General features: G+C 68.0%; 104 protein-coding genes and 2 tRNA genes (2 of these 106 cut by a window edge). 51 read left to right on the forward strand and 55 right to left on the reverse strand.

Features of this window, described 5'->3' with window-relative positions:
- The 3 genes in view from CIK77_RS09165 to CIK77_RS09175 are tightly spaced (at most 46 nt apart) and all read right to left on the reverse strand, a layout consistent with a single transcriptional unit that may run on beyond the window.
- Nucleotides 1–600, reverse strand: the 5' portion of a protein-coding gene (locus tag CIK77_RS09165; protein WP_087055882.1) for an ABC transporter substrate-binding protein. 729 nt of this gene lie to the left of the window's left edge; the window shows 600 of its 1329 coding nt (coding positions 1–600); its start codon is at nucleotides 598–600; its stop codon lies beyond the left edge, outside the window.
- Between the two features lie 46 nt (nucleotides 601–646).
- Nucleotides 647–1534, reverse strand: a complete 888-nt coding sequence (locus tag CIK77_RS09170) for a carbohydrate ABC transporter permease (protein ID WP_087055881.1) — start codon at nucleotides 1532–1534, stop codon at nucleotides 647–649.
- Nucleotides 1531–2430: a carbohydrate ABC transporter permease gene (locus CIK77_RS09175; protein WP_087055880.1), complete on the reverse strand. Its 900-nt coding sequence runs from the start codon at nucleotides 2428–2430 to the stop codon at nucleotides 1531–1533. The genes CIK77_RS09170 and CIK77_RS09175 overlap by 4 nt, the downstream gene beginning before the upstream one ends.
- 226 nt (nucleotides 2431–2656) lie before the next feature.
- On the opposite strand from CIK77_RS09175, the gene CIK77_RS09180 reads away from it, so the two are divergent.
- Nucleotides 2657–3712 (forward strand): LacI family DNA-binding transcriptional regulator, encoded by a 1056-nt coding sequence (locus tag CIK77_RS09180; RefSeq protein WP_087055924.1) that lies wholly within the window; start codon nucleotides 2657–2659, stop codon nucleotides 3710–3712.
- On the opposite strand, the gene CIK77_RS09185 is transcribed toward CIK77_RS09180, so the two are convergent.
- The 8 genes from CIK77_RS09185 to CIK77_RS09220 form a co-directional block, all read right to left on the reverse strand.
- Nucleotides 3709–5916 carry an alpha/beta hydrolase gene (locus CIK77_RS09185; protein WP_170934205.1) on the reverse strand — a complete coding sequence of 736 codons (2208 nt, stop codon included), beginning with the start codon at nucleotides 5914–5916 and terminating at the stop codon, nucleotides 3709–3711. The two genes, CIK77_RS09180 and CIK77_RS09185, sit on opposite strands and share 4 nt — an antisense overlap.
- A gap of 278 nt (nucleotides 5917–6194) precedes the next feature.
- Nucleotides 6195–6980, reverse strand: coding sequence for a hypothetical protein (locus tag CIK77_RS09190; RefSeq protein ID WP_114347242.1), 786 nt, complete (start codon nucleotides 6978–6980; stop codon nucleotides 6195–6197).
- Between the two features lie 427 nt (nucleotides 6981–7407).
- A complete protein-coding gene (locus CIK77_RS09195; protein WP_087055877.1) occupies nucleotides 7408–8211 on the reverse strand; it encodes a heme ABC transporter ATP-binding protein in 804 nt (267 codons plus the stop codon).
- Nucleotides 8208–9290: a FecCD family ABC transporter permease gene (locus CIK77_RS09200; protein ID WP_087055876.1), complete on the reverse strand. Its 1083-nt coding sequence runs from the start codon at nucleotides 9288–9290 to the stop codon at nucleotides 8208–8210. Before CIK77_RS09200 ends, CIK77_RS09195 begins: the two co-directional genes overlap by 4 nt.
- Complete coding sequence (locus CIK77_RS09205; RefSeq protein ID WP_170934204.1) at nucleotides 9287–10420, reverse strand: heme/hemin ABC transporter substrate-binding protein; 1134 nt, start codon at nucleotides 10418–10420, stop codon at nucleotides 9287–9289. Before CIK77_RS09205 ends, CIK77_RS09200 begins: the two co-directional genes overlap by 4 nt.
- A complete protein-coding gene (locus CIK77_RS09210) occupies nucleotides 10417–11289 on the reverse strand; it encodes an HtaA domain-containing protein (protein ID WP_140403559.1) in 873 nt (290 codons plus the stop codon). The genes CIK77_RS09205 and CIK77_RS09210 overlap by 4 nt, the downstream gene beginning before the upstream one ends.
- 38 nt (nucleotides 11290–11327) lie before the next feature.
- Nucleotides 11328–13733, reverse strand: a complete 2406-nt coding sequence (locus tag CIK77_RS09215) for an HtaA domain-containing protein (protein ID WP_087055874.1) — start codon at nucleotides 13731–13733, stop codon at nucleotides 11328–11330.
- A gap of 162 nt (nucleotides 13734–13895) precedes the next feature.
- The gene (locus tag CIK77_RS09220; RefSeq protein WP_087055873.1) at nucleotides 13896–15725 is read right to left on the reverse strand and encodes a hypothetical protein; all 1830 of its coding nucleotides are present in this window, start codon (nucleotides 15723–15725) and stop codon (nucleotides 13896–13898) included.
- 307 nt (nucleotides 15726–16032) lie between these two features.
- Here CIK77_RS09220 and CIK77_RS09225 point away from each other — a divergent pair, with 307 nt between their 5' ends.
- The gene (locus tag CIK77_RS09225) at nucleotides 16033–16518 is read left to right on the forward strand and encodes a DUF2470 domain-containing protein (RefSeq protein ID WP_249268676.1); all 486 of its coding nucleotides are present in this window, start codon (nucleotides 16033–16035) and stop codon (nucleotides 16516–16518) included.
- Here the strand turns inward: CIK77_RS09225 and CIK77_RS09230 are convergent.
- The 9 genes from CIK77_RS09230 to dnaA all read right to left on the reverse strand — a co-directional run bounded on the left by CIK77_RS09230 (nucleotide 16492) and on the right by dnaA (nucleotide 27120).
- Nucleotides 16492–16564: transfer RNA gene (locus CIK77_RS09230), tRNA-Ala, on the reverse strand. The genes CIK77_RS09225 and CIK77_RS09230 overlap by 27 nt on opposite strands.
- Before the next feature lie 22 nt (nucleotides 16565–16586).
- Nucleotides 16587–16660, reverse strand: a tRNA-Ile gene (locus tag CIK77_RS09235).
- A gap of 109 nt (nucleotides 16661–16769) precedes the next feature.
- Nucleotides 16770–17168 (reverse strand): DUF3566 domain-containing protein, encoded by a 399-nt coding sequence (locus CIK77_RS09240; protein ID WP_087055871.1) that lies wholly within the window; start codon nucleotides 17166–17168, stop codon nucleotides 16770–16772.
- A complete protein-coding gene (gyrA, locus tag CIK77_RS09245; RefSeq protein WP_087055870.1) occupies nucleotides 17165–19726 on the reverse strand; it encodes a DNA gyrase subunit A in 2562 nt (853 codons plus the stop codon). The genes CIK77_RS09240 and gyrA overlap by 4 nt, the downstream gene beginning before the upstream one ends.
- Nucleotides 19727–19758: 32 nt before the next feature.
- On the reverse strand, nucleotides 19759–21816 hold the full coding sequence (gyrB, locus tag CIK77_RS09250) for a DNA topoisomerase (ATP-hydrolyzing) subunit B (protein ID WP_087055869.1): 2058 nt from the start codon (nucleotides 21814–21816) through the stop codon (nucleotides 19759–19761).
- 191 nt (nucleotides 21817–22007) lie between these two features.
- Complete coding sequence (locus tag CIK77_RS09255) at nucleotides 22008–22502, reverse strand: DUF721 domain-containing protein (protein WP_087055922.1); 495 nt, start codon at nucleotides 22500–22502, stop codon at nucleotides 22008–22010.
- The gene (gene recF / locus CIK77_RS09260) at nucleotides 22495–23712 is read right to left on the reverse strand and encodes a DNA replication/repair protein RecF (protein ID WP_087055868.1); all 1218 of its coding nucleotides are present in this window, start codon (nucleotides 23710–23712) and stop codon (nucleotides 22495–22497) included. The genes CIK77_RS09255 and recF overlap by 8 nt, the downstream gene beginning before the upstream one ends.
- A gap of 154 nt (nucleotides 23713–23866) precedes the next feature.
- Complete coding sequence (gene dnaN, locus CIK77_RS09265; RefSeq protein ID WP_087055867.1) at nucleotides 23867–25009, reverse strand: DNA polymerase III subunit beta; 1143 nt, start codon at nucleotides 25007–25009, stop codon at nucleotides 23867–23869.
- A gap of 692 nt (nucleotides 25010–25701) precedes the next feature.
- On the reverse strand, nucleotides 25702–27120 hold the full coding sequence (gene dnaA / locus CIK77_RS09270; protein WP_087055866.1) for a chromosomal replication initiator protein DnaA: 1419 nt from the start codon (nucleotides 27118–27120) through the stop codon (nucleotides 25702–25704).
- 389 nt (nucleotides 27121–27509) lie between these two features.
- On the opposite strand from dnaA, the gene rpmH reads away from it, so the two are divergent.
- The 6 genes from rpmH to rsmG all read left to right on the forward strand — a co-directional run bounded on the left by rpmH (nucleotide 27510) and on the right by rsmG (nucleotide 30745).
- The gene (rpmH, locus tag CIK77_RS09275) at nucleotides 27510–27647 is read left to right on the forward strand and encodes a 50S ribosomal protein L34 (RefSeq protein ID WP_043595303.1); all 138 of its coding nucleotides are present in this window, start codon (nucleotides 27510–27512) and stop codon (nucleotides 27645–27647) included.
- 19 nt (nucleotides 27648–27666) lie between these two features.
- Nucleotides 27667–28044, forward strand: a complete 378-nt coding sequence (gene rnpA / locus CIK77_RS09280; protein ID WP_087055865.1) for a ribonuclease P protein component — start codon at nucleotides 27667–27669, stop codon at nucleotides 28042–28044.
- Nucleotides 28041–28388, forward strand: a complete 348-nt coding sequence (gene yidD, locus CIK77_RS09285; RefSeq protein ID WP_087055864.1) for a membrane protein insertion efficiency factor YidD — start codon at nucleotides 28041–28043, stop codon at nucleotides 28386–28388. The genes rnpA and yidD overlap by 4 nt, the downstream gene beginning before the upstream one ends.
- Before the next feature lie 3 nt (nucleotides 28389–28391).
- Complete coding sequence (gene yidC / locus CIK77_RS09290; protein WP_087055863.1) at nucleotides 28392–29456, forward strand: membrane protein insertase YidC; 1065 nt, start codon at nucleotides 28392–28394, stop codon at nucleotides 29454–29456.
- A gap of 57 nt (nucleotides 29457–29513) precedes the next feature.
- Complete coding sequence (locus tag CIK77_RS09295) at nucleotides 29514–30008, forward strand: Jag family protein (protein WP_087055862.1); 495 nt, start codon at nucleotides 29514–29516, stop codon at nucleotides 30006–30008.
- 83 nt (nucleotides 30009–30091) lie between these two features.
- The gene (rsmG, locus tag CIK77_RS09300; protein ID WP_087055861.1) at nucleotides 30092–30745 is read left to right on the forward strand and encodes a 16S rRNA (guanine(527)-N(7))-methyltransferase RsmG; all 654 of its coding nucleotides are present in this window, start codon (nucleotides 30092–30094) and stop codon (nucleotides 30743–30745) included.
- A 75-nt stretch (nucleotides 30746–30820) separates the two neighbouring features.
- Here the strand turns inward: rsmG and CIK77_RS09305 are convergent, their stop codons facing one another.
- Nucleotides 30821–31279: a nitroreductase/quinone reductase family protein gene (locus tag CIK77_RS09305; RefSeq protein ID WP_087055860.1), complete on the reverse strand. Its 459-nt coding sequence runs from the start codon at nucleotides 31277–31279 to the stop codon at nucleotides 30821–30823.
- A gap of 2363 nt (nucleotides 31280–33642) precedes the next feature.
- Here CIK77_RS09305 and CIK77_RS09310 point away from each other — a divergent pair.
- From CIK77_RS09310 to CIK77_RS09320, 3 genes are all read left to right on the forward strand, one after another.
- Nucleotides 33643–34566: a ParA family protein gene (locus tag CIK77_RS09310; protein WP_275543029.1), complete on the forward strand. Its 924-nt coding sequence runs from the start codon at nucleotides 33643–33645 to the stop codon at nucleotides 34564–34566.
- Nucleotides 34566–35669 carry a ParB/RepB/Spo0J family partition protein gene (locus CIK77_RS09315; protein ID WP_087055858.1) on the forward strand — a complete coding sequence of 368 codons (1104 nt, stop codon included), beginning with the start codon at nucleotides 34566–34568 and terminating at the stop codon, nucleotides 35667–35669. The genes CIK77_RS09310 and CIK77_RS09315 overlap by 1 nt, the downstream gene beginning before the upstream one ends.
- A gap of 112 nt (nucleotides 35670–35781) precedes the next feature.
- On the forward strand, nucleotides 35782–36123 hold the full coding sequence (locus CIK77_RS09320; RefSeq protein WP_087055857.1) for a tryptophan synthase subunit alpha: 342 nt from the start codon (nucleotides 35782–35784) through the stop codon (nucleotides 36121–36123).
- A 200-nt stretch (nucleotides 36124–36323) separates the two neighbouring features.
- Here the strand turns inward: CIK77_RS09320 and CIK77_RS09325 are convergent, their stop codons facing one another.
- From CIK77_RS09325 to CIK77_RS09350, 6 genes are all read right to left on the reverse strand, one after another.
- A complete protein-coding gene (locus CIK77_RS09325) occupies nucleotides 36324–37142 on the reverse strand; it encodes an ion transporter (protein WP_087055856.1) in 819 nt (272 codons plus the stop codon).
- A gap of 157 nt (nucleotides 37143–37299) precedes the next feature.
- Nucleotides 37300–37623 carry a thioredoxin gene (trxA, locus tag CIK77_RS09330; RefSeq protein ID WP_087055855.1) on the reverse strand — a complete coding sequence of 108 codons (324 nt, stop codon included), beginning with the start codon at nucleotides 37621–37623 and terminating at the stop codon, nucleotides 37300–37302.
- A 76-nt stretch (nucleotides 37624–37699) separates the two neighbouring features.
- On the reverse strand, nucleotides 37700–38668 hold the full coding sequence (gene trxB / locus CIK77_RS09335) for a thioredoxin-disulfide reductase (RefSeq protein ID WP_087055854.1): 969 nt from the start codon (nucleotides 38666–38668) through the stop codon (nucleotides 37700–37702).
- 107 nt (nucleotides 38669–38775) lie between these two features.
- Nucleotides 38776–39234, reverse strand: coding sequence for a hypothetical protein (locus CIK77_RS09340; protein WP_087055853.1), 459 nt, complete (start codon nucleotides 39232–39234; stop codon nucleotides 38776–38778).
- Between the two features lie 50 nt (nucleotides 39235–39284).
- Nucleotides 39285–40889 (reverse strand): murein biosynthesis integral membrane protein MurJ, encoded by a 1605-nt coding sequence (murJ, locus tag CIK77_RS09345; protein WP_087055852.1) that lies wholly within the window; start codon nucleotides 40887–40889, stop codon nucleotides 39285–39287.
- Nucleotides 40873–43080, reverse strand: a complete 2208-nt coding sequence (locus tag CIK77_RS09350) for a DUF6049 family protein (RefSeq protein ID WP_087055851.1) — start codon at nucleotides 43078–43080, stop codon at nucleotides 40873–40875. Before CIK77_RS09350 ends, murJ begins: the two co-directional genes overlap by 17 nt.
- A 71-nt stretch (nucleotides 43081–43151) precedes the next feature.
- Between CIK77_RS09350 and CIK77_RS09355 the strand changes: the two genes are divergently transcribed.
- From CIK77_RS09355 to CIK77_RS09395, 9 genes are all read left to right on the forward strand, one after another.
- Nucleotides 43152–44678 carry a DUF7059 domain-containing protein gene (locus tag CIK77_RS09355; RefSeq protein WP_087055850.1) on the forward strand — a complete coding sequence of 509 codons (1527 nt, stop codon included), beginning with the start codon at nucleotides 43152–43154 and terminating at the stop codon, nucleotides 44676–44678.
- A gap of 154 nt (nucleotides 44679–44832) precedes the next feature.
- Entirely contained in the window at nucleotides 44833–45189 is a 357-nt protein-coding gene (locus CIK77_RS09360; protein WP_087055849.1) for an ArsR/SmtB family transcription factor, read from the forward strand.
- Nucleotides 45186–45638 carry an SRPBCC family protein gene (locus CIK77_RS09365; protein ID WP_087055848.1) on the forward strand — a complete coding sequence of 151 codons (453 nt, stop codon included), beginning with the start codon at nucleotides 45186–45188 and terminating at the stop codon, nucleotides 45636–45638. The genes CIK77_RS09360 and CIK77_RS09365 overlap by 4 nt, the downstream gene beginning before the upstream one ends.
- Before the next feature lie 151 nt (nucleotides 45639–45789).
- A complete protein-coding gene (locus CIK77_RS09370) occupies nucleotides 45790–47217 on the forward strand; it encodes a CCA tRNA nucleotidyltransferase (protein WP_087055847.1) in 1428 nt (475 codons plus the stop codon).
- Nucleotides 47218–47369: 152 nt separating this feature from the next.
- Nucleotides 47370–48542: a glycosyltransferase gene (locus CIK77_RS09375; protein ID WP_249268673.1), complete on the forward strand. Its 1173-nt coding sequence runs from the start codon at nucleotides 47370–47372 to the stop codon at nucleotides 48540–48542.
- A gap of 197 nt (nucleotides 48543–48739) precedes the next feature.
- Nucleotides 48740–49429, forward strand: coding sequence for a GntR family transcriptional regulator (locus CIK77_RS09380; protein ID WP_170934203.1), 690 nt, complete (start codon nucleotides 48740–48742; stop codon nucleotides 49427–49429).
- Between the two features lie 111 nt (nucleotides 49430–49540).
- The gene (locus CIK77_RS09385) at nucleotides 49541–50476 is read left to right on the forward strand and encodes a sugar phosphate isomerase/epimerase family protein (protein WP_087055844.1); all 936 of its coding nucleotides are present in this window, start codon (nucleotides 49541–49543) and stop codon (nucleotides 50474–50476) included.
- A gap of 11 nt (nucleotides 50477–50487) precedes the next feature.
- Nucleotides 50488–51447 carry a 3-hydroxyacyl-CoA dehydrogenase family protein gene (locus CIK77_RS09390; RefSeq protein ID WP_087055843.1) on the forward strand — a complete coding sequence of 320 codons (960 nt, stop codon included), beginning with the start codon at nucleotides 50488–50490 and terminating at the stop codon, nucleotides 51445–51447.
- Nucleotides 51448–51686: 239 nt separating this feature from the next.
- Nucleotides 51687–52901 (forward strand): glycosyltransferase, encoded by a 1215-nt coding sequence (locus CIK77_RS09395; RefSeq protein ID WP_087055842.1) that lies wholly within the window; start codon nucleotides 51687–51689, stop codon nucleotides 52899–52901.
- Between the two features lie 13 nt (nucleotides 52902–52914).
- Here CIK77_RS09395 and CIK77_RS09400 read toward each other — a convergent pair whose 3' ends face one another.
- Nucleotides 52915–53379 carry a hypothetical protein gene (locus tag CIK77_RS09400; RefSeq protein WP_140403557.1) on the reverse strand — a complete coding sequence of 155 codons (465 nt, stop codon included), beginning with the start codon at nucleotides 53377–53379 and terminating at the stop codon, nucleotides 52915–52917.
- Between the two features lie 184 nt (nucleotides 53380–53563).
- Between CIK77_RS09400 and CIK77_RS09405 the strand changes: the two genes are divergently transcribed.
- From CIK77_RS09405 to CIK77_RS09430, 6 genes are read left to right on the forward strand one after another with little or no spacing between them, the layout of a single operon-like run.
- Complete coding sequence (locus tag CIK77_RS09405) at nucleotides 53564–54109, forward strand: TRAP transporter small permease (RefSeq protein ID WP_087055840.1); 546 nt, start codon at nucleotides 53564–53566, stop codon at nucleotides 54107–54109.
- Nucleotides 54106–55380 carry a TRAP transporter large permease gene (locus CIK77_RS09410; protein WP_087055839.1) on the forward strand — a complete coding sequence of 425 codons (1275 nt, stop codon included), beginning with the start codon at nucleotides 54106–54108 and terminating at the stop codon, nucleotides 55378–55380. Before CIK77_RS09405 ends, CIK77_RS09410 begins: the two co-directional genes overlap by 4 nt.
- Nucleotides 55377–56306, forward strand: coding sequence for a shikimate dehydrogenase (locus tag CIK77_RS09415; RefSeq protein ID WP_212647511.1), 930 nt, complete (start codon nucleotides 55377–55379; stop codon nucleotides 56304–56306). Before CIK77_RS09410 ends, CIK77_RS09415 begins: the two co-directional genes overlap by 4 nt.
- A gap of 11 nt (nucleotides 56307–56317) precedes the next feature.
- Nucleotides 56318–57331: a DctP family TRAP transporter solute-binding subunit gene (locus tag CIK77_RS09420; protein WP_170934202.1), complete on the forward strand. Its 1014-nt coding sequence runs from the start codon at nucleotides 56318–56320 to the stop codon at nucleotides 57329–57331.
- Nucleotides 57332–57335: 4 nt separating this feature from the next.
- Nucleotides 57336–58319, forward strand: coding sequence for a phosphotriesterase family protein (locus CIK77_RS09425; protein ID WP_087055837.1), 984 nt, complete (start codon nucleotides 57336–57338; stop codon nucleotides 58317–58319).
- Between the two features lie 13 nt (nucleotides 58320–58332).
- Nucleotides 58333–58974, forward strand: coding sequence for a TetR/AcrR family transcriptional regulator (locus tag CIK77_RS09430; protein WP_087055836.1), 642 nt, complete (start codon nucleotides 58333–58335; stop codon nucleotides 58972–58974).
- A gap of 75 nt (nucleotides 58975–59049) precedes the next feature.
- On the opposite strand, the gene CIK77_RS09435 is transcribed toward CIK77_RS09430, so the two are convergent.
- Nucleotides 59050–60837: a bifunctional sugar phosphate isomerase/epimerase/4-hydroxyphenylpyruvate dioxygenase family protein gene (locus CIK77_RS09435; RefSeq protein ID WP_087055835.1), complete on the reverse strand. Its 1788-nt coding sequence runs from the start codon at nucleotides 60835–60837 to the stop codon at nucleotides 59050–59052.
- A gap of 183 nt (nucleotides 60838–61020) precedes the next feature.
- Between CIK77_RS09435 and CIK77_RS09440 the strand changes: the two genes are divergently transcribed.
- From CIK77_RS09440 to CIK77_RS09470, 7 genes are all read left to right on the forward strand, one after another.
- On the forward strand, nucleotides 61021–62754 hold the full coding sequence (locus CIK77_RS09440) for a carbon starvation CstA family protein (RefSeq protein ID WP_087055834.1): 1734 nt from the start codon (nucleotides 61021–61023) through the stop codon (nucleotides 62752–62754).
- A 1-nt stretch (nucleotide 62755) separates the two neighbouring features.
- Entirely contained in the window at nucleotides 62756–63040 is a 285-nt protein-coding gene (locus CIK77_RS09445) for a cory-CC-star protein (protein ID WP_249268672.1), read from the forward strand.
- A complete protein-coding gene (locus CIK77_RS09450) occupies nucleotides 63031–64119 on the forward strand; it encodes an ArsA family ATPase (RefSeq protein ID WP_087055833.1) in 1089 nt (362 codons plus the stop codon). Before CIK77_RS09445 ends, CIK77_RS09450 begins: the two co-directional genes overlap by 10 nt.
- A 57-nt stretch (nucleotides 64120–64176) precedes the next feature.
- Nucleotides 64177–64809 carry an FMN-dependent NADH-azoreductase gene (locus tag CIK77_RS09455; RefSeq protein WP_087055832.1) on the forward strand — a complete coding sequence of 211 codons (633 nt, stop codon included), beginning with the start codon at nucleotides 64177–64179 and terminating at the stop codon, nucleotides 64807–64809.
- A gap of 104 nt (nucleotides 64810–64913) precedes the next feature.
- Nucleotides 64914–67049 carry an ATP-dependent Clp protease ATP-binding subunit gene (locus tag CIK77_RS09460; protein ID WP_087055831.1) on the forward strand — a complete coding sequence of 712 codons (2136 nt, stop codon included), beginning with the start codon at nucleotides 64914–64916 and terminating at the stop codon, nucleotides 67047–67049.
- Nucleotides 67050–67181: 132 nt separating this feature from the next.
- The gene (locus tag CIK77_RS09465) at nucleotides 67182–68414 is read left to right on the forward strand and encodes a hypothetical protein (protein ID WP_087055830.1); all 1233 of its coding nucleotides are present in this window, start codon (nucleotides 67182–67184) and stop codon (nucleotides 68412–68414) included.
- 78 nt (nucleotides 68415–68492) lie between these two features.
- Entirely contained in the window at nucleotides 68493–69581 is a 1089-nt protein-coding gene (locus tag CIK77_RS09470) for a hypothetical protein (RefSeq protein WP_087055829.1), read from the forward strand.
- A gap of 64 nt (nucleotides 69582–69645) precedes the next feature.
- Here the strand turns inward: CIK77_RS09470 and CIK77_RS09475 are convergent, their stop codons facing one another.
- Both CIK77_RS09475 and CIK77_RS09480 read right to left on the reverse strand, forming a co-directional pair.
- Complete coding sequence (locus CIK77_RS09475; protein ID WP_087055828.1) at nucleotides 69646–70746, reverse strand: ABC transporter permease; 1101 nt, start codon at nucleotides 70744–70746, stop codon at nucleotides 69646–69648.
- Nucleotides 70743–71627: an ABC transporter ATP-binding protein gene (locus CIK77_RS09480; protein ID WP_087055827.1), complete on the reverse strand. Its 885-nt coding sequence runs from the start codon at nucleotides 71625–71627 to the stop codon at nucleotides 70743–70745. Before CIK77_RS09480 ends, CIK77_RS09475 begins: the two co-directional genes overlap by 4 nt.
- Before the next feature lie 234 nt (nucleotides 71628–71861).
- Here CIK77_RS09480 and CIK77_RS09485 point away from each other — a divergent pair, with 234 nt between their 5' ends.
- Nucleotides 71862–72422 (forward strand): NADPH-dependent FMN reductase, encoded by a 561-nt coding sequence (locus CIK77_RS09485; protein ID WP_249268671.1) that lies wholly within the window; start codon nucleotides 71862–71864, stop codon nucleotides 72420–72422.
- A gap of 82 nt (nucleotides 72423–72504) precedes the next feature.
- Here CIK77_RS09485 and CIK77_RS09490 read toward each other — a convergent pair whose 3' ends face one another.
- The 4 genes from CIK77_RS09490 to CIK77_RS09505 form a co-directional block, all read right to left on the reverse strand.
- On the reverse strand, nucleotides 72505–73188 hold the full coding sequence (locus CIK77_RS09490; protein ID WP_087055825.1) for a response regulator: 684 nt from the start codon (nucleotides 73186–73188) through the stop codon (nucleotides 72505–72507).
- A complete protein-coding gene (locus CIK77_RS09495) occupies nucleotides 73185–74609 on the reverse strand; it encodes a sensor histidine kinase (protein ID WP_087055824.1) in 1425 nt (474 codons plus the stop codon). Before CIK77_RS09495 ends, CIK77_RS09490 begins: the two co-directional genes overlap by 4 nt.
- A 144-nt stretch (nucleotides 74610–74753) precedes the next feature.
- Complete coding sequence (locus CIK77_RS09500) at nucleotides 74754–75596, reverse strand: exodeoxyribonuclease III (protein ID WP_087055823.1); 843 nt, start codon at nucleotides 75594–75596, stop codon at nucleotides 74754–74756.
- 9 nt (nucleotides 75597–75605) lie between these two features.
- A complete protein-coding gene (locus tag CIK77_RS09505) occupies nucleotides 75606–75863 on the reverse strand; it encodes a hypothetical protein (protein WP_140403556.1) in 258 nt (85 codons plus the stop codon).
- A 130-nt stretch (nucleotides 75864–75993) separates the two neighbouring features.
- On the opposite strand from CIK77_RS09505, the gene pyrE reads away from it, so the two are divergent.
- Together pyrE and CIK77_RS09515 are read left to right on the forward strand one after the other, a co-directional pair.
- Nucleotides 75994–76572, forward strand: a complete 579-nt coding sequence (pyrE, locus tag CIK77_RS09510; protein ID WP_087055919.1) for an orotate phosphoribosyltransferase — start codon at nucleotides 75994–75996, stop codon at nucleotides 76570–76572.
- An 11-nt stretch (nucleotides 76573–76583) separates the two neighbouring features.
- The gene (locus CIK77_RS09515) at nucleotides 76584–77501 is read left to right on the forward strand and encodes an ROK family protein (protein ID WP_249268670.1); all 918 of its coding nucleotides are present in this window, start codon (nucleotides 76584–76586) and stop codon (nucleotides 77499–77501) included.
- 47 nt (nucleotides 77502–77548) lie between these two features.
- On the opposite strand, the gene CIK77_RS09520 is transcribed toward CIK77_RS09515, so the two are convergent.
- Both CIK77_RS09520 and CIK77_RS09525 read right to left on the reverse strand, forming a co-directional pair.
- A complete protein-coding gene (locus CIK77_RS09520; RefSeq protein WP_087055820.1) occupies nucleotides 77549–77749 on the reverse strand; it encodes a hypothetical protein in 201 nt (66 codons plus the stop codon).
- Nucleotides 77750–77854: 105 nt separating this feature from the next.
- Nucleotides 77855–78673, reverse strand: coding sequence for an HAD-IIA family hydrolase (locus CIK77_RS09525; RefSeq protein WP_087055819.1), 819 nt, complete (start codon nucleotides 78671–78673; stop codon nucleotides 77855–77857).
- 133 nt (nucleotides 78674–78806) lie between these two features.
- Between CIK77_RS09525 and CIK77_RS09530 the strand changes: the two genes are divergently transcribed.
- Nucleotides 78807–79793, forward strand: a complete 987-nt coding sequence (locus CIK77_RS09530) for an SDR family NAD(P)-dependent oxidoreductase (protein WP_170934201.1) — start codon at nucleotides 78807–78809, stop codon at nucleotides 79791–79793.
- Between the two features lie 94 nt (nucleotides 79794–79887).
- Here CIK77_RS09530 and nagE read toward each other — a convergent pair whose 3' ends face one another.
- Together nagE and CIK77_RS09540 are read right to left on the reverse strand one after the other, a co-directional pair.
- The gene (gene nagE / locus CIK77_RS09535) at nucleotides 79888–81789 is read right to left on the reverse strand and encodes an N-acetylglucosamine-specific PTS transporter subunit IIBC (RefSeq protein WP_087055818.1); all 1902 of its coding nucleotides are present in this window, start codon (nucleotides 81787–81789) and stop codon (nucleotides 79888–79890) included.
- A gap of 120 nt (nucleotides 81790–81909) precedes the next feature.
- On the reverse strand, nucleotides 81910–82617 hold the full coding sequence (locus CIK77_RS09540; protein ID WP_087055817.1) for a GntR family transcriptional regulator: 708 nt from the start codon (nucleotides 82615–82617) through the stop codon (nucleotides 81910–81912).
- Nucleotides 82618–82798: 181 nt separating this feature from the next.
- On the opposite strand from CIK77_RS09540, the gene CIK77_RS09545 reads away from it, so the two are divergent.
- A complete protein-coding gene (locus tag CIK77_RS09545; RefSeq protein ID WP_087055816.1) occupies nucleotides 82799–83623 on the forward strand; it encodes a Cof-type HAD-IIB family hydrolase in 825 nt (274 codons plus the stop codon).
- A gap of 106 nt (nucleotides 83624–83729) precedes the next feature.
- Here the strand turns inward: CIK77_RS09545 and CIK77_RS09555 are convergent, their stop codons facing one another.
- The 6 genes from CIK77_RS09555 to CIK77_RS18130 form a co-directional block, all read right to left on the reverse strand.
- A complete protein-coding gene (locus tag CIK77_RS09555) occupies nucleotides 83730–84458 on the reverse strand; it encodes a response regulator transcription factor (protein WP_087055917.1) in 729 nt (242 codons plus the stop codon).
- A 5-nt stretch (nucleotides 84459–84463) separates the two neighbouring features.
- Nucleotides 84464–85741 carry a sensor histidine kinase gene (locus CIK77_RS09560; RefSeq protein WP_087055815.1) on the reverse strand — a complete coding sequence of 426 codons (1278 nt, stop codon included), beginning with the start codon at nucleotides 85739–85741 and terminating at the stop codon, nucleotides 84464–84466.
- A 114-nt stretch (nucleotides 85742–85855) separates the two neighbouring features.
- Nucleotides 85856–86704: a hypothetical protein gene (locus CIK77_RS09565; protein ID WP_140403555.1), complete on the reverse strand. Its 849-nt coding sequence runs from the start codon at nucleotides 86702–86704 to the stop codon at nucleotides 85856–85858.
- A 25-nt stretch (nucleotides 86705–86729) separates the two neighbouring features.
- Nucleotides 86730–87650 (reverse strand): ATP-binding cassette domain-containing protein, encoded by a 921-nt coding sequence (locus CIK77_RS09570; protein ID WP_087055916.1) that lies wholly within the window; start codon nucleotides 87648–87650, stop codon nucleotides 86730–86732.
- Between the two features lie 312 nt (nucleotides 87651–87962).
- Entirely contained in the window at nucleotides 87963–88565 is a 603-nt protein-coding gene (locus tag CIK77_RS09575; RefSeq protein WP_087055812.1) for a metal-dependent transcriptional regulator, read from the reverse strand.
- A 25-nt stretch (nucleotides 88566–88590) separates the two neighbouring features.
- Nucleotides 88591–90126, reverse strand: a complete 1536-nt coding sequence (locus CIK77_RS18130) for an Nramp family divalent metal transporter (RefSeq protein ID WP_249268669.1) — start codon at nucleotides 90124–90126, stop codon at nucleotides 88591–88593.
- Between the two features lie 197 nt (nucleotides 90127–90323).
- On the opposite strand from CIK77_RS18130, the gene CIK77_RS09585 reads away from it, so the two are divergent.
- Nucleotides 90324–90953: a TrmH family RNA methyltransferase gene (locus tag CIK77_RS09585; RefSeq protein WP_087055811.1), complete on the forward strand. Its 630-nt coding sequence runs from the start codon at nucleotides 90324–90326 to the stop codon at nucleotides 90951–90953.
- Nucleotides 90954–91073: 120 nt separating this feature from the next.
- Here CIK77_RS09585 and CIK77_RS09590 read toward each other — a convergent pair whose 3' ends face one another.
- Entirely contained in the window at nucleotides 91074–92399 is a 1326-nt protein-coding gene (locus CIK77_RS09590) for an MATE family efflux transporter (RefSeq protein ID WP_087055810.1), read from the reverse strand.
- Between the two features lie 207 nt (nucleotides 92400–92606).
- Nucleotides 92607–93770 carry a MarP family serine protease gene (locus CIK77_RS09595; RefSeq protein ID WP_087055809.1) on the reverse strand — a complete coding sequence of 388 codons (1164 nt, stop codon included), beginning with the start codon at nucleotides 93768–93770 and terminating at the stop codon, nucleotides 92607–92609.
- Nucleotides 93771–93916: 146 nt separating this feature from the next.
- Between CIK77_RS09595 and CIK77_RS09600 the strand changes: the two genes are divergently transcribed.
- Both CIK77_RS09600 and CIK77_RS09605 read left to right on the forward strand, forming a co-directional pair.
- The gene (locus CIK77_RS09600) at nucleotides 93917–95884 is read left to right on the forward strand and encodes a M13 family metallopeptidase (protein ID WP_087055808.1); all 1968 of its coding nucleotides are present in this window, start codon (nucleotides 93917–93919) and stop codon (nucleotides 95882–95884) included.
- 159 nt (nucleotides 95885–96043) lie between these two features.
- Entirely contained in the window at nucleotides 96044–96964 is a 921-nt protein-coding gene (locus CIK77_RS09605; protein ID WP_249268668.1) for a serine hydrolase, read from the forward strand.
- A 32-nt stretch (nucleotides 96965–96996) separates the two neighbouring features.
- Here CIK77_RS09605 and CIK77_RS09610 read toward each other — a convergent pair whose 3' ends face one another.
- Together CIK77_RS09610 and CIK77_RS09615 are read right to left on the reverse strand one after the other, a co-directional pair.
- On the reverse strand, nucleotides 96997–97410 hold the full coding sequence (locus tag CIK77_RS09610; RefSeq protein WP_087055806.1) for a pyridoxamine 5'-phosphate oxidase family protein: 414 nt from the start codon (nucleotides 97408–97410) through the stop codon (nucleotides 96997–96999).
- Nucleotides 97411–97484: 74 nt separating this feature from the next.
- Nucleotides 97485–98204 (reverse strand): LysE/ArgO family amino acid transporter, encoded by a 720-nt coding sequence (locus tag CIK77_RS09615; RefSeq protein WP_087055805.1) that lies wholly within the window; start codon nucleotides 98202–98204, stop codon nucleotides 97485–97487.
- Between the two features lie 74 nt (nucleotides 98205–98278).
- Between CIK77_RS09615 and CIK77_RS09620 the strand changes: the two genes are divergently transcribed.
- Nucleotides 98279–99199: a LysR family transcriptional regulator ArgP gene (locus CIK77_RS09620; protein ID WP_087055804.1), complete on the forward strand. Its 921-nt coding sequence runs from the start codon at nucleotides 98279–98281 to the stop codon at nucleotides 99197–99199.
- On the opposite strand, the gene CIK77_RS09625 is transcribed toward CIK77_RS09620, so the two are convergent.
- The gene (locus CIK77_RS09625) at nucleotides 99172–100095 is read right to left on the reverse strand and encodes a LysR family transcriptional regulator (RefSeq protein ID WP_087055803.1); all 924 of its coding nucleotides are present in this window, start codon (nucleotides 100093–100095) and stop codon (nucleotides 99172–99174) included. The genes CIK77_RS09620 and CIK77_RS09625 overlap by 28 nt on opposite strands.
- 94 nt (nucleotides 100096–100189) lie before the next feature.
- On the opposite strand from CIK77_RS09625, the gene CIK77_RS09630 reads away from it, so the two are divergent.
- Both CIK77_RS09630 and CIK77_RS09635 read left to right on the forward strand, forming a co-directional pair.
- Nucleotides 100190–101224, forward strand: coding sequence for an MBL fold metallo-hydrolase (locus CIK77_RS09630; protein ID WP_249268667.1), 1035 nt, complete (start codon nucleotides 100190–100192; stop codon nucleotides 101222–101224).
- A 78-nt stretch (nucleotides 101225–101302) separates the two neighbouring features.
- Nucleotides 101303–102682 (forward strand): MFS transporter, encoded by a 1380-nt coding sequence (locus CIK77_RS09635; protein ID WP_087055801.1) that lies wholly within the window; start codon nucleotides 101303–101305, stop codon nucleotides 102680–102682.
- Here the strand turns inward: CIK77_RS09635 and CIK77_RS09640 are convergent.
- Nucleotides 102618–103415, reverse strand: a complete 798-nt coding sequence (locus CIK77_RS09640; RefSeq protein ID WP_087055800.1) for an EI24 domain-containing protein — start codon at nucleotides 103413–103415, stop codon at nucleotides 102618–102620. The genes CIK77_RS09635 and CIK77_RS09640 overlap by 65 nt on opposite strands.
- A gap of 137 nt (nucleotides 103416–103552) precedes the next feature.
- On the opposite strand from CIK77_RS09640, the gene CIK77_RS09645 reads away from it, so the two are divergent.
- The 7 genes from CIK77_RS09645 to CIK77_RS09675 all read left to right on the forward strand — a co-directional run bounded on the left by CIK77_RS09645 (nucleotide 103553) and on the right by CIK77_RS09675 (nucleotide 110844).
- On the forward strand, nucleotides 103553–104479 hold the full coding sequence (locus CIK77_RS09645) for a transporter substrate-binding domain-containing protein (RefSeq protein ID WP_087055799.1): 927 nt from the start codon (nucleotides 103553–103555) through the stop codon (nucleotides 104477–104479).
- On the forward strand, nucleotides 104476–105351 hold the full coding sequence (locus CIK77_RS09650) for an amino acid ABC transporter permease (RefSeq protein WP_087055798.1): 876 nt from the start codon (nucleotides 104476–104478) through the stop codon (nucleotides 105349–105351). Before CIK77_RS09645 ends, CIK77_RS09650 begins: the two co-directional genes overlap by 4 nt.
- Nucleotides 105348–106181 carry an amino acid ABC transporter ATP-binding protein gene (locus tag CIK77_RS09655; protein WP_087055797.1) on the forward strand — a complete coding sequence of 278 codons (834 nt, stop codon included), beginning with the start codon at nucleotides 105348–105350 and terminating at the stop codon, nucleotides 106179–106181. Before CIK77_RS09650 ends, CIK77_RS09655 begins: the two co-directional genes overlap by 4 nt.
- Nucleotides 106181–107311 carry a CapA family protein gene (locus CIK77_RS09660; protein ID WP_087055796.1) on the forward strand — a complete coding sequence of 377 codons (1131 nt, stop codon included), beginning with the start codon at nucleotides 106181–106183 and terminating at the stop codon, nucleotides 107309–107311. The genes CIK77_RS09655 and CIK77_RS09660 overlap by 1 nt, the downstream gene beginning before the upstream one ends.
- Nucleotides 107308–108543, forward strand: a complete 1236-nt coding sequence (locus CIK77_RS09665; RefSeq protein ID WP_087055795.1) for a CaiB/BaiF CoA transferase family protein — start codon at nucleotides 107308–107310, stop codon at nucleotides 108541–108543. The genes CIK77_RS09660 and CIK77_RS09665 overlap by 4 nt, the downstream gene beginning before the upstream one ends.
- Nucleotides 108540–109445 (forward strand): 2-hydroxyacyl-CoA dehydratase family protein, encoded by a 906-nt coding sequence (locus CIK77_RS09670; RefSeq protein ID WP_114347245.1) that lies wholly within the window; start codon nucleotides 108540–108542, stop codon nucleotides 109443–109445. Before CIK77_RS09665 ends, CIK77_RS09670 begins: the two co-directional genes overlap by 4 nt.
- Nucleotides 109446–109596: 151 nt before the next feature.
- Complete coding sequence (locus CIK77_RS09675; RefSeq protein WP_087055793.1) at nucleotides 109597–110844, forward strand: 2-hydroxyacyl-CoA dehydratase family protein; 1248 nt, start codon at nucleotides 109597–109599, stop codon at nucleotides 110842–110844.
- A gap of 6 nt (nucleotides 110845–110850) precedes the next feature.
- On the opposite strand, the gene CIK77_RS09680 is transcribed toward CIK77_RS09675, so the two are convergent.
- From CIK77_RS09680 to CIK77_RS09695, 4 genes are all read right to left on the reverse strand, one after another.
- Complete coding sequence (locus CIK77_RS09680; protein WP_087055792.1) at nucleotides 110851–111432, reverse strand: MarR family winged helix-turn-helix transcriptional regulator; 582 nt, start codon at nucleotides 111430–111432, stop codon at nucleotides 110851–110853.
- A gap of 67 nt (nucleotides 111433–111499) precedes the next feature.
- Entirely contained in the window at nucleotides 111500–112345 is an 846-nt protein-coding gene (locus CIK77_RS09685) for an ABC transporter ATP-binding protein (RefSeq protein WP_087055791.1), read from the reverse strand.
- A complete protein-coding gene (locus CIK77_RS09690) occupies nucleotides 112342–113385 on the reverse strand; it encodes a FecCD family ABC transporter permease (RefSeq protein WP_170934200.1) in 1044 nt (347 codons plus the stop codon). Before CIK77_RS09690 ends, CIK77_RS09685 begins: the two co-directional genes overlap by 4 nt.
- A protein-coding gene (locus CIK77_RS09695) for an iron chelate uptake ABC transporter family permease subunit (RefSeq protein WP_249268666.1) crosses the window boundary here: on the reverse strand, nucleotides 113382–114300 show its 3' portion. It continues 89 nt past the right edge of the window; only the last 919 of its 1008 coding nucleotides appear in the window; the start codon falls outside the window, past its right edge; its stop codon occupies nucleotides 113382–113384. The genes CIK77_RS09690 and CIK77_RS09695 overlap by 4 nt, the downstream gene beginning before the upstream one ends.

Below are 114300 nucleotides of genomic sequence, written 5' to 3' on the forward strand. Positions count from 1 at the left end.
CGCGACGCCGAACTGCTTCCCGGTGCTGTCGTGGTAGCTCGCACCCGCCTCGCGGAAGTCGTCCCATGTCTCGATCGTCGTGTAGTCGATTCCGGCCTCGTCCAAGAGCTCCGCGTTGTAGAACGCGACGAACGCACCGACGTGCGTCGGGTACGCGTACACGGAGCCGTCCTTCGAGTACAGGTCGAGACGCGCCTGCACGACGTCGTCGGCATACGGCCCCGCTGCCTCGGTCAGATCCACGAGCGGCGGGTTGTCTCCCTGCACGAAGTTCGCGAACTTGTTGACTTCGATGTCGACGACGTCAGGGAGACCCTCCCCCGCGTTCAGACCGAGCTGCAGCTTGTTGTGCATCTCCTCGTACGGGTAGATGGTGATCTGCAGGTCGATCTCCTGGTCGGGATTCGCCTCGTTCCACGCATCGGCCATGGCCTCGTAGAACGCCGCGTGGACCTCAGCGAACACCCACATATCGACGACGGTCGAACCGTCGTCGTTGACGACGGGCTCCTCGGCACCACCGCCGCCACCGCATCCGGCAAGCGTCACACCCGCAAGCGAGAGCACCGCCGTTGTCAGAAGGATCTTGCGCCTTTTCATGATGGTCTCCTTTGATCATTCACTGTGAGGGACAGACTCGGGTCGCTCAGCCCTTGACCGCACCGGCGGTCATGCCTTCGATGAAGTAGCGCTGGAAGGCGAGGAAGAGCAGAAGTATGGGAATCAGCGAGAAGAACGCGCCGACGATCAGCAGGTCGTAGTTGTTTCCGTGCGGTGTGAGCAGTGCGTTCAGACCGATCGGCAGGATGAACTTGTCGGAGCTGCGCAGAACCAGCAGCGGCCAGAGGAAGTTGTTCCAGCACAGCATGCCGTTCAGGATCGCCATCGCCGCGACGGCCGGCTTGGCGATCGGGAGCACGAGTCGGAAGAAGATGCCGAACTCCGACACCCCGTCGACCCGCCCGGCCTCCACAAGCTCGTACGGCACGCCCAGGAAGTACTGACGGAAGAAGAAGATGGTCATCGCGTGGGCGAGGAAGGGGAGGAAGATCACCGTGAAGGTGTCGGCGAGGCCGAAGTCGTTGACCTGGACGTACAGCGGCAGCATGATCATCTCGAACGGCACCGTCATCACGATCAGTACGGCGATGAAGACGGCCTGCTTTCCGCGGAACTCGTACATCGCGATGCCGTACGAGACGAAGGAACTGATCAGAAGCGTGAGCACGACCTGCACGGCGGTCAGCCACAGGCTGTTCCAGAACCAGACGAAGTAGTCGCCGGACTCGGTCAGGAGCACCCAATAGCTGTCGAGATCGAACGAGCCGAAGTCGATGGCGAAGGTGACGCCGCTGCGCAGCAGTGTTCCGCCGTCCTGGAAGGTGCCGAGGAAGATCGCGAGGATGGGGACCAGGGCGATGACCGCGATGACGATCAGGAAAGCGGATTGGATCAATCCTGCCCAGCGGACCGGCCAGGGGAGCTTCGGCCGTTCGTTCCCGACGATCGGGATGCTCGTGCGCGTCTCGCTCATCGAGCCTCCTCCTTCCGGAAGGTTCCCGTCAGCGTGAGCTGCGTGATGTTGATGGTGAGCACCACGGCCAGCAGGACGACGCCCACGGCCGAGGCGAAGCCCATGTCGTTCTGCTGGATGCCCTGTCGGTACAGGTACCCGACGATCGTCAGCCCCTGATTGTTGGGCGACTGGTTGCCGGCGTAGAGCATGAAGCTCTCGGTGAACATCGCTAGGCCCCCGTAGATGCTGATCGTGACCACGTACACGATCGTCGGACGCAGATTCGGCACGGTGATCTGGAAGAACTGAGCGACCCGTCCGGCCCCGTCGATCGATGCCGCCTCGTAGTACTCCCGCGGAATCGCCTGCATACCCGCGAGGAAGTACATCGTGTTCACGCCGGTCCACCGCCAGACTGCGAGCACCAGGAGCACGACGAGGCCCGGCACGTCCTCGCGCAGCCAGCGCACCGGATCGAGGCCGATCGCACCGAACACCTGGTTGATGACGGCCGTCTCGCTCTCCGAGAACATGAGCCGGAACACCAGACCGGCCACGACGAGCGAGGTGAGCGCCGGAACGAACAGCGACGCCTTGAAGAACGACTTGACGCGGTCGCTGCCGATCTTCGAGTTGAGGATGGCGGCGAGAACCATCGGGATCGGCACCAGAAGCACCATCGTCAGCACCATGTACCGGAAGCTGTTCCACATCGCCTGCCAGAACACGCGGTCGCCGACCATCCGCTCATAGTTCGCGACGCCGACGAACGACTCCTGGCCGTACAGCACCTCGTGGAAGCTCATCACGAAGGAGCGCCCGACCGGAACCGCCCAGAACACGAGCAGCGTGATGATGAACGGCAGCACGAACAGATACGGAGCGGCCTTCTTCGAGTACAGCAGTCGCTTCATTGCATCTTCCTGAGTGAGGGAGTCGGCGCCTTTGCCGGATCTCACGTTACAGCGCTGTAATTGCTGGCGCAAGGGGCGACGTCACTCCCGCTTGTACAGTGGGATCCGCGACACAGGACTGTCCTCCGTGTGTTCGGATATCGTTGTAAGGATCGGTCCCGAACCTTCGATGGCTAGAGTGGTCGGAAGCGGGGCAGAACGCGGTAGAGACGGCAACGGGGGCGCGATGGCATCGACAATGCAGGATGTCGCACAGCTCGCGGGTGTGTCGATGAAGACGGTCTCCAACGTCATCCACGAGCACCCGCACGTCCGCCCCTCCACGCGCGAGCGCGTACGCGCAGCGATCGACGAGCTGGGCTATCGCCCGAACATGTCCGCCCGCGGCCTCCGATCGGGCCGCACGGGTGTGATCGGCCTCGCCGTCCCGTCCCTCCGTGAGAACTACTTCGCCGAGCTCGCAGACGCGGTCATCCGAGCGGCCGACCGCCACGGACTGAGCGTGCTCGTCGAACAGACCAGCGGCGACCGCGAACGCGAAGTCGAAGTTCTCACCGACAAACGGGCTCGCCTCACCGACGGACTGCTCTTCAGCCCGGTGGGGCTGGGGCAGCCGGACGCTCCGCTTCTCGATACCGAGTTTCCGCTGGTGCTGCTCGGCGAGCGCATCTTCGGCGGGCCGACCGACCACGTCGCCATGCACAATGTCTCGTCCGCTCGCGCGGCCGTCGAGCACCTGATCGATATCGGCAGGCGTCGGATCGCCGTCATCGGTGCCGAGCACGACGCGGACGACGAGGCGAGTTCTGCCAGGCTCCGGGTTGCCGGCTACTTCCAAGCGCTCGAAGGCGCGAGCATTCCGGTCGATCCGGATCTCATTCGTCACGGACCGCACTGGAGCAGGTCCACCGGGGCGATGGCGATCCGGGGCCTTCTGCGGGACGGCGTCGGGTTCGACGCGGTCTTCGCGCTCAACGACTCACTCGGGCTCGGCGCGCTCCGCGCCCTCGGCGAGGCCGGGCTGCGCTCGCCCGAAGACGTCGCCGTGATCGGATTCGACAACATCGACGAATCGCAGTTCACCGTTCCGTCGATGTCGAGCGTCGACGTCGGTCGCGATCAGATCGCAACCGACGCCGTCGACATGCTCATCGAACGCATCGAGAACAAGGCGCCCGGTCAGCGGCCCCGCACCGTCAAACCCGACTACCGGATCATCCGGCGCGAGTCGACCGGCTTCCCCGTCCACGGCCGATCGGACGTGGACGGGGAACGCTCCTAGACGAACAGCTTCGGCAGGAAGTCGATCAGCGATTTCTGCCAGACGTCCCAGCTGTGCGGGCCGGGGATCAGCGGGTTGAACTCGTGCTCGACGCCGTTCTCCTCCAGGGATTCGATCAGAGCCAGGGTCGGCTCGTAGGTGAAGTCCTGGATGTCTCCGGAGTAGATGCTGAGCAGCTCCGTGACCTCGTTGAGCTCCTCGACGTCGGCATCCGGAGGCACCGACCCGAAGGTGGAGAAGAGCCCGATGTATGCGAACTCCCCTGGGTGGGCGAAGAAGGTGCTCAGCGCGTGCCCTGAGCCCATCGACAGCCCGGCCAACGCGCGGTCTGCGCTGTCGTCGCTGACGTGGTACTCGCGTTCGGCCGTCGGCACGATGCTCTCGGTGATCTCGGTCGGGAAGTCGACGCCGTTTCCGTCCGCCATCACGACCACCATCGGCTCGATGGTTCCGCGCAGATAGTGATTGTCGAGGATCTGCGCAGCGCGCCCGACCTGGATCCAGTCGCTCCACACCTGCCCGCCGCCGTGCTGCAGGTACAGCGTCGAGTACTCGTCTGCGCGATCCGGGTCGTAGTCCGACGGCGTCCAGACGTACGCCGAACGGGTCTCGCCTGCAGTGCTGTCGTACTCCATCGTCGTGACGTCGCCGCGGTCCTCCGGTGCCGCATCCGCCGTGTACTCCCCGCGCAGGTTGTCGCCTGCGATCTGGAACGTGCTCCAGGTCGGTTCGGAGTTCACCACCGTCGGGTTCGACTCATCCTTGACGTCGACGCCGTCGCCCGTGAACTTGTAGTAGTACGAACCGCCGTCGACCGGCCCGACGGTCAGGCGCCACCGGTCGCCGTCTCGGATCATGGGGATCCGCAGCCAGTTGCCGGCGGGGCCCCAGTTGGCCCACACCGTGACGTTCGTCGCATCCGGGAATTCGTCGGTCTCGAAGGTGACGATCCCGTTCTCGTCGATCCAGGGCGTCGGTGTCGTTCCGGGATCAGGCAGCGAGTGCTCGCCGTCGAGCGGCAGATGCCCCTCGCTCATCCCCGGGTCGCCGCCGTCCTGGAACAGGCGCGGCGCGAAGTCGGCCAGTGCCTCCTGCCAGGTCTCCCAGATGTCGCCGTAGGCGGGGTTCGACCCGTCGGTCTCGTATTCGACGCCGGCCGTGTCGAGCTTCTCGGAGAGCGCGACGTTCTGGTTGTAGGAGGCGTCCGTCGTGTTCCCGACGTACAGGCGGACGAGATCGGTGTTCCGGTTGACCTGCTTCGCGTGCCCGTTGCTGATCTTGCCGTCGAAGTGTCCTGAGAAGGATCCGACGCTCGAGAACTCCTTCGACTTCTTCACCATCAGCTCGAGTGCCTGGGCCCCTCCGCGTCCGATGCCAGCGATCGCACGCTGATCCGAATCGGACGAGACATGGAACCCGTCTTCCACGGCGGGAAGCAGGTTGCGGAGCATCTCCCCCTGGACGTCAGAGGTGTCGCCGTCGCCCATCACGACGACCATCGGCTCGATCTCCCCCGAAAGCGCGAGATTGTCGAGGATCTGCGCGGCGCGCCCGAGCTCGGTCCACTCGCTGTATGCCTGACCCTCATCCGGCAGCAGGTAGAGCACGGGGTATGGCTCCGCGCGGTTCGCATCGTAGGTCGGGGGCGTCCACACCTGCGCAGAGCGCTCGGCGTGCGCGACCCTGCTGTCGTAGTCGAGCGTCGTCAGCTCTCCGCCACCCGCTGCGTCCTGCAGCCACTCGGCCGAGTCGCCAGGCACGAAGAAGGTGGACAGCTCGGGCCGAGACGTCACCGTCTGCTCGGTGTCGGGGTTGCGGAACTCGACGATCTCCTGTTCGGAGGTGATCGCCTCGTACTGGAACGAGTACTGCCCGGGCTCGAGAGGACCGATCTTGGCCGACCAGGTGTCGCCGTCGCGACCGAGGTTCAACCGCGACCACTCGTGGCCCGGACCGAAACTGCCCTCGACCGCGAAGCCCGCGGGGTCGGCCCCGACCTCATCCACCACCACGGAGTGGGGAACGGAGAACTGATAGACCCCGTCGGCCGGTTCGGAGATCCACGGGTCGTCTGCGATCAGTTCTGCGGCAGCGGGTTGAGCCGCCAGCAGAGCCCCAGCGCCCACCGCACCTGCCGCGATGAGCGCCGTCCATCTGCGGCCCGCACCGCGCGATCGAGAGATGCGTGTTCGAGTTGCAATCACCATTGATTCCTTTCAGTACGCGAGTGCAGCCGCACTCTGCGCCGTGATCCTTCTCATCGGCGAGGGGAACGAAACCGGAAGATGCGCCTTTACAACGTGGTACGCCACCCCGTGTGCAAGCATGGAGCGCAGTGCTGGCAATGTCAACAGGAATTACCACGTTGTATGCTCATCTTGACGAAGGATGATGCGCAGCATCTCTGAGCACGAGCAGTCCTCGCATTCGATGACGCTCGTCGCCCCGAAGAGCGCCTCCTTCGGCTCCGGCCCCTCGCGTCCTACGCTTCGCCGGTGTTCCGCTTGCTGCGCGCACCCGACGCGGCACGCGCCCAGATCGCGCTCCCGATCAGCGCGAGCGTGATTCCACGCACGATCCAGAGTCCCGGCTGCCAAACGATCTCATAGTCACCGGGAATGCCGAGCACCGCCAAAACGAACTGCACGACCGCTGCCCTGTTGGCCTCCACATCACCAACGCTGGCAACGATCACCAGGGTGATGGCAGGCATCGCGAGAAGTATGAGCGGTGCATAGAGCCGGAACGCGGCGACGCGTTCACCGCGAATGGCATCGAACGCTGCCAGACCCAGCATTCGCAGCGGCAACACGACCAATGCCCAGAGCAGGAAACTGAGTCCAAGGCCGAGGAAGACCATGAACGCGAACGTGAGCATGACCCCGGCGGCACTCGAGGAACTCGTCACGTCGAAGTAGACAGGGTGAGCGAGCATCGGTCCGATACTCATGGCGAGGAGACCTGCCGGGAGGACGACGAGCGGCCACCACAGCAGTGTCCAGAAAGGCTCCTGCTGCCGTAGTTTGCAGAGCACGACAAGCTCGATGATCAGGCCTCCGGCGATCATCGGGAAGAGGAACAGCGACAGCAGCATGGGCAGACCATCTGCCCGGTCCGGGTCCAGCAGCACCAATGGGACAGTGGCGATGGCGAGGGTGGTGAGCGAGATGATCGCAACCGGAAACGAAATGCTTCGCATCGGCTGTTTCGGATACACGATCGGCTTGCCGCGGTCGGAGAGGGTCTCGACCGCGTGCCAGAAGTCCACTGAGCTCGCTCGTGCCATGTGTCCCAACGCTCCGTCCCCTGCAAACAGCCTCGTTCGCTGCGGATCTCGGATAGCTCGGGCAGCGACTCAAGTCTACGGCTGTGTTCTCGAACCGTGCCTGGTGGCGCGTGAAGGCCACGGCAAGCTGGACCAGCGAACCTGGTGGGCGAGGCGACCTCCAACTCGGTTGAGAGCCTGAACAGGCCGAGCGTCGCGAACCCACGTCACGGCGGATCAAGATACGAAGAGAGGCAGGCTCCACGACGGAGGTGTGCTCGGCAGAAGTGGTGCGTCTCGACCTGTTCTCAGATCGAAATACCTGCGGATCAGTGAGGACCGTACCGGCGAGGAATCGGAATCGACCGCCAGCGGACCTGGCGTCTGTCAGCACCGTACCGATGCCGCGGAATGTGCACCCCTGAGTTCTTCATAGGGGCTCACGGCGCGGGAGGACGATCGGCGCCCCCGTTCCGGGGTCATCGAGAATGAGCACCGGAGTTCTGTAGACAGTCTCGATGCGTTCAGCGGTCAGCACTGCACGTGGAGTGTCGCGCGCTATGAGACGCCCGCTGTGCAGCACGGCGATCTCGTCCGCGTACGCGGCGGCGAGCGAGAGATCATGTAGCACCACGACCACGGCACGCCCGCGGGAGGCGAGGTCCCGGGCGATGCGCAGTACGTGTTCCTGGTGCTGCAGGTCGAGCGCGGCGGTCGGTTCGTCGAGGAGCACGATGGCTGTCTCTTGTGCGAGCACACGTGCGAGCGATACGCGCGCCTTCTCCCCGCCGGAGAGAGTCGGGAACATCCGGTCGGCCAAATGAACAGTGTCGGTGATAGCGATTGCGTCGGCAATAGCGCGCTCGTCGTCGTCCGCGTGTCCAGTGCTGGCCCACGGTGCCCGCCCCATCTCGACCACTTGCCGTGCGGTGAAGGAAAACGCCATCTGGTTCGCCTGCAGCAGCACTGCGCGCGTGCGCGCGAGCTCCGTCTGCGACCACAGCGTCAGCGGCCGCTCGCCCACCAGCACCGTCCCGGATGACGGGGTGGTGTCTCCGGCGAACAGGCCGAGGAGGGTGGACTTCCCTGCACCGTTCGGGCCAACCAGTGCAAGCACCTCGCCGTAGCGCACCTCGAGGTCGACGCCCTCGACGATGCGAGTACCGCCCGCCCGATACGTCACCAGTTCGGCCCTCAGCGCGCTCCGCGAGCCTGGCCGCGGCGTGCCGCTCATGCCCATCCTCCGGCTTTGCGCCGGTTGCGGCGGATGAGCCAGTAGAAGAAGGGGCCTCCGACTATGGAGGTGAGCATGCCGATCGGCAGGTCGGACGCCGCGACGAGCGTGCGGGCCAACAGGTCGGCGTAGACGAGCAGTGTCGCCCCGCCCAGCACCGAGACCAGCAACAGCCTGCGATGGGCGGGGCCGAGGATCATACGCACCAGGTGCGGGACGACCAGGCCGACGAAGGCGATGATGCCGACAAAGGCGACGCCGACGCCGGTCAAGAGCGCGACCACCACGACCGAGAGGATGCGCAGACGTTCCACCTTGACGCCCAGGTGCGCGGCGGTGCGGTCGCCGAGGGCGAGTAGGTCGTACTGCGGGGCGAGCCGGATCGCGATCGCCGCGGCGGCCAGACCGACCACGGCAACGACGAGCACCTCGTTCCAACGCGAGCCGTTGATGGAGCCCAGTTGCCAGAACATGATCTGTTCCCGACTCTGGGTGTCGCCCAGGAACATGATGAGGGCGAGGCCCGCTCCGGCGAACGCGTTGATGGCAATGCCGGTGAGCAGCAAGGTGACGATCTCGGTTCTGCCCTGGGCGCGGGCAGTGCCGTACACGATCAGCGTGGCGACGAGCCCGCCGAGGAAGGCGAAGGCGGCGACCGTCCAGCTTCCGAATGCCGACAGGCCGAAGGTGATCGCGGCGGACGCACCGAGCGCGGCGCCCGAAGAGACCCCGACGACGCCCGGCTCGGCCAGGGGATTGCCGAAGATAGCCTGCATCACGCCCCCCGCGACCGCGAGTGTCGCGCCTACAAGCAGAGACATCACAACCCGAGGGAAACGGATCTGCCACAGCGTCTGCTCGATCAGCCGGTCAACCGGAGCCGCAGGGTTGTCGATCCCGACGGCGCGCATGATCGAGCCGACGATCTCCGCCGGGCCGATGGGGAGCTGTCCGAGGCTTGCGGACAAGACGGTCCCGACGGCGAGCAGCACGACGGTCACCGCGATCACGACCGTGCCCCGCCCGTAGCGAGCGCTGGACGGTTGGGCCTTGAGTGTCGCGGCCTCGGTGCGCGTCATCGATCCTCGTCGCCGGCGGATCCATGTGGGGCATACACGGCGCGGGCGAGGGCGTCGATGACCTCGGCGGAGCGCGGCCCGAAGGAGAGGATGGTGCCGTCGTCCATGTCGACGATGCGCCGGTGCTCACCTGCGGCGGTGAGCGCGATCGCGGGTTTTTCCTCGAGCAGGCCGTCGACGCCGCCGACGGATTGGATGCCGCCGGTCATGGTGAGGATCAGGTCGGGGTCGGCGGCTACGAGGGCCTCGTCGGTCATCGGCCTCATGCCTTCCCAGCCGAGTTCGTTCGCGACGTCCACACCGCCGAGCGCGTCAATCAGCTCGTCCGCCCCGGATTCGGAGCCGAACATGTAGTAGACGCCCGCGTTGCCGCGCAGGTAGAGGAAGAGAATGCGCACGCGATCCTCGTCCTGTGCGGGAGCCAGTGCTGCGACCTGGTCGATCGTGCTGTCGACCTGTTGGCGGATGCGGTCGGCGAGCATGTCGCCCGCCTCGGCGGCCCCATAGACCCCGGCGACTTGTCGCGCCAGTTCCTCGGCTCCGTGGAACGACGCGTCGTTGTTCACGAACACGACGGTGATGCCCACGTCGCGCAGTTGCTCGATGACGTCGCGCGGGCCGACGGTGCCGTCGGTGATCACGACGTCCGGTGCCAGCGCAATGATCGTCTCCGCGTTGACCGTGTGTCCTGCCGAGGTGACCGTCTCGATGTCTTCGGTTCCCGGGAAGGTGGTGGACTGGTCTTTTCCGACGAGCGTGTCGCCGAACCCGAGTGCCCAGACGCTGGCTGCGATCGAACCGGCGAGGTCGACGGCGACGACTCGGCTCGTGTCGGTGATCTGGACCTGCTCCTCGGTACCATCCTGACGGTAGGAGGTGACGGTGACGGGGAGGGTTTGGTCCGGGTCGTGTGTCAACGGGGCGATCTCGTTGTCGGTGAGCGTCGCGGTCGAGGGTCCCTCGTAGTCGCGGGGGTCGTCGAGGGCGTCGAGCTCGCTCAGGGCGGGGCGCTGTTCCTCGTCCGCCGAGTCGGTGCCGTGTCCGCTGTCGGCACACCCGGTCAGGAGCAGCGCCGTGGCGGCGAGACCCGCGATGAGGGCCGAGAAGCGCCGGCCCGATCCCGCGGTCACGAAGTCTCTCCCGGCTGGTCGTCGTCGTTCCCATCGCGCGACGCGGCACCCGGTGCGGTGGGTCGGCGTCCTCCGATCAGCAGGCCGACGGTGAGACCGATGATGAGCAGCGCTGCCCCGCCCACTCCGATCGGCACCCACGGAACATCGCCTGGTGCGGCGGCGAATGGTGGATCCTGTGTCTGATCCGCGTCCGGTTGCGCATCCGCCTGCACGTCGTCGTCCGGCGGCGCCACGGCGTTGCAGTCGCCGAGGTCGAGCGTGAGCGTCAGGGGGTCGAGCTCTGCGCCTGCCTCGTAGAAGCCGGCGAAGGCGGTCGCGCCGGAGTTCGTCAGCGTGGTCGGCGCTTCGTCGATGACCAGTTCCCCGCCGTTCGGCGTGAGATTCGGGTCGACGGCGATGTCGCCGACCCATTCCTGCTCAGTGTCGACGGCGACCTCCCCCTCCATGTCGTTGCTCCGCGCGTCGAGCAGCAGCGCGGCCGCGCCCTGCCCGTCGAACTCGATCGTCGGGTTCGCGAGCCTGAGGTCGAGCACCCCGTCATGTCCGGTGAAGTTCACCGTGCCGGTGAACGACACGGCGCCCGTGCCCGTCTCGGGGTCGATGCTCCCGGTCGCACCGCTCCAGCGGAACTGCGGTGTGTCGTATTCGGCGCCATCGGACGTCTCCCATGATCCGTGCGCGATCGTCCCGCTGATGTAGGCGCGGAAGCTCTCCTTGACACCCCAGGAGAGGGTGCCGACGCTGATCTCGCAGCCGTTCGCCGTATCGGCGGCCGCGGCAGCAGGTGCGGCGGGCGGGGTGAGCACCGCAGCCATCGACACGGCGGCAGCCACCGCGCCAGCGCGCATGAGGAAACGAGGATTCACAGGTCCTTCTCTCTATCTGGCGTTCGATGAGCGCGGCGCTACGCAGGAGAAACGACGGCCGTAGGTGCGCGGCGTTGACGGATCGCGAGGAGCGATGTGCATCCGGCGATCGCGACGAGGCTCGCCGCGATCGTCCACCACTCCCACAGCGCCATGCCGCCAGTGGGCACGGGTTGCGCGGGACCGGTTGCCACTGCTTCCCCTCCCCCGCTGGGTACGACTGCCGCGGTGCCGGCGGAGACGGGAGCTTCCCGTTCGAGGATCTCGATCTCGGCGCCCGCGTCGAAGCTGCCCTGCAGCGTGATGACATGGTCGCCCGTGACGTCATCGGGGAGTGTGCCTGACCAGGTCACGAGGCCGTCAGCATCCGCGGCGGCGCCCTCGTCGAGCACGATGGGTCCGGTGTCATCACCGGTGCCGTACAGCACGACGAGCACGCCGGGGTCGTCCGCGTCGAACCCGGATGCCTGCAACTGGATGCGGCCGCCGGCGCGGATCCGGTCGGCGGGCGTGAGCACCTCGAGCCCCGCCGTTGTCGGTACGCTCTCAGCGGCCGTGTACGCCGTGTCCTCGTCGCCGGCCGAGGTCGAGCCGAACGACTCCGAGCTCACCGTGCCGACCGTGAACGTCAGGTCGTCGAAACCGACACTGTTCGAGCTGCCGCCGCCCGGACCGCCGGTGAGCGACCCTTCGACGCCGACCCCTGACCAGGTGACCTCACCGTTCTCGCCCCCGGTCTTCGTCGCGGAGGACAGATCGAGCGGGTACGAGGACACACCGAAGTTCGCGGTGTTCCCCGTGTGCAGCGTGGCCGATTCCGGGCTGTGGACGGTGATCGAGGGGTTCGACACGGCGAACATCGCCATCCCGTAGCCCTGGAAGCTCACTACCCCCGAGTAGCGGACCGTTCCGGTCTGGCTCTCGGCATCCCAATCGCTCCCGGTGGCCTGGGGGAAGAGGTAGCCGTTGCCGACGCCGCTGGTCGAGATCGATCCCTTGGCGCAGTGACTGTAGCCGAAGCGTTCCTTACCCTCACAGGTGGTGTAGGCGACGAAGGCGCTGGACACGCCCCATCGCAACGAGCCGGCCGCCGCCGAGTCCTGCGCCGCAGCAGGCGCCGGAGTGCTGGAGGGCGGGTTCGGGTTCTCGCTGCCGTGCGCGCCCGGGGTCGTCGGGGGTTCGGTGACGCCGACATCGCTGGCCTGCCCGATCGTGAACGTGACCCGATCGAGTTCCTCTCCGGGGCTGTAGAACTCGTGTCCCTGGTAGGAGAAGAACTGCGCGCCAGCGCGTGTCAGCGTCGCGGGCGCGCCGCTGAAGCGCACCGCGTCACCGGTGAGACCCTGTCGCGTGGCCGATGACAGGTCGATGGTCGCGAAAACGATAGTGCTGCCGTTGTAGCTGATCCTCAAGTCCGCGTTCGTCGCGTTCGTGACTCGGATCGACGGGTTCGCGATCGTGTGATTCAGTGCACCGCTGTGGCCGTAGAAGGTCACCTGGCCCGCATACTGGACCGTGCCCGTCTGCCCGTTCCACGTGCTGCCGGAGGTGGCCTGCGGGAAAGTGAACACGCCGTTCCCCGCAGCCTGCTTTGCTCCCTCCGCCACCATGATCCGCCCGCCTGCGATGTCTCCGGTGACGTAGCTGCGGAAGTTGCTCTTCACACCCCACTGCAAGCTGCCCTCCGCCGACCGTTCGCTGATCGTGACCGACACCCTGTTGGAGACCGATTCCGCGTAGCCGTCGGGGTCCGGAACGAAACGGGCGGTGATGCTGTGATCACCAACTGGCAGGTTCTTCGTCGTCAGCCCGGCGGTGCCGTGGGTCGCCTGAACCGCGCTGCCGAGCCGCTCGCTCCCATTCCAGAACGTGATGGTGCCGTCGACGTCAGGAGCGATCCTGGCCGTCAACTCGATCTCCTGGCCGACATATGCCGAGGACGAGCTGGCGGAGAGGGTGACGGTGGCCCGTTCCAGCGCACCGCCGGGGAAGAGCACGTTCCATTCGACAGCGATATCAGCACGTGCATAGAGGTTCTCAGCGGTCGGGAACGAGCGCGACGGCCACGAGATCACCTCATATTCGCGTGACGGGTCTAGGTCTTCGGCGGGGATCGGCAGGACATCGCTGATCCTGCCGTCGTCGTCGATGCTCGCCGAGATCGCCGCCTGCGTGTCCTCCACTGCTGCCAGGTCCGAGTCCTTCTCGATCACTGTGAAGTATGCGTGCGGGCCGGCCTGGCCAGGCAGCGCCTGCACATCGTCGTAACCGGCACCTTCGATCGCGACCTCGATCCGCTCGTTCGCGACCTCCGTCACCTCAGCCGTGAAACTCGGCTGCTCCGCCGCCTGCGCAGCAGAGGGCACCAGAAGCGCGCCCCCCAGTGCCAGGGCGGCGGCGGTCAACAGGCTGACGGCCCTGCGCAGGGGTATGGATCGAGCCACAGTGCACCACTTCCTGGGTTGTCCTCAGTCATTCGTCGTAGATCCGCAGATCGGCTGCGGATTGTCGTATCCGTTGCCACGCGACACGGTCCCTCCTTCGGCGGCTGGCCAGCCGCCGAAGGAGGGATTGGCTCGTGCCCGAGATGCAGCCGAATGCTGTGATCAGCGGGCGGTGCCCGCGTTCGCGCGGCGGTTGGCCATCAGGACGGCGGCCCCTAGCAGGGTCAGCACTCCCGCGATCCCCACAAGGCCGTACGGGACATCCGCGCCGGTTGCGGCGAGGATGCCGTTGCCCCTGCCGCCGTCCGTCGTCCCGCCAGCGGCGGCGCCGGAACCGTTGCCCTCATGGGAGCCACCGCCGGTTGCGTCATCGTCCGAACCGCCATCGTCCGGGGTCTGGTCTCCGGCGGCGAGCACCTCGAACGCGGCGCTGTACGAATCTGCACCGTCCGCGGAAGCGAAGGTGACAGTGTGCTCGCCTGTCTCGAAGCCCTCGGGAACGATCCACGTCGTCGAAGCGACGCCATCCGCATCCGCGACCGCGGTCGGCAGCGTGACACGATCAGACTCGACGGTCACGGTGAACTCCACGCCCGGCTCGACCGGGCTAACGGTGATTCCGATGTCATCGCCTTGCGTCACCGACGTGACGGCGTCGCCGCTGGAGTCGATGATCGTGACCGTGATAGCGCCAGGATCTTCCTCACCGGGCTGTTCCTCACCGGGCTCTTCTTCGCCGGGAGTCTCATCGTCTGGGAAGAGTGCGGCCCAGTCGATCGTGATGTCGGTGCGGGTGTACAGGTTCGCTTCGGTCGGGTTGGACCGTGACGGCCATGAGATCACTTCATACGAGGTGCCTTCCACCAGCTCGTCTGCGGGAACCGACAGCACGTCGCTGAGCGTTCCGTCAGCCTCGATCGAGGCTGAGATCGCGGTGTCCGACTGGCTCACATCTGACAGGTCGGAGTCCTTCTCAACCAGAGTGAAGTACGCGTGCGGCTCGGTCTGACCCGGCAGCGCCTGAACGTCACCGTAACCGTCGCCTTCGATCGCGACATCGATGCCCTCGTTCGCCTTCTCCGTCACCTCTGCCGTGAACGTCGGCTGAGCCGGCTCCGGCTGGGCCTCGGCGAATGCGAGCGTCACCTTCGCGTCTTGCCCCCGATCTGACGTGGCCGTGTGGTTCGCGGCGGTGTAGACCGATGTGGTCCCTTCGTTCAGCTGCTTCACATCGAACTCGAGCTCGAACGCGCCGTCCTCGTCGAAGGTGACGCGGCCGTCCGTGGTGTCGTCGATGGGGTAGACGACGGCGGCGCCCTCGCGGCATCCGAGTGCGAGCGACCAGAGGTCGGCCGGAAGGTCGACATCTTCGCACAGGAAGACGTACATGCCCTGTGCCGGGTTGTAGCCCGTGCCCGTCACGGTGACGGTGTCGCCTTCGGGGTTCAGGTCCGTCGCCGGGTCAACAGACAAGCTGGGTTCGAAGACCGGCGCTTCCTCGGGGAAGAGCGCGGCCCAGTCGATCGTGATGTCTGTGCGGGCATACAGGTTCTCCGCGGTGGGGAACGAGCGGGAAGGCCAGGAGATCACCTCATACGAGGTGCGCTCGACCAGCTCACCGGCGGAAACCGATAGGACATCGCTGACCGTACCGTCGGGCGCGACCTCTGCAGAGATCGCCGTGTCTGCCTGACCGACCTCGGACAGATCCGAGTCCTTCTCGATCAGCGTGAAATACGCGTGCGGCTCAGTCTGACCCGGCAGCGCCTGAACGTCACCGTAACCGTCGCCTTCGATCGCGACATCGATCCGCTCGTTCGCGACCTCCGTCACCTCAGCCGTGAAACTCGGCTGCTCCGCCGCCTGCGCGGTCAGTGGGGCGAGGATCGCGCCCCCGAACGCCAGCGCGGTAGCGGTCAACAAGCTGACGGCCCGCTTTCTGTGCTGTGCGCCACGCCAGCGCGGCGGTATGAGTGATGCTGTCTCTGCCATGTGATTCCGTTTCCTCCGGGAGGTAGAATCAGCGTGGCCGCGCGGCCCCGCTGTTTTCAGGCGCGCCAACGGCGCGTGTCAGCCTGAGGCCGGCGGCTGGGAGCGGGCGCTGCTTCTTGGTAGGGAGGGCGCTCGCTCCGCCATCTCGGTCCGGTCGCCACCCCGGCCTCAGGCAGTTCTGCATCCGAGCCCCGATGCGCCCGCAGGCGAGCCGAAACTCAGGGAAACCTAACTAAGGTCACCCTAAGCGACCCTGATGTTGCGCGCAACCTTCGCGTCGCACGTCATCGACGCTGCGCTTCGGCACATGAACCACGATCACCGAGACGACAATGCCCTGATCGCCCGCGCGTTCGTCGACCCGTCCGCAGAGAGCGCGACAATGAGTGGTTTCGATGGCGACGGAGGCGAGTGGTGCGCCGTGACCGGCGACAGATCGACGGTGTCAGCGCGGATGTCGCGGCCGGGCGGCCCGATCACGGAGCGGCCCGCCGTCCGCCGCGAAGTCGTCGCTCTGAGCAACGCGTCGCTGACTGCTCCCAAGACATCGCTGTCACCGAGGCCGAGTACACCGCGCTCGCAGCGCAGGTCGAGGCCGCGTTCGACGAACACCTCGCCTCCCGCTCACAAGAACTCGCGAACCAGGCGCTCACCGACGGCATCGAGATCAGCAAAGACGAAAGGGCGACGATCCGGCTCACCGAGCCGTTCGCCGCCCTCGCACCCAAGCCAACCGATGTCAGGTGTTCTAGTACGTCTTCAATTGTGGAGCCTAGGAGATTCGAACTCCTGACATCCTGCTTGCAAAGCAGGCGCTCTACCAACTGAGCTAAGGCCCCTTGCGGGTATGAAATTGGAGAGTGGGGCTACCAGGACTTGAACCTGGGACCTCTTCATTATCAGTGAAGCGCTCTAACCGCCTGAGCTATAGCCCCGTTGTGAAGGAATCTCGGCTCTCGCCGATCAACCTTCAAGAGTTTACCGAATGATCCCGCGCGGTGCGAATCGTGCGTCTCCCGGCCGTGTCGCACCGCGCGGTGAGGATCAGTTGGAGGTGAACCCGACCAGCAGACCGCCCGAGACCTTGACCGCGAGGTTGTAGATTCCGGCCATCACGGCGCCGAGCACGGTCACCACGATCAGGTTCAGGATGGCGAGAACGCCGGCGAACGCCATCACCTGCGGCAGACCGATGAACGAGGCGATCTGAATGTCCGCGAAGCCGGCGATGAACTCGTCGAGCTGATCGATGATGTGCATCGTGTCGATGACCATGTAGATCAGGAAGAACGACACGACGGTCACGATCGCAACCACGATCGCTGCCAGGAACGACAGCTTGATGGCCGACCAGAAGTCGATGTACACCAGGCGCAGGCGCACCTGCTTCGATCGCGGCTTGCGCGAGCTCTTCTGTGCCAGCTTGTCGGCTACCGTGCTCATTCGTCCGTGCTCTCTTCGGTGGTCTCGGGAGCTGAGGTCTCAGCGGCATCCGGATCTTCGTCCGCCGCCTCGTCGTCACCCAGTCCGCGCTCGCTGTTGCGGGCGATTCCCAGGATCTTGTCGTTCTTGTCAGGCCGTGCGAACAGCACGCCCATCGTGTCACGCCCCTTGACGGGGACCTCGGCAACGGCCGAGCGTACCACCTTGCCCTTGGCGAGAACCACCAGAACCTCGTCCGTCTCCTGCACGACCAGACCACCGGCGAGAAGCCCGCGATCGTCGTTCATCTTCAGCGCCTTGATGCCGATGCCGCCCCTGCCCTGCAGGCGGTAGTCGTCGATGCCGGTGCGCTTGGCGTAGCCGCCGTCGGTCACCGTGAACACGTACGTGTCGTCTCTCGCCACGGATGCCGACAGCAGGTTGTCGCCGTCGCGGAACGAGATGCCCTTCACGCCGCTCGTCGCGCGCCCCAGTGGTCGGATGGACTCGTCACTCGCTTCGAACCGCAGCGACATGCCGCGCTCGGTGATCAGCAGGATGTGGTCGTCACCGTTCACCAGCATCGCGTCGACGAGTTCGTCGCCCTCGCGCAGATTGATGGCGATGATGCCGCCCTGGCGGTTCGAGTCGTACTCGCTCAGGCGGGTCTTCTTCACCAGACCGTTGCGGGTGGCGAGCACCATGTACTCGGCATCCTCATAGCTGCGCATCTCGATGACTTCGGCGATCTGCTCATCCGGCTGCATCGCCAGCAGGTTCGCCACGTGCAGGCCCTTGGCGTCGCGACCGGCCTCCGGCAGCTCATAGGCCTTCACCCGGTACACGCGACCGGTGTTGGTGAAGAACAGCAGCCAATGGTGCGTCGTGCTGACGAAGAAGTGCTCCACCACGTCGTCGGCCCTCAGCTGCGCACCGCGCACGCCCTTGCCGCCGCGATGCTGCGAGCGGTAGTTGTCGCTGCGCGTGCGCTTGACGTAGCCCTCGCGGGTGATCGTGACGACGACCTCCTCCTCCGCGATGAGGTCCTCCATCGACACGTCGCCGTCGAAGCCCATCAGGATCTGAGTGCGCCGATCGTCTCCGTACTTGTCGACGATGCCCGTCAGCTCGGTCTTGACGATGTCGCGCTGGCGGGCGTCGCTGGCGATGATGTCCTTGAAGTCGGCGATCTTCGCCTCGAGCTCGTTCGCCTCGTCGATGATCTTCTGCCGCTCCAGCGCCGCCAGCCGACGCAGCTGCATCGACAGGATCGCATCGGCCTGGATGTCGTCGATGTCGAGCAGGTCCCTCAGTCCGTCGCGCGCTTCGTCGACGGTCGGCGAGCGCCGGATGAGCGCGATCACCTCGTCGAGAGCGTCGAGCGCCTTGAGGTATCCGCGCAGCACGTGCATGCGCTCCTCCGCCTTGCGCAGGCGGAACTGCGTGCGGCGCACGATGACCTCGAGCTGGTGCGCGATCCACAGCGTGATGAAGCGATCCAGCGGGAGTGTGCGCGGCACACCGTCGACGATCGCGAGCATGTTCGCGCTGAAGTTCGTCTTCAGGTCCGTGTGCTTGTAGAGGTTGTTCAGCACGACCTTCGCCACGGCATCGCGCTTGAGCACGACCACGAGGCGCTGGCCGGTGCGTCCGGATGTCTCATCCCGGATGTCCGCGATGCCCTGCACTCGCCCCTCGCGCGCGAGCTCGCCGATCTTCACGGCGAGGTTGTCCGGGTTGACCTGGTACGGCAGTTCGGTGACCACGAGGCAGGTGCGCCCCTGGATCTCCTCGACATTCACGACAGCGCGCATCGTGATGGAGCCGCGCCCTGTGCGGTACGTCTCCTCGATGCCCTTCGTGCCCAGGATGTGGGCCTTCGTCGGGAAATCCGGACCGGGAATCCGCTGCATCACACCCGCGAGGAGCTCCTCGCGGGGCAGGTCGGGATTCTCGAGCACCCAGAGGGCGCCGTCGGCGACCTCGCGCAGGTTGTGCGGCGGGATGTTCGTCGCCATGCCGACGGCGATGCCGACGGACCCGTTCACCAGCAGGTTCGGGATCCGCGCCGGCAGCACGGTCGGCTCCTGCGCGCGCCCGTCGTAGTTGTCCTCGAAGTCGACGGTGTCCTCGTCGATGTCGCGCACCATCTCGAGCGCGAGCGGAGCCATCTTCGTCTCCGTGTACCTGGGAGCGGCCGCCCCCTGGTTCCCCGGCGTGCCGAAGTTCCCCTGGCCGAGCGCCATCGGGTAGCGCATCGCCCACGACTGCACCAGGCGCACGAGGGTGTCGTAGATCGCGCTGTCACCGTGCGGGTGGTACTGACCCATCACCTCGCCGACGACGCGAGCACACTTCGAGAACGACTTGTCCGGCCGGTATCCGCCGTCGTACATGCCGTAGATGACACGGCGATGCACGGGCTTCAGGCCGTCGCGGACATCGGGCAGCGCTCGCCCGATGATGACGCTCATCGCGTAGTCGAGATAGCTGCGCTGCATCTCCGACTGCAGGTCGACCAGATCGATCCGACCGTGGTTGTGGCCCTCGTTCGGATCCGGACGCGTTTCGTCGCTCATGTGTTCTGTCTCTCTTCGCTACCGGCCGTCGATCAGATGTCGAGGAACCGGACGTCCTTGGCATTGCGCTGGATGAATCCGCGGCGCGACTCGACGTCGTCGCCCATCAGCACGGAGAAGATCTCGTCGGCTCCCGCCGCGTCCTCGATCGTCACCCGACGCAGCGTGCGGGTCTCCGGGTCCATCGTGGTCTCCCACAGCTCCGAGGCGTTCATCTCGCCGAGACCCTTGTAGCGCTGCACGCCGCCCTCGTTGCTCTTCGGCAGACGCCACCCGCGCGCCAGACCCTCTTCGGTGAACGCATCGCGCTCCCGGTCCGAGTACACGTACTCGTGATCGGCGTTCGTCCACTTCAGGCGGTACAGCGGCGGCATCGCCAGGAAGACGTAGCCCGCCTCGATCAGTCCCCGCATGTAGCGGAACAACAGCGTCAGCAGCAGCGTCGTGATGTGCTGGCCGTCGACATCGGCGTCGGTCATCAGCACGATCTTGTGGTATCTGGCGCGGTCGATGTCGAACTCGGGGCCGATGCCCGTGCCGAAGGCCTGGATCATCGCCTGGACTTCCTTGTTGCCCAGCGCCTTGTCGATGCGCGCCCGCTCGACGTTCAGGATCTTGCCCCGCAGCGACAGAATCGCCTGCGTGGTGGGGTTGCGGCCGTCGACAGCCGACCCTCCGGCTGAGTCGCCCTCGACGAGGAAGATCTCGCTGATCGACGGGTCCTTGCTCGTGCAGTCCTTCAGTTTGTCCGGCATCGCGGCCGATTCGAAGACGCTCTTGCGTCTGGCCGTCTCGCGCGCCTTGCGCGCGGCGAGACGAGCGCTGGCAGCGTCGATCGCTTTGCGGATCACGTTCTTCGCCTGCTGCGGGTTGCGCTCGAACCAGTCGCCGAGCTGCTCATTCACGATGCGGTGCACGAACGTCTTCGCCTCGGTGTTGCCGAGCTTCGTCTTCGTCTGCCCCTCGAACTGCGGCTCAGAGAGCTTCACCGAGATGACTGCAGTCAGCCCCTCCCTCACATCGTCGCCGGTGAGGTTGTCGTCCTTCTCCTTGAGCAGACTGTTCGCACGGGCGTATCGGTTCACCAGCGACGTCAGCGCCGCACGGAAGCCCTCCTCGTGCGTGCCGCCCTCATGCGTGTTGATCGTGTTGGCGTACGTGTGCACGTTCTCGCTGTACGACGTGGTCCACTGCATCGCGACCTCGAGTGCGATGTGCCGCTCGTTGTCCTCCGACTCGAAGTCGATGATGTCCTCGTGGACGCGCTCGACCTTCTTCGACGTGTTGATGTAGTCGACGTAGTCCATCAGCCCGCGCTCGTACATGAACACGTCGTGGCGCTGCTGCGATTCCGGAGCGCCCTCCTCGGTCTCGACCTCCTCGGTCGACTCCGGCCGCTCGTCGTACAGCTCGATGCGCAGTCCCTTGTTCAGGAACGCCATCTGCTGGAACCGCGTGCGCAGCACCTCGTACTCGAATTCGACCGTCTCGGTGAAGATATCCCGATCCGGCCAGAACGTGATCGTTGTGCCGGTCTCGCTCGTCTCCTCGCCCTTGACGACTTCCCCCTCGGGGAACCCGCCGCCGGAGAACGACTGCCGATAGACGTTGCCCTTGGTCTTCACGACCGCGTCGAGCCGGCTCGACAGCGCGTTCACGACCGACGAGCCCACGCCGTGCAGGCCACCTGACACCGCGTACCCGCCGCCGCCGAACTTGCCGCCGGCGTGCAGCACCGTCAGCACGACCTCGAGCGTCGATTTGTTCTCGGTCCTGTGCTTGTCGACCGGGATGCCTCGCCCGTTGTCGACGACGCGCAGACCGCCGTCCTCGAGAATCGTCACGGTGATGACGTCGCAGTACCCGGCCAGCGCCTCATCGACGGAGTTGTCGACGATCTCGTACACCAAGTGGTGCAGACCGCGCGGCCCTGTCGACCCGATGTACATGCCGGGCCGCTTGCGAACGGCTTCCAGCCCTTCGAGCACCTGGATGCTGTCGGCCCCGTACTCGTGCTGGCCGGCGTCCGCCGGAGCGGCGTCACCCCCTGCAGCGTTTTCGGGCTCGCTCTGCGGGGTGTCGCTCGTCATGAATAGGTACTCCGATCTCGGTGGGAACCGAGTTCAAGCTTACCTGGTAAACGGCTTCCACAGGGCACAGACGGGCCCGTAGGCGCGAGAAAAAGCACACTCCCCGGGCCCCGATGGTTCACCGACCCCTTATCGCCGCCACAGGCCCGTAGAGCAGTTCGGATCGCCACCGCCGATTGCGATGAGGTTCCTCACCCATACGTGTCCCTCGGCCCACGGCCGGGAACCGTGCGCGGGCCCCACTTCCAGCTCGGCGCATCCGGGCCGACGAAGCGCACCGCATCGACGCCCGCCTCCGGGAACCGGGTGGTGATCTGGGTCAGGATGTGCGCCCGCATGAACTGCAGATTCTTCGCCCACGCCGTCGAATCGCACTGGATCGTGAGGGTGCCGTTCATGAGGGATGTGGGCTCGGAGTGCTGCGCGGTCTCGGTGCCGGCCACATCCTCCCAGCGCCTGACGAGATCCTCCTTGGCGAGCTGCCCGCTCCAGCCCGACTGCTGCGTCAGCTTGTCGAGGGCGTCGCCGAGGGGTTTCGGGTCGCGCCCAGCCATGAACGGCTGGTTGCCGTCGTCCTCGCTGCTGCGCTTTCGGCGCTTCGACCGCTTGGCGTACTTCGACGGCTCCAGGCCCCGCAGTCTCAGGTAGGTCGCAAGCGTCTCGGGGAGCTCGGGCGTGTCAGCCATCGTCGCCGCTCCCATCACCAGGATCCGGATGTGCCGCGTCCGCCGCTTCGGTGGACGGATGGTCGACGAGCGGGCCGAGAACGCGGCCGTGGTCGATCCGGATGGCGCTGCCACGCAGCGGCTCGGGCACATCGCCGGCGACGGCGGCGGTCACGACGACCTGCTCGTAGTCGGCGACGACCCCCGCCAGCCTGGCGCGGCGATCGGAGTCGAGCTCGGCGAACACATCGTCGAGGATCAGGATCGGGTCGCCGCCCTGCGATTCTCTGCGCAGCAGATCGGACGCGGCCAGGCGCAGCGCCAACGACATCGACCAGCTCTCACCGTGCGACGCGTATCCCTTCACAGGCAGCCCTCGGACCCGCAGCAGCAGGTCGTCACGGTGCGGACCGACCAGGCTCAGTCCTCGCTCGAATTCAGCGGAGCGCTTCTGCACGAGCGCCGCTCTGAACTGCGCAGCGGTTGTTCCCTCCGCTTCACCCTCGGCGTCGTCGCCCTCTTCCGGGTCGGCGCCGTGGATCGAGAGCATCCACGACAGCTCCGGCCGATGATCGGCGCCGGCGACGCCCTCGTATGCCCGCGCGAGCGGCGCCTGCAGATCCTCCGCCAGCTTCACTCTCGCGTCGATGATCTCCGAGCCGAGGGCGACGAGCTTGTCATCCCACACATCGAGCGTGGGGAGCGAGGATGCCTTCATGCCGCGGGCTCTGGCCGACTTCAGCAGCGTCGTGCGCTGTTTCAGCGTGCGGTCGTAGTCTGCCAGCACCGCCGCCATGCGCGGGGTGCGCTGGATCAGGAGCTGATCGGCGAACTTGCGCCGCTCGGACGGGTTCCCCCGCACGATCTGCAGATCCTCCGGCGCGAACAGCACCACTTGCGCGTAGCGCGGCAGCTCCCCGGGGCGCACCGAGGTGCCGCCGATCCGCGCCTTGTTCGCGCCCTGCTTGTTGATCTGCAGCTCGAGCGTCACCGTGCGCGCCCCGTGGCGCAGCCTGGCCCGTACGAATGCGGCGTCCTGCCCCTCCCGCACGAGCGGCGCGTCGGCCGAGACGCGGTGCGACCCCAGCGTGGCGAGATACGCGATCGCCTCGGCGAGGTTCGTCTTGCCCTGACCGTTCCGCCCCACGAGCACGTTCGGCCCCGCCCCGAGCGTCAGCTCCGCCTCCGCATAGTTGCGGAAGTCCTTCAGGCTGAGGTGCTCGACGATCACGCGGTAACCCTAACCACGCCTTCCGACGTTGCGTGCCCCCGGTTTGTGCCGTCAACCAGACCTGCGTTGGCGGGTGCTGTGTGTCGCAAGGCGGAGGAAGGAGTCGGGCCGATAGCCCGGCGACTGACGACAACGCCGCGAGACGCGGCACACGTCATCGCAGGAGCAGGTTCGGCTGGAGCAAGTACTTGAACGAGTCTCTCGCCGCCTCGTCGACCGAGGTCTGACTCGTGACGAGAATGGGGCTGAGCTTGTTCGCATTGTCGCTCGACGTGAACGTCACCCGTACGAACGGGCTCTTCACGGCGCCGAGCGCCTCGAGCAGATACTGCGGGTTGAGCCCGATGGTCACATCCTCGCCCTGCAGGTGCGCGTCGACCGTCTCGGAAGCACGAGCCTGGTCGCCGCCGGATGCGTCCATCGTCACGGATTGGTCCGCGAACGTGAAGCGCAGCGGCGCGGAACGGTCGAGCACGAGCGCGACGCGTCGCACGGCTTCGACGAAGTCGGCCGTGTTCACAACGGCGTAGTGCTCCGTCTGCTCGGGGAACAGCCGGCGCACCGGCGGGAAGTTGCCCTTGATCAGCAGCGACGTGACGGTGCGGTTGCCCGAGGTGAACGCGATGATCTCCCGATCGCCCGTTCCCGAGAACGCGATCGAGATGTTCTCGCCGTGTGAGAACGTCTTGCCGACTTCCTGCAGTGTGCGGGCGGGCACCAGCGCGGCCTGATCCTGCTGACCGCCGTCCCAGTCGATGTCACGCAGCGCGACTCGGTACCGGTCGGTGGCGACGAGGCTGAGCTGGTTCTCCTTCACCTCGAGCTGCACGCCTGTGAGCACGGGGGTGACGTCATCCCTGGATGCGGCGAAACCCACCTGCGCGATGGCCGTGGCGAAGTCTTCACCTGGTACCAGGCCGGACTCGCCTGTGACCTCGGGGATCGCGGGGTATTCCTCGACGGGCATGGATGCGAGCGCGAAGCTGGCAGAGCCGCAGGTGAGGGAGACGCCGCCGTCCTCCTCCGTCGAGATCTGAATCGGAGCGTTCGGCAGCCGGCTGGCGATGTCGCTCAGCAGGCGTCCGTGCACGAGGATCGTGCCCGGCTCGTCGATGGTGGCGCTGATGGTTGTTCGGGCGGAAGCCTCATAGTCGAAAGCCGACAGCGAGAGCTCGCCGCTCTCCGTCGCCTCGATGAGTACACCGGCGAGGATCGGCTGGGGGTTCCGCTGGGGCAGAAGCTTGACGACGAACGAGACAGCGTCGCTGAACACGTCGCGGTTCACGTGGAACTTCACTGGGTATCCCTTCGCTCCCACGCTTGGGGTCTGCCGTGCCTCGGCCTGCGTGGGAATCCCATGCTAGTGCGAACAGCCGATTCGTGTGATTCGGGTTCGGATCGGCAAGGTCATCGGATTGAGCCCCTTCTAAGAAAACTTCTCTGTAGTGATCCTCACAGCTGTGGATAATGTGGATAACTCTGTGGAGGCCGGTCGCGAGTAAGGAACTACATCTGTGTGAGCTGTGGAGCGGCTGCGGAGGATTCGTGGGCGATGCCATATGCGCGAGATCGGATGTCACAACGCCGTCCACACGCGCTCAGCGTGTCACTCACAGCCCGAATCGCGTGTCTCCACAGTTATCCACAGGCTTTCCACACTGGGGAGAGCGATTTATACGGCTGAGCGTCATCGTCTGTCAAGGTTGAGTTCCGGAATACGTCACATGCCGTTCGCCGCACGTGTTCCCGATTCGGCGCTGAGAGATGTACGTCGAGGGGCGCGGCGGCGTGAAACAGCCCCAGAACCGCTCTCAGAGGCCGCTTCCGGCCGATCTGAGCTCCGGAAGGCCCCGCGCGGGCACGCTTCCTCCGCCGCACCGCGAGGGAGGCGCCTGTGGAAAGTCTCCGGAACGCCGAAAACGCCCCATGTGCGCGATCCTGTGTGACGCCGCTGCCCTGGTGGTGAGGTGGTGAGGTGGTGAGCGGTGCTTATCGCTTGCTGAGCTGGGTGGTGATCTCTGAGACCTGGTTGTAGATGGAGCGGCGTTCCTTCATGAGATCGGCGATCTTGCGGCAGGCGTACATCACGGTGGTGTGATCGCGACCGCCGAAGAGCTGGCCGATCTTCGGCAGCGAGAGATTCGTGCGCTCGCGGCACAGATACATCGCGATCTGACGCGCCTGGGCGATGGACTGCGAGCGGGACGAGCCGTAGAGGTCGTCGACGGTGAGCTTGAAGTAGTCCGCCGTGGTCGTGATGATGTCCGTCGGTGACACGACGTTGTCCTCGGCCTGGTCGACGATGTCGCGCAGCACCGTCTGTGCGAGAGGCACGTCGACCTCCGAGCGGTTCAGGTTCGCGAACGCGGTGACCCTGATCAGCGCACCCTCGAGCTCGCGAATGTTGGTCGAGACGTTCTTCGCGATGTACTCGACCACGTCATCCGGCACCGAGAGCCGCTCGGCCTGCGCCTTCTTGCGGAGGATCGCGATGCGCGTCTCGAGGTCGGGCGCCTGCACGTCGGTGATCAGGCCCCACTCGAACCGGCTGCGCATGCGGTCCTCGAAGCCGGTGAGCAGACGCGGGGCCACATCGCTGGTGATCACGACCTGCTTGTCGTGATCGTGCAGCGTGTTGAAGGTGTGGAAGAACGCCTCCTGCGTCTCGGCGCGACCCTGCAGGAACTGGATGTCGTCGATGAGCAGGATGTCGACCTCGCGGTAGCGGGCGTTGAACGCTGCGCCGCGGTTGTTGGCGATCGAGTTGATGAAGTCGTTCGTGAACTCCTCACTCGACACGTACCGCACCCGCATGCCCTCGAACATGCCGAGGGCGTAGTCGCCGATCGCGTGGAGCAGGTGCGTCTTGCCGAGCCCGGAATCGCCGTAGATGAAGAGCGGGTTGTATGCCTTCGCCGGCGCCTCGGAGACAGCGACCGCCGCGGCGTGCGCGAAGCGGTTGGACTGGCCGATCACGAAGTTGTCGAAGGTGTAGCGAGGGTTCAGCCGGGTCTCGCCCCGGCTCGCCGTCGACGGCGTGGTGGGAGCGGATCCGGATGGCGGTGTCGGATTGTCGGCGACCGGTCGCGGTGCTGCCTCGGACTGCTGCTGCGTCGGGGGCGGTTCGTCGTAGGTGTCGATGATCTCGGGGTTCACCGCAACACGGAACGTGTGCACCTGCTCGCCCACGGTGGCGAGAGCTTCCATGATCGGCGCACGCATTCGCTTGTTGATCTGCGCGGCGGTGAGGTCGTTGGGGACCTCGACGTAGACGGTGCCCCCCATCACCCCCTGCGGGATGGCGAGGCTGAGGAAGCCGTGCATCTGGGGCGTGACGCGATCATCGGTCTGCAGCTCGGCCAGAACCCGGCTCCAGACTGGTACGTCCGGCACCTCCTGCGTCGTCATGTCTCCCCCTGGAAATGATGTGACTGCGGCGCGGACGCCGCAGGCGGATCGCGCCGTGCGGCCGCCGGATGACAGGCGGCGGCTCCGGCCGTGGAAGCTCACACGAGCACTGGCCTCCGCCTGTGGATAACTTGCCCTAGGCTAGTCAGCGAAGCGCGAGAGAGCAAACCTTTTTCGCTCCCTCGCGCGCCGCATTTCGCGGTGTCGCGCGTGTTCCTGCTAGGTCGCGCCCGAGGCTGTGGAGATACTGTCAGGTTCGCCGTCGCATTTGCTTTGGACGTGTGACCCGGCGTAATCTATGGCGGTTGACTTATGCCCGTTTCGGGCACCCGTAACGATGTCTCCGGCTGTATATATGATCCGGTGACGCCTTCATCCGGAGAGAACTTATGAGCAAGCGCACGTTCCAGCCCAACAACCGCCGTCGCGCCAAGAAGCACGGCTTCCGCGCCCGCATGCGCACCCGCGCCGGTCGCGCGATCCTCGCCGCTCGTCGCGGCAAGGGCCGCACCGAGCTCTCGGCGTAAGCACTTCGCCAGGCCCGACGTGCTCGCGAAGGCGAATCGTCTCACCCGAGGGGCCGACTATCGACGCGTCTCCCGTCGGGGGCTTCGCAGCGCCGGGCCGCACCTGGTGACGCACATCGCGTTCACCGGCGAGGGTCGGCCGGCACGATTCGGCTTCATCGTCACCAGGGCCGTGGGCGGCGCTGTGTGCCGCAACGCGGTGCGGCGCCGCCTCAAGGCGATCTGCGCGGAGGCGCTGCCCGATGTGCGAGAGGGCGCGGACATTGTGATCCGCGCCCTTCCGTCGTCTGCGGGGGCTTCTTTCGCGGAACTGCGTTCACAGGTGCGGCGCGGGCTGAAGCGCCGAGGCGCTTTCGACGTCGTCTCAGCCGACGTCCATCCGGAGCCTGCGCCGTGAGCGTCCTCCCCGCCACCAGCTACGGCACGGCGCGTCTCGCCTCCGGCGGTCTGCGCACCGTTCCGCTGCTGCCGCGCAACGCCGGAATCGCCTTTCTGATCGCCTACCGCGCCACGATCTCCCGTATGTACGGCGATGTGTGCCGGTACTTCCCCTCCTGTTCGGCCTATGCCGTGGGCGCCGTGCAGCAGCACGGCCTCGTGAGAGGATCGGTTCAGGCGCTCGCGCGCATCGCGCGATGCCACCCGTGGGCCGAAGGCGGCGTCGACGACGTGCGGCCCCATCAGAACTTCCGCTACGACCTGACACCCCGCGGCTTCGTCGTGCCGCGGCGAAAGGACTGACCCTTGGACATCCTGGGCAGCATTCTTGTTCCGATCCGGTTCGTGATCGAGATCATTCTCGTCGCGTGGCACTGGGTGTTCACGCACATCGGCCTGACCGATGACAGTGGTCTGGCCTGGGTGCTGGCGATCGCCGGCGTGGTGATCGTGGTGCGTCTGGCGATCTTCCCGCTCACGGTGAAGCAGATCAAGAGCCAGCGCAAGATGATGGAGATTGCGCCAGAGATGCGCAAGGTCCAGGCGAAGTACAAGGGCAAGAAGGATCAGCTCTCCCGTGAGGCGATGAGCCGCGAGACGATGGCTCTGTACAAGAAGCACGGCACGTCGCCTGTCGGCGGCTGCCTGCCGATCCTGATTCAGATGCCGATCTTCTTCTCGCTGTTCTGGACGCTGCGGGACATCCAGACGTGGCAGGTCGAGGGCATCGGCGGGTGGAGTGCGCGGGCCGACTGGTTCCCGCACATCTTCACGAACGACCTCGTCGAGCAGTTCGAGAGTTCGAAGCTGTTCGGGGTGGCACCGCTCAGCATGACGCTGACCGACCACTTCAACAGCCCGGTCGCGACGTCTTCGATCGCGATCGTGCTCAGCATCATCCTCGTCGCGCTGATGATCGCTTCGCAGTTCTTCACGCAGCTGCTGATCGTGTCGAAGAACCTCTCGGACGAGGCCAAGACCGGCCAGGCCTACCAGATGCAGCGCATCATGCTCTACATCATCCCGTTCGCGATGATCTTCTCCGGTGTCTTCTTCCCGCTCGGCGTCGTGACCTACTGGTTCTTCAACAACCTCTGGACGATGGGTCAGCAGTTCCTCGTGATCCGTGAGCTTCCCTCCCCCGGTTCTGAGGCATGGCGTGCTCGTACCGCTCGCCTGGAGAAGAAGGGCAAGACCCTCGACACCAAGGGCAAGGTCGTCACGATCGAGGAGTACGAGCGCGAGCAGGAGGAGCTGCTCCGCCAAGCGGAGGCGGAGCGCCAGCAGCGCGCGAAGCGTCAGCAGCCGATGAGCAAGCAGCGGGCGAAGAAGCAGTCCCAGAAGAACAAGGGCGGCGAGAGCGGCTCCTGACCCGCCCCGGGCTGACCCGCGGATGGTTCGAAACGACCCGATGAACGAGGAATCACGATGACCAGTACTGACCCCGCTGCCGTGTCGGAGCCGACGGTTGAGGATCTCGAGCGCGAAGGCGATGTCGCGGCCGACTTCCTGGAGGGGCTGCTCGACATCGCGGATATCGACGGTGACCTCGATCTCGACGTGCGTCAGGGCCGCGCCTATGTGTCGGTGGAGTCGGAGGACGCGTCGCTGAAGGCGGTTTCGGATCCGGACACCGTGCAGGCGCTGCAGGAGCTCACTCGACTTGCGGTGCAGAACCAGACCGGTCGCTTCTCGCGCCTCATTCTCGATGTCGGGGGCTCGCGCGATCTTCGTCGTCAGCAGCTCGAGAAGCTCGTGGACGCGGCCGTGGCGAAGCTCGATGAGGGTGCAAGCCAGGCGTCGCTTCCGTCGATGTCGTCATATGAGCGCAAGTTGGTGCATGACATCGCCGCCGACCGTGATCTTGTCTCTGAGTCGTACGGCGAGGCGGCGCAGCGTCACACGGTGATCCGCCGCGCCTGACGCATTTCGTGTTGTAGGGCTGACAAGAATGGCCTGGTGAGAGCGCATATTCAGGGGTCGGATCGACGGAGGAGCTGGTCGTGATGGATGGTGGAACGTTCGATGACGTCGTCGAGCAGGAGCCGGCGGTGGCCGGCGAACTGTTCGGTGATCGCATCGTTCTCGCCCGTCAGTTCGTCAGGGCTTTGGTGGAGCACGGCGAAGAACGCGGACTGATCGGACCGCAGGAGGTCCCCCGGATCTGGACCCGCCATGTGCTCAACTGCGCAATCGCTGCTCCTCTGTTCCCCACCGGTGGCCGCGTCGGCGACGTGGGATCAGGAGCCGGTCTGCCCGGTGTGGTTCTGGCGATCGCGCGCCCTGATGTCACGTGGGAGCTGATCGAACCGATGGAGCGTCGGGTTTCGTGGCTCGACGAGCAGGTCTCCGCTCTCGGCCTGGAGAACGTGACGGTGCATCGCGCGCGCGCCGATGAGGTTGCGGTGGAGGGAATGCTCGACGCGGTCACGGCGCGGGCAGTATCGGCGATGCGCACGCTGATCCCGTGGACCGCTCCCCTGGTTCGTGACGGCGGCGAGCTGATCCTGCTCAAAGGTCGCTCGGTCGACGCCGAGATCGACGCGGCACAGAAGGTGCTGCGCAAGCACCGCGTGACCGACGTGCGTGTGGAGGTTCTCGGCGAAGGTGTGCTCGATGAGACCACCCGTGTGGTGAGGGCTGTCGTTCGCGCTTCTTGACGACCGGGGCGTGGTGCCGCGGGAACCCGACCGATTGCTGCGTCGATGGGAGCGTGGTCCTGCTCTGGCCGTCGGTCACTCCTGGAGTTCGAGAATGACGATCTCCGTGGGCGTGCGTGGCCGTGAGGCGAGAACCTTCAGGCCGGGTTCGTTGTCCTCCCAGACGGTCCACAGTCGCTCCCGCTCGTCGCCCTCAGCCACCGCCGCGGCCACCTTGTGACGGGTGCCGTCAGCGAAGAGTGCAGAGGCTTCCGGGTCGGCCTTGAGATTCAGCCACCACGCCGGGTGTCCTTCCATCCAGCCGTTCATGGCGAGGGCGTGCACGCGGTCGGCACCATCGGGCAGGTAGGCGATGATCGCTGTGCGTGGGTTGCCGGTGCTGCGCCCCGTGGTCGTGAGTGCAAGCGCTCCCCATGTTTTCCTCTGACCGGGTTCCCACAGCCCGCGCCCGGTTCCCCGCCTCGCCAACCATCGGTGAATCACCCACGCGGTCTTGACGACGAATCGTGGTGGAACGAAGGGCTTGCCTGCCATAAGTGTCCTCCTCGGATGATCTCAGCGTGGCACCGGGCGCGGTGGCAGCGCCGTGAAGGTTGGATGAACGGTGCCGGATGAGCGCGGGCGTCACCTACGTTTCACGTGAAACGCCTCCGCTTTCCTGCGCTCCTTCGGCCTCGGACGGATGAACTCACAGTCAGTCAGTCAGTCAGTCAGTCAGTCAGACAGACAGACGGACGGACGGAAGGACGGAGGCTGCTCGTGGTGGTGCGACCATCGGTTCACGGTGCAGAGCGCTTCGAAGACGTCGGCTGTGCGAGTGTGGCTGAGCGGCGTGTGAGGTCTCCCCGTGATCGTCGTCGGGTCTGGAGCCCGGCGGAACCGAATCATGATCGTGGCGGCTGATTCGGTTGGGTGCGCTCCTCAGCGGCGAAGCTCATGCCCATTGAGCGGTGTTTCACGTGAAACACGTCGAGGTGAGTCGGTTGTTCTGCGATTCAGAGTCTGCTCGGAACGCTTCATAGGCTCGCTGAGCAGACCGATACGCTGCCGCCGGTCATCACGCCGGCTGGGCGTGCTCTTCGACACGATCTATGAGCGGGTGTCTGAACGGATAGAGTCTGTGCCATCGAGATGCGTCTTCGCAGGTAGGTGCGTGCGGACAAGCGATGGTGGGCGTCGAAATGACGTGTCATAGACGTGCTTCGGAGTTCTCCGAACGGGGACCCATCTGAGCGGGCGGATAGGGGGGCCTGCTTGATCGGTGTCTGTCGTGGGGTCGCGCAGCGCGACGATGTTTCACATGAAACGTGCTCCCGAGAGCGCACTACCGTCCGTGCTGATCCGTGATCGCGATGGACGCCTGGACGCAGAGTGCCGGCAGTTGTGAGGCGGATTCAGGGGACGCTGGCGAACGAGGGGTCCGGGCCGGTGCCTCTCGGCGAGTACGGGCGGGTTGCTCGAACAGTGCGTCGTCAATGTGATGCGTGGCCCCACGACGAGTTCAGACGGCTTCAAGCAGCCCACAATGCGGCACTCCTCGATGAGAACTTTCGGGCGGCGGTGGCCCCGACGTCCGTCCCGGCATCATTCGTCGCTGGCGCGCGGCACAGACAAGCGGGTGGCTCCTAGGAGATGTGCGATGCGTTCTGACAGGCTGCTCTCCCCTACGCGCTGGCGATGTCATGAGTCGGGTCGCGCTGCGGTTGCGTGATGGTCGTTGACGTGTGCGGCGCCCGGGTCTGACGCTTAGGAATTCTGCGTGGTTGAGAGTGCGAGGTACGCACGTCCTCACGTCCAAGGCGGTGCACAGGATCTTCGACGTCAGGTGGTGGCGATGGCACTTTGACGAACCCCTTGCTTTCGGCTGTGGCTCAGACTCCGGGTTCGACTTGGCGGCTTCGTGGTGTTTTACCGTTGTCGTGCGGGGAGCATTTTCGTGGAGGGCCGCTCGTGTCCGTGAGTGTGGGGAATCTGCGTCGCCTTACGGGATACGCGGTCCGGATGCCGATTGAGACGGCGTGTTTCACGTGAAACGTCGGTGTTCGGTGAGGCCAGTGCGGCTGACGTGGTGTGCAGCGATGGCTGTGGCGCTGCTGACAAGAGCGACGCCACCGGAATGTCGTGTCGGCGGTGCATCGTGAGTTCGACGCGTTGGTTGGCTGTTTCACGTGAAACGGGCGCGTCGTTGGCAGTTCCCGTGTGACATCACGAAGACGGCTGGGTGTTGTCCGACATGCCATCCATCGTGGTTGTTCCGCGGGCTCCCTACCTTGCGCCTTCCCCGGTGCCGAGGTCGTACGGGATGTGCAGCTTTCCATCAGGCGTAGGCCGAGGCGGGGCGCGGAGTGGCGACGGCGCGTATGGGGGACGCTTTCGTGTGGGTCCCCATCCGTCCACGTACCTGCGGTGTGCACATTCTGTGCCGATGCGACCCCGGTACATGTGCTGACGGATTCCTGCTGGGCGAGTTCTTCTCGCACGTGACGGTTCTCCAGACGGATTCACCTGCGTCGAACGCGTGGATGCAGGCACCGGTCCTCGCGTGCGGGCGTATGGGCGTGAACGTGCACAATGAACAGGCGCGTGCGTCCGGGCACGACTGCGTGTGGCGTCTCTCGTGTTCTCGCTTCTCGCCGCGGTTCGCATGAGCTTGTGCCGCCTGGCCCGTGCTTCTGCACCATGTTGTTCGGCGCTGCGACGCTCCTCCTCCGTGTCCACGGCTGCGATCCGGATTGAAAACGGCGTCGGAGGTCCGACAGCCGTCGGCCCCTCGCCGAGGGTTTCACGTGAAACATTGCCCAGACACGGTGTGTTCGATGCTCGCCGCCCGATATGACGCGAGGGCGGGGTTAGAGTTGTTCAGTACCCCTGACGGCGAACGAAAGAGTGTGTTTCACGTGAAACAGTCCGAGAACGAGAGCACTTTCTCGCTTCCCGACGACACTCCCCTGGCGCGCGAACTCGCGGATCTCAGTGCCCGCAAGCGCCGTCTGGCGGATACGGCGGTCACCTTCACCGGTCAGACGCGCGTGATGACGGTGTCGAACCAGAAGGGCGGCGTGGGGAAGACCACGACGACCGTCAACATCGCCGCGGCACTTGCCACGCTCGGCGGGCGTGTGCTCGTGATCGACCTGGATCCACAGGGGAATGCGTCGACCGCGCTCGGCGTGCCGCACAGCGCGGACACTCCGAGCATCTATGACGTTCTCATTGACGAGTTCGCCATCGCGGACGTCATCCAGGCGACCCCCGAGCACGACAACCTCTTCTGCGTGCCGAGCACGATCCATCTTGCGGGCGCCGAGATCGAACTGGTCTCACAGGTCGCCCGCGAGCATCGCCTCAAGACGGCGCTCGAGGAGTTCCGCTCGTCGCAGGAGAAGCCGTTCGACTTCATCCTGATCGACTGTCCGCCGTCGCTCGGCCTGCTGACGATCAACGCGTTCACCGCGACGGATGAGGTGCTCCTTCCGATCCAGGCCGAGTACTACGCGCTCGAGGGGCTCAGCCAGCTGCTGGCGAACATCAAGATGATCCAGAAGCATCTGAATCCCCAGATCCGCGTATCCACGATCCTGCTGACGATGTACGACGCGCGAACACGCCTTGCGCAGCAGGTCGCGGACGAGGTCCGTACGCACTTCCCCAACGAGACACTCGACGCGGTGATCCCCCGCTCCGTGCGCGTGTCGGAGGCGCCGAGCTTCGGGCAGACCGTCATCTCGTACGACGGCGGCTCCGCCGGCGCTGTGGCGTACAAAGAAGCGGCGGTCGAGATCACCAACCGCGTGGCAGGCAACAACAAAGGAGCGTCGTGATGGCGAAGCGAACGGGTCTGGGTCGAGGAATCGGCTCTCTCATTCCCACCACGGAGAACACGAACACGCGTCCTGTCGACGTGTTCTTCCCCAACGCTCCGAAGGCTGACCAGCCGCCGGAGGAGAGCTCGGCGACGGTTCTCGCACCCCCGGCGCCGGCGGACGAGAAGTCGACGACCGCAGGTCCGAAGCGTCGTTCGGCATCGAAGGGGAGCACTGCATCTGCGGCGAAGCAGACCGACGCGGCGGAGGTCGCAGACTCCGACGCCGTCGAAGAACTCGTCGCGGTTCCCGGTGCGCGGCTGATCCACATCGACCCGCATGCCATCGTCCCGAACCCGCGACAGCCCCGTCGGGAGTTCGATCCGAACTCTCTGGCCGAACTGGTGCACAGCGTCCGCGAGTTCGGGCTGCTCCAGCCGGTGGTGGTGCGTGAGACGAACGATGGCGCGTACGAGCTCATCATGGGTGAGCGGCGCACCCGCGCGGCTCGTGAGGCTGGCCTCGACGTGATTCCCGCCATTGTGCGCGACACGGCAGACGAAGACCTCCTCCGCGACGCGCTGCTCGAGAACCTGCACCGGGCCGAACTCAATCCGCTCGAGGAGGCATCGGCCTACCAGCAGCTGCTCGAGGACTTCGGCACCACCCAGGATGAGCTCGCCCGCAGAATCGGGCGCTCACGACCGCAGATCAGCAATACGATCCGCCTTCTCCGTCTTCCGGTTCCTGTTCAGCAGCGCGTCGCGGCCGGCGTGCTGAGCGCGGGGCACGCGCGGGCGATCCTGTCGCTCGAGAGCGAGGAGCTGATGGCGCGGCTCGCGGACAAGATCGTGAACGAAGACCTCTCGGTCCGCGCAGCGGAGGCTGCGGCGAAGGCGGTTGCGGCGGCCGGCGAGACGGCGGCACCCTCCCCTCGTCCGAAGGCCGGTGCGCGTCGTGCATACCTCGACGATGTGGCCTCGCGTCTCGGGGATCGGCTGAACACTCGGGTGAAGATCGGCCTCGGCGCTCGCAAGGGGCAGGTCACGATCGACTTCGCCACGATCCAGGACCTCAACCGAATCCTCGCCGAGATCGGCGAACAGGGATACCAGGACTGAGGTTCGTCGAGGGATGACCGGAACGATATATCGGTCTTGCCTCCCGTTCCGCTCTTCGCACTCAGCGAATCCCGCCCGGCCGGTGAATCACGCGCGTACGCTTGAGCGAGTGATGCAGAACGACTCGCCCCAGCGCCGCGCCAGCGTCGAAGTGCTCCGCGCGGAGGCCGAGGACGAGCGCGACTCCCTCATCGAGGAGCGAGTGCGCGCAGGCGAGGATCCGTGGGAGTTCATGGACGACCTGCCGACCATCGACGAACTCGTCGTGTTCCTGCTCCGAGCGGAGCACATCGAAGCCGACGGCGGGCTCCGCCCCACCGCCGCGCGAAATCAGCGAGTGCTCCGGATGATCGCGAATGAGTATCCGGAGCTCACGCGTGCGGTGTGGCGTCTGATCGGGCAGGAGAACACGCACCGCCGGTGGGACACCGTTGTGCGCGTACTCGGATCCTGAGCCGCCTCTCCCGGCCCCTGCAGGGGCGTGTGCGGGCCCGTTGAGGGGCAGGACGCGACCCGGGCCGTCTCAGCCGCGTCGCCGCGGTCCTGGAGCCGCTGTGGCGACGTGAGAGCGTCGGATGGTGCCTCCGGGGTCGCCCCCGACGGATCGACGGCTCCTCAGCGGCCCGGGATGACGAGCTGCGCGCCGGCAGGCTGCTACGCGGCACGCTCCTCTGCCGCGTCGTCGCGATCCTTCAGCTCTCTGACCTCCGAGCGCAGCGCGGTGATCTCCTCGAGCAGACGCTGCTCCACGACGCTCGGCGTCGGCTCGGCGTCCTTCTGCTCGTTCAGTGCCTCGCAGGTCACCGCGATGAACAGGTTCAGGATGACGAAGGTCGACACCAGGCCGTAGATCATCATGAACGGCCACGCCCACGGGAACTCGGCGGACAGCGGCGGCACGATCTCGCCCCAGCCGTCGCCGTTGAGCAGGCGGAAGAGCGAGACGGTCGAGGTTCCGAGGTCGCCGAAGAACTGCGGGGCCACCTCGCCGAACAGCATGGTGCACGCCACGACGAACACGTACAGCACGATGACGAGAAGCCCGCCGATGGCTCCGATGCCCGGAACGGCGGAGCCGAGGGCGCCGACGACCTTGCGCAGCGCCGGAACGGCGGACAGCAGGCGGAGAACCCGCAGCACGCGCAGCACGCGCAGAACCTGCAGCCCCTGACCTGCCGGTACGAACGACACGGCGACGACGAGGAAGTCGAAGATGCTCCAGCCGTCGGTGAAGAACCGCCAGCCGTGCGCGAAGATGCGCAGCACGACCTCGACCGTGAAGATGGCCAGGATCACGACGTCGACCGCCTGCAGGGCCGGACCGTGCATGCTGGGGAAGGTCTCGAGCCCGATCAGAACGGCGTTGATGATGATCACGGCGATGATGAAACCCTGGAACACGTTGTGCTCCACGAGCGCCTTCACGCGGGCCTGCGCCCCCGCGAAGGATACCGTTGCCGTGTTCTCCGTCATGATTCCCCTCCGAGTCGGCGACCGGGCGGACCGCCGCACCGATCGTAAGCGACCCGATCCGGGAACCTCAAAGGGCAGAACTGCCCCGCTCCTCCCACGACGCGGCCCCCGGCACTCGAGATGAGCGCCGGGGGCCGCGTCGCAGCTGCGGAGGTTCTTACTTCAGGAACGCAGCGAGATCCTGCTCCAGGGCCGGCTTCGGCTTGGCGCCGATGATGGTCGTGGCGACCTCGCCGTCCTTGAACACCTTCATCGCCGGGATCGACGTGATCTGGTACTGCATGGCCAGATCCGGGTTCTCGTCGACGTTCAGCTTGACGACCGTGATCTTGTCGGAGTTCTCCTGCTGGATCTGGTCGAGAACGGGCGAAACCATGCGGCACGGGCCGCACCATTCAGCCCAGAAGTCGACGAGCACGGGCCCGTCGGCCTTGAGAACGTCCTGCTCGAACGTTGCCGATGTGGTGGCCTTGGCGGTCATGTGTGTCTCCTTCATTGCGGGTTGCGGCGGTTTCACCCTGTGTCGGGGTCAACGCGCGGATGTCGTGAAAATTCCCCTACGCGGTGGTGAGCGCCGCAGCCTCTTCCGCTGCCTTCTCTGCGTCAGCCAGATCGGCCAGGAAGTGCTCGGCGTCGAGGGCGGCGACCGTGCCGGAGCCGGCCGCGGTGACGGCCTGCCGGTAGGTCGGGTCGATCACGTCGCCCGCGGCGAAGACGCCGGGCAGCGACGTGCGCGAGGAACGGCCGTCGACGCGCACGACGCCGTCAGCTGTGAGGTCGAGCTTGTTGTGCACCAGGTGCACGCGGGGGTCGGAGCCGACGGCGACGAACATTCCGTCGAGGGCCAGCTCTCGAGTCTCTCCGGTGACGGTGTCGCGCAGCGTGGCACCGGTCAGACCGGATGCGCCCAGCATCTCGACGACCTCGGCGTTCCAGATGAACTCGACCTTGTCGTTCGCGAAGGCGCGGTCCTGCAGCGCCTTCGATGCGCGCAGCTCGTCGCGGCGGTGGACCACGATCACCTTCGACGCGAACTTGGTGAGGAAGGTGGCCTCCTCGAGCGCCGAGTCGCCGCCGCCGATCACGGCGACGGTCTTGTCACGGAAGAAGAAGCCGTCGCAGGTGGCGCACCACGAGACACCGTGACCGGAAAGCGTGTCCTCGCCGGGAACGCCGAGCTTGCGATAGGCAGAGCCGGTCGCGAAGATCAGCGACTGCGCCTCCTCGACACCGCCGTTGCCGAGGTGAACGCGCTTGATCGGGCCGTCCAGCTCCAGTTCCGCCGCATCGTCGTATACGATCTCGGCACCGAAGCGCTCGGCCTGCTGCTGCATCTTGGCCATCAGGTCGGGACCCATGACGGCCTCGGGGAAGCCGGGGAAGTTCTCGACCTCGGTCGTCTGCATCAGGTCACCGCCGATCTCGACCGAGCTGGCGATGACGAGCGGGGCGAGGTTTGCGCGCGCCGCATAGATGGCTGCGGTGAACCCCGCGGGGCCGGAACCGATGATGATGAGCTGTCGCACGTGAGAGCCTCCCTTTAGCTGCGTCAACACATCGTATCCGCGATGCATTCCGCCCGGCCTGGGGATTCCTCCCCGCGAAAGCCGGGGTTCATCCGATGGACGCCTGATCAGCCGATCAGACCGACCACGACGAGCACGATGCCGATGATCGCCCCGACGGCGCCGATCCACTGCATCGGTACGTAGTAGATGGTGTGCCGGTTGCGCAGGCTCTTGTGCATCTGCTCGCGCTCGGTGGCGACGAGCTGGTCGGCCTGCGACTGCGCTTCCGCGATCGAACTCGGCGGCGCGATACCAGGGGCGACCTGGAACTGACCGGCCTGCACGACCTGCTGCAGCTGCGTCGTGCGCTCGGTCACCCACTCCTCGGTCTTCTGTGCGGGCCGGGTGACGTTCATGTACCAGCCGAGCACCGCCGCAGCCGCCCCGCCGACGAGCAGGCCGAGGCCGAGCCACAGCGTGATCAGCAGATCAGAGCCGATTGCCGTGCCGATGCCGATGAACACTGCAGCACCGATGAGAACGAAGATAACGCCGAGTGCACCCCAGCCGCGCCAGATAATCACAGAGCGAGACTACGGCCAACTGCGTGAGAACCTCAAAGGGCAGAACTGCCCTACCGCTTGACGACGCGGCGCAGCATTCCCATGCCCACCTTCAGCTCGGGGGTGCGGAACGCGGCGAGGATGCCCACGTAGACGACGAGGGCGATCGCTCCGATCACGCAGGTGCCGACGGCGCCGGTGAACTTGTTGTCGAGCATCCAGCCCGAATCGCCGCCCATCAGCAGGTAGGCGCCCCACGCCACCAGCCCCGCCGGTGCGGCGGCGAGGGCGAACCGCCCGAGCGCGAGCACCGCCTTGCCGATGCCGTACGGACCGAGCTTCCGGCGCAGCAGCACGCCGGCGATGATCGCCTGAATCGTCGACGAGAGCGCCTGACCGAGCGCGACGCCGGCGGTGAGGTACTGCAACGGCAGCACGGCATAGGCGATGTAGGCCGCGACGACCACGAGCACGGCCTGGATCGCCGTGAACACGAACGGCGTGCGGGTGTCGTTGTACGCGTAGAACGTGCGCTGCAGCACGTACAGCACGGACAGCGGCACCAGGCAGACCAGGAACGCGATCAGCACGATCGACGCCTCGTGTGCTTCGGCAGAGCTGTTCGTGAACAGTCGGGAGACCGGGCCGGATGCGGCCATCAGGCCGGCCGTGCCGAACACGAGGAACAGTCCGAGCGTGCGCACGGCCTTGCCGATGTCGGCGCGCACCTCATCGTCGCGTCCCGCTGCGGCGTGGCTGGACATCTGCGTGAAGTAGGGGGTGCCGATCGCGATCGCGACCGTTGAGTACGGCACCATGAAGATCAGCCACGCGTTCTGCATCGCGAAGGTCGCCGCACCGCCGTCGCCGGAGGCATCTGAGACCACCTGTGACTGGAGCAGGCCGGCGACCTGGGTCACGAGCATCATCAGGAACGTCCAGCCGGCGAGCTTGCCGATGTTGCGCAGCCCCACTCCGCGCCAGCGGAAGTCGGGCCGGATGGACAGGCCCGTCTTCCGCCAGAACAGCACGAGCACGAGCGCCTGCACGACGATGCCGGCGGTAGCGGTGCCCCCGATCCCCGCGATCATGCCGGGCGTCCACAGATCGACTGCCGTGAGGCCGCTGCCGAACATGACGATCATGGCGCCGAAGCCCGCTATCGACACGACGTTGTTCACCACAGGCGCCCAGGCGAACGGACCGAAGATGCCTCGGGCGTTCAGCGTCTCTCCCACGAGCGCGTAGAGCCCGTAGAACAGGATCTGCGGCAGGCACCAGTATGCGAACGCCGTCGCCAGTGCGAGCTGCTCCGGCGTGAACCTCGGCGCGTACAGCCAGATCAGGCCGGGGGCGGCGAGCATCGCCAGGGCGGTCGCGCCGAGCAGCACCACGGTCGCGAGTGTGAACAGTTTCGAGATGAACGCCGCGCCCCCATCGGCGTCGCGCTGCGACACCCGCACGATCTGCGGCACGATCACGGCGGTGAGGATGCCCGTGGAGATGACGATGTAGATGTTGTTCGGCAGTTGATTCGCGTTCGCGAACGCGTCGCCGGCACGCGTGTTCAGCGATCCGATCAGGGTCACGAGCACGATCGTGCGCAGCAATCCCGTGATTCGGGAGGCGAACGTTCCCGCGGCGATCAGGGCGCTCGACCTACCGAGACTGGCCATCTGGTTCCTCTTCTTCGTGAGCGGCGTCGTCAGGATTCTCGTCCGGCACCGGCTCATCCGGCGCATTCCGCTTCATGCGACGCCGGATGGTGCGGATCGTGCCGAACACGACGAGACCGACGATCAGAACCGCGAGCCCTGCGATGCCGTAGCGCTCCCAGTCGGCGCGCACTGTGACGTGCATCGACTCCTCCGGCCCGATGAGCACGCCCGTCGGGCTCTGCAGCGAGATCCGGATGTCGACGTCTCCCGAACCGAGGGTCGCCTCGACCGGCAGCTGCACTCTGGTGTTGCTGGAGGCCTGCGCCACCACCTCGGTGGAGGTGTCCATGCTCAGGCGCACGTCGTCGGGATAGCTGAAGACCGTGACCGTGACCGGGTAGGGCAGGTCGTTGCGCACCCACACGGGAAGCGGAGCCTCGCTGCTGAGCAGATTCACGTCGCTGGGCGGCACCAGGCCGACCGCCTCGCTCAAGGCACCCAGCGACGCCAGATGCGAATCGAACGACTCGCGCCATGCGTCCGGATGCGCTTCCCAGGCGACGGAGAGAAGCTGCAGCCGTTCGGCGCGGGTGCGCCCCATCAACAGCTGCGGATCGCTGAGCACTGAGCTGATCTCTTCGAGAGGAGAGCCGTACTCGGCCAGCGCGGCGCTCATGTCGATCCGCAGCGGGCCCGCCGCGCTGACGTACTTCGCGCCGTGACGATCGCTCGTCGTCAGGGAGCGCAGCGTGGTCTTAGACACGTCGGCGATCGTGGTGACGACGTCCGAGACAGCGCCGGCGGGGCGCGTGGTCGCTGGAGCGTCCTCGTCCTCGTCCACCAGGACTCCCCCCGTCCGCTCGAGAGCGACCAACAGGTTCGCGCCGTCGAGCTCATCGGAGGTGAGCCACAGCGACGCCACGGCTTTCTCGAGTGCGTCGGAGCGCGCCGCGCTGTCCTCGACAGCTGCCGCTTCGCTGATATCGGACGAGAGGCCCGCGTCATAGACGAGCGCGTCTCCGGCGTTCGCCGCGACCGGTGCGCCGTTCGCGCCGGCTCGAGTCCTGGTCGACGGCACGAGCGGCACGCCGTCCATCGCGTCGATTCCCTCGACGGTCTGGGAGCCGACGAGATCCGGATTCGGCCAGTAGACGTCATCGGTGGCGTCGCCGATGTCGAGCAGCTCGTCCAGCGTCATGTCGACGGGGTCCACGCTCGGTGTCGGGCTCGGATCGGGCTCGGATCCGTCTCCGCCGACTCCCGCGTCGTCGACATCACCGGCCCCTGCGATGTAGGGAGCCAGGCTCGTCGGGGCGAGCAGCTCCTCTTCGCCCGCGCTGATCTGGGTCGCGACGTCCGCGTCGCCGAACTGCAGCGCGAACCGGTCGTTCGGAAGCGCCATCAGATCGTCGAGCCATTCTGTCGCCGAGGCCGGTGCCGCGCTTCCCAGCACCCGGATCGCTGCGGGGATGGCCGGATCGACGGCGAGGGCTGCGCTGTTCCCGTCGACCGCGTCGAGCTGGTTGCGCAGGGTTCCGCCGGAGGAGGTGAGGACGTCGAGCTGGTCGGAGGTGAGCACGCCTCGCGATGATGCGGGTGCGGTGATCGGTACGACGACGGTGACTGCGGGGTCGTCGTCCGCACGCGTGAGCACGGCCGAATCGGTGAGTTCCTGCGTCGTATCGGCCGTGTCGGGCTCGAAGCGGGCCACGACGGGATAGACGCCGTCGTCATCGTCCGAGACGTCGGCTGTGATGTCGACGGAGAGGGTCTGCCCCGACGTGATCTCCTCGGTGTTCACGTACGCGAGCTGGACCGTGCTTCCGGTGGCTGCGCCGCCGGACCAGTCGTCGAGGGCGTCCGCGTCCTTCAGCGGCGAGACGGCGCGCTCGAGGACGACTCTTCCGGATGGCAGCGGGTCGCCGGCGTCGGCGGTGAGCGGATTGCCGTCCGACGGGTAGTCGATCGTGACGGTCGCCGTGAACTCGCCGGAGACGAGGCCGTGGTCGGGCAGCGTGAGGTCGAGCGTCGGCGCCTGCTCCTCGTCCTCCGCGGCTGCACGCACGACGGGCCCCGAGGCCGCTGATGCGGCGGGCGCAGAGCCGACGACACAGCCGAATGCGGCGAGCACGACGAGCGCCGCGGGGAGGGGGGCGAAGATTCGCCGCCTGCGCGCGGTCGTGCTGATCTGGCGACGGAGCAGTGACATGCCGTGCCCATCCTACGAACCCGGCTTGTTTCTTCCTGGGTGCATCGCTCGGGATCGGCGAGAATGGGGGCGTGACCGTCCTCACCGACTCCGACCTTGTGACATCGCTCGTCGCCGATCTGCGGGCCGCCCGCTTCCGCTCGGAAGCGCTGCGCGCTGCCTGGGGCGTCGAGGCGGACGACGCGATCGGACGGAGTCTGCGCCGCCCGGCGCTGCGCGGGCTCGGCGACCGCGACGACGCTCAGGCCGTGCTGGCGAGGCTGCTGATCTTCGGCGTCTCCCAGCCGCTCGCCGATGTCGATCGCGCGCTGCCCGCTCTGGGCTCCGCCGGTCTGGTCGCGCTCGGCCTGGCATCGTTCCGCGACGACCTCGTGCATCCGGAGGCCGTGCTGCGCCCTCAGTCGTTCCACGACGACCGTGGGCCCGGTGAGTGGTGGGTGGCGAGCGACCTCGACGAGATCGCGCTCGGCGGCGGGGCGCTCGCGACCGATCACGTGCTCGGCGTGGGCGGTGCCTCGCTCACCCTCGCCGGCCTGCAGCTGCCGACGCCCGCGCGACGCGTGCTCGACCTGGGAACCGGATGCGGCATCCAGGCGCTGAGGGCGAGGAGGTACGCCGATGCTGTCGTCGCGACCGACCTGTCCGAGCGGGCACTCGATTTCGCGGGGCTGAACCTCGTCATCGACGACACCGACGGGGTCGAACTGCGGCAGGGGTCGCTGTTCGACCCCGTGGCAGGCGAGACCTTCGATCGCATCGTGTCGAACCCGCCGTTCGTGATCACGCCGAGGGCGACGGGTGTTCCGGCGTACGAGTACCGCGACGGCGGGCTCGTGGGCGATGCGCTCGTCGAGCAGGTGTTCGCCGGCGTCGGCGAGCATCTCGTGACCGGCGGCGTCGCGCAGATGCTCGGCAACTGGGAGACCCGCGACGGCGTGCCAGGGCTGGGGCGGGTGCGCGCGTGGGCGGAGGCATCGCCTGTGCCGCTGGACGCGTGGGTCGTCGAGCGCGAGGAGCTCGACCCGATCCGGTACGCCGAGACGTGGATCCGCGACGGAGGCACCGTTCCTGGCAGCGACGAATTCGACGCACTGCTGAGCGCCTGGCTCGACGACTTCGCCGCGCGCGGAGTCACGGCCGTGGGATTCGGCTATGTGCTGCTGCGGCGTGCGGAGAAAGAGCCGACGCTGCGGCGGTATGAGCGCGTGACGCAGCCGATCCCCTCGGAGGGTGCGCTCGGCACGCACCTGGCAGCGGCCCTCGCGCAGCACGACAGGGCGGCCGGGCTCGACGACGATGCGCTCGCCGCGGCGAGGTTCGTGACCGCCCCCGATGTCACGGAGGCCCGACACCACACCCCGGGTGAGGATGCGCCGAGTGTGATCGAACTGCGCCAGGGCGGCGGCTTCGGTCGCTCCGTGCAGGCCGACCCCGCGCTGGCAGGGCTGGTCGGCGCCTGCGACGGGGAGCTGTCCGCCGGCGTGATCATCGACGCGATCGCCCAGCTGCTGGAGAACGACCCCGCCGCGCTCCGTGCCGGGCTGCTCCCCGCCATCCGGGAGCTCCTGCTCGACGGCTTCCTCACCTTCGCCGACTGACGCCACCGGCGCGCGAGTGCTGCTCACCTGACGCCAACTGCGGGTGCATCCCCGGAACGAGGACACTTGGCGTCAGGTGAGCGGGCGACGAGGTGTTGACGGGTGGGGCGGTGAGTGTCATAGTTAAGGCAGTGATTAATTAAGGATGTGACTAATGGCACCCGTCGATCCGCTGTCCAGAGTGTTCCACGCGCTCGCCGACCCGACTCGGCGCGCGATCCTGGAGCGGCTCAGCGGCGGCAGCGCGACGGTGGGCGAGCTGTCAGAGCCTTTCGACGTGAGCGCCCCCGCCGTCTCCCAGCACCTGCGCGTGCTCGAGGGGGCAGGGCTCATCGAGCGCACAACGCGCGCCCAATGGCGGATCTGCACGATCCGCACCGAACCCCTGGACGCGGCGAGCCAGTGGGTCGACGAGAACCGAGCACTGTGGAGCAGTCGATTCGACACGCTCGACGACGTGCTCGCCCGCATCCGGCCGACCGGGCCGGACACGACGAAGGAGTCATCATGACGAACACAGCCGAGTTCACCATCACCCGGACGTTCGACGCACCGCGGGCGTCGGTCTGGCGCGCCTGGACGGACCCGACGATCGCCGCGCAGTGGTGGCACCCGCATGAGGTCACCGTGCCAGCGGAGTCCGTGCGGATCGACCCGCGCGAAGGCGGGGCGTACGAGTACCTGATGATCGACCCGACCGGCGGCGAGTGGCCGACGGCCGGCACCTACCTCGAGGTGCGCGAGCCCGAGCGGCTCCGCTTCACCTGGGGCGACCCGGACGACACGCGCGGCGCCGACGTGCCCGTGATCACGGTGGACCTCGCTGAAGCCCCTGGCGGCCGCACCGAGATGACCTTCCATCTCGTCGGCCATCCGGATGACAGCGGCGCCGAGCACGGCGTCTTCGACGGCTGGACCGAGGCCTTCGAGGTGCTCGACGGAGTGTTCGCCGTGGTGTGACGCGGCGTCCTCCCCCACCTCCGGTGTGGCGTACTGCGCCACCCCGCGCCGTCCCACGCCTCCAGTGTGCGTAACTGCGCCACCGCGCGAGGCATGGCGCAATCCGGCACACCGGAAGTCGGCTCGGAGCGGGAAAAGATACCCTCGAGTAATGCTCAACATGGCCGCCGGTCTCGCACGCCTGGGTGACCTCGCCGCATCCGGAGTCGTCGCCCAACTCGCTGCGGCGTTCGCCGATGCCGGCTTCGGCCTTGCGGTCGTCGGCGGCCCCGTGCGCGACGCACTGCTGGGGCGCGAGACGCACGACCTCGACTTCACCACCGACGCCAGGCCCGACGACATCCTGCGCGTCGTGAAGCCGATCTCCAGCGCGCACTGGGACATCGGGCGCGAGTTCGGCACGATCGGCGCGCGGATCCGCGGCGAACAGGTCGAGATCACCACCTACCGCGCCGACAGCTACGACGGCGAGACCCGCAAACCGTCCGTCGAGTTCGGCGACACGCTCGAGGCCGATCTGACCCGCCGCGACTTCACGGTCAACGCCATGGCGCTGCGAGTTCCCGAGACGACGCTCGTCGATCCGACCGGGGGCGTCGAGGACATGATCGCCGGCATTCTGCGCACGCCGATCGATCCGGATGTCAGCTTCGGCGACGACCCGCTGCGCATGCTCCGCGCCGCACGCTTCGCCTCGCAGCTGGGCTTCGAACTGGCCGCGCCGACCCGCGAGGCCATGGCGCGTCTGCGCGAGAGCCTGAACATCGTCAGCCCCGAGCGGATCCAGGGCGAACTCATCCGGCTGCTCGGCACGCCGGACCCGACCACCGGCATCCGGGAGCTGGTCGACTCCGGCCTGATGGACGAGTTCCTGCCCGAGATCTCCGGCCTCCGCCTCGAGGTCGACGAGCACCATCACCACAAGGACGTCTACGAGCATTCACTCACCGTGCTGCTGCAGGCGATCGAACTCGAGCGCGCCCGCACTCCCGACGCAGAGCCCGACATCGTGCTGCGCCTCGCCGCGCTGCTGCACGACATCGGCAAGCCGCGCACGCGCAGGCTCGAGCCCGGCGGCGCCGTCACGTTCCACCATCACGACGTGGTCGGAGCCCGGATGGCGCGCAAGCGGCTGCAGGCGCTGCGGTTCAGCTCCGAGACGATCACGGGCGTGACGAAGCTGGTCGAACTGCACCTGCGGTTCTTCGGCTATTCCGAGGGCGCGTGGAGCGACTCCGCCGTGCGTCGCTACGTGCGCGATGCGGGCGACCAGCTCGAGCGTCTGCACATCATCACCCGCGCCGACGTCACGACCCGGAACAAGCGGAAGGCTTCGCGCCTGCGCGCCGCGTACGACGACATCGAGGATCGCATCAGTGTGCTGCGCGAGCAGGAGGAGCTCGACGCCATCCGGCCGGAGCTCGACGGCAACCGCATCCAAGAGGTGCTGAACATCGCTCCGGGCCCCGGGGTCGGCAAGGCCTACAAGTTCCTGCTCGACCTGCGCCTCGACGAGGGCGCTCTCGGCGAGGAGGAGGCCGAGCGTCGGCTGCGGGAGTGGTGGGCGCAGCAGGGGTGACGGCGGACGCGCGCGGGCGAACCTGCTCTGCCTGTCCGCCTGAGGCCGGCATCCGGACAACCGGGCTCGGTTTCTCGGGCTAACCCCCGTTTTTCCGGCAAACGCTCCCGTGTTGGTGGATATCTCAGATCACGCCGGTAGCGTCGACTCTCGTGCATACCCACACGCCGAACCGGCCGCTGAAGATCCTCATCGGCTGCGACACCTTCACTCCAGACATCAACGGCGCAGCGCGCTTCGCCGAGCGTCTCGCTGCCGGTCTCGTCGAGCGGGGCCACGAGGTGCACATCGTCGCCCCGAACACCGAGTACCGCAAGAAGGCGCCGGCGACCGAGATCGTCGAGGGCCAGCCCATGACCGTGCACCGGCTGCCGTCGGTGAAGTGGCCCAAGCACGAGTGGCTGCGGTTCGTATGGCCGTGGCGGGCGAAGCACTACGCGCGGAAGATCATTGCTGAGGTGCAGCCGGATGTCGTGCACATCCAGTCGCACATCGTGATCGGGCGCGGCCTGTCGCGCATCGCGCGCGGGCTCGGCATTCCGATCGTGGCGACCAACCACGTGATGCCGGAGAACATCGTCGACTTCACGATGCTGCCCAAGTCGATGAACAATCTTGCGGTGAGCCTTGCCTGGGCCGACGCCAAGCGCACGTTCGCGCTCACCAGCGCGGTCACCACGCCGACCCGCAGGGCCGCAGACTTCCTCGAGCAGACGATCGACATCGCCGGAGTCGTCCCGATCAGCTGCGGAATCGACAAGGCGAGCTACACGCCGGATCTCGCACCGCGCAGCGACAACCGGATCGTGTTCGTCGGGCGCGTCACGGCGGAGAAGCAGATCGACGTGATCGTGCGGGCACTTGCCAAGCTCGATCCCGCGCTGAACGCCACCCTCGAACTCGTCGGTGACGGCGATCAGCGCCCCGCGCTGGAGCGGCTCGCCGAGGACCTCGGCGTGCGCGAGCGGATCACATTCCACGGGCGCACCAGCGACGAGGAGCTTCGCGCCGCGCTCACTCGCGCGAGCGTCTTCGCGATCGCGTCCATCGCCGAACTGCAGTCGATCGCGACGATGGAGGCGATGGCGTCGGGGCTGCCGGTGGTCGCGGCGGACGCTGTCGCGCTGCCGCATCTGGTGCACCACGGCGAGAACGGCTACCTCTTCACGCCGGGTGACGCGGACGAACTGGCAGCGCGCCTGACCGACGTTCTCACCCAGACCCCGGATGAGCGACGCGCGATGCAGCAGGAGTCGCTCGACATGGTCGAGTCGCACGACATCCGTCGCACCCTCGACACGTTCGAGGGCCTGTACCGCGGGTAGCACCGGCTGGCACCGCAGTCCGCGAGCGCCCCGCGCGTAATTCTTCATTTCTGGCACATCTCCGGTGGTGTGCCCACCCGGAGATGTGCCAGAAATGAAGATCTGCGCGCAATCAGAGTTCGGCGCTGCTGTGTCACGGCGCGGAACGGCTCGACCGATAAGGTGTGATGACACGGCGCCGAGAGCGGGGGTGCGGCATGGCTGGTGGCGACATCTCACGTCGTGCTCTTCGCGATGAGGTCTACGACCGGATCCTGCAGATGCTCCTCGCCGGCGAGCTGCTCCCGGGCGAGCGCGTGTCGATCGACACGATGGCACGCGAGCTCAAGGTGTCTCCGACGCCCGTCAGGGAAGCCATGGTGCACCTCGAGCGCACAGGTCTGGTCACGCGTGAGGCGCTCAAGGGATACCGCGTCGCCCCGCCGCTGGACGCCGTGCAGCTCGGCGAGCTTTTCGACGCGCGCCTCCCTCTCGAGGTCGCCGCCGCGCGCCTCGCGGCGCAGCACGGCGGAGATCGGCTGGCGGCCGACCTCACGGCGGCGCAGGCGAAGCACACCAGGATGACCGAATCTGTCCTCTCGGCGCACCGCGACGGGCGTGGGGTTCCGCTGAACCTCACCCAGCGGTACTTCGACGCCGATCATGCCGTGCATCTGGTGCTCTTCGAGCGCGCGAACAACCGCTACCTCACCGGGATGTACGAGGATCTCGGTGCGCTCACCCATCGGATGCGACAGGCCGCGCTGCGTGGGCCGGAGGACGTGCGCGAGGCAGTCAGCGAGCACGAGGCGATCGTGACCGCCTTTGCGGACGGCGCGGAGGCGGGCATCGCGGCGCTCGTCGCCCACATCGAGAACGTGCGCGGACGCTCGCTGAGCGGCGGCTGATGCGCTCCGCGCGACCTCCCCTTCCCACACGCCACACAGCGCAAGGGGGACGACGATCACTGATCCTATAGGATATAGTGACGACGTCCACCGATCCGCACTGGAGCCGTCATGACGAAGTCGTCCCCGCACACCGCAGAGACCTGGCCGATCGCCACGTGTCTGCATGGTTTCCCCACGGTCGGGGCCGATGGCACAGCGCTCCATGATGCGGCCCCCGAGGTATGGGACGACGTCTTCCAGCAGGTCGAGGATGTCGACTTCTCGCTCGTCGAGCTGGCCGACAGCCATATCCGGCCCGCCGACCTCGAGCCCTCCAGGCGTGACGAGCTCTTCTCGATCGTCGCCTCCCACGGCATCCGGATCCCCAGCGTCCACCTGCAGCGTCAGAGCGTGATCATGCCCGGTCACGAGGAGCGCAACCTCGAGTACGCGCACCGCACGATCGACGCGGCCGCCGAATGGGGCATGGAAGTCTTCTCGACCGGCCTGCACCAGCCGTTCAACGAGGCGCAGCGCAAGGCTCTGTGGTTCTGGACGGTGCAGGGGCCCAAAGACCCGGATGACCCCGAGGTGTGGGAGAAAGCGGTCACGCGCCTGCGCGAGCTCGGCACGCACGCGGCTGAGGTGGGCTTGAAGATGTCGCTCGAGATGTACGAGGACACCTACGTCGGCTCGGCCGACAGCGCGGTCCGCCTCGTCGAGGAGATCGGCCTCGACAACGTCGGCATCAACCCGGACATCGGCAACCTCATCCGCCTCCACCGCCCTGTCGAGGATTGGCGCGAGGCGTTCGCGAAGACCCTGCCGTATACGAACTACTGGCATGTCAAGAACTACACCCGCGACGAGGCGGCCGACGGATCCTGGTACACCTCGGTGCCGACCACGATGGAGGCCGGCCTGATCAACTACCGCCAGGTCGTCCGCGACGCGGTCGCCGGCGGCTTCGACGGCATCTTCCTGATGGAGCAGTACGGCGGCGACAGCCTCGGCGTCTGTGCGACCAACCAGCGGTACCTCCGCACCCTCCTCCCCACAGCGTGAAAGGCGAGACAATGACTGCCTACAGGATTGCCGTCGTCGGCTCCGGCTACATGGGAGGCGGCATCGCACAGGTGCTCGCCTTGGCCGGTCACACCGTTCAGATCGCCGACATCTCGGCGGAGGTCGCTGCGTCGAACCTCGACCGCCTCCTGACCGAGGCCGGCCGGTTCGTTGAGGACGGGCTGTTCCCGGATGACGCGGTCGAGCGGATCCGCGAGAACGTCACGGCCGCTGAGACCATCGAGGACGCCGTGAAGGACGCGGACGTCATCGAGGAGGCCGTGCCGGAGAAGATCGAGATCAAGCACGCGACCCTTGCGCGCATCTCGGCCGCCGCTCGCCCCGACGCGATCATCGGCTCGAACACGTCGACGATCCTCATCGGCAGGCTCGCCGAAGCCGTCGAGCGTCCCGAGCGCTTCCTCGGCGTGCATTTCTCGAACCCCGCGCCCTTCATCCCCGGTGTCGAGCTCATCAGCCACGACGGCACATCGGAGGGCGCGCTCCCGGTGATCGAGGAGATCGTGCGCTCGACGGGCAAGCTCACCGCGCGCGTCGGCGACGCGGTCGGATTCGTGCTCAATCGGCTGCAGTATGCGCTGTTCCACGAGGCGTCGCAGCTCGTGGAGGAGGGCATCGCCACCCCGAACGACGTGGACACGATCGTTCGCACCACCTTCGGGTTCCGCCTGCCGTTCTTCGGCCCGTTCGCCATCGCCGACATGGCCGGGCTCGACGTGTACGCGTCCTGCTACGAATCGCTGCAGACCCGCTGGCCCGAGCGCTTCGCGACTCCTGGCTCGCTGAAGGAGCTCGTCGACGCAGGCAGTTTCGGCACCAAGTCGGGCGCCGGCTACCTCGACGTGCCCGCCGAGCGCACACCGGAGCTGATCGCGTACCGCAACAAGGCCTACGTCGCGATGCAGAAGCTCATCGTCGAGCTCGGCCCTGCGCCCATCTCGAACGACTGAGCGGCCCGGCACGTCCGCTGACGCACTCGCGCAGCGCGCGGACATCCTGACACGGGCGGCTCTCCTGCGGTTCCGGCCGAGGCCGCGCAGCCGCAGCCCCCGAGACCCTGCCCCCGGTATCTCTTCGTTTCTGGCACATCTCCGGTGGTGTGCCCACCCGGAGATGTGCCAGAAATGAAGGTCTGCGGACGGTCATAGCTCGGGGCGGTAGCGTCGAGGCAGGGAGAGCGGAGGCCGGCATGCACATCGTGATGTTCGCCGACCAGCACGTCGAGACGCTGGGCGGGGCGCAGGTGTCGACGCGCCTGCAGCGGCTCTACCTGGAGCGCGCGGGTCACACCGTCACCGTCGTCGCACCGCGCAGGCATGGTCCGCGTGCGCGCGTGAACAGCGGTGACTCCGCGTACGTCGACCTGCCGTCGGTGCCGATCACCCCTGATCGCGAGTACGCACTGGTGTGGCCGGGCCGCGGTTCCGATCGCGTCGTCGACCGCCGCATGCGAGAACGACCTCCGGTCGACATAGTGCACGTGCAAGCGGATTTCTGGGGCGCGTTCCTCGGGTACAGATTCGCGAACCGTCACCGTCTGCCTGTCGTGCATACGATGCACAACAGAGTCGAGACCGGCATCAGGGCGACCGCGCCGTTCCCCGGTCTGGTGATGCGAGCGCTGAACGCCTGGCGCCGGCTGTCCGTGCCCGGTTCGGGCCGCGGACGAGACGGCTGGGACTACCTGCGCGAGCTGTCGGGCGGTGCATCTGCGGTGACCGCGCCGTCGACGCACTTCGCCCGACGGCTGGAGCAGCACGGCGTCTTCCCGACGGTCGAGGCGATGTGGAACGGCATGGACGACGACGTACTGGAACGCGTCGTCGCCGCCATGCCGTCAGAGCGCGTCGACGGACCGCCCCGATTCGTGTGGATCGGCCGGATGAGCCCGGAGAAGCGCCTGCTGCCGTTCCTTGACGCGGTCGCACGCTCGGGCGTCGACATGCGGGTCGAGGTGATCGGGGGCGGCGCGCAGATGCGCCGGGCACGCCGGATGGTCGCCGATCGCGGGATCGACGCTCGAGTCGCATTCCTGGGCGGCCTGCCGTACGAGCTCACTCTGGAGCGGATCGCTCGGGCCGATGCGCTCGTGCAGACATCGATCGGGTTCGAGACGCAGGGGATGACGCCGTTCGAGGCGGCCGCTCTCGGCACCCCGAGCGTGATGAGCGATCCGGACATCGCAGACGAGGTCGGCTCCGGCGTGTGGCGGGTCTCCCCCGGTGCCGCGCCCGATCCGTCAGCCGACGCGCTTGCACGCGCACTTCGCGTCGCGGCCGACGACATCCGGGCGGGCACCGCTCCCACCCCGAGTGCGGACATCCGGGATCGCTTCCGGCAGTCGACCAGGACCGCCGAGATGATCGAGCTCTACGAACGGGTTCTGGCCGAGACGGAGCATTGACGCCGTCGGTGCTCTAGAGCAGCGCGGTGTAGAGCAGCGGCGTCAGAAACGAGTTGACCAGCACCGACAGGAGCAGGAGCAGGTTCGCGCCGAGGCCGGCACCCGCGAGGGCCTTCGCGGAGCCGCGGAGCGCGATTCCGGCGAGCACGGTGCCGATGATCGCGAGAAGCAGAGGGAATCCGATCGCGAGCGCACCGAAAGCCGTTCTCGTGCCGATCGCGGAGAGATCGCCGCCCTGCGCGAGAACGTGTCCCGCGCTGATGAACGGACCGGCCAGCACGGCGAAGACTGCGATGAGGATCGCCGTCCAGGCGAGGCCCTTGCCTCCGGATGACGCACGAGCCTGCGCCGGATGCCCCGGAATCTGTGTCGGATATCCGGGAGCCTGCGGCGGAGCGCTGTACTGCTGCGGGTACTGCTGCTGCGGCTGACCCTGTGGCGAGTACGGGGGTTGGTTCGGCTGCTGCGGGGTCGTCATGATGACCACGGTAGCGGGCGATGCGTGCGTTGTCTCGGGTGGATGCGCGGGCGGTGCCGTCCGGATCCGGGCGCCGGCGTCGACCTGCGCGAGCCCCACAGCGGTCGAGGACGGGGTTGCGCAGCCTATGTACTAACCGGTACATTCATTGCACCCCGATTCTCTGGACCGACAAGGACGTCCCATGTCAGAGCCCGCTGCACCCGCCCGCCTGCCCGCGTGGCGCATCGTCGTTCGCATCATCACGGCGGTGGAGATGACCGTCGCCATCGTCTGCCTCGTCGCGATCGTGGTGCTCGTCTTCTTCCAGGCGCTGCAGCGGTACCTGCCGATCGATCAGGTCGCGTGGACCGGTGAGATCTCGCAGTTCTGCCTCGTCTGGCTGACGTTCTCGATCGCGGGCGTGCTCGTGACGACGCGAGGGCACATCGCTCTCGAGATCGTCGACGGTTTCCGCAGCCAGGCGCTGGTGCGCATCGTGCAGACGCTCGCGATGCTGCTCGTCGCGGCTGTGGCGATCCTGCTGGTCATCGAGGCGCTGAGGCTGATCGACTCGCAGGGCATCATCAAGTCACCGGTGCTGCGCCTGCCGATGTCGTCGGTGTACGTTCCCGTTCTCGTCGGAGTGGTCTCGACGGCGGTGCGCTCGCTGATCCAGGCGGTGCACATCGCCCTGCGGGGACCGATCCTGCCGGAGATCGACGAAGACGAGCAGGAGGTCGGCGCATGATGGTCGCCCTGCTCGGCATCGCGATCGCGGTGCTGCTGATCATCCGCGTCCCTGTCGCGTTCGCCTTCCTCGGCCCGTCGATCGTGTACATGTGGCTGAACGACCAGTCCGTCGGCAACGCGCTGCGCGAGGTGTTCAACGCGGCCAACAGCTTCCCGATGCTCGCCGTCCCGCTGTTCGTGCTGCTGGGCGCGCTCGCCAACCACGCGGGAATCGCCGACCGCCTCTTCCGCTTCGCCCTGGCGGTGCTGGCGAGGGTGCGCGGCTCTCTCGGCTATGTCGCCATCGGCACGAGCGTCGGATTCAGCTGGATGAGCGGATCGGCGGTCGCCGATGCCGCAGCCCTCGGAAAGGTGCAGATCCCGCAGATGATCCGTGCCGGCTACGGTCGCCGCTTCGCGACCGGTGTGTCGGCGTCGTCTGCGCTGATCGCACCGGTGATGCCGCCGTCGATCCCCGCTGTGATCTACGCCGGCCTCGCCGCAGTGTCCACCGGAGGGCTGTTCGCGGCCTCGGTGATCCCGGCGCTGCTGATGGCGGCGGGCCTCGTCGTGGTCGTCGCCGTCCTCGTGGCGCGCAACAGGAAGATCACTCGCGGCGAGTTCGACAAGCGCGAGGTGCTCGCCGCGACCAAGGGCGTGATCCTGCCGATGATCACGCCCGTGATCATCCTGGGCGGCATCCTCGGCGGCTTCTTCACACCGACGGAAGCCGCAGCGGTATCGGCCGTGTACATCCTGCTCGTCGGCATCGTGCAGCGCACGCTGACCTGGCGCGGCCTGCTCGCCGCGCTGAAGGAGACGGTGCTCACCACCGGCGCCATCATGCTGATCGTGGCGACGGCGTCGCTGCTCGGTTACATCCTGGCCCGTGAGCGCCTTCCCCAGCTGATGACCGACGCGATGCTCTCGGTGAGCGACGACCCCACGGTCTTCCTGCTGCTCGTCGTCGTGCTGTGCCTGATCCTCGGCACCGTGATCGATGCGACAGCGGTGCTCGTGCTGATCGTGCCCATCCTGATCCCGATTGCGAACACCTATGGCGTGGACCCGATCGTGCTGGGCGTGGTGACCATCATCGCGCTGATGATCGGCCTGCTCACTCCGCCCGTCGGCACCGTGCTGTTCGTCACATCGAGCGTGTCGAAGACGCGCATCGGAGACGTGTTCCGCGGTACGGTGCCGTTCCTGGTGCCCCTGATCGTGGTCGTGCTGCTCGCGGTGCTCTTCCCCGATGCTGTGATGTGGCTGCCGGGGGTGCTGGGACTGTGATCGGGAATCCTCACTCCACGGCCCCGCGCCTGCCGCAGGCGCCGCGATCCGTGCTCGTCGGGCTGATCGGCCAGGGCGTGCGGCCCTCGTTGACGCCGCCGCTGCACGAGCTCGAGGGCGCACGACACGGCATGAGCTACGTGTACCGCCCGGTCGACATCGCACCGGATGACGCGGCGCCGGATCGCCTCGAGCAGCTGCTGTGGGCGGCGCGCACGATGGGGTTCGACGGGTTGAACGTCACACATCCCGCGAAACAGGCGGTCATCCCGCTGCTCGACGATCTGGCGCCGAGCGCGCGACGTGTCGGTGCCGTCAACACGGTGAAGTTCACTCCATCCGGACTGATCGGTCACAACACCGACGTCACCGGCTTCGGCAGCGCCTTCGACGACGCGTTCGGCGGTGCAGGGCACGGCCTCGTCATCGTGTACGGCGCCGGCGGTGCGGGCAACGCCGTTGCGACGGCGCTGGCAGAGCGCGATGTCGAGGAGATCGTGATCGTCGATGCGGTCGTCGACCGCGCGCAGGAACTGGCGGATCGCGTGTGCGCAGGCGGGCGCGAAGCCAGAGGCGTCGGCCTCGACGCCGCAGACGCACTGCTGCCCTGTGCCGTCGGCGTCGTGAACGCCACGCCGTTCGGCATGGCCGCCCATCCGGGCATGGCCTTCGACCCCGGTCTGCTTCCGGGCGATGCATGGGTGAGCGACATCGTGTACCGCCCGACCGAGACGGCGCTGCTCAGGACGGCCCGCGCCCGTGGACTGCGCACGATGTCCGGCCTCGGCATGGTGGCGGGTCAGGCGGGCGACTCCTTCGAGATCTTCACGGGTGCTGCGGCTGATCGTGCCGCGATCATCCGGGACATTCATGACCTGGTCGCCGCTGAGGCGGCGGAGAACACACAGCAGGAAACCCCCCGATGAGAGGAAGAACAATGAACGTACGCACCAAGCGAGCAGCGTGGGTCGCTCTGGTCGGCGCATCCGCCGTGGCCCTTGCCGGCTGCGGGTCGGACGGCGGCGGCGAGGCGGAGGACGGCGCCCTCACGCTCGACCTGGCGACCAGCTACAACACCGATCAGCCCCAGCACGCCTGCGGCGCAGAGGTGATCAAGGAGACCGTCGAGTCGGCCGATGTCGGGCTGAACATCGAGATCTTCCCGTCGAGCCAGCTGGGCGGAGACGCCGACCGCATCTCGGCCGTGGCATCCGGCGACATCGACATGGACATCCAGGGGGCATCTGCGCTCGGTGCCGTGTACGAGCCGATCTCGGTGCTCGACGCGGCATACGCGTTCGACGGACCCGAGCACCTCGCCGCGTTCATGGCGGGTGACGGCGGCCAGCAGCTCGTCTCCGACTTCGCCGACGCGAGCGGCATCAACACTCTCGGCGCATGGTCGGCCGGTGCCCGGCACTTCACGTCGAACGCGCCGATCAACGAGCCGAGCGATCTGGCGGGGCTGCGCATCCGGTTCCCCGGTTCCCCGCAGTTCCTGCTCAACGCTCAGGCCTTGGGCGCCCAGGCGACGGAGATCGCCTACGAGGAGGTGTACCTCGCGCTGCAGCAGGGCACCGCCGACGGGCAGGAGAACCCGATCACCAACATCGACGCGCTCAATCTGCAGGAGGTGCAGGACTACCTGAACCTGTCGAGCCACCAGCTCAACACCAATCTCGTCATCATCGGCGGCGTGTGGAACGAGTTGGACGAGGATCAGCAGGCGGCGCTGCAGGAGGGCGTCGAGAATGCGGTCGACGAGGTGACGCAGTGCGTCGCCGACGACGAGACGGAGAAGATCGAGGAATGGAAGGACTCGGGCGAATGGGAGGTCAACGAGGATGTCGACGTCGCGGCCTTCCAGGAGCAGGCCGTGGCGTGGTTCGAGGCCGAGCTCGACGGCGACCTGCTGAGCGTCTTCGAGTCCATTCGCGACTCGGCGGAGTGACCGGATGACCGTCGGCGCACCCGGTTCGGCACCGACCTGCACGGGCGACGTCGCCGGCGCCGACCTCGGTGAGACGCTGCTGCACGAGCACATCTTCGTGCAGCAGCCAGAGGTCGATGCCGCGCTGCCCAGCCCGGAATGGGACGAGCAGCGCGCGGTGGCCGACGCCGTCGCGCTGCTGGACGGGCTGTTCCGGCGCGGGGTGCGCACGGTCGTCGACCTCACTGTGCCTGGCCTCGGTCGCGATGTCGCTCTGGTGCGGCGCGTTGCCGAGGCCTCGCCGGTGCGGATCGTGGCGGCCACAGGGTGGTACACGCATAACGCGCTGCCGGCCTACTTCCGGCTCAACGGACCGGGGCGCCTCATCGACGGGCCCGATCCGCTCATCCGGATGCTCGTCGACGACCTGACCGTCGGCATTCGGGGAACGAAGGTGCGCGCCGGGGCGATCAAGGTGGTCTCGGATGTCGAGGGCCTCACCCCGGATGTCAGGCGCGTGTTCGAGGCGGCGGCTGTGGCTCAGGCGGAGACCTCGGCACCGGTGTTCACCCATTCGCACGCACCGAGCCGGGGCGGGCTGGAGCAGCAGAAGGTGCTGCGTGCACTCGGTGTCCCGCTCGAGCGCGTGGTCATCGGCCATGCCGGAGACTCAGACGACATCGCGTACTTGACCGAGCTCGCGTCCGAGGGCTCGTGGCTCGGCTTCGACCGATTCGGAATGGAGCATACGGCGCCGGATGAGCAGCGCATCCGGACTCTGCTGACGCTTCTGGAGCGGGGGCTCGCATCACAGATCGTGCTGTCGCACGACGCCGCGGCGTTCAGCAGGGTCACTCCGCCGTCGTGGCGGCGCAGGCACACGCCGTCGTGGCATATGCATCACATTCACGACGACGTGCTGCCCCGTCTGCGACGCGAGGGCGTCGACGAGGAGACCATCCGTACCATGATGGTGGAGACGCCGCGGCGCGTACTCGCAGGCGCCTGAGCGAGGGAGACAGATGAGCAGCAGTGCCCCCAAGGCTCGATTGCGCGACGCGGAGCGTACGCGTCGGGAGCTTCTCAACGTTGCGGGAGAGGTGTTCGCCGAGCACGGCTACTCCGGTGCGCGCGTCGATGAGATCGCGGCGCGCACCCGCACCACGAAGCGGATGATCTACTACTACTTCGGGGGCAAGGACCAGCTCTACAGCGCGGTTCTCGAGCGGGCGTACCGCGGCATCCGGCAGGAGGAGGCGCGCATCGACGTGGCGGGTCTCGACCCGCTGGCCGCGCTGCGCGAAATCGCGGTCGCAACCTTCGACCACCACGTCGAGCACGCGGAGTTCATTCGGCTGGTGATGATCGAGAACATCCACGGGGCGCAGTTCCTCAAGCAGATCGAGTCGCTGCGGGAGCTCGGCCAGCCCGCCGTCGATGCGCTCGACGTGATCCTCACCCGCGGCCGCGAGATGGGCGAGATCCGGGACGGCTTCGACGCCGTCGACGTGCATATGCTGATCAGCGCATACTGCGTATTCCAAGTCGCGAATCAGCACACGTTCGGCCACCTGTTCCACCGCGACCTGCTCTCCCCCGACGCGCTCACCCACTCCCGCGCGATGCTTCCCGACATCGTGGAGAACTGGGTCGCCATCCGCTGAGAGCGCGGCCCAACTCTTCATTTCTGGCACATCTCCGGTGGTGTGCCCACCCGGAGATGTGCCAGAAATGAAGAACTACGGGCGGGGCGCTGCGACCTGGCGCTGGGCGCTGAGGCGTACGGGGGCGTTCGGGGCGCCGTAGCCGTCGTAGTCGCCGCGGCGTTCGACGATCTCGAGGAAGACGCCGCCGATCGTCGGGGTGTAGAAGTGCACGAACGCGCCGTCCGCGTCGTGGTCGTAGAGCAGATCGAGTTCCCGCAGGGTGCTGAGAAGCTCGTCGTCGAGGGCGAAGCGCGCGGCGAGGTCGTCGTAGTAGTTCGCGGGAACGGGAAGGAACTGCAGGCCCCGCTCGTGGGCCGCCCGGGCGACGGCCACAGCGTCATCCACCCGGATGGCTGCATGCCGATCCGGAACGGGCGCGGTCGGCGGGGCGAGGTTCATCGGCAGCCGGATCACGCCGTCCGGGCTCGTCATCACCTGGCTGCGCACGAGACCTCGCGGCCCTGGCACGTCGGAGGCCGACTCCGCCACCAGGCCGACGACGCTCGACATGAACAGCACGGCCTCGTCGAACTCCTGCCACGGGTACGCCACGTTGATGTGGTCGATGTCGCCGGCGAATCCCCGGACGGCCGGACCGCCGTCGAACTCCCCGATCCACGACTCCTCGGGATCGCGGTCGTTCCAGTAGACCTCGGTGCCGTCGGGCGAGGCCACGGCGCGCAGCTCGACCTCGCCCTGGTATGTGCGCCGATACACGGGGGCGGCGCCGAGAGCGGTGGCTCGTCGCGACGCGAGCGCGGCATCGTCGACCGTGATGCCGATACCGGAGAGGCGGGGCCGGTCGCTGGTGACCTGCTCGTTGAGCACGATGCGCGCGCGACCCGCTGTCCACAGCCGCACGGGCTTGGAGCGGTGGCGCCCGCGGAACGCGAAGCCGAGCTGGCCGAGCATCTGGTCGAGCGCGTGCAGGTCACTGCCTGCGACCTCGACGAAGTCGACACCTCGCGCGACCTGCGGCGCCGTGATCCTGTCGCGCTGCCAGCCGTTCTCGGCGGACGTCAGGTCGGCCAGCCACATCAGCGAACGGCGCGCGTGCGCAGCGGTGCGCACCACGTCGGTCTGCCGGAAGGTGTCGTTGAAGACCTCGAGCGACATCGGCCCCGCGTATCCGGCGCGAAGCACGTGACCGAGGAATCCGGTGAGATCGAAGTCGCCCTCACCGGGGAAGAGCCGGTGGTGGCGGCTCCACTGCAGCACATCCATATCGAGAGCAGGCGCGTCGGCGAGCTGCAGGAAGAAGATCTTCTCACCAGGGATCTCCTCGATCGCTGCGGGATCGTGGCCGCGGCTGAGGATATGGAAGCTGTCGAGGCAGACGCCGAGGTTGTCGCGGTCGGCGAGCCGTACCAGGCGCCACGCTTCGCGGTAGTCGTCGATGTATCGGCCCCACGCCAGAGCCTCGTAGGCGATCCGGATGCCGCGATCGGCCGCCAGATCGGCGATCGCCCTCAGCTGGTCAACGGTCGTGGCCTCGTCGCCCGTTGTCGCCGTGCCGGCGTTGCTGCACAGCAGCATCAGGTCGGTGCCGAGCCGATCCATCACGTCGAATTTCGCGCTCGCGCGCCTGAGATTGTCGGCGAAGGCCTCGTCGCCGACGCCTTCGAGGTCGCGGAACGGCTGGAACATGTCGATGCGCAGCCCGAGCCTGTCGCACAGCGCGCGGATCTCCTCCGGCGACTCCGGCGCCACCACCAGGTCGGTGTCCATGATCTCGACTCCGTCGAACCCGGCCGCAGCGCAGGCGTGCAGCTTCTCCACGAGCCCGCCCGAAAGACACACTGTCGCCACTGAAGTGCTCATGACCCGAATGTACCAGGAGGTACATTGCGTGGAGTAGGAGATCCGTCCATCCGGAGATAACGAATCAGGCACCCCGGGTGGGGCCGCTGTTGCCGATGTGAAGATCGGGGTAGGTTGTCTGGGTGCCGCAGCCATGCGGCAATCAGCGCTTCCCGCTGTCAGTGCAGACAGAAAGGTGCAGGCATGGACTCCGTCCTCCTCCTGGTCATCGGCCTCGGCATCTTCGCCTTCGGCTATCTCGTGTACTCCCGGTACCTCGGCAAGAGCGTGCTGCGGCTCGATCCGGCGTTCGTCACACCGGCGCACGAGAAGAAGGACGGCGTCGATCACGTCCCCACCAACAAGTTCGTGCTGTGGGGGCATCACTTCACCTCGGTCGCCGGCGCGGCTCCGATCGTCGGGCCGGCCGTCGCCGTCATCTGGGGCTGGCTGCCTGCCTTCCTCTGGGTCACGATCGGCACGGTGTTCTTCGCCGGCATGCACGACCTGGGCGCGCTGTGGGCGTCGGAGCGCAACAAGGGCCGGTCCATCGGCGCCCTCGCGGCCCGCTACATCGGCCGGCGCGGCTCCTACGTCTTCCTCGTCGTGATCGGGCTGCTTCTGCTCATGGTGATCGCGGCCTTCGCGGTCGTCATCAAGAACCTGCTGATCGGCAACCCGTCCGCCGTGATCCCGTCGTGGGGGGCGATTCCCGTCGCGCTGCTGATCGGCCTGGCCGTCTACAAGCTGAAGTGGAACCTCACCGCCGTGACGGTCGTCGGTGTCGTGGCGCTGTACGCACTGATCTGGCTCGGCGACCGGTTCCCCGTCGTGCTGCCGGACCCGATCATGGGCATGAGCCCCGCCACGTTCTGGATCATCGCCCTGTTCCTGTACGCGGGCATCGCGTCGCTGCTGCCGGTGTGGCTGCTGCTGCAACCGCGCGACTACATCAACGGCGTGCAGCTGTTCATCGGTCTCGCCGTGCTGTTCGTCGGCACCATCATCGCGGGTCTGTTCTTCGGCAACGGCTTCGTCGCACCGGCCATCAACAACGCCGTCCCCGACGGCACGCCGGCCATCTGGCCGCTGCTGTTCGTCACGATCGCGTGCGGTGCGATCAGCGGGTTCCACGGCGCGGTCGCCAGCGGAACCACGTCGAAGCAGCTGGACAAGGAGCCGGATGCCCGGTTCGTCGGCTACTTCGGAGCCGTCGGCGAGGGCATGCTGGCGCTCGGTGCCATCATCGCCACAACAGCAGGCATCCAGAGCGTGGGCCGCTGGGAGGAGATCTACAGCGCCTTCAACGAGGGCGGCGTGAACGCCTTCGTCGAAGGCGGCGGCAACATCATCGAGATGGGCCTCGGCCTGCCGCAGTCGCTGTCGGCGACCGTGCTCGCCACCATGGCGGTGCTCTTCGCGGCGACCACCATGGATACCGGGGTGCGCCTGCTGCGCTTCGTGTTCCAGGAGGCCGCCGAAGTGGTCGGCTTCAAGTTGAACAACATCATCGCCACCATCGTCGTGCTGGTCGTGTGCGTTGCACTGGTCTTCAGCCAGGGCATCGACGGCTCAGGCGGCCTCACGATCTGGCCGCTGTTCGGCACCACGAACCAACTGCTCGCCTCGCTCACGCTGATCATCGTCTCGATCATGCTCATCCGGAAGCGGCGCAACGTGCTGGTCGCGGTGATTCCGCTGGTGTTCGTCTTCGTCGCGGCCTTCTGGGCGGCGATCGTGCAGCTCGGCACCTTCTGGAACGGCGGCACGGACACCAACTGGCTGCTGCTGATCCTCGACATCGTGATCATCATCGCCACGATCTGGGTCGGCGCCGAGGGCATCGCCGCGATGCGCCGCGCCGCGGCCGACGATCCTGAGGAAGCCGAGGCCGACCTCGTCGACCACGTCACCACAACGGTGCGAACGGTGAAGTAGTGTGACGTCCTCGTCGCGCTGGGTCGCGATCGTGCGCGGCTTCCGGGCATTCTCGCGCGGCCTGCAGGAGTTCTACGCTGGCCCGTACCGGAAGACGTTCGCGGTCGCCAGGCGCGACGAGGACGACCACTTCATGCTCGTCGTGCTCGCCGAATCGCTCGGCGTGCCCGACCCCGCCGCCTACTACACCGCCGAACTGCTGCCTGCCGTCTACGACGACTTCCACGACTGGCACCAACGGGCGGGAATGGAACGATCGCCCCTGGACCACATCTCATGCTGCTGAGCGACAGCTCCTCGCGCCGTGCTCTGTTCGTCGGCGGCAAGGGCGGCGTCGGCAAGACGTCGATCGCCTCGTCCCTCGCGCTCGCCCGCGCCAGAGCGGGGGCGAGGGTGCTCGTGGTCTCGACCGACCCCGCCCACAACCTCGGGCACCTCTGGGAGCGAGCCGTCGGCGACGATGTGACCGCGCTGTGGCGACCGGATGCGCGAGGTGCTGAGAGCGGGCGGGCTCCGGATGCCGTGAGCCGGGAGGCGACGGACGATGCCGCGGGCGCGCAGAGCGCGAACGACGGTGAGGCTCCGGATGCCGAGGGTCGACGTGCGAGCGAAACGGATGCCGGGGCGCGGCCGGGTCTGGTCGACGGCATCGAGATCGACCCTGCCCGCACGGTCGACGAGCACCTGCGCGCTGTGCGCGGCACCATGGAGCGGTTGCTGCCGGAGCGGCTGCACCGTGCGGCGCGCGAGCACCTCGAGTCGGCGCGCGATGCGCCGGGCACGCACGAGTCCGCCGTGCTCGAGCGCGTCGCCGAGACGCTCGAGACCGGGCTGGACCGCTACGACCTCGTCGTGTTCGACACCGCCCCATCCGGTCACACCCTGCACCTGCTGGCGATGCCGGATCGGATGACCGGATGGACGGAGAAGCTGCTCGCCAACCGCGACAGGTCGGAGAGGTACGCGGTGGCGTACGGCGCGCTCGGCGGCACCAAGGACACCAGCGATCGCGATGCCGAGCTGCGCCGCGTGCTGCTGGCGCGCCGGGCGCGGTTCGCGCTGATGCGCGACGCCATCACGGACCCGGAGCGGACCGGCTTCGTGCTGGTCACCGTCGCCGAGCCGATGCCGATCGCCGAGAGCCGCGAAGTGGCCGCCCAGCTCGACGCACTCGGCGTCGGCCTGATCGGCGTCGTGGCCAACCGCCTCTCCCCCGCTGACGTGCTCCCCGTGCGCCGTGAGCGCGAGGAGCAGCAGCTGGCGTCGCTCGACCTGGGCGCACCGATCACGCGGATCCCGCTGATCGATGAGCAGATCGGCCTCCCGGCGCTGCAGCGGCTGGCCCAATCGCTCGCCGCGCCCTGACGTCGGCGCTCCGTACAGTGACCCGCAGACGCCTCCCGGAGCCGATAGCGTCGGAGCATGCCGACACTGCTGCGAATCGACTCCTCCGCCGACCTGACCGGATCGCGTTCGCGCGCGCTCACCGATGCCTTCGTCGAGGCCTGGACCGCACGAGGGGGCGACCACACCGTTGCGGTGCGCGATCTGCACAGGAACCCGCTTCCGCATCTGAGCACCCCGGCGCGGCACTGGCCCGAGCAGCTGCGAGACGGGGCGACGGTGCCGGATGAGCTGGAGTCGGTGCAGAAGGAGGTCGTCGACGAGCTGCTCGCCGCCGATGCCGTGGTGATCGGCGCGCCGATGTACAACTACTCGATGCCGGCGACGCTCAAGAACTGGGTCGACCTCATCCATGTGCCGGGGCTGACCGCCCCGTTCCCCGGCGCCGAGGCGCAGCCCATGGCAGGGCGCGGCGTCGTGCTGCTCACCGCGCAGGGCGCGGCCTACGACCGCGGCACGACGACCGAGCACGACGACCACGTCATCCCGCCGCTCCGGCTCGTGCTGGGCGCAAATCTCGGCATGACCGTGCACGTTGTGGCAGCCAGCAGGACCCTCGCCGACCGCATTCCCGCGCTGGGCGCCGACAGGGCGGAACAGGAGTTCGCCGACGCCGAGGCCGAGGCGCGTCGCCTGGGAACGCAGCTCTGACGGCTTCCGCGCTCCACTCCACCCTGCTAAACTTGAGCTTGTAAGACTCAAGTTTTCATCCGGATGCTGTGTTCGGGTTGCGAGGGAAGGGCACGGGAGGGCTCATGGCAGGTCAAGAGGAACAGAAGAGCGCGCTGGAGGAGTTCGGCATCAACCTGACCGAGCTGGCCCGGAGCGGCCGACTTGACCCGGTGATCGGGCGCGACAGCGAGATCCGGCGCGTGAGCCAGGTGCTCACCAGGCGCACGAAGAACAACCCCGTGCTCATCGGCGAGCCGGGCGTCGGCAAGACCGCGGTGGCGGAGGGCCTCGCCCAGCGCATCGTCGCCGGCGACGTCGCCGAATCGCTGAAGGGGCGCGAGCTGATCGCCCTCGACATCTCGGCGCTGGTGGCCGGCGCGATGTACCGCGGCCAGTTCGAGGAGCGGCTGAAGAGTGTGCTCAAGGAGATCACCGAGTCGGAGGGCCGCGTGATCACCTTCATCGACGAGCTGCACGTGCTGATGGGCGCAGGCGGCGGCGAGGGCTCGGTCGCCGCGGCGAACATGCTCAAGCCGATGCTGGCCCGCGGCGAGCTGCGGATGATCGGTGCGACGACGCTGAACGAGTACCGCGAGTTCATCGAGAAGGACGCCGCGCTCGAGCGCCGCTTCCAGCAGGTGTACGTCGGCGAGCCGAGCGTCGAGGACACCATCGCGATCCTGCGCGGGCTGAAGGAGCGCTACGAGGCGCACCACAAGGTGACCATCTCCGACGGCGCGCTCGTGGCCGCGTCGTCTCTGTCGCACCGGTACATCCCGTCGCGTCAGCTGCCTGACAAGGCGATCGACCTGATCGACGAGGCGGCGTCGAGGTTGCGGATGGAGATCGATTCGGCGCCGCTGGAGATCGACGAACTGCGCAGGCATGTCGACCGGCTGAAGCTCGAGGAGCTCGCGCTGAAGAAGGAGAAGGACCCCGCCAGCAAGGAGCGGCTTGCGAGGCTGCGCGAGAACCTCGCCGATCAGGAGGCGGAGCTGACCGCGCTGCAGCAGCGCTGGGAGGCGGAGCGCAGTTCGCTCAACCGCGTCGGCGACCTGAAGTCGCGTCTCGATGCGGCACGCAGCGAGGCCGAGCGCGCCCAGCGCGAGGGCAAGCTCGAACGCGCGTCACGACTGCTCTACGGCGAGATCCCGGATCTGGAGCAGCAGGTCGCCGAGGCGGAGAAGGCTGAGCAGTCCGACGAGCGGATGGTCGGCGACCAGGTCACCGATGAGGCGATCGCCGAAGTGATCGCGGCGTGGACCGGCATCCCCGTCGGCAGGCTGCTGCAGGGCGAGACCGAGAAGCTGCTGCATCTGGAGAGCGAGCTCGGCCGCCGGCTGATCGGCCAGAAGGAGGCGGTCACGGCGGTCAGCGATGCGGTGCGCCGCTCCCGTGCGGGCATCAGCGACCCGAACCGACCGACGGGCTCGTTCCTGTTCCTCGGCCCGACCGGCGTCGGCAAGACGGAGCTGGCCAAGGCCCTGGCGGAGTTCCTCTTCGACGATGAACAGGCCATGGTGCGCGTCGACATGTCGGAGTACGGCGAGAAGCACTCCGTGTCACGGCTGGTCGGCGCCCCTCCCGGATACGTCGGCTACGACCAGGGCGGCCAGCTCACCGAGGCCGTGCGTCGCCGCCCGTACTCGGTGGTGCTGCTCGACGAGGTCGAGAAGGCCCATCCGGAGGTCTTCGATGTGCTGCTGCAGGTGATGGACGACGGCCGCCTCACCGACGGCCAGGGTCGCACGGTCGACTTCAAGAACACGATCCTGATCCTGACCAGCAACATCGGCTCGCCCATCCTGATCGACCCGACCATCGATGCGGACGACAAGCGCGAGCGGGTGATGCAGCTGGTGCAGACGTCGTTCAAACCGGAGTTCGTGAACCGTCTCGACGACATCGTGGTGTTCCACGCGCTCGGGCAGGACGAGCTGGCGCAGATCGTCGAGCTGCAGGTCGATCTGCTGCAGCGACGGCTGTCGGATCGCCGCCTCACGCTGGCGGTCACACCGGATGCACGGGCGTGGCTCGCCGAGCGCGGCTACGACCCCGCCTACGGCGCGCGCCCGCTGCGGCGTCTGATCCAGCACGAGATCCAGGACCGTCTCGCAAAGGCGATCCTCGCCGGCGGCGTGCGCGACGGCGACACCGTGCGGGTCTCCCCCTCCCCCGATGCCTCCCAGCTGCAGATCGACTCCGCCCCCGCCGAATAGCGCAACTCTTCACGTCTCCGGCTTTTCTTCTGCTGTCGGCTGCGGAATTGCCGGAGACTTGAATACTTGCGGCGACGTCGGCGGGGCGCGGTAGCCTCGACGTGAACACGCGGTGCGGGGGAAGGGGCCGGGATGAGCGGCAGCGGCGCGGACGGAACCGGCGGGAACGGGTGGCGGCTGCCCGAGGCGAATCAGCCGCACGCACTTCCTCCGCTGCCATGGGAGCAGGAACCGGATGGCGCGCAGGGCGCACCATCGCCCGGAGCTGAACAACCGCCGGCCGCTCCCTCGTCGCACCCGCCGCGGCTGGCGAGCACTCCCCTGTTCCAGCCGGCCGCGGCCCAGAGCTTCGGTGCTCCGCAGGGTGCCGCCGAACCGCAACGGCTGCCTCCATATGCCGCACCGCAGGGCCAGCAGCCTCCGCACGGTCAGGCATACGGTGCGCCAATCCACGGATACGCCCCCGGCGCTCAGGGGCATCCGGTGTCTGCGGCACCCGGAGCCGCGAATCACGCTCCGCAGGCGTACGCCGCTCCTTCCGGCGCCTACGGGAGCACGGCCGCGTACGGCGGGCAGGGAGGCGCTGCCGCATCCGCGGCTCTTCCCTACGGCGGTGCGCCGGGGTACGGAGCGCCTGTCGCGGCGCCGCCCGGCAAGCGCGGGTTCCCGGTATGGGCGGGGTGGCTGATCGGCATCGGCGTGGTCGTGCTGATCGCGGCCGTGCTGATCGTCGGCTACGTGATCAGCCTGCTGCCGAGCCAGAGCGCGAGCGCGCCGGCCGATGATTCATCCGGACCCGTCGGGGGCGGCGGCGAGCAGACGGATGACGACCCGGATTCGGACGGGAGCGCGTCGGGCGAGGAAGGGGCACCAATAGGGGCGATCAGGCTCGACGAGTCCGTGCCCACAGACCTTGAGCTGGGCTGGCTCGCGGCCGAACCCGGCGGCGACTGGGAGGTGTACGACGACTCTCCGGAGAGCGTCGTCGGCGTCTGGGACGACGGCGAGCACTTCTGCAACGTCATGGCATTCTCCTCATCCCGGTTCGCGTCGGATGGCGCGACGGATGACGCCACGGCGACCCAGCGCGACCTCGCAGACGCGATCGAGGCGTACGCAGAAGACGGAGAGGAATCCGGGTCGGAGCAGGTCTCATCGTTCGCCGTGCCGTTCGACGCAGGGGCGGTGGAGTTCCTCGGCGTCGACGTCATCCTCGACGTCGACGCCGATTCCCGGGCGACGGAGCGGTGGTACTGGCGCAGCTTCGCCGAAGCGGGAACGCAGATGCACGTGCAGCTCGTCTGCGATCAGGAGCCGACGGCCGAGATGGTCGAGCAGAGCGTCGGACAGCTCCGGATGCAGTAGGCCCGACGCGGGGCCCAGTGACGCCCTCGGATCCGGGTACGCTTTATCTGAGAATTTTCGCAGGGGGAGGAGACCGCCATGAGCGGCAACAACGACGATCGATCGAACCAGGGCGACCAGACCCCGCCGGACTCCGGGCTTCCGCCCGCGCCGAAGCTCCCGCCGCTCCCCTGGGAGGAGGGCGGCGACGCACAGCCCCAGGCAGCGGCGCCCGGTGACCCGGCGGCGCAGCAGCCGAACCCGTACGCCGGCGCACCGGATGTCGACCCGCAGAATCCGTACCAGGGGGCGCCGAGCGCGCAGCAGCCGGCACCGCCCGCCGACCCGTACGCCGCCCGCGCCGACCAGACCGCTCAGGCCGCTCAGGCCGGGGCTGACCCGTACGCCGCGCAGCAGTCCCCCGCCGGTGCGCAGCAGGGCTACGGTCAGATCGGCGGCCAGCCCGGGTACGGTCAGCAGCCGGGGTACGCGGCGCAGCCCGGATACGCCGGCCAGCCCGGTTTCCTGCCCGGCCCGCAGCAGCCGCCCAAGCGCAAGCGCGGCTGGATCGGTTGGGCCGTCGGCGGCGGCCTGGTCGTCATTCTCGTCGGCGGCTGGTTCATCGCGGACGCCATGCACCTGTTCGACGGCCGCGGCGAGGAGACGGCGGAGGGCGCGGACTTCGCGCTGAGCGACGCGGGGCCGACGGACATCACCTACGCGTGGAACGCGGACGGCGTGACGAGCGGCGACTGGGACTTCACCAGGCAGGACGCCACCGCTTTCGAAGCGACGAAGGACGGCCAGACGTGCTCGTTCGTCGGCTACACGCTTCCGGTCGCCGATGTGAATCCCGATCGAGCCGAGGGCGATGCGGCGAACGACGCCGAGGCGTCCACGGCTGATTTCGACGCCTACCTCGCCTCTCTGGAGGATGACCCGTCGATCGACAGCCAGACGATCGAGGAGGCCGGGACGGTCGCACTCGAGTCGCCGGCAGGCACGATCGAGTTCCAGGCGTACAACGTCGACCTCGCCTGGGTCGATGACACCGTCTCCGTGACGAAGGAGCGCTGGTACTGGCGCACCTTCGCCGATACGGGTACGACGATGCAGGCATACGTGTCGTGCGGTCTGGAGAACATCTCCGACGAGATCGACTCGATGCGCGAACTCACGGTCGACTGAGTCGCCAGCACGAAGGAGGGCCGCGGGGTGCACCCCGCGGCCCTCCTTCGTGCATCCGGAGCACTCAGCCCTTCAGCGCCTCGCGCACCTTGACTCTGCCGCCCATCTTCAGCAGCGAGTTCTCGTAGATTCGCGCCCCGACGGCGATGATGATGACGCAGGACACGGCCAGAACGCCGAGGGAGAGCACCGGCTCCCACCATGCCGCCTCGTTGAAGTAGAGGCGCACCGGCATCGCGGTCGGTGCCGAGAACGGGACGTAGCTCATCACGTTCATCAGGACCGGGTTGTTGCCGAACAGGACCACGAGGAAGTACGGCAGCATCACCAGGTACATCACGGGCATCACGGTCGGTGAGATGTCCTCCTGGCGCGAGACCATCGAACCGGCGGCGGCGAACATCGCCGACAGCAGCAGGAACCCCAGCGCGAAGAACACCGCGAACCATGCGACGGGTGCGCCGAAATCGGTCACGAAGTCGCCCTGCCCCGTCACCGCGAGGCCGATGATCGATGCGGCGGCCAGCACCACGATCTGACCGAGCGCGAGGATCAGGTTGCCGAGCACCTTGCCTGCCAGGAGTGCGCGGGCCGAGACCGTGGAGATCAGGATCTCGACGACGCGGGTCTGCTTCTCCTCGACGACCGCTGTGGCGATCGGCATCGCGAAGGTGAGCGTGATGCCCATGAACAGCACGCCGAAGATCAGCCCGAGCATGTAGCGCAGGAAGAACGGCACGGCCGGATCCTCGAGCAGCGTCACCTCGGGGTGCACGGCGAGCAGCGACGTCACGTCGTCCGGCGCCTCATCGAGTGCGACGACCTCCACGCCGGTCGCAGAGCCAGCACTGGGCGTCACGAACGCGTCGACTGTGCCGTCGCGCACGAGCGCCTCGCCTGCTGCGGCGTCGGCGACCTCGGTGACCTCGAGGTCCTCGGTGTCGGGGAGCATCTCGGCTGAGTCCGCCGTGGCGGCGACGGGCGTTCCGGATGTCGTTGCGCTCGAGATCCCCATCCAGACGATGCCGCCCACCGCGATCAGCACGAGGATCAGGGTGGAGATGATGAACGCCTTGCTGCGCAGGCGCGAGAGGATGTCGCGCTCGGCGACGAGCCATGTGGCCTGCGCGGTCGAGATCGAGCGGGCATCGGTTGCGAGCGTCATCGGATGACCTCCTTGAAGATCTGGGCGAGGGAAGGCTGCTGGGGGGCGAAGCGAGCGACCTCGCCGTACGAGACTGCTCGCTGCAGGACGCGCTGCGCCGCTGCGTCGTCGTCGGCGTCGAAGAGCGCGTACCCGCCGTCGAAATCGAGCACCTGGATGCCCGGCTCCTCGCGCACCCAGCCGACGTCCTTCGCCGCGGCGAGTTCGAAGCGGTTGGTGGCGTGCTCCTCGCGAAGCCGCTCGCGGGGGCCGGAGGTGCGCACCTCGCCGCCGGCGATGATCACCAGATCGTCGCAGAGACGCTCGACCACGTCGAGCTGGTGCGACGAGAACAGCACGCTGGCACCGGCCGCCGCGCGATCCTGCAGCACGCCGGCGACCACCTCGACGGCGAGTGGATCGAGGCCGCTGAACGGCTCGTCGAGGATCAGCACCTCTGGGTCGTGCACAAGCGCTGCGGCGATCTGGGCGCGCTGCTGGTTTCCCAGCGAGAGGGCCTCGATGTTGTCGGTGAGCCGCTCCCCCAGCCCGAGCCGGTCCAGGATCGCCGTGGCGCGCTCTGTGGCGTCTGCGCGGCTGAACCCGTGCAACCGGGCCAGGTAGACGATGTGGTCGAGCACCTTCATCTTCGGGTAGAGGCCGCGCTCCTCCGGCATGTAGCCGAAGCGTCGGCGATCCTCCGTGGTGATCTCCTGCCGGTCGAGCGAAACGGTGCCGCCGTCCGAGTTCAGCAGGCCCAGGATGATCCGCATCGTCGTGGTCTTCCCCGCCCCGTTGCCGCCGACGAAACCCGTCAGACGGCCGGGGGCGACATCGAACGTGACCCCGTCGAGGGCGCGGCGTTCGCCGTAGTTCTTCGTGATTCCGCTCAGTCGCAGCATCGGCGGGCTCCCTTTCTCGGTGTGTGCCTCCACGCTACGAATTCGACTGTGTCGCCCGCCTCCCCCGCACGACGGATCTTCGCGCTCCGCCGCTGTGCGGAGACGGACGCCGGTCAGGCACCCCTGTGCCGAGCATGCATGCATCCGCATGGAATACGATTCGACCGGCGCACGTTTCCGCACTCGTACGCACGAACGGCCGCAGCGGCCACCACCCATGAAGGAGATCCATCCGTGACCACCATCGGCTACATCGTCGGCAGCATCTCGAGCACCTCGCTCAACCGCGCACTCGCCGAGGCCCTGGCGAAGCTCGCACCAGAGGGCGTCGAGTTCGAAGAGATCGTCATCAAAGACCTTCCGTTCTACTCCTCCGACTATGACGCCGAGTTCCCGCAGGTCGGGCTGGACTTCAAGAAGCACATCGAAAGCGTCGACGGCATCGTCATCGTCACGCCCGAGTACAACCGCTCGATCCCCGGCGTGCTGAAGAACGCCATCGAGTGGGCCAGCCGCCCGTACGGCGACTTCTCCTTCGGCGACAAGCCGGTCGCCGTGCTGGGCGGCTCGCCCGGCGCGATCGGCACCGCGGCGGCTCAGCAGCACCTCAAGGCCGTGCTCAGCCACGTGAACGCGATCGTGATGGGTCAGCCGGAGGGCTTCGTGCAGGTCACCCCGGGTCTCATCGACGGCGACGGCGACATCAGCAACGAGGGCACCAAGGCGTTCCTGCAGTCCTACCTGGACACCTTCCTCGGCCTCATCGCGCGGGTGCAGAAGGCCTACGCAGCCTGATCACCTCCCGCGAGTGCCTGCGTTCCTCGCGAATGCCTATGCGACAGCGCAGGCACTCGCAGACGGCGTAGGCACTCGCGGGCTACGCGTACCCGTGCTGGTGCGCCCAGACGACCGCGGCGACGCGGTCGCGGGCGGCGAGTTTGAGCAGCACGTTCGAGACGTGCGTCTTCACGGTGGCATCGCCGATGTAGAGCTCCGCGGCGATCTCCGCGTTGCTCATGGCCCGCGCGAGCAGGCGCAGCACATCGGCTTCCCGCTCGGTCAGGGTGACGCCGGTGCGCTCGGGCGACGACGGCGACTGCGCCTGGCCAGAGCCGGCATCGGCGCGGCCCTGCGCGGCGAAGCGTTCGATGACGCGCCGCGTGACCTCCGGTGCGAGCAGCGCCTCCCCTGACGCCGCGACGCGCGCGGCGTTGACCAGTTCCTCCGGCCCGGCGTTCTTGAGCAGGAATCCGCTCGCGCCCGCCTCGAGCGCCGAGAACAGATAGTCGTCGCGATCGAAGGTCGTCACGATCACGATGCGCGGGCCGCTGTCGCCCAGATCGGCTCGGATGCGGCGGGTCGCCTCGATGCCATCGAGGTCGGGCATCTGCACGTCCATGAAGACGACGTCCGGGCGCATGCCGCGAACGGAATGTATCGCCTCCTCCCCCGTGCCTGCCTCGCCCGAGACCGTGATACCCGAGGCTTCCAGGATCATCCGGAACCCCATCCGCATCGTGGCATGATCGTCGACGAGCAGCACACTGATCGGCTCGGTCATGCGTCGACCTCCTCGAGCGTCGGATTCTCCCGCAGGGGCACGCTGATGCGCACCAGATACCCAGGCCGCTCCACTGAGCCATCAGAACCGGCCTCTCGATGCCCGAAGTGGAGCACTCCCCCGATCGAGGTCGCACGTTCCCGCATGCCGAGCTGGCCCACGCCGGGGCGGGCGCCCGCGCGCACTCTGCCGGTGTTCGTGACCTCCAGCTCGACCGTGTCCCTGCGGTAGCGCAGCCGGATGTCCGCCCGTGCATCCGGTCCCGCGTGCCGGCGCGCGTTGGTGAGCGCCTCCTGCGCGATCCGGTACAGGTTGGTCTCGATCAGGGGCGGAAGCGGAACGGCGTCACCGATCACGGTGAAGGTCGTCGGCGTGCCGGCGGCGGTGACCTGCCGCACCAGCTGATCGAGGTCCTGCAGCTTCAGCGCGGAAGGGGACTCGTGGTTCTCACCGGGATCGCGCAGCGTGTCTAGCAGGTGATGCAGCTCGTCGATCGCCGTGCGTGCGCCCTGCTCGACCTCCCTGAGCACGTCGCCTGCGGCATCCGGATTCGTGGCCATGATGGTGCGGGCGGCGCCGGCCTGAACGCCCATCGCCGACACGTGGTGGCCGACGACGTCGTGCAGCTCGCGCGCGATGCGCACCCGGTCGAGCGCGACGGCCTGCGACGCGGAGAGCTCGCGCTCCTCCTCGAGCTGCTCTGCGAGCCTGCGCAGATCCTGTCGGTTCAGGGCGGCCCTGTAGGCATGGTCGCCCATGTAGTAGGCGCCGCCGAAGTAGGCGACGTTGATCAGCCACTGGATGAGCATGTACGCGACCAGCGGCGACATCGCGCCGGCGACGACGTCGGCCTCGTCCGCTGCGTTCCCGATCGCGAAGTACGTCGAGATCAGCAGCCAGACCATCATGGCGACCATCATGATCGCGCGGCCGACGACAGCGCGTCGGCGGTCGTTCATCCATGCGCCGATCGTGTAGATGGCGATGAACATGGATACGTTCGACACGAAGGCCTCGGGAACGTACAGCGTCACACCGCAGAAGTACGAGGCGCACACGACGACCGCGGCCGTGATCGGCAACCTCCTGCGGACGGCGAGCGGCAAAGTGGTTCCCATCGCCAGCGGGAGCACCCAGACGAGGTCTGCTGTCTGCTCGCCGTAGAACTCGGTGATCGATGACAGCGCGCCGCTGATCATCGCCGCGACGAACAGGGCGGCGGCGAGCACGTAGTCCTGCCGCAGCTCGCGCTGCGTGGGTGCGGCGCGGGCGGGGGAGAGGCTCGCCCGCGCGGGGGCCGGCTGCGCCTCTTCGCGACTGCCGCTGGGAGCGGACTCGCTGCTGAGGCCCGGCGCGACGGGCTCGCTGCGGGTGTCAGGCGGAGGATCGCCCTGCGCCGACCGAGGGACTCGCGTGCTCATACCGCCACGTTACGTCGCGGTCCGCGCTCGACGCCTCCGCCGTGCGGCGGAGATCCTCGCGAGCGCACCCCTTGTGATCGAGTGGACCACGTGCATCCGGGAACAAGGGGTGCAACCGATCCGAAAGGGTACTCTCGCGTAGGGTCAGCCGAAGATCATGGGGACGTCGTCGTCATCTGGGGCGGCGACGTCGACGTCGACCACGACGGGAACGTGGTCGCTGGGCTGTTCGCCCTTGCGTTCGCTGCGCTCGATGCTGGCGCCGGAGACCGCGTCGGCGAACGCCTTCGAGCCCAGGACGAAGTCGATCCGGATGCCCTGATCCTTCGGGAACTTGAGGCGCTGATAGTCCCAGTAGGTGTAGCCGGAGGGGATGAGCGGTCGGACCGTGTCGGTGAGGCCTGCGCTCAACAGCGCCTGGAACGCCTCGCGCTCCGCGGGGGAGACGTGGGTGGAGGTGCCCTCGACGATGTCGGGGTCGCCGTTGTCGGCATCGGTAGGGATGATGTTGAAGTCGCCGACGAGGGCGAGCGGCAGGTCGGGCTGTGCGGCGAGGGCGTCTGCCGTGTGCTGCCTGAGCGCCTCGAGCCAGCGCAGCTTGTAGGTGTAGTGCGGGTCGTCGAGCGAGCGGCCGTTCGGCACGTACAGGCTCCACACCTTGACGCCGTTCACTGTGGCGCCGATCGCGCGGGCTTCGAGGGGGGCGTCTTCGCCCTCATACCCCTTCTTGAATCCGGGCATTCCGTTGAAGGAATATTCGATCTCCTCGAGCGGCTCGCGACTGGCGATGGCGACGCCGTTCCATTGGTTCAGGCCGTGCGCCTCGACGTGGTAGCCGGCCGCCTCGAAAGCCGCGTACGGGAACTGCTCGGGCTTGCACTTGATCTCCTGCATGGCGAGCACGTCGATGTCGGCGCGCTCCGCGAAGCCGACGATCCGGTCCGCCCGAGCCCTGACAGAGTTCACATTCCACGTCGCCAACCGCATGGATCCAGCCTAACCGCGCGGGTCCGAGCCCCACTTCAGATTGTCGAAGAGGTCGTCGACGGCCTGCCGATCGTATGCCTCAGCGCGCGGAGCGGTGGGGAAGTCGAGCTTCCGGATCAGGTCTGCGTACTGGCGATTCGTGCGGAGCCGCTCGACCACCTTGTCGGTCACCTCGTCGACGGCGCCGCGACGATATCCGTCGCGGAAGAGCCCCGGCTTCTTCAGCGGGTGCGATGCGAGCCATTCCTCGATGGGCTGATGTGCCATGGCACCAGCGTATGCCGCCGTGCCCGCACCGTTCACCTGACGCAAGATGTAGGCCGATGAGGCCATGGGGAACAGAACGCGTCAGGTGAGCGCTTCGCGCGGTGCCGCGGGCTCTCATATGCTGGCAGTCATGGCCACCGCATCCACGCCGGCGCTCGAAGCCGACCGTCAGAACCTCATCTCCCTCATCCGGGACGAGGCCGTCTTCCACGGCGACTTCACGCTCTCCAGTGGCAAGAAGGCCACGTACTACGTCGATATGCGCAAGCTCACGCTCGACCACAGAGCCGCCCCGGCGATCGGCCGGATCATGAGCGACCTCATCGACGACATCGACGGAATCGTCGCCGTCGGGGGACTCACGCTGGGCGCCGACCCGATCGCGAACGCGGTGATGCACGCATCCGCTGGCACCGACGACCCGTTGGACGCGTTCGTCGTGCGCAAGGAGCCGAAGGACCACGGCCGCGGCCGTCAGATCGAGGGGGCGGACGTCGAGGGCAAGCGCGTCGTCGTGCTGGAGGACACCTCGACCACCGGCCAGTCGGCGCTGAAGGCCGTTGAGGCTCTGCGCAGGGTCGGCGCCGAGGTGGCGGCAGTCGCCGTGATCGTCGATCGTGCGACGGGCGCGCAGGCCGCGATCGAGGCGGAGGGCCTCGAATGGCGCGCCGCCATCGATCTCGACGACCTGGGCCTCGCGCCTCAGTAAGCGGCGTCACGGTGTCTGAGAACTGTGCGCTCGCGCTCGACCTGGGCGGGACGAAGCTCGAGGGCGCCCTGGTCGACGCATCAGGCGCGATCATCGCCAGCAGTCGCAATCGCGTGCCGACCGGCCCCGACTCCACGCCTGAGTCGCTTGCCGACGCCTTCGAGCAGGTCGTGCGCACCTCGTTGGCGCACGTGCCGGACGGCGCGATCTTCGTCGGAACCGGCATCGGCAGCGCGGGCCCGATCGACTTCGCCTCCGGTGCCATCTACCCCGTGAACATGCCGCAGGCGCACGGGTTCGAGGTCGTCGCCGTGGTGCGACGCATCGTCTCGTCCGGGTCGGAGGTCACGCTGCGGCTGGACGGCACGTGCCTTGCGCTCGCCGAGAACCGCTGGGGTGCGGCGCAGGGATCGAGCGCGTCGATGAGCGTCGTCGTCTCGACGGGCATCGGCGGCGGAATCGTGATCGACGGTCGAACGGTCACCGGTCGGTCGGGCAATGCGGGTCATATCGGGCAGACCCACGTGTCCACGCACGACCTGCCAGGCGGCCAGGCGGACGCGGCCACGGTCGAGCAGCTGGCGTCCGGCCCGAACATCGTGCGCTGGGCGCAGTCGCAGGGCTGGGCAGGCGAGACGGGCGAGGATCTCGCGCGCTCGGCAGCCGCAGGCGACCGGATGGCCGTGGCCGCTGTCGAGCGATCGGCGACCCTCGTCGGGCGTGCATTCGCCGATGCCGCGACTCTGCTCGACCTCGAGACGATCGTGGTCGGAGGCGGCTTCTCGCACGTCTCGCCTGACTACGTCGACCTGGTGGGGGAGTCGCTACGCTCGTGCGCCCCGCTCGACTACGCCCGCCGCGTGTCGATCGTGCGCAGCGCGCTGCACGGAGACGGCCCGCTGCTGGGGGCGGCGGCGCTCGCGCTGTGACGGCCGACGGGCACGTGAGTCCCTCCGGAGGCTGAGAGGGTCGGTGCTCAGCGGCGTCTCTGCGCGGGTCGTCCGGACCGCACGACGCGGACGGCGCACACCAGTGCGACGGCGAAGCAGATTCCCCCGAGTGCCCAGCCGGTCGACGCGAAATCAGTCGGCAGGAACAGGGTCGACAGAATGAGCGCCGCGCCGAGCAGCGGAAGTGCGACGGTGAGCCGCTTCGCAACGGAACGAGTCTCAGTCATCGCGTCACTTCCCGCGCCCGCGCCACCAGTGCATGGCGAGCACCACCATTGCCCCGACGATGCACAGCACGGCGACGGCGAAGATCAGGTCGCGTTCCATCCGGATCAGACTCCCGAGGTGAGTTCGGCTTCGCCCTCGCCCTGGGTCTCGGCGTCGACGAGCTCGGCGACGGAGGAGACGATCTCGTCGGGTCGGAACGGGTAGCGCGAGATCGAGGACTCGTCGCTGATGCCGGTCATCACCAGCACGGTGTGCAGTCCGGCCTCGATGCCGGCGACGATGTCGGTGTCCATCCGGTCGCCGATCATGCCCGTCGTCTCGCTGTGGGCGCCGATGCGGTTCAGTGCAGAGCGGAACATCATCGGGTTCGGCTTGCCGACGATGTAGGGCTCGCGCCCGGTGGCCTTCGTGATCAGCGCGTTGATGGCGCCCGTCGCCGGCAGCACCCCGTGCTTGCTCGGGCCGGTGGCATCCGGGTTCGTCGAGATGAACCGCGCTCCGTCGTTGATGAATCGCACGGCCTTGGTGAGTGCTTCGAACGAGTAGTTGCGGGTCTCGCCGACGACGACGTAGTCGGGGTTCGTCTCGGTCATGATGAACCCCGCCTCGTGCAGCGCCGTGAGGATGCCGGCTTCACCGATCACGAAGGCCGTGCCGCCGGGGTTCTGCTGCTTGAGGAACGCTGCAGTGGCCAGCGCCGAGGTCCAGATGTTCTCCTCCGGCACCTCGATTCCGGATGAGCGGAGCCTGGCAGACAGATCGCGCGGCGTGAAGATGGAGTTGTTGGTGAGCACGAGGAACGGGGTGCCCGTCGCGCGCCACTGCTCGAGCAGTGCGGGTGCACCGGCAATCGCGGACTCCTCGTGCACGAGCACGCCGTCCATGTCGGTGAGCCAGCACTCGATATCATCGCGTCGCGTCATGCGGCCAGCTTAGAGGCCGGACCACAGTCCCGCCTGGGCCGCTTGGCCTGCGGTCTGGACGACGGGCCCCTTATTGTGCGCGTCTGCGCCGCGCCGGGCGGGTTTCCGAGAGATTCGGCGATATGGTCAACGCGTGAACGCTCGCCCGCGCCAATCGTGGGATCCGCTGCGCCTTCCCGATCTGAAGGGGCGCACCTATCTCATCACCGGGGCGAACGCGGGCCTGGGGTACTTCGCGAGCGAGCAGCTGGCGCGCGCCGGCGCCCACGTCGTGATGAGCGGGCGGCATCCGAACCGGCTGCACGCGGCGCACGATGCGATCGAGGCGAGGGTGCCAGGTGCATCGGTCGAGACGCTGATCCTCGACGTCGCCAACCCCGGATCGGTGCGGTCGGCGGCCGCGTCGCTGAAGGGCGGGGTCTTCTCCCGCCAGAAGCTCGACGGCGTGCTGCTGAACGCGGGCATCGTGCACACCCCGCGACGGCGCCGGATCACCCGTGACGGGCGCGAACTCGTGCTCGCCACGAACGCGCTCGGCCACTTCGTGCTCGCCGGCGAACTGCTCACCACGCTTGCGAAGGCGGCCTCCGGTGCGCACACTGCCCGGATGGTGTGGCTCGGCAGCATGTCGACCCGGATGGGCACGTACGAGCCGAAGGACATCCAACTCGAGAAGAGCTATGCCGCATGGAAGGCGTACGTGCAGTCGAAGGTCGTCGTGCAGTCGCTGGCGCTGGAGGCGAACGCACGTCTTCGTGAAGCGGGCGTCCCAGTCGACAGCGTGCTCGCCCACCCCGGGTACTCGATCGGCGGACGCAGCCCTGTGGTCGCCGGCGTGAACCAGCCGAGCCGGTGGAAGCGTCTGCGCGACGGGATGCAGGCGCCCATCGCGCAGAGCAAGCAGCACGGAGCCTGGGCTCCGGTGCGGGCGCTGATCGACTCGGATGTGACAGGCGGCGAGTTCATCGGACCGAAGTTCCTCACTCGCGGCGCACCCGTGCGCGTCAAGCCGTCGGGAACGTCGAACGACCCCGACGTGCGCGAACGCGTGTGGGAGCGGTGCGAGGAGCTCACCGGCGTGCATTGGCCGTTCGCCAAGGCCGCGCGCACGCGCCGCTGACTCGCCGTGGGCACTTGCAGCTCCGGTGTCGGAAATCGACCTTCACACGCGGATCGAGGTCGATCTCCGACACCGGAACGGTCGGGTGAGGTGATCAGCGCAGGCCGACCACGGCATCCGGGGCGTTCAGCACGACGATGGGGGTGACGGTGGGATGGCCCGCCGCGCGCACCTTGGCGAGGTCGACGCGCACGAGGGGTGTTCCCTCGTCGACGATGTCGCCCTGCTCGACCAGGGTCTCGAAGCCGTCGCCGGCCATCTCGACCGTGTCGATGCCGACGTGGATGAGCACCTCGGTGCCGTCATCGAGGGCGAGACCGATGGCGTGGCCGGTCGGGAACATCGACTCGACGCGTCCCGGGCCGGGGGCGACGATCGTGTCGCCCGTCGGTTCGACGGCGATGCCCGGGCCGAACGCGGCCTGCGCGAACGCCTCATCCGGAACCTCGGACAGCGGCACCATCGCGCCGGCGATGGGCTGCTTGAGCACGATCGCGCGCGGGGGAGCGGCGACTGCCACGGCGCCGTCCGCTGCGGGACCAGGCGTGTCAGGCACCTCCGCGCCTGCCATGACGAGCTCCATCGCGTCCTTCACGAACTGCACGTTGAGGCCGTAGATCACCTGGACCGAGTGCCCGCCGGGCTTCATCGTGCCCGTGGCGCCGGCCCGCTTGAGCGCGGCCTCGTCGACCTTCGCAACGTCGCCGATCTCCATCCGGAGCCGTGTGGCGCAGTTGTCGAGCTCGACGATGTTCTCCTTGCCGCCGAGAGCGGTGATGAACGCGGCGCCCGTGGTGAGGTAGCCGTTGTCCGTCGTGTCGACGGGCCCGTCGCTGAACTCGTCGTCGTCCTCGCGGCCTGGGGTCTTCAGACGGAACCTCAGGATGATCCAGCGGAAGACGAAGAAGTAGATCGCGAACCACACCACGCCCATGATGAAGATGACCCACGGGTTCTGGGCGAGCGGATTCACCCAGCTGAGCACGAGGTCGATGAAGCCGCCGGAGAAGCCGAAGCCGCTCCTCACCGGCAGGATCGTCGTGATCGCCATCGAGATGCCCGTGAACACCGCGTGCACCACGTACAGCCATGGCGCGAGGAACATGAACGCGAACTCCAGCGGCTCGGTCACGCCGACGAAGAACGACGACACGGCCGATGAGAGCAGGATGCCCGCGACGATCTTCTTGCGCTTGGTCTTCGCGGTGACGTACATCGCCAGCGCGGCGCCGGGAAGGCCGAACATCATGATCGGGAAGAAGCCGGTCATGTACTGGCCGGTGACGCCGTAGGTGCCGGTGTCGTTGAGGAAGTTGTTCAGGTCGTTGATGCCGGCGACATCGAACCAGAACACCGAGTTGAGCGCGTGGTGCAGGCCGAGCGGGATGAGCAGGCGGTTCAGGAAACCGTAGATCCCGGCGCCGACGGGGCCGAGGGTGACGATCCACTCGCCGAAGCCGACCAGCCCGCCGTAGACGAACGGCCAGAGGAAGTAGAGCACGAGTGCGACCACGAGTGAGGCGCCGGCCGTGACGATCGCCACTGACCGCTTGCCGGAGAAGAACGACAGCCAGTCTGGCAGCTTGACGTTCTTGAATCGGTCGTAGCATACGGCGCCGATCAGACCGGCGAGGATGCCGATGAACGCGTTCTCGATGTTGCCGAACGCCGGGTTGACGGCGTCGACTTCGATGCCCTGGAACACGGCGACCGCATCCGGATTGAGCATCGACGTGATGACGAGCCACGATACGAGGCCGGCCAGCGCCGAGGTGCCGTCGGTCTTCGAGGCCATTCCGATCGATACACCGATCGCGAACAGCAGCGCGAGGTTGTCGAGCAGCGCGCCGCCTGCCGTGGAGAAGATCGCCGAGACGAGGTTGGCATCACCGGCCGCGGTCTCGATCCAGTATCCGATGCCGCGCAGGATCGCTGCCACGGGGAGCACGGCGACGGGCAGCATGAGTGACCTGCCGAGCCGTTGGAAGAATTTCATGGTTGCATCTCCGTCGATGGGGAAGAGGACTGGGCAGAGCGTACACCGATACCGCGTGCTGGTCTAGACCAGCATCGGGGGGCGGCTCGCCGTGTGTGTCAGCGGCGCGGCTCCGCGCGCTCAGCGAGCCGTTGCCGTGGTGAGGGGGAAGGAGAGCTCGTACTGGTCGGCGGGGAAGGTGACCCGAGCGAACTCCAGTGGGGTCGTGCCGACGAAGGCCTGGCGCGTGAGACGCAGCACGGGGAGCGTGATGGAGACGCCCAGGCCGTCGATCTCCGCCTGGTTCGGCAGCGAGGCCGTGACCAGCTCCACACCGTCGGTCGGCCTCAGCTCGCGCTGTGCGAACAGGTCGTAGAGGCTGCCGATCGCGAGGTCTCGGTCGAGATCCGGCACCAGGTCGGGGGAGAGCCAGGTCTCTTCGAGCGCGAGCGGATGATCGTCGCCGAGCCGGATGCGCCGCAGGTGCACCAGCGGTTCATCGTCGGCGAGCCCGAACCAGCTGCCCACCTCGCGGGGGCGTTCGGTGTCGTCAGCGAGATGCAGCAGCCGTGAGCTCGGCTGCAGCCCGTGCTCGCGCACAGCCCCCGCGAACGAGCGCAGTCCGACGCTCAAGCGCACGGCGGCCGGCAGGCGCTCTGTGCCCACACCGGGCCGCGTGCGCACCAGCCCCTCGCGGGCGAGCGCCTCGATCGCCGAGCGGACGGTCATGCGGGCGACGCCCAGCTGTGCGGCGAGCGTGCGCTCCGATGGCAGCAGCTCGCCCGGTGCGACCGTCGTCACGATCTCTCGGAGGCGGGTCGTCGTCGATCCTGAGGGAGGCGCGGTCATCCTGGTCAGTGTAGAGGTGCCGCCGTGCACGGTCTGGACCAGGGGAAGGTGCGCCGTGGACGGTCGAGCCGCGAAGCGCTGCAGCGCGGCACCTCCGCCGCCCGGCCGCTGCGCCGAAGCCGCGAGCTGGCGAAAGTGCGCAAGACTGGGGGCGCCTCATCCCGAACGCCCAGGAGTCTGCATGCCGAACCCGCTTCCTTTCGACACCACCGACATCCGTCTCCTCGTGACAGATATGGATGGCACGCTGCTCGACGAGGAAGGGCGCATTCCGGACGGCCTGTGGCCGCGGCTGGAGGCGCTCACCGAGCGCGGCATCGTCTTTGCACCGGCGAGCGGACGCCAGTACGGCATGATCGCCCGCCTGTTCGAGCAGGTGCTCGCCGGCATGGTGGTGATCGCCGAGAACGGCGCCTTCGTCGTCCAGGACGGCGAGGAGCTTTCGTCGATCACGATCGAGCGCTCCGGCGCGGCCCGGATCGTCGACGCACTGCGGGCGTACGAGGCGGCAGGCAACGAGGTGGGCCTGGTGGTGTGCGGCAAGCGGGGCGCCTACGTCGAGCGCACGGACCCGATGTTCGCCAAGGCGTTCAGCCAGTACTACGCTTACCTCACCGCGGTGGACGACGCGCTCGATCACGACGACGAGATCCTCAAGCTCGCGGTCGCCGACTTCGAGGGGCAGGGGCGGCTGGTGAAGGCGCTGGAGCCGTTCGCCGCCTCCCACCAGGTCGTCGTGTCGGGGCAGCACTGGGTCGACATCATGTCACCGGCGGTCGACAAGGGCGTCGCGGTGCGTGCCCTGCAGCAGCGGCTCGGTGTGACCCCGGCGCAGACCGTGGCCTTCGGTGACTACCTCAACGATCTGCAGATGCTCGATGCCGCCGAGCATTCTTTTGCGATGGCGAACGCGCATCCCGCTGTGCAGGAGCGGGCCAAGCACATCACCGCCTCGAACACCGAAGGCGGTGTTCTGCAGGTGATCGATCGCATCCTCGCGGCCTGAGCCTGAGCCTGAGCCTGAGCCTGAGCCTGAGCCTGAGCCTGAGCCTGAGCCTGAGCCTGAGCCTGAGCCTGAGCCTGAGCCTGAGCCTGAGCCTGAGCCTGAGCCGCTAGGCGCTGCCAGTGAGGCCGGCCTCGTAGGCGAGGATGACGAGGTGCACGCGGTCGCGGGCTCCGAGCTTGTGCAGCAGCCGGCCGATGTGGGTCTTGATCGTCGACGACGACAGGAAGAATCGCTCGGCCAGTTCGTCGTTCGACAGGCCCTCGGCGATGGCGGTGAGAATCTCGCGCTCGCGCGGGGTGAGAGCAGCGAGTGCGGCGACGTGCGGGGCGTTCCCCGTGGGGTCGTCCGGTGCCGAGACGACGGGACTGCGCTGAGCGGACGGCACGGTCGGCTCGGCGGGCCCGCCGGCGAAGCGCTGCATCAGCTTGCGCGTCACGCTGGGGGCGAGTGCCGCGTCGCCGGAATGCACGGACCGGATGGCGCTGAGCAGCTCCTCAGGACGGGCATCTTTGAGCAGGAACCCGCTGGCTCCCGCACGTATGGCCGCGAAGGCATATTCGTCGAGATCGAACGTCGTCAGCACCAGGATGCGCGGAGCATCCGGCCGACCGACGATCTGCTCCGTCGCCGCGATGCCGTCCAGCCCGGGCATCCGGACATCCATCAGGATGACATCGATCGCTGCCGGGTCGAGACGCGTCGCCTCCGCACCGTTCTCGGCCTCCGCGACCACCTCGATGTCCGGATGCACGTCGAGCACCATTCTCAGGCCCATCCGGATGAGCTCCTGATCATCGGCGATGGCAACGCGGATCGGCGTCGACGCAGCTTCCATGTCGTTCACGGCATGTCCTTTCTCAGTACGGCGCGCAGGCGCCACCCGCCCCGCGGCGTGGGGCCGGCCTCGACGGTGCCGCCGTGCAGCGCCGCCCGCTCACGAGCGCCGATGAGTCCGCGGCCGGCGCCGCGCATCTCCTGCTCACTGGCGACTCTTCGGTCAGGGCGGGCGTTCTCGATCGTGATGACGAGCTCGTCGCTGTGGTTGTCGACGGACACATCGACGTGCGGCGTTCCGGGCGCGTGCCGGAGCACATTGGTCAGGCCCTCCTGCAGGATTCTGTATGCCGCCAGTGGAATGTCGGGGCGATCACTGTCGTCCGCGCGCAGAGGAGCGCCCGAATGCGTCCAGCGGACCGGCATGCCAGCCTCGCGGAACCCCTCGATCAGGTCGTCCACATCGTTCGCCGTCGGCTGCGGCGCCAGGTCGGCCGGTGCATCAGGGTCGCGGAGAAGGCCGAGCAGGCGGCGCATGTCCGCAAGAGCATCCCTGCCGGCGGAAGCGACCCGGCGCATGGCATCAGGAGCGCCCTGCGCACCGGCTTCGGCCTGCGCGGCGGCTCCCTCCGACAGCGTGACCATCACCGTGAGGCCGTGGGAGACGATGTCGTGCATCTCGCGAGCGACACGGGCGCGCTCCTCGGTGACGGCGAGCTTGGCGCGCTGATCGCGTTCGCGGGCGAGGTCCTCCGCCCTGGCGATGATCGCCGCGATGTAGCGGCGGCGGCCGCCGACCGACATGCCGAGCAGCGTGGGCACGAGGTAGAAGATCAGCATCGGGATGCCGACCCCTGCGGGAACAAGAGGGTTCTCGCCGACGCCGAGCTGGACGATGACGGCCGTGATGATCGCGCCCAGCGCTGCGATGCCGTAGCCGATCCACATCCGGCGCGTCGTCGAGTGCACGCCGAGCGAGTACAGCAGCACGTATACGTCGATCCAGCCGCTGGCGTCGTTGGTCAGCGGCAGGAGAGTTCCGACCAGGGGCAGGATGGTGACGGCGATGACACCTTCGAGCGGGAAGCGTCGGCGCAGCAGCAGTGCCGTGAACCCGACGGCGACGGTGATCAGCGCCCAGGCGACGTCGAGTGCGCCCGCCGTGCCGGTTGCCGGCAGCACGATTGCGATGACCAGCAGCGGCGCCTGGCAGACGACCGCGATCGTCCAGTCGACGGCTCGGGGGTGGCGGTCGAGCCAGCGCCGGATGGCGCCGGGCGGTCGGGGCAGGGCGAGGTCGGCGCCCGGATCATCCGGGGCCTTCGCCTGCTTCGGTTTCGCCATGTCCTCGACCTTAGATGTTGCACGGACAGGTCGCCCGGTTCGTTCCCGGCCAGAAGCGTGCGCTCCGCCGATCCCTCTCGGGCGTCGGCGGAGCGCACGCATCGGTGGGTCGGGTCAGGCGTCTCGGCCGCTCTCGACGGCCATGCCGAGCCCGAGCGCCGCGATCGGCCAAGCGAGCGTGAGCGCGAGATCTGCGGCCAGCTCGCCGGTGAAGCCTGCGAACGGCGCGGCCAACTGAGATCCGGTGCTTGAGAGCAGGTACTCCGCCGTGGTGGGAGCCCAGTCGAATGGCAGCAGCATCAGCACGGTCGGCAGCATCAGCAGGTACACCAGAACGAGCAGGATGCCCCACGTCTCGCTGCGCAGCAGCACGGAGACGCCCAGGGCGAACACGGCGCTCGCGGCGACGTAGAACGCGCCTCCGAGGATCGGCAGCAGGATGCTGTCGAGGAAGGACCCGGTCAGGACGGGGTTGCCGAAGCCCGCGTAGACGATCGAGACGGCGGCGAACGACAGTGCGAGCGCGATGACCGCTGCGACGAACGCGCTCACCGCGATGACGACGGCCTTCGCGCCGATCAGGGTGGCGCGACGGGGAGCGGCGGCGAGCAGCGTGCGGTGCGCGCCCGTCGAGTGCTCCTTCGCGTAGAAGGAGACGGCGACGAGCACGGCGACGCACAGGGCGACTGTGATGGTGTTCGTGCCCATCGTCGTGAGGTCGGGGAGCGCTGTGGCGCCCTCTGACATCTGATTGCTCAGCGAGATCATCAGGCTGAATGCGCCGGCGAGGCCGACGGCCAGTCCGATGCCGAGGAGCAGCGAGACGAGGGTGCCTCGCAGGCTCGACAGCGTGATCCACTGAGCGCGGACGAGGTGCGGGAAGGTGATGCGCGCGTCGGCGTGCGAGCCGCTGCGCGCGGCGGACTGGACGGGTGCGGCGGGCTGTGCGGTTGCGGTAGTCATGTTCATCTCTCCCAGGAAGTCGCGGTCACGCCGCGATCGCGGCTTCGTCGCTGTGGTATTCGGTGGCGTCGCCGGTGAGGGCGAGGTAGGCGTCCTCCAGGGAGGCGCGCATCGGAGTCAGTTCGTGCAGTTCGAGCCCCGCGCCGACCGCGGCGTGCGCGATCGTCGAGGCGGCGAGTCCCGCCACCTCGACGACGTCGGCGCCTGTGGTCGTGACGGCGACGCCGTCGGCCTCCAGCAGGGGAGCCAGGCGCGCCGCGTCCGACACGCGAACACGGGTGCGCTCGCTGGCGGCACCACCGATGAACTCGCTCACCGGAGCGTCGGCGAGCACGCGGCCCTTGCCGAGAACGATGATGTGGTCGGCCGTCTGCGCCATCTCGCTCATCAGGTGCGAGGAGAGGAAGATGGTGCGTCCCTCAGCGGCGAGCGAGCGCACGAAGCGGCGCACCCAGTGCACGCCCTCCGGGTCGAGACCGTTGACCGGCTCGTCGAAGATCAGCGTGTGCGGGTCGCCGAGCATGGTGGCCGCGATGCCGAGGCGCTGATGCATGCCGAGCGAGAAGCCGCCGACGCGTTTGCGCGCCACCTGCTCCATGCCGGTCATCTCGAGCACCTCGTGCACGCGCTTGGTGCCGATGCCGTGGGTCGCCGCCAGCATCTTCAGGTGCGACTCGGCTGTGCGCCCCGGATGGAGCGCCTTCGCGTCGAGCAGGGAGCCGACCTCCGTCATCGGGGCGGGGGAGTCGGTGAACTTCCGGCCGGCGACCGTGACGCTGCCGCCGTCTGGCCGGTCGAGTCCGACGACCATCCGCATCGTGGTGGACTTGCCTGCGCCGTTCGGCCCGAGGAAGCCGGTGACCTGTCCCGGACGTGCCACGAATGTCGCCCGGTCGACCGCCGTCTTCGGTCCGAAGCGCTTGGTGAGGTTCTCTGCTGTGATCATGTCTTCGACGTTACGGAGCGCACGCGCGCCGCACATCGGTCCACAGGATGATCCGGATGGCACCTGGGTACTAATAGGGCGCGGTCTGTGTGGAACGGGGCGCCGACCTCCGGCACGGAAGCATCGTCCGGATCGGACTCAGCCCAGTGGGCGCCAGGGCGTGTGATCTCAAGTGCCGACGTACAGCGTCTCGGGGTGGGCGACGACGTGAGTGTCGGACACGTCAGCGTGCGGCGATTCGTTCATCGTCCCCTTCTGTTCAGCGACCGGCTCGACATCGATCCGGGTCTCCCGTGATCGCTGGGTGCCCGCCTATGCGCTCAGCCAGACCGCATCCCCAGCGCCGGGTGGGACGGCGTCGCCGACACGGTGCTCGGCGCCGACTGTGAGCCCGGACTCTTCGATCGCGCGCAGCAGGTCGGGGTCACGGTCGCTCACGCGCAGCACGCGCCCGGTGTGACCGAGGGCGGCGTCGGCGAGCAGGACGAACGGCACCCGCTCGACGTGCCCCGCGGCATCCGGAATCGCGTCGCCGTGCGGGTCGAACCTCGGCCTGCCGAGCCGCTCGTCGATCTTCTCGAGCAGTCGGTCGCTGATCGAATGCTCGAGGATCTCCGCCTCGTCGTGCACCTCGTCCCACGAGTAGTCGAACTCGCTCACGAGCCATGTCTCAATCAGGCGGTGCCTGCGCGTCATCTCGAGCGCCCGGCGTTCGCCTGCCTCGGTCAGCCGCACCGCCCGGTACGGCTCGTGCGCGACGAGGCCCTGCGCGGCGAGCTTCTTCACCATCTCGGTCACGCTCGACGGCGCCACCCCGAGGTTCGCGGCCAGCACCGACGGCGTGATCGGCGCATCCTGCCACTCGGTGTGCGCGTAGATCGTTTTGAGATAGTCGTCGATTGCCGGCGAAGCCACGCCCCCAAGGGTACGCGGTCGCCGGTCACACTCCCGCGAAGGTGAGCACCAGCAGCACGACGTTCAGCGCGATCAGGAAGGCGCTCGACGCCCAGCCGAGTGCGGTGGTCCACCAGCGGTTGCGGTGTTCGCCGAGGGTGCGCCGCTGCGCGGTCAGCACGACGAGCGGAATCAGCGCGAACGGGATGCCGAACGACAGCGCCACCTGACTGAGCACGAGCGCCTGGGTGGGATCGAAGCCGACGGCGAGGATCACGATCGCCGGGATCAGGGTGATGAGGCGTCGTGCGAGAAGCGGCAGCCGGATGCGCAGCAGCCCCTGCATGATCTCGGCACCCGCATACGCGCCGACAGAGGTCGAGGCGAGGCCGCTGGCGAGCAGTCCGACGGCGAACAGCGTTGCGATGACGGGGCCCAGTCCCGCGCTGAGCGCGGCGTACGCGCCCTCGAGGGAGTCGGTGCCGTCGACACCCGGCAGGTTCGCGGCGCCCAGCAGCAGGATGGCGAGGTTGACCGTGCCGGCGATCACGAGCGCGATCGTCACGTCGAGGCGGGTCGCACGCAACAGGCGCCGGATGAGGCGGGGACGGGAGGCGAGCGGCGCGGCGGCCGGGTCATCCGGCGCTGGGTGCTCTGAGGCGCGGCCTTTCCGCTGAGATGCGGCATTCTCTCGGTGATTGTGCCGCGTCTCGGTGATTGTGCCGCGTCTCGGAGCGGTGGTGACCTCGCTGGTCGCGGCGCGCTCTTCGGGTGCGGCGGGCGGATCATCCGGCGTCTGGTGCTCTGAGGCGCGGCCTTTTTGCTGAGATGCGGCATTCTCGTGGTGATTGTGCCGTGTCTCGGCGATTCTGCCGCGGCTCGGGACCGTGGTGGCCGGCGCCGGAGTCGCGGACACATCGCCGCCGAAGCGGTCGCGGGCGAGCGCGCTGTGCGCGTAGATGGCATGAGGCATCACGGTGGCGCCGAGGATCGACGCGGCCAGCAGCACCGACTGCGTTCCCTCGAAGCGGGGGAGAAGCCCGGATGCCGCCTCAGCCGGATCAGGCGGCCCGATGAAGAGCCCGACGGTGAACCCGATGGAGATGATGGCGAGCAGGGCGATGATCACCGCTTCGAAGGGGCGCGCTCCGCTGTGCGACTTCACGGCGAGCAGCACCATCGACACGGCGCCCGTGATGAGTCCGCCGACCAGCAGAGGAATGTCGAAGAGCAGCCAGAGTGCGACCGCGCCCCCGATGATCTCGGCGATATCGGTGGCCATCGCGATGAGCTCCGCCTGCACCCAGTACGCGCGGCGCGCCCACGGGTTCCGGATGCGCCGCCCGAGCGTCTGCGCGAGGCTGCGCCCTGTGACGACGCCGAGCTTGGCCGAGAGGTACTGGATCAGCCACGCCATCGCGTTGGCGAGCACGACGACCCACACCAGCAGGTAGCCGAACTGGGCGCCCGCAGACATGTTGACGGCGACGTTGCCTGGGTCGAGATAGGCGACGCCCGCGACCAGCGCGGGGCCGAGCAACGCGATCAGACGCGCGTTTCCTGTGTGTGTGCGGCGCTCCATCCGGCTAGTGTGCCAGATTTTTAGGCACACCGAAAAATTGTTTCTGCCCAGCAGCTCGTCTGCTCGTCCGCGAGGGCGCAGGGCGCCGCGCATACGACAACAGATCGCGCACAGATCAACATCATCCGGCTGAGATCGTGTGCGGGAACGCGCATTCTGTTGAGTTGTGTGCGCCGGCGCCCCGCTACCCTCAATGGGTGACAGACGCAGCCTCAGACCCCGGCAATGAGACGCCCACGCACGGAGTCGGCCCGTGGCAGGGGGAGTGGCCCAGCGGCGATCAGTACGATCCCGAGCTGCTGCGCGACGGGGATTCGCGCAACGTCGTCGACGAGTACCGCTACTGGAGGATGGACGCGATCATCGCCGACCTCGACACGAAGCGGCACGGGTTCCACGTCGCCATCGAGAACTGGCAGCACGACATGAACATCGGGTCGATCGTGCGCAGCGCCAACGCGTTCCTCGCCGACACGGTGCACATCGTGGGACGCAGGCGCTGGAACCGACGAGGCGCGATGGTCACCGATCGCTATCAGCACGTGATCCATCATCCGGATGTCGCTTCGTTCCGTGAGTGGTGTGAGAGCGAGGGTCTGCCGATCGTCGCCGTCGACAACGTCGGTGACGCTGTTCCGGTCGACAGGGCCGAGCTGCCCGAGCGCTGCGTGTTCCTCTTCGGACAGGAGGGACCGGGCGTGAGCGACGAGGCGCTCGCCGCGGCGACCAGTCACATCGAGATCGCGCAGTACGGCTCGACCCGCTCGATCAACGCCTCGGCTGCCGGAGCCGTCGTGATGTACGAATGGTGTCGGAGGTGGGCGTAGCCCGCCGGAGGCGCCCGCCGTGCGGAGCGCGGCAGACCGGCACTGCGTCGTATGAGACCCGCGTGAGCGGGGCGAGTCGGAGGTGGGCGTAGCCCGCGCACCGGCCGTGCGGAGCGGGCATCACGCTTCCTGCTGCAGCCACTCCTGGCCTCGGATGCGTCGCGCCAGCGTCACGAAGCGCATGCCCATCAGGATGACGAAGAACCCTGCCGCGAGAGCCGCGAGGCCCCAGGATCCGGACGGCGTCAGCCACGCCAGCAGGGCGAGGTACGGCACGAAGGGGATCAGGTTGATCGCTCCGACCGCGGCGAGATAGCGCGCATCGTTCGCGCCCATCAGCACGCCGTCGAGCACATAGACGAGGCCGGCGAGCGGCTGCGTGATGCCCATCAGGACGAGCGCGGGCACCAGCAGGCGCGCGACCTCCTCGTCGCCGGTGAACAGCAGGCCGATCACGCCGCTGGCCGCGGCGATGACCGCGCCGCACAGCACGCCGAACCACGCGCCCCACGCCAGCGTGCGCCGCACCACCTGTCGCACACGGTGCTCGTCGCCTTCGCCGAGGGACTTGCCGATGAGCGCCTGGGCGGCGATCGCGAGCGCGTCCATCGCGAAGGCGGCGGTCGACGAGATCGTGAAGACGATCTGCCACCCCGCCAGCTCGTCTGTGCCGAGCATGGTCGCCACCCCGACCGTGAGCAGCAGGCTCACCCGCAGGCTGACGGTGCGCAGGAACAGCCAGCCGCCCGAGCGCGCCGAGCTGCGCACGGCGCCGGGCTGCGGGGCGATCGCGGCGCTGTGTCTGCGCGCGAGGCGCGCGACGATGGCGACGTACACGGCCACCATGCCCCATTGAGCGACGACTGTTCCCATCGCCGACCCCGCGATGCCCCAGCCGAGACCGTACATGAACACCCAGTTCAGCCCGGCGTTCGCGGCGAAGCCGAGCACCGCGATCCACAGCGGCGTCACCGTGTCCTGCAGACCGCGCAGCAGGCCCGTCGCTGCGAACACGATCAGCATCGCCGGCAGCCCCCACATCGAGATGCCGAGGTAGGTCGCTGCCATCGCTGCGACCTCGTCCGGTGCACCGAACGCTGCCACCAGCAGGGGAGTGGCGAGATAGCCGGCGACCGACAGCACTGCTCCGATCGCCAGCGCCAACCACATGCCGTTGATCCCGGCCGTCACGGCGCCGGGAACGTCGCCCGCCCCGACGCGACGTGCGACCGCGGGCGTCGTCGAGTACGCCAGGAACACCATCAGCCCGACCACGGTCTGGAGCACAGCACCGCCGATGCCGAGCCCCGCCAGCGGTGTGATGCCGAGGTGCCCGACCATCGCCGAGTCGACGATGAGGAAGATCGGCTCGGCGATGAGCGCCCCCAGCGCGGGCACAGCCAGCGCCAGGATGCGGCGGTTGAGCGTGCGCGGTGAGTCGGTCACCCCATGAGCGTATTCGCCGTGAGGGCGTCGGGCGTTCGTCCGGGCCTGCGGCGGTCGATGACGCGGTGTGCACCGGAGTGAGGGGAGCGTGCTGGTACGAAGGTCATCTGCCCGGATGCGGCCGGATCTCGCGCAGCTCTGCTCGTCTCGGACCAGGTGCGGGTCGCGGCCGAATGATCCGGATGGTCTCTCGCCTGCCGGTCTCCGCTACGACGTACAGGCACCCGTCGAGACAGGCTCTGAGCCCGCGCCGTCGAGTGCGGGAGTGAGCTCGGTCGTCGTCATGGCGTAGCCGATGCGATCGTCGCCCTCGTCGCGGGCGAAGACGACCCCGGCGACATCACCGTCGGTGGTGAGCAGCGGCCCGCCGGAGTTGCCCGGTCGCACCTCGGCGGCGAGGGTGTACACCTCGCGCGCGTTGCGCTGCTCCTCGTAGATGTCCTTGACGGGCATGTTCGCCACGTTCATCACTGTCGAAGGCGACACCGTGAAGGGCCCGCCGTATGGGTACCCCTGCACGGCGCCTTCGGCATCGGCGCCGACGGGCGCGACGATGTCGAGCGGCACGGCCTCGACGTCGGCGGAGATCAGCGCGAGGTCGTCGACCGGGTCGAAGTACACCACGACGCCGTCGACGGCCGGCTCGTTCGGCAGTTCGACCATGACGGTGTCGGCCCCGGCGACGACGTGGGCGTTGGTGACGATGAGATCGTCGTCGGCGACGAATCCCGACCCGGTCGCGCCGGTGCCGCACGAGTAGGCGACGCCTGAGATGCGCGCGACGGAGGCAGCCGCGTCATCGAGCGCCGCGCTGCCCGTATCGATGTCGGTCGTCGGCACCTCGGTGCCTTCGGCGATCACGCCGCCGAGGGCGGGGAGCGCATCGTCGACGACCACCGAGCGCAGTTTGGCGAAGGCCTCGATCACCGGTTCCGGCGTGTACCGCTCGATCGTGCGCAGCACCGTCGAGGACGCGATGGAGGATGAGACCACGGGCACGCCGGCCGAGGCGATCGCCGAGCCGACTGTGACGAGCACGACTGCGGTCGAGGCGGCGGCGAGCAGTCCGCCGGTCAGACGCTCGAAGAAGCGCAGCTTGATCTTGTCCGCGCCGCGCCGGATGACCGAACCGATCGCCGCGCCCAGGCCCGCGCCGATCGCGAGCAGGGCGATCACGGTGCCGACGACCGCGACCCCGCGCCACTCTCGCGCCGTGACGAACGAGCTCACAAGCGGAACCACCCACGGCGCCGCGATCGCACCAGCGGCCAGCCCTGCCCACCATCCGATGCTGGCGAACAGCCCGACCCGGAATCCGCCGAGAAGCGCGAGCAGCACCAGCACCACGATGACGACGTCGACGATGATCATGCGGCCTCCGATCTGCGATCACGCTACGGGTCGTTCCTCTGTGCGAGCGGTGAGAGCTCCGAGCTCGTCGTGCGATCACGGTATTCGGCACGTCCGACGTTCTGACCGTTCGCCCCGATGTCGGACGGGGTCAATACGATGGAGCCATGGCTCTTCCCTCTGGCATCGCCGTCGACGAACTGAACCCCGACATCCGCGCGCAGGACGACCTCTTCCGGCACGTGAACGGCAGTTGGATCGAACGCACCGAGATCCCCGACGACAAGGCGAGGTGGGGTTCGTTCCACGCGCTCGCAGAGCGAGCCGAGGCCGATGTGCGCGCGATCGTCGAAGAGATGCGCGAGGCCGAGCCCGGTAGCCAGGCCCGCAAGATCGGCGACCTGTACTCGAGCTTCATGGATGTCGATCGCATCAACGCGCTCGGCGCCGAGCCGCTGCGCTCGCGCTTCGCGGCCATCGACGAGCTCGCCGACATCCCCTCGTTCCTCCGCTTCGTCGGCGAGCTCGACCGCGAGGGCGTCGCGAGCGTGTTCGGCCTGTACGTCGAACCCGACCCGGGCGATCCGGAGCGCGCCGTTCCGTTCGTCGCGCAGGCCGGCCTGTCTCTTCCCGACGAGCAGTACTACCGCGAGGAGCAGTTCGCCGAGGTGCGGGAGGCGTTCCGCGCTCATGTGGAGCGGATGCTGGCACTCGCCGGAATCGACGCCGCCGCCGACCAGGCCGACAGGCTGGTGGCACTGGAGACCGAGCTGGCCGGTCACCACTGGGACAATGTCGCCAGCCGCGACGCGGTGGCCACGTACAACCTGAAGACATGGGCCGAAGTGCAGGAGCTCGCAGGTGCCGACCTCGAGCCGTGGCGCGACGCGGTCGTGCCGGATGCCGCGGCCTTCGCCGAGATCGTGGTCAACCAGCCCTCGTTCGTCACGGGTCTGGGGTCGATGCTCGTCGAGGAGCGGCTCGACGACTGGAAGGCATGGCTGCGCTACGCGGTGGTGCGCGGAGCAGCGGCGTACCTGACCGATGAGTTCGTGAACGAGAACTTCGGTTTCTACGGCACGGCACTCACGGGGGTGCCGCAGATCCGAGAGCGTTGGAAGCGCGGCGTCGGTTTCGTGGAGGGCGCCATGGGAGAGGCCGTCGGCAGGATCTACGTCGAACGCCACTTCCCGCCGCAGGCGAAGGCCGAGATCGACACGCTCGTGAAGAACCTCGTCGAGGCGTACCGGCAGAGCATCACGGAGCTCGACTGGATGAGCCCCGAGACCCGTGAGCGCGCGCTCGAGAAGCTCGACCAGTTCACGCCGAAGATCGGCCATCCGGATGTCTGGCGCGATTTCTCGGCGCTTGCCGTCGATGCGGGCGATCTCGTCGGCAACGCGGCCGCCGCCGGCCGGTTCGAGCACGACAGGCAGATGCGCAAGATCGGCCAGCCGATCGATCGCGACGAGTGGCTGATGAGCCCGCAGACCGTGAACGCGTACTACCACCCGCTGCAGAACGAGGTCGTCTTCCCCGCGGCCATCCTGCAGTACCCGTTCTTCGACGTCGAGCGCGATCCCGCGGCGAACTACGGCGGAATCGGCGCCGTGATCGGGCACGAGATCGGCCATGGGTTCGACGACCAGGGCTCGCAGTACGACGGGACGGGCGCGCTGCGGAACTGGTGGACCGAAGCTGACCGTGAGGCGTTCGAGAAGCGCACCGCATCGCTCATCGCGCAGTTCGACAGTCTCACGCCCGTCGGTCTCGAGGCCGAGACTCATCACGTCAACGGTGCGCTCACCATCGGCGAGAACATCGGAGACCTCGGCGGGCTCGGCATCGCGCTGAAGGCCTACTCGATCGCGGTCGAGAAGGGCGAGGCCGGCGAGCCAGGCGAGATCGACGGTCTCGACGGCCTGAAGCGCGTGTTCCTGTCGTGGGCGCAGGTGTGGCAGCAGAAGTCGCGCGATGCCGAGGCGATCCGGCTGCTGGCGATCGATCCGCACTCGCCGAATGAATTCCGCTGCAATCAGATCGTGCGCAACATCGATGCGTTCTACGACGCGTTCGGCGTCGTCGAGGGAGATGCGCTGTGGCTCCCCGAAGTCGATCGAGTGACGATCTGGTGACGCATGCCCGGGCACTCTGTTCACGCAAAGGGAACACGCCTAGGCTGTATCTCTGTGTGACGGCGTGCATGATGTACGCAATCGCGCTGTAAGGGCGGGAGGAGACTCCCCGGGGAGCCAGCGCGGCACTGTCCGATTCCGAGCGCCCTGGAGAGCCCTGTGGTCCCCGACCCCGACCAGTCGATCGTTGCCACTCGCCGCCAGAGGCGCCATTCGGGCTCTCGCACGTCCCGCCGCCGCACCGACCGCCGACCGGGGTTCCCCCTCACCCTCGCCGCGCTGGAGGGGCTCGCCGTCGCGGGCGCGCAGGTGTCGGTGCACGTCGCCGACCTCGATCGCGGGTCGACCGTCCTGACCGGCGACGACTTCGTGACGCTGCCGGTGGGCGGGCTCGGGGTGATTCCCCTCCTCATCGAGACGGCCGCAGGCTTCGACGACGGCACCGTCGATCCGGCCCGGCTGGTCAAGCGCGACGATCTGGATCCCGTGTCGGTCTCAGGGATCTGGCGCCACCTCGCAGCTTCGGAGCTGTCGCTGACCGATCTCGCGGTGCTGGCCGCAGCGCAGGGAGACGCGTACGCGACGAACGCGCTGCTCGAGGCCACGGGCATCGAAGCGATCACGCGGCGCATGGTCGATCTCGGTATGCGCAGGTCGGCTCTCCTCGACCGCGTGCGGGACGAGCGCGGCCCGGACGACGCGCCGCACGTCTCGCTCGGCACGACCCGCGAGTACGCCACGCTGATGAGCGACCTCGTCGGCGGTCGGGCCGTGAACCCCGCGGTCAGCGCGCAGGTGTCGGAGTGGCTCACCATCGGGCAGGACCTGAGCCTCGTCGGCGCCGCAACGAACCTGCGCGCCTTCGGTCATGACGATGACGCGCACGGCCTGCTGTTCCTCAATCGCACGGCATACGACGACACCGGTGTGCGCGCCGAAGCGGGTGTGATCGCGGGCCCACGCGCCGGCCTCGCCTACGCGCTCACGGTGTGCTTCGATGACGTCTCACCGCTGCACCGCGACCGCGCCCACCACGCCTTCCGCACTCTCGGCACCGAGCTGATGGAGAACGTGCACTGACGCGCGATCCCGCGTTACGTGGCGAGAGCCGGCTACTCCGAGATCTTCGGCATGTGCCAGGCGTGCCAGCTCGAGATCCGGATGACGACGCTCCAGCTGTCGCGCTCGCGGTCGGCGTAGGGGGCGCCGGTGTAGTGCTCTGAGATGCGGTCGATGTCGACGAGCCCGTCGTCCTTGCGGAACTCGACCACCTCGCCCGAGAGCGACACGTGCGAATACCAGTCGTCGGCGGCGAAGATCGTCAGGGCGACGCGGGGGTCCTCGCGCATGTGCCGCATGCGTGCGCGGGTCGCGTCGAGGTTGAGCAGGATGTGGCTGTCGTCGGTGAGCTCGTACCAGGTGGCCGCCGTGCTCAGCTCACCGTTCGGGCGGATCGTCGCGACGACGCACTGGTTCGGCTTGCGGAGCGCGTCGAGGTACTCGGAGGGCAGTGGTGTGCGCGGCATAGGGGCTCCTTGGGGGTGACGGTGGGGTGCCTCCAGCGTACGATGCCCTCCCGGCGGTCGGCCGGCCGTCGCCCTCAGCCCAGCGCCAGGGCGGCGGCCAGGCCGAGCATCATCACGGCGATGACCGCGTCGAGGGCGCGCCAGGAGCGCGGGGAGCGCAGCCACCGCGCCGCGAACCGGGCGGCGCAGGTGAGGAACGCGAACCACGCGGCGCTGCCTGCGATTGCGCCGAGCCCGAACAGCCAGGCCGCGTCGCCGTAGGCGGTCGAGATCGAGCCGAGCATGAGCACGGTGTCGAGGTATGTGTGCGGGTTCAGCCAGGTGATCGCCAGGCATGTGAGCACGGCGGGCAGCAGCACGTGCTTCTGATTCGTGCGCGGTCGGCTCACAGTGAGCGTCGCCGTTGCGGTCGATCCGGACCAGGCAGGTGCGTCATCCGGGTGCAGCCCCGCGTCCGGACGGGCGGGCCCCTCAGTCGCGTCGATCGCGTCACCGCCACCGCGGACCGCGCGCCATGCGGCGAACAGGCCGTACCCGGCGAGGAAGGTCACGCCGGCCCAGCGCGCCGCATCGAACAGCCACGGCACCGCTTCGACCGCCGCGCCGAAGCCCGCGACGCCCGCCGAGATCAGCACGATGTCGCAGGCGAAGCAGACCATCGCCAGCACGACCGCATGGCGACGGCTGCTCGTCGCATGGCGGACGCCCTCTCGCAACAGGAACACGTTCTGCGCGCCGGGCGCGACGATGAGGGATAGGCAGAGACCGAAGCCGGCGAGGAGAGCGATGAGCACCAGGCAATGCTCCGCTCGTCCGTGCGAGAATCAAAAGCAGATGTGGCCAATCGAAAGTTGGTGAAGCAGAGCTTATGTGGATCGCTCCAGAGCTGGCGCAGACGGTGGCCGCGATCGTCGACGAGAAGTCGTTCGACGCGGCGGCCAGGCGGCTGCGCATCTCGCCCTCCGCCGTCAGCCAGCGGCTGCGTGCGCTCGAGTCGCAGCTGGGCCGGGTCCTGATCATCCGGTCGCGGCCGGTGAGGGCCACTGCGGCAGGCACCACGATCGTGCGACTGGCCAGACAGTACGAGGTGATCGGGCACGAGGCGTCCATCGCGCTCGGTCTGGAGCGGCGCGACCGGATGCACGTGCCGATCGCCGTCAACGCCGACTCCCTCTCGCTGTGGCTGCTGCCGGCGCTCGAAGCCGTGGCGCGAGAGCACGATGTCACCTTCGAGCTGCTCCGCGAGGACGAGGACCGCACCGCGGCGCTGCTGGAGTCGGGCTCGGCGCTGGCTGCGATCACCTCAGAGGAGAATCCGATCGCCGGCTGCACGGTCACGCCGCTGGGCGCGACGGAGTACGTCGCGTTCGCCTCGCCGGGGTTCGTGGACCGATGGTTCGCGCGGGGTGCGACGAAGACGTCGATCGCCGCGGCCCCGGTGATCGAGTTCGATCGCTCAGACGACCTGCAGGCGCAGTGGCTGCGCGCGAACGGTGTCGATCCGGAAGCCCCGCCGCGGCACTACGTTCCGGCGTCCGAAGACTACGCCGCCGCAGTCCGGCTCGGCATGGGCTGGGGCATGCTCCCGCCGGCGCAGGCGGCTGCGGCGCTGGAGCGGGGTTCGCTCGTGCCCCTCGGTGCCCCCGACATCGACGAGCCGCTGTTCTGGCAGCAGTGGAACATCACGTCCCCCGCCCTCGCCGCGATCAGGGAGTTCGTCGTGCGCGGCGCACGCGCGGCGCTGCGGCAGCAGGGCGCCCCTCAGTCGGTGCCGCGCCCGAGCGCCTGATCCGTGGCGGCCCAGTGCTCGCGGACGGCCGTGAGTGCCTCTGCCACGAGCGCGGTCGGCGTGAGGCCGCGGGGGAGCGCGGCGGCAACGGGGTTGTCCAGGTCGTGACCCGCCAGCTCGCGGAACAGCAGCGGGCGCCCCTCTGGGCTGTGCGACCGCGTCTGCATCAGGATGGAGTAGGCCGACCCGCGACCGACGACGTTGTGGATCGCCTCGACGCTCGAACTCCGCCACGGCACCAGTGGTTCGACGCCCTCTGCGGCGAAGGCCGCCAGCGTGCGATTCAGCGCCGGCTCCTCGTCGAGCAGGATCGCGGGATGCTCCGCGAGGGCGCGCAGATTCAGATCCGGATGATCGGCGAGCGGGTGCTCTGGGCTCATCACCGCCGTGCGCCGACTGCGGCGGAGCACGGTCGCCGTGCAGCCGGACGACAGCTGGGCGCGATAGATGATCGCGATCTGTGCGCGACCCGCCATCACCTCCTCCTGCACGTGCGAGCCCGATCCTTCGACGAATCGCAGGTCGACATCCGGATGCCTGGCGCCGAACCACTCGATCAGGGCGGGGATGGTGTGCGGCGAAAGCGTCCGGTACACCCCGATGGCGAGTCTCCCGCTGAGACGCCCCCTGGTCTCCGACACGATCGATGACACTCGACCGACGCCGTCGAGAACGCCGCGTGCGTGCGCCGCGACGGCCACGCCCTCCGCCGTCAGAGCGATGCCGTGCCCCGGATGCCGGATGACCAGCCGAGCGCCCACGGTGCGTTCGAGTTGGGCGAGCGCTGTGCTCACGGCGGCCTGGGTGACTCGGCACGCCGCCGCCGCGGCCGTCACCGACCCCGAGTCGGCGATCGAAACGAAGTACTCGAGCTGTCGAAGCGTGATGTCAGCCATTACCTCACTTGATAGCACAGTTAAGGACAATCAGATGGACACGAGGAGCGAATGCGAGAACCATGGAGGCGTACCCGAGGAAGGACACAACGACGTGACGACGACCGAACCCCGCATCGTGACGCTGGGCACCGCAGGCGGCCCGCGCTGGTGGGCCGACCATGCCGGAGAGCCGCGCTTCGGCATCGCGACGGCCGTCGTCGTCGGCGACCGCTGGTACCTCGTCGACTGCGGCGACGGCGCTGGGCACCAGGCGAAAGCCGCTGGGCTGCCGATGCCCGCTCTCAGCGGCATCTTCCTCACCCACATGCATTCCGACCATCTGGTCGACCTGCCGGGGATCGTGCTGTTCGGCGCGTTCGAGCTGAAGAGCCGATCTGCCGGGTCGATCCCGATCGTCGGGCCTGGCGACAGAGGAAGACTGACTCCCCTCTCGCCCCAGGCGAGCTGGCGGCCCGATCCGGTCGCGCCCGAGCGCCCGACGCCCGGTGTCGCTGGCCTGCTCGACGGGCTGCTCGCCGCCTTCGCGACCGACATCAACGACCGCATATTCGATTCGCTCGCGAAGAGTCCGCGCGACACCTTCGAGGCGCGCGAGATCGACCTCGACGGTGTGCGGGGGTTCGACCCCGACACCGCCGTCTCGCCCGACATGGAGCCGATCGAGGTGTTCGGCGACGACCTCGTGACGGTGACGGCGACGCTGGTGTCGCACCACCCGATGGCGCCCGCATTCGCGTATCGCTTCGACACCGAGCACGGCTCCGTCACGATCTCCGGCGACACCGCTCCCTGCGACAACCTGGTGCGCCTGGCCCGCGATACCGACCTGCTGCTGCACGAGGCCATCGACCTCGACATGCTGGCCGCTCAGTACTCCGACACCGCGATGCTCAAAGCGACGATGGATCACCACCGACGCTCCCACACGACGCCGGCCGACGCGGGCCGGATCGCGGCGCGCGCCGGGGCGCGGCACCTCGCCCTGCACCACCTCGTGCCGTCCCATGCGCATCCCGAGGTGTGGCACGGTGCGCAGCAGACGTTCGACGGTCCGCTGACGATCCCCGAAGATCTCGACACGCTCAGCTTCGCCCGCCTGCCTCAGCCGGCTGGTGCCGCGACCTGACCAGAAGCCGCGGCGAGGCCTGGAGCCAGCCCGCACTCATCCGGCCGTTCGGCCGATCACCCGAATGAGGAGTCAACGATGACCAACTCGTCCAACACCCAGGCGGTCGATACTGCCTACTCCGCGTCCAAGCGGGATATGCGCCGCATTCTGGCCTCCAGTCTGATCGGCACGGCGCTGGAGTACTACGACTTCATCCTGTACGCGACCGCCGCCGGGATCGTGTTCAACCGCATCTTCTTCACGAATCTCGATCCCACAGCCGCTCTCGTGCTGTCCTTCGCCACACTCGCGGCGGGCTACGTGGCGCGCCCGCTCGGCGGCGTGATCTTCGGCCACCTCGGCGACAAGGTCGGCCGCAAGACCGTGCTGATGGCGACCATCGTCGTGATGGGCGTGACGTCGACACTGATCGGCCTGCTGCCCGCCACGGACCAGATCGGCATCTGGGCGCCGGCGCTCCTTGTCACGCTGCGCGTCGTGCAGGGCATAGCCGTGGGCGGCGAGTGGGGCGGGGCCACCCTCGTCGGGTTCGAGAATGCGAAGAAGCGTTCGCGCGGCTTCGCCTCGGCCTTCTCCTACATGGGTGCGCCGACGGGCACGCTGGTGGGAACGCTCATCCTGGCCGGCATGGCGACGATGCCGGATGAGCAGTTCCTGTCGTGGGGATGGCGCGTGCCGTTCATCCTCTCGGCGGCGTTCATGATGATCGCCGTGTTCATCCGCCGGAAGGTGACGGAGTCGAAGGTGTTCCTCGAGGCGGCGGAGCGCGCGCCCCAGCACAGGAAGACGCCGCTGGTCGAGCTCGTCCGGCATCACTGGCGCCCGCTGCTTCGCGCCTTCGCCGTCGGAATCTCCTGTCAGGGAGCACAGGGCCTGATGGGTGCATGGGCCGTGGCCTACGTGGTGCAGCAGGCGGCGCACGAGCAGAGCCTCGTGCTGGTGCTGAAGGCATCGGCGGCCGTGACGACCATCCTGTTCATCATCATCGCGTCCCGGATGTCGGACCGTTTCGGCAGGCGCCGCATCCTGATGTTCGGCAACATCCTCGGCATCGCGCTGGCCTTCCCGATCATGATGATGCTGCAGACCGACAACGTCGTGCTGTTCTTCTTCGCGGTCTTCCTCGGCCTCTCCGTCGTGCAGGGCTTCTCCGCCGGTCCATACGGCGCCTACGCCGGTGAGCAGTTCCCGACATCCGTGCGCAACTCCGGCGCGTCCGTCGCCTACCAGTTCGCCGCAACCGCCGGCGCGGGCTTCACGCCGATGATCGCAACGGCGCTCGCCGCGGCGGGGGGAGGCAGCCTCTGGCTCGTGTCGCTGCTGTGGATCGGATTCGCACTGATCAGCCTGATCGGCCTGATGACCGGCAAGGACCGTTCGAACCTCGACCTCACGGAGTTGGACGGGAAGCCTGCCCAGGCGACTCCTGCTGCGGCGGTCCCGGCGCCGCGCTGACCCCGCCGTCGCCAGCGTGCACGAGGCGCTGACTCAGCAGAGTGGAACCGGCGACCGCTGCCGGCATCACGAACACCGCCCCGAGCGGGATCAGGAAGCACAGATACGTCGCCAGCCCGAACCCGAGTGCCGTCGACCGCTGCGCGCGCAGCAGGCGACGGCGCTCGCGGGTGGCGATGCCGCGTGCCGTCAGCGCACGCGAGGTGAGTTCGTCGGTCAGCAGCAGACCGGAGAGTGCGGCACCCGTGATCGCGCCGAGGACCGTCCCGATGAACGGGATCAGCCCGATCAGGCCGGAGGCGATGGCGACGAGCAGGCCGCGCAGGATGAGCGAGACTCCGTCGCCGGCCGCGCGCCAGAAGCCGTAGTGCACGCCGGGGATCTCTCCGGCTGCTGACTCGACCGAACGCCAGATCCGCTCGTAGAACGGTTCGCCGACGACGAGCGTCACGGCCGTGAACGTCAGCGCGGCGACCACCGCCGTTCCGGCTACCAGCGCCAGGCCGATTCCGATCCGGAGCGCCCCCGCCCAGAACGGATGCCAACCATCGGCGAACGGCGTCAGCGCGGACACGAGCGCCGGCGCGAACGCGGCCAGCGTCACGATCGCCGCCGTGGCGAGCGCGGCGACGATGACGGCCGGTACGAGGCCGAGCACCATCGCACTCGGATCGCGCCGCCACCATCCCAATCCGTGGATCAGTGTGCGCACCCCGCGCCAGAACCCTCGCATGCCGCCAGCCTAGAGCGCGCGAATCGCGAAGCTCTGGTTGAGTCGGAGGATGCCGTGCTAGTGCAAGTATCAATCAGTATGATATTTTTAGATGAGCGCGATGAGGCGCATTCCGTTCACGACGATGTGGAGAGACCATGAAGAAGCTTGTTCGGATCGCCCCGGCGATCGCGGTGGCCGCGGTGTCTGCGTTCGCCCTCGTCTCGTGCTCCTCCGGCGATGGCGGCGGCGATGATGGCGGCGGTTCCGCCGACGGCGTCGACACGGAGGCGCCCCTCTACGACCAACTGCCGGACGACATCCAGGACGCCGGCCAGATCACCATCGCCGGTGACACCCACCCTCCGTACCGCACGATCGAGGAGGACGGCACCTTCACCGGCATCGACCCCGATCTTCAGACCGCGCTCTCCGAGCAGCTGGGCGTGCCGTTCGAGATCGAGACGGCATCCGGTCTCGACGCGATGCTCACCGGCATGCTCTCCGGCCGCTATGACGCGTTCAACGGTCCGGTGCGCGCCACAGAGGAACGCGAGCAGCAGTTCGACGCGATCGTGTGGATGACCACGCGCACCAGCTACGTGCATCTCGCTGAACGCGCCGACGAGCTGGCTGACTCGGAAGCCGTCTGCGGCGCGAACGTGGCCGGCGTGACGGGCTCTGTCTCCGAGACGCAGATCGAAAGGTACAACGAGTGGTGCGCGGAGCAGGGCCTCGACCCCGCCTCGTTCGACGGGCTGGCCGACTCGAACGCCACCTTCCTCGCGGTCAACTCCGACCGCGCAGACTACGCGGCGACGACCCAGGGCGGCGCCATCGACCTGATGGCGCAGGAGCCCGACACCTACGACTACCTCGTGCAGACCGATGAGCAGGGCGCGGGCGTGGACCAGCTGGCCATGTATCTGCCCAAGGACACCGGGCTGACCGAGGTCATGCTCGAGGCGTTCAATGGCATCTTCGACAACGGCGAATACGAGCAGATCATGACGGAGTGGGACATCACGGACGTGGCGGTCGACGAGCCGGTGCTGAATCCGATGACGGGCGGGCAGAGCGGATGACGGCACAGACCGTTCAGCCGCACCCCGTCGACGTCGCGAGCGCGCGTGGGCGCATCCGGCCCATGCGCATCATCGGCGGTGCGCTCATCGTGCTGGTCGCCGCGTCGATCGCCTGGTTCCTGATCAGCAACGAGCGCTTCGAGTGGGACGTCGTCGCGGAGTACCTGTTCAACCCGAGCGTGCTGATGGGGCTGGGGATGAGCATCGCCCTCACGGTCATCGGCATGGTGCTCGGTTCCGTGCTCGGCACGTTCCTCGCCGCCGGCCAGCTCAGCGACTTCGTGCCGCTTCGTCTGGCCTGCATCGCCTTCGTCGGCTTCTTCCGCGGGGTCCCTCCGTTGGTGCAGCTCATCTTCTGGTACAACCTCGCCTACCTGTTGCCGAGCATCGACCTCGGGTTCGTGAGCTGGTCGACCAACGACGTCATCACGCCGCTGACGGCTGCCATCATCGGCCTCTCGCTGCACGAGGCCGCCTATATGGCCGAGATCATCCGCGGCGGCATCTCGTCGATCGACGAGGGCCAGCGCGACGGCGCGGCCGCGATGGGCTTCAGCCGTTGGCACACCTTCACACGCGTCGTCCTGCCGCAGGCGATGCGGGTCATCCTGCCGCCGACCGGCTCGCAGGTGATCGCGCTGCTGAAGGGCACATCGCTGGTCAGTGTCATCGCCATGGGCGATCTGCTGCACGCCGTGCAGGTGATCTACAACCGCACATACGAGGTCGTGCCGATGCTGATCGTCGCGGTGATCTGGTACCTCGTGGTCGTCACGGTGCTCACGCTGGTGCAGCGCCGTGTGGAGGCCCACTTCGGGCGCGGGACGACCCGCAGCGCGCAGCCGGCGACGACCGGGAAGGAAGAGCAATGACCCCGGATGAGGCATCGGGCCTGATCGTGCAGCCGGAGAGCGTCGACGAAGTGCCCGTCGTCGAGGTCTCGCACGTGAGCAAGAGATTCGGGAACCACCAGGCCCTCGACGACGTGAGTGTGAGCGTGTACGAGGGGGAGGTCGTCGCCGTGCTCGGGCCTTCGGGCTCCGGCAAGTCGACCTTGGTGCGCTGCATCGATCAGCTCGAATCGATAGACGGCGGATCGATGCGCCTCGACGGCGAACTGCTCGGCTTCGAAGAGCGCGGCGGGCATCTGCGCCCGCTCAGCGACGCGGGGCGCAAACGGCAGCAGCGCCGGATGAGCATGGTGTTCCAGCAGTTCAACCTGTTCCCGCACTGGACCGTGCTGCGCAATGTCACGGAGGCTCTCGTGCGGGTGCACGGCAGGACTGCGACCGACGCGCGCGACCGCGCGACCGTTCTGCTGGAACGCGTCGGCTTGGCCGAGAAGGCGGACGCCTACCCGCGGCATCTGTCGGGAGGGCAGCAGCAGCGCGTCGCCATCGTGCGCTCCGTCGCCGTCGATCCGCGCATCCTGCTGTTCGACGAGCCGACCAGCGCTCTCGATCCGGAGCTCGTCGACGAGGTGCTGCTCACGATGAAGGACCTCGCGGCGACGGGCCGCACGATGATCGTCGTCACGCACGAGATGGAGTTCGCCCGCGACGTCGCCGATCGGTGCGTGTTCATGGCTGACGGGAAGCTCATCGAAGACCGCCCGGCCGAGGACTTCTTCGACGACCCCCGCTCGACGCGCTTGCAGGCCTTCCTCGACCGCTCAGGGCGGAAGAACTCAGGGAGCGCGTGATGGCCGTCGTGTATGCGACCGGCGACCTTGTGCTCGAATGCGACGACTCCGCACCACTGCTGGCGGGGGCGAAGGACGTGCTGGCAGAGGCCGATCTGCTGATCGGTCACCTCGAGGTTCCGCACACGACGGCGACCGTGCAGATGTCGGCCGATGTTCCGGCGATCCCCGCGCCGCCGTCAGCGCTGGACGGGGCGGCGGCTGCCGGGTTCGACGTGGCCACGCTTGCGGGCAACCATGTCTTCGACCTCGGCGCGGTCGGCATCGCCGACACCAGGCGCCACTGCGCAGAGCGCGGCATCGCGACCGCAGGCGCCGGCGAGAACGACGACGAGGCGTGGGAGCCTGCGGTTCTCGAGCGCGGCGGCAGACGCATCGCGGTGCTCAGCGTCAACTGCGTCGGCCCGCGCGAGACGCGCGCGGGAAGCGCGAAGCCCGGATGCGCGTCGATCGACGTCGTCACCCACTACGAGCCCCGCGGCGCCAACCCCGGTGGCCCGCCGCGCACGTACACGTTCGCGCAGCCGCGCGACCTTGCGGCGTTCGTCGAGCGGGTCGCGCGGTGCGCCGAGACGGCGGACGTGATCGTCGCGCTGCATAAGGGTCTCGTGCACCAGCCCGTCGCCATCGCCGACTACGAATACGAGATCGCGCACGCCGCGATCGACGCGGGGGCCGCCGCCGTCGTCTCCCACCACGCGCACATCATGAAGGGCGTCGAGCTCTACCGCGGTCGCCCGATCTTCCACGGCCTCGGCAACTTCGCCACCGTCACGCGCGCCCTCGGCGGGCACGACGACGACAGCCCAGAGCGCCGAGCGTGGGCACGGGAGCGGGTCGCCCTGTTCGGCTTCGAACCCGATCCCGACACTCCCGACTACCCGTTCCATCCGGACAGCCGGAACACGGCGATCGCGGTGATCGACATCGACGACGCCGGTGTCGTGGCAGCGCAGCTCATCCCGTGCAGGATCGACCGCGCCTCCCGCCCCGTGCCTGTCACGGGAGCGGCAGGAGCCGCTGTCGCCGACTACATCCGGACCATCACCAGAGAGGCGGGGCTCGACACGACATTCGTGTTCAGCGGAGACCGCCTCACCGCCATGCCGACGAAGGAGACGACGAGATGACGACCAAGCCGCTCGAGGGGAAGACGGTCATCGACCTGACCACGGCGCTCGCCGGCCCCTATGCCACGCTGCTGCTCGCCGGTCTCGGCGCTCGCGTGATCAAGGTCGAGAACCCGACGCGCGGCGGCGACACCTCGCGCAACAACTCGCCGTACGTCACTTCCGACGGGCTGAGCGTGCAGCGCACCTCCGACGACGACATGTCGGTGTCGATGATGCTCCGTGGCCGCGGCAAGGAGTCGATCACCCTCAATCTGAAGCACCCGAGCAGCCGCGAGGTGCTGTTCGACCTCATTCGCGACGCCGACATCCTCGTCGAGAACTACAGTGCGGGCGTCACCAAGCGGCTCGGCATCGACTACGACTCGGTCCGGCCGCTGAACGAGAAGCTCGTCTACACCTCGATCAGCGGCTTCGGGGCGACGGGCGACCACGGCGACCGCAAGGCGATGGACACGATCATCCAGGCGATGAGCGGCGTGATGACCACGGCGGGAGAGCCGGATGATCCTCCCGTGCGCTTCGGCCTTCCGGTCGGCGATCTGGTCGCCCCGCTGTTCAGCGTGATCGGCACGCTGTCGGCCGTGATGCAGGCCGACAGAACGGGCACGGGCCAGCGGGTCGACGTCTCCATGCTCGGCGCGCTCACCTCGCTGGTCGCATGCGAACCGTTCGACGCGCTGGAGGCCATCGGCTTCCCGCTGCGCACCGGAGCATACGTTCCGCGACTGGCGCCGTTCGGCACCTTCCGAAGCGTCGACGGCTGGTTCGCCATCTGCGCGCCGACCGATCAGTTCTCCGCCGGCGTGCTGAAGGCGATCGGGCGTGATGATCTGCTCGGCTCCGCAGAGTTCGGCACCAGAGATGCCAGGGTCGCCAACGCCGACCGGTTGCACGGGCTGATCGCCGGATGGGCCGCGGAGCGCACCCAGCACGAAGTGCTCGCGGCGCTCGACGCGAACGGCGCGCCGGCGGCTCCCGTCCGCACGACGGCGGAGGCCGTTCGTGACCCCCAGGTGGTCTCCCGCAAGGAGGTCGTGCCGCTCGTGCACCCGAAGTTCGGCCACTTCGATGGGCTGTTCGGCTCCGGGCTGCCTATCGTGTTCTCGGAGACCGAAGCCGACCTCTCCGGCCCTGCGCCCAAGCTCGGTGAGCAGACCGACGCCGTGCTGCGCGAACTCGGGTACGACGAGGAGCGGATCCGCGTTCTGCGTGAGGAACACGTGCTGTGAGCGCCGCGGAGCCGGTGCGGATCGGGGTCGTCGGTGCCGACGTCCCCCGTCAGATCGTGCTCGCCGCCGGGGCGACACCCGTGCGCCTCTTCGGCGCATGGGAGGGCGACACGTCGGCCCATGCCCGCGAGCTGCTGGGCGCGGTCGACGCCGTGGCGGTTCGGCTCCTCGACGACCTGCTGGCCGGGCGGTGCGACGACCTGTCCGCTCTGGTCGTGTGCAACGACTCCGCCGCGCACCTGCGCCTGTTCTACGTGCTGCGAGTGCTCGCCTCGCGCGGCGACGTACCGTTCGGCGTGCATCTGCTCGACGCTCCGCGGGCAGGCGGAGCGCCGCGGCGGCGCTTCGTGTCGTGGCAGTACGCGCGACTGGCAGGGTTCGTCTCGGAGCAGACCGGCCGCACCGTCGATGCCGACGCGCTGGGCCGGGCCGCGGCCCGCGAGGCGCGGCTGGTGCGCGAGATCGACCGGATGCGAGCCCGTCGCATGGACGGCACGTGCTCGGGGGCCGCGGCTCTGGACGCCTATCGCGCGGCGCTGACGCTGCCGCCGGAGCAGGCCGCGGATGTCGTCGCGGGAGCCGTCGAGCCCGCCTCGGGGGCTGTTCCCGTCGTGGTCACGGGCAGCACTCATCCGGCCTCGTCCGTGTACACCGCGATCGAGCGGGAGGGGCTGCGCATCGTCGGAGAGGACCACGACGCCGGGGACGCCGCATGGATCGGCGCGGGGGTCGAGGCGGCGACGCCGCAGCGAGCGTTCGACGCTCTCGCCGAGGCGCACGTCGCACGTCCTCCGGCTGCGGCACGGTCGACGTCCGCCGAGCGACGCCGCCGAGGCGCGCGCAGCTCGTCTCGGCCGCCGGCGCGCGCGCCGCGTGCTGGCCGTCGCGCGCGATCTCGATGACGCGCCCGCGCTGGGACCTGAGCGCGCAGCGCGCCGTGCTCGAACCGCTCGGCGTGCAGGTCGAGCCGCGCTGCGCATCGGCGCCGACGAGGCCGTGAGCGCCAGTCGCCGAGCCGGCGCGACGGATCGCAGAGAACCAGGGAGAGCGGGCATGAGCGACGACCGGCTGACGAGTGCCGTGGAGGCGACGCGCTTCCAGAAGCAGTGGTTCCTCCAGACGACTCAGCGCGCCCGCGGCGGCGAGCCGATCGCCTTCCTGAACGCCGATGCGCCGCACGAGATCCTGCGCGCGTTCGACATCCCGTATGTCGTGACGCAGTGGTGGTCGTCGATCATCGCCGCCAAGCGACAGGGCCCGGCAGCCTTGGCGGCCCTCGCCGCCACGGGGCTGCCTGACTTCAGCGTGCAGTACGACGCGATCCCGCTCGGAGAGCAGCTCCTGCCCGAGGCGGAGCGCCCATGGGGCGGTCTGCCCCAGCCGAGGTTCGCGATCGCTGAGCGGTCGGGAGACGTCACCCAGAAGATCTTCGAACAGTGGGGGCAGCGCGAGGGGACCGAGACGTTCCTGCTGTCCCGAACGGCCGCCGATCCGGTGCCGTCCGACTGGTGGGAGCTCGTGCCGCACCGCTGGGAGGAGGCGTTCGGGGCTGAGCGCATCGACCTGCTCGAAGCGGAGATCCGGGAACTGATCAGCTGGCTCGAGGAGCGGACGGGGAAGGCCTTCGATGAGGAGCGGTTGGCCGACATCATGGCGCTCGGCAACGAGCAGGCGGAGTGGAACCGGAGAACCCGCGACCTGATCGCCGCGGCGCGGCCGACTCCGGTGGCCGTGAACGACACCATGCCAGCCGTGATGGTGCCGCAGTGGCACCGCGGCACGCAGTGGGCCGTCGATGCGGCCAAGCGGCTCTACGAGGACGTCGCGGAGCGCGTGGACGCGGGAGCGTCGCTGTGCCCGGACGAGCGGGTGCGGCTGATGTGGATCGGGCGCGGGCTGTGGAGCGACCTCGACATGTACCGCAGGTTCCAGGACGAGTTCGGTGCCGTGTTCGTCTGGTCGATGTACCTCGGCATCGCCGCCGACGGCTACGCCCGATACGGCGACGATCCGGTGCGCGCGCTGGCCGCGCGCTTCGTCGGCATCACCGACCAGCTCTACGTTCCGCCGTGGTCGAGCCAGTGGTACGTCAAGGAGGCGGTCTCGCACGGCGTCGACGGCGTCGTGCACCTGGTCGCCGACGACACCCCAGGCGCAGGCCTGATCACCGAAGCCTTGGAGCAGCAGGGCATTCCGGTGCTGGAGATCCGTGCGAACAACGCCGACGAGCGCTCCAGCCGCGAGGCGCGCGTCGGTGACCGGATCGCGGAGTTCCTCGGAACCCGGGTGACCGGGCGGTAGTCGAGTTCAGTCGTCGAGCTCGTCGAGAGCCGTCCGGCTCCGTCTGGCGGCGAGCCGGGAGGGAACGTGGCGGGGCCGGATGTCGGATGCACGCCGCGAGATCGCCTCGGCCTCCTCCTCGTCGTTGCCGAAGTACCCGCCGCCGAGGGCCTTCGATGCGCGTCGCAGCGCTTCGCGCATCTGCTCGAACGTCTCCTCGCCCAGCTCGGCCATCAGCCGGTCCTCGTGCTCTCGCAGATGCTCGGTGCAGCGGGTGAGCACCTCCCACCCCGGCTCGGTGAGCCGCACCAGCCGGATGCGTGCGTTGTGCGGGTGCGCTCCGGGCTCGATCAGCCCGCGCTCGATGAGCTCCTTGCACACGGTGTGCGCTGCCTGTGGGCTGACGAATGTGCGTCTGGCGAGGTGGGCGTTCGAGACGGGGAGACCCTCACCCAGCACCTGCAGCACCAGGAACTGCGACAGCGTGAGCGCCTCGGCCAGCGCGACGTTCTCGGTGAAGCGCGCGAACGCACGCGACAGGCGGGTGGAGCTGTAGCCGAGGCGGTCCATCGCCGAGACGCCTCGGGGATCTCGCGCGACTTCGCTCATCCTGAAACTCTAACGCGGGCACAGCGATCGGGGCGGGGGCGGCGCGCGCCCTGCGTGCTCACCATTCTCATCGTGTGTCGCGCGGCACGATGAGCGGGGTTCCTGTCACAGGATCCGGGATCACCACGTTCGGCAGGTCGAACACGTCGTGCACGAGCTCGGAGGTGATCGTCTCGGCCGGAGGACCCTGCGCGACGATCCGACCGTCCGCCATTGCGACCACGTGGCCGGCGTAGCGCGCGGCCTGATTGAGGTCGTGCAGGACAGCGACGACCGTGCGGCCGGAAGTGTTGAGTCGGTGCAGCAGATTCAGCACCTCGATCTGGTGGGCGACGTCGAGGAACGTCGTCGGCTCGTCGAGCAGGATCATCGGCGTCTGCTGTGCCAGCACCATGGCGATCCACACCCGCTGCCGCTGGCCGCCGGAGAGCTCGTCGACCCTGCGGGCCGACAGCTCACGCGTCGCCGTCTCGTCGAGCGCCTCGGCCACAGCGGCCTCGTCATCAGGCGACCACTGCCGCAGCATCCGCTGGTGGGCGAAGCGGCCGCGGGAGACCAGCTCGGCGACGGTGATGCCGTCAGGGGCCGAACTCGACTGCGGGAGCAGGCCGATCCGCGCGGCGATGCGCTTCGGCGACAGCTTCGCGATGTCCGCGCCGTCGAGCACCACAGCGCCGGCCGTCGGGCGGAGCAGGCCGGAAAGCGCGCGCAGCAGCGTCGACTTGCCGGACGCGTTGGGTCCGATGATCACGGTGAACGACCCCTGCGGCACACGGAAGCCGAGGTCCTCGCTGATGACGCGCTGGTCGTAGCGCAGCGTCACCGCTTCCGCCGATAGGCGGACGGCATCCGGTGTCGCGTCGACGGATGCGGACGACGGGTGCAGGGGGCCGAAGGGTGCGGACGCGGTCATGGCGCCTTCCTGATCTCGTGGGCGAGCAGCCAGACGAGGTAGGCCCCGCCGAGGACGACCGTGACGACGCCGACCGGCACGGTGAGGGGGATCAGATGCTGTGCGATCAGGTCGGCGGCGATCAGCAGCATCGCTCCGGAGGCTCCGGCGGCGACCAGCGGGATGGTCGCGGTGCCGCACAGGCGGCGAGCGATCTGCGGGGCCGACAGCGCGATGAACGAGATCGGGCCGGCCACCGCGGTCGTCACGCTCACCAGTGCCACGGCGAGGGCGATGGCGGTCCAGCGCACCACGGCGGTGTTCGCACCGGTCGCCCTGGCGGCGTCTTCGCCGAGGTCGAGCTGCCGCAGTCCGCGCGCGACCGGCGGCATGGCCGCAAGGAGCGCAGCCACGGCGACGACGGCCGGCCACCCGTTCTCGGCGGTGGCGCTGTTCAGGGTGCCAGCACCCCAGGCGGCGGCGAACAGCGCGGTGTCCAGTTCCGCCCGCAGCAGCAACCACGTGTTGAACGCCGACAGCATCGCGGAGACGCCGATGCCGACGACGATGAAGCGGAACCCCTGCAGACCGTCTCTGGAGGCCAGCAGCAGGATCGCCGCGGCCGCAGCGAAGCCGCCGATGAGCGAACCGGCTGTCAGCGCCGCCCATCCGCCTCCGGCCATCAGCACCAGGATCATGCCGGTGTACGACCCGCTCGCCAGGCCGATCACGTCGGGACTGGCCAGCGGATTGCGGGTGAACGTCTGGAACACCGCTCCCGCCGCGCCCAGGGCGGCGCCGAATGCGAGCGCCGACGCGGCTCGGGGCAGGCGCCACTCCAGCACGGCGGTGCGTTCGAGCCCGTCCGTCGCCCCGGTGAACGATCCGATCATCTGCGCGATCGTGACCGGGTAGTCGCCCAGCGCGAGCGCGGCCCCGCCGAGCAGAACGGCGACGGTGACAAGGGTCGCCGCGACCGCTGCGGTGCGCACGCGCACGACCGCGCGGCCGCGTGCCAGCACGAAGCGCCGGTGGCCGAACTCGACCTTCGCGCCGCTCACAGGGTGCTCGCCCGTCGGCGGCGCACCAGTGCGATCAGCACCGGAGCGCCGATGAACGCCGTGACGATTCCTGCCGGCATCTCGCCGGGCACGGCGACGCGGCCCGCCATGTCCGCGATCATGACGAGGGTGGGAGCGGCGAGCAGCGACACGGCGAAGATGCGCCGCTGATCTGTTCCGACGCACCAGCGCACGACGTGCGGAATCATCAGGCCGACGAAGGAGATCGGTCCGGCGATCGCCGTGGCCGTTCCGGCGAGCAGCGTGATTCCGACCACGGCTGTGACCTGTACGCGTACCAGTCGCACACCGTGCGAGCGGGCGACGTCGGTGCCGAGGGCGACGGAGTTGAGCGCAGGCGCAGCCGCCATGGCGAGCAGCAGCCCGATCAGCAGCAGCGGAGCCGTCGCGAGCAGAACGTCGGGCCCGCGTTCCAGCAGCGTGCCCGCGTTCCAGCCGCGCATCCTGTCGAAGACATCCGGATGGGTGAGGGTCACCCCTGTGGTGAGCCCCGACAGCACGGCGCCGACGGCGACGCCGGCCACCGTCATCCGGATCGGGTCGGTCGGCCCTCGCCGTGACGAGCCGAGCAGATACACGGCGGTGGTGATCACCAGCGCCCCTGCGCAGGCGAGCCAGACGTACTCGGATGGTCGGGTGATGCCGAAGAAGGCGATGCCGATCGCGATGAAGAACGCCGCGCCGGCGTTGACGCCGAGCACACCGGGGTCGGCCAGCGGGTTGCGCGTGAACGCCTGGATCAGCGCTCCTGCCACGCCGAGCGCCATGCCCACCATCACACCGGCCACGATGCGCGGTGCCCGCTGATCCCACACCACGAACTGCGCTTCCTCCGATCCGCCGCCGGTGAGCGCGGCCCACACGTCGCCAGGCGCAATCGGATTGGCGCCGACG

It is taken from the genome of Microbacterium sp. JB110 (assembly GCF_003335195.1).
In the GTDB taxonomy this organism is placed as follows: domain Bacteria; phylum Actinomycetota; class Actinomycetes; order Actinomycetales; family Microbacteriaceae; genus Microbacterium.

Coding starts and splice junctions, on each gene's coding strand:
- CIK77_RS09170 (WP_087055881.1), bottom strand. CDS start 1,534: ATGAGCGAGACGCGCACGAGCATCCCGATCGTCGGGAACGAACGGCCG.
- CIK77_RS09175 (WP_087055880.1), bottom strand. CDS start 2,430: ATGAAGCGACTGCTGTACTCGAAGAAGGCCGCTCCGTATCTGTTCGTG.
- CIK77_RS09180 (WP_087055924.1), top strand. CDS start 2,657: ATGGCATCGACAATGCAGGATGTCGCACAGCTCGCGGGTGTGTCGATG.
- CIK77_RS09195 (WP_087055877.1), bottom strand. CDS start 8,211: ATGAGCGGCACGCCGCGGCCAGGCTCGCGGAGCGCGCTGAGGGCCGAA.
- CIK77_RS09200 (WP_087055876.1), bottom strand. CDS start 9,290: ATGACGCGCACCGAGGCCGCGACACTCAAGGCCCAACCGTCCAGCGCT.
- CIK77_RS09220 (WP_087055873.1), bottom strand. CDS start 15,725: ATGGCAGAGACAGCATCACTCATACCGCCGCGCTGGCGTGGCGCACAG.
- CIK77_RS09225 (WP_249268676.1), top strand. CDS start 16,033: ATGAACCACGATCACCGAGACGACAATGCCCTGATCGCCCGCGCGTTC.
- CIK77_RS09240 (WP_087055871.1), bottom strand. CDS start 17,168: ATGAGCACGGTAGCCGACAAGCTGGCACAGAAGAGCTCGCGCAAGCCG.
- gyrA (WP_087055870.1), bottom strand. CDS start 19,726: ATGAGCGACGAAACGCGTCCGGATCCGAACGAGGGCCACAACCACGGT.
- gyrB (WP_087055869.1), bottom strand. CDS start 21,816: ATGACGAGCGACACCCCGCAGAGCGAGCCCGAAAACGCTGCAGGGGGT.
- CIK77_RS09255 (WP_087055922.1), bottom strand. CDS start 22,502: ATGGCTGACACGCCCGAGCTCCCCGAGACGCTTGCGACCTACCTGAGA.
- dnaA (WP_087055866.1), bottom strand. CDS start 27,120: ATGACGACGCAGGAGGTGCCGGACGTACCAGTCTGGAGCCGGGTTCTG.
- rpmH (WP_043595303.1), top strand. CDS start 27,510: ATGAGCAAGCGCACGTTCCAGCCCAACAACCGCCGTCGCGCCAAGAAG.
- CIK77_RS09295 (WP_087055862.1), top strand. CDS start 29,514: ATGACCAGTACTGACCCCGCTGCCGTGTCGGAGCCGACGGTTGAGGAT.
- rsmG (WP_087055861.1), top strand. CDS start 30,092: ATGGATGGTGGAACGTTCGATGACGTCGTCGAGCAGGAGCCGGCGGTG.
- CIK77_RS09305 (WP_087055860.1), bottom strand. CDS start 31,279: ATGGCAGGCAAGCCCTTCGTTCCACCACGATTCGTCGTCAAGACCGCG.
- CIK77_RS09315 (WP_087055858.1), top strand. CDS start 34,566: ATGGCGAAGCGAACGGGTCTGGGTCGAGGAATCGGCTCTCTCATTCCC.
- CIK77_RS09320 (WP_087055857.1), top strand. CDS start 35,782: ATGCAGAACGACTCGCCCCAGCGCCGCGCCAGCGTCGAAGTGCTCCGC.
- CIK77_RS09325 (WP_087055856.1), bottom strand. CDS start 37,142: ATGACGGAGAACACGGCAACGGTATCCTTCGCGGGGGCGCAGGCCCGC.
- trxA (WP_087055855.1), bottom strand. CDS start 37,623: ATGACCGCCAAGGCCACCACATCGGCAACGTTCGAGCAGGACGTTCTC.
- murJ (WP_087055852.1), bottom strand. CDS start 40,889: ATGGCCAGTCTCGGTAGGTCGAGCGCCCTGATCGCCGCGGGAACGTTC.
- CIK77_RS09350 (WP_087055851.1), bottom strand. CDS start 43,080: ATGTCACTGCTCCGTCGCCAGATCAGCACGACCGCGCGCAGGCGGCGA.
- CIK77_RS09360 (WP_087055849.1), top strand. CDS start 44,833: ATGGCACCCGTCGATCCGCTGTCCAGAGTGTTCCACGCGCTCGCCGAC.
- CIK77_RS09365 (WP_087055848.1), top strand. CDS start 45,186: ATGACGAACACAGCCGAGTTCACCATCACCCGGACGTTCGACGCACCG.
- CIK77_RS09370 (WP_087055847.1), top strand. CDS start 45,790: ATGCTCAACATGGCCGCCGGTCTCGCACGCCTGGGTGACCTCGCCGCA.
- CIK77_RS09380 (WP_170934203.1), top strand. CDS start 48,740: ATGGCTGGTGGCGACATCTCACGTCGTGCTCTTCGCGATGAGGTCTAC.
- CIK77_RS09385 (WP_087055844.1), top strand. CDS start 49,541: ATGACGAAGTCGTCCCCGCACACCGCAGAGACCTGGCCGATCGCCACG.
- CIK77_RS09390 (WP_087055843.1), top strand. CDS start 50,488: ATGACTGCCTACAGGATTGCCGTCGTCGGCTCCGGCTACATGGGAGGC.
- CIK77_RS09395 (WP_087055842.1), top strand. CDS start 51,687: ATGCACATCGTGATGTTCGCCGACCAGCACGTCGAGACGCTGGGCGGG.
- CIK77_RS09400 (WP_140403557.1), bottom strand. CDS start 53,379: ATGACGACCCCGCAGCAGCCGAACCAACCCCCGTACTCGCCACAGGGT.
- CIK77_RS09405 (WP_087055840.1), top strand. CDS start 53,564: ATGTCAGAGCCCGCTGCACCCGCCCGCCTGCCCGCGTGGCGCATCGTC.
- CIK77_RS09410 (WP_087055839.1), top strand. CDS start 54,106: ATGATGGTCGCCCTGCTCGGCATCGCGATCGCGGTGCTGCTGATCATC.
- CIK77_RS09420 (WP_170934202.1), top strand. CDS start 56,318: ATGAACGTACGCACCAAGCGAGCAGCGTGGGTCGCTCTGGTCGGCGCA.
- CIK77_RS09425 (WP_087055837.1), top strand. CDS start 57,336: ATGACCGTCGGCGCACCCGGTTCGGCACCGACCTGCACGGGCGACGTC.
- CIK77_RS09430 (WP_087055836.1), top strand. CDS start 58,333: ATGAGCAGCAGTGCCCCCAAGGCTCGATTGCGCGACGCGGAGCGTACG.
- CIK77_RS09435 (WP_087055835.1), bottom strand. CDS start 60,837: ATGAGCACTTCAGTGGCGACAGTGTGTCTTTCGGGCGGGCTCGTGGAG.
- CIK77_RS09440 (WP_087055834.1), top strand. CDS start 61,021: ATGGACTCCGTCCTCCTCCTGGTCATCGGCCTCGGCATCTTCGCCTTC.
- CIK77_RS09450 (WP_087055833.1), top strand. CDS start 63,031: ATGCTGCTGAGCGACAGCTCCTCGCGCCGTGCTCTGTTCGTCGGCGGC.
- CIK77_RS09455 (WP_087055832.1), top strand. CDS start 64,177: ATGCCGACACTGCTGCGAATCGACTCCTCCGCCGACCTGACCGGATCG.
- CIK77_RS09460 (WP_087055831.1), top strand. CDS start 64,914: ATGGCAGGTCAAGAGGAACAGAAGAGCGCGCTGGAGGAGTTCGGCATC.
- CIK77_RS09465 (WP_087055830.1), top strand. CDS start 67,182: ATGAGCGGCAGCGGCGCGGACGGAACCGGCGGGAACGGGTGGCGGCTG.
- CIK77_RS09470 (WP_087055829.1), top strand. CDS start 68,493: ATGAGCGGCAACAACGACGATCGATCGAACCAGGGCGACCAGACCCCG.
- CIK77_RS09475 (WP_087055828.1), bottom strand. CDS start 70,746: ATGACGCTCGCAACCGATGCCCGCTCGATCTCGACCGCGCAGGCCACA.
- CIK77_RS09480 (WP_087055827.1), bottom strand. CDS start 71,627: ATGCTGCGACTGAGCGGAATCACGAAGAACTACGGCGAACGCCGCGCC.
- CIK77_RS09490 (WP_087055825.1), bottom strand. CDS start 73,188: ATGACCGAGCCGATCAGTGTGCTGCTCGTCGACGATCATGCCACGATG.
- CIK77_RS09495 (WP_087055824.1), bottom strand. CDS start 74,609: ATGAGCACGCGAGTCCCTCGGTCGGCGCAGGGCGATCCTCCGCCTGAC.
- CIK77_RS09500 (WP_087055823.1), bottom strand. CDS start 75,596: ATGCGGTTGGCGACGTGGAATGTGAACTCTGTCAGGGCTCGGGCGGAC.
- CIK77_RS09505 (WP_140403556.1), bottom strand. CDS start 75,863: ATGGCACATCAGCCCATCGAGGAATGGCTCGCATCGCACCCGCTGAAG.
- pyrE (WP_087055919.1), top strand. CDS start 75,994: ATGGCCACCGCATCCACGCCGGCGCTCGAAGCCGACCGTCAGAACCTC.
- CIK77_RS09520 (WP_087055820.1), bottom strand. CDS start 77,749: ATGACTGAGACTCGTTCCGTTGCGAAGCGGCTCACCGTCGCACTTCCG.
- CIK77_RS09525 (WP_087055819.1), bottom strand. CDS start 78,673: ATGACGCGACGCGATGATATCGAGTGCTGGCTCACCGACATGGACGGC.
- nagE (WP_087055818.1), bottom strand. CDS start 81,789: ATGAAATTCTTCCAACGGCTCGGCAGGTCACTCATGCTGCCCGTCGCC.
- CIK77_RS09540 (WP_087055817.1), bottom strand. CDS start 82,617: ATGACCGCGCCTCCCTCAGGATCGACGACGACCCGCCTCCGAGAGATC.
- CIK77_RS09545 (WP_087055816.1), top strand. CDS start 82,799: ATGCCGAACCCGCTTCCTTTCGACACCACCGACATCCGTCTCCTCGTG.
- CIK77_RS09555 (WP_087055917.1), bottom strand. CDS start 84,458: ATGGAAGCTGCGTCGACGCCGATCCGCGTTGCCATCGCCGATGATCAG.
- CIK77_RS09560 (WP_087055815.1), bottom strand. CDS start 85,741: ATGGCGAAACCGAAGCAGGCGAAGGCCCCGGATGATCCGGGCGCCGAC.
- CIK77_RS09565 (WP_140403555.1), bottom strand. CDS start 86,704: ATGACTACCGCAACCGCACAGCCCGCCGCACCCGTCCAGTCCGCCGCG.
- CIK77_RS09570 (WP_087055916.1), bottom strand. CDS start 87,650: ATGATCACAGCAGAGAACCTCACCAAGCGCTTCGGACCGAAGACGGCG.
- CIK77_RS18130 (WP_249268669.1), bottom strand. CDS start 90,126: ATGGAGCGCCGCACACACACAGGAAACGCGCGTCTGATCGCGTTGCTC.
- CIK77_RS09595 (WP_087055809.1), bottom strand. CDS start 93,770: ATGATCATCGTCGACGTCGTCATCGTGGTGCTGGTGCTGCTCGCGCTT.
- CIK77_RS09600 (WP_087055808.1), top strand. CDS start 93,917: ATGGCTCTTCCCTCTGGCATCGCCGTCGACGAACTGAACCCCGACATC.
- CIK77_RS09610 (WP_087055806.1), bottom strand. CDS start 97,410: ATGCCGCGCACACCACTGCCCTCCGAGTACCTCGACGCGCTCCGCAAG.
- CIK77_RS09620 (WP_087055804.1), top strand. CDS start 98,279: ATGTGGATCGCTCCAGAGCTGGCGCAGACGGTGGCCGCGATCGTCGAC.
- CIK77_RS09625 (WP_087055803.1), bottom strand. CDS start 100,095: ATGGCTGACATCACGCTTCGACAGCTCGAGTACTTCGTTTCGATCGCC.
- CIK77_RS09635 (WP_087055801.1), top strand. CDS start 101,303: ATGACCAACTCGTCCAACACCCAGGCGGTCGATACTGCCTACTCCGCG.
- CIK77_RS09640 (WP_087055800.1), bottom strand. CDS start 103,415: ATGCGAGGGTTCTGGCGCGGGGTGCGCACACTGATCCACGGATTGGGA.
- CIK77_RS09645 (WP_087055799.1), top strand. CDS start 103,553: ATGAAGAAGCTTGTTCGGATCGCCCCGGCGATCGCGGTGGCCGCGGTG.
- CIK77_RS09650 (WP_087055798.1), top strand. CDS start 104,476: ATGACGGCACAGACCGTTCAGCCGCACCCCGTCGACGTCGCGAGCGCG.
- CIK77_RS09655 (WP_087055797.1), top strand. CDS start 105,348: ATGACCCCGGATGAGGCATCGGGCCTGATCGTGCAGCCGGAGAGCGTC.
- CIK77_RS09660 (WP_087055796.1), top strand. CDS start 106,181: ATGGCCGTCGTGTATGCGACCGGCGACCTTGTGCTCGAATGCGACGAC.
- CIK77_RS09665 (WP_087055795.1), top strand. CDS start 107,308: ATGACGACCAAGCCGCTCGAGGGGAAGACGGTCATCGACCTGACCACG.
- CIK77_RS09675 (WP_087055793.1), top strand. CDS start 109,597: ATGAGCGACGACCGGCTGACGAGTGCCGTGGAGGCGACGCGCTTCCAG.
- CIK77_RS09680 (WP_087055792.1), bottom strand. CDS start 111,432: ATGAGCGAAGTCGCGCGAGATCCCCGAGGCGTCTCGGCGATGGACCGC.
- CIK77_RS09685 (WP_087055791.1), bottom strand. CDS start 112,345: ATGACCGCGTCCGCACCCTTCGGCCCCCTGCACCCGTCGTCCGCATCC.